Origin of the sequence: Cryobacterium sp. MDB2-A-1 (genome assembly GCF_004402675.1) — a bacterium.
Classification (GTDB): domain Bacteria; phylum Actinomycetota; class Actinomycetes; order Actinomycetales; family Microbacteriaceae; genus Cryobacterium; species Cryobacterium glucosi.
Genome location: NZ_SOFK01000044.1, coordinates 112,421 through 226,296 on the forward strand (window position 1 = coordinate 112,421; position 113,876 = coordinate 226,296).

The 113,876-nt window shown below is 69.9% G+C and carries 96 protein-coding genes and 1 pseudogene (1 of these 97 cut by a window edge); 38 read left to right on the forward strand and 59 right to left on the reverse strand.

The features are described from left to right. Nucleotides 1-80, forward strand: the final stretch of a protein-coding gene (locus tag E3O39_RS16920; RefSeq protein ID WP_134449178.1) for a GntR family transcriptional regulator. It extends 283 nt beyond the left edge of the window; 80 of the gene's 363 nt are visible here — the last part of the coding sequence; the start codon falls outside the window, past its left edge; the stop codon is at nt 78-80. 45 nt (nt 81-125) lie between these two features. Here E3O39_RS16920 and E3O39_RS16925 read toward each other — a convergent pair whose 3' ends face one another. From E3O39_RS16925 to E3O39_RS16940, 4 genes are all read right to left on the reverse strand, one after another. After that, nucleotides 126-1,091, reverse strand: a complete 966-nt coding sequence (locus E3O39_RS16925) for an NAD(P)-dependent oxidoreductase (RefSeq protein WP_134449270.1) — start codon at nt 1,089-1,091, stop codon at nt 126-128. A 5-nt stretch (nt 1,092-1,096) separates the two neighbouring features. Next, entirely contained in the window at nt 1,097-3,940 is a 2,844-nt protein-coding gene (locus E3O39_RS16930) for an alpha/beta fold hydrolase (protein ID WP_134449271.1), read from the reverse strand. Nucleotides 3,941-3,951: 11 nt separating this feature from the next. Beyond that, nucleotides 3,952-4,974, reverse strand: a complete 1,023-nt coding sequence (locus tag E3O39_RS16935) for a 3-oxoacyl-ACP synthase III (protein WP_134449179.1) — start codon at nt 4,972-4,974, stop codon at nt 3,952-3,954. A gap of 234 nt (nt 4,975-5,208) precedes the next feature. Further along, entirely contained in the window at nt 5,209-8,835 is a 3,627-nt protein-coding gene (locus E3O39_RS16940) for a bifunctional proline dehydrogenase/L-glutamate gamma-semialdehyde dehydrogenase (RefSeq protein WP_134449180.1), read from the reverse strand. A gap of 163 nt (nt 8,836-8,998) precedes the next feature. Here E3O39_RS16940 and E3O39_RS16945 point away from each other — a divergent pair, with 163 nt between their 5' ends. The 5 genes from E3O39_RS16945 (at nt 8,999) to E3O39_RS16965 (ending at nt 13,833) form a co-directional block, all read left to right on the forward strand. Next, nucleotides 8,999-9,880, forward strand: coding sequence for a LysR family transcriptional regulator (locus E3O39_RS16945; protein ID WP_134449181.1), 882 nt, complete (start codon nt 8,999-9,001; stop codon nt 9,878-9,880). Nucleotides 9,881-10,015: 135 nt separating this feature from the next. Next, a complete protein-coding gene (locus tag E3O39_RS16950; RefSeq protein WP_241985119.1) occupies nt 10,016-10,408 on the forward strand; it encodes an META domain-containing protein in 393 nt (130 codons plus the stop codon). Between the two features lie 147 nt (nt 10,409-10,555). Beyond that, nucleotides 10,556-11,491 carry an aldo/keto reductase family oxidoreductase gene (locus tag E3O39_RS16955; RefSeq protein WP_134449183.1) on the forward strand — a complete coding sequence of 312 codons (936 nt, stop codon included), beginning with the start codon at nt 10,556-10,558 and terminating at the stop codon, nt 11,489-11,491. A gap of 66 nt (nt 11,492-11,557) precedes the next feature. Further along, nucleotides 11,558-13,174, forward strand: a complete 1,617-nt coding sequence (locus tag E3O39_RS16960) for an NAD(P)/FAD-dependent oxidoreductase (RefSeq protein ID WP_134449184.1) — start codon at nt 11,558-11,560, stop codon at nt 13,172-13,174. A 125-nt stretch (nt 13,175-13,299) separates the two neighbouring features. After that, a complete protein-coding gene (locus E3O39_RS16965; RefSeq protein ID WP_134449185.1) occupies nt 13,300-13,833 on the forward strand; it encodes an SRPBCC domain-containing protein in 534 nt (177 codons plus the stop codon). A 91-nt stretch (nt 13,834-13,924) separates the two neighbouring features. Here E3O39_RS16965 and E3O39_RS16970 read toward each other — a convergent pair whose 3' ends face one another. After that, nucleotides 13,925-14,488 (reverse strand): thioesterase family protein, encoded by a 564-nt coding sequence (locus E3O39_RS16970; RefSeq protein ID WP_134449186.1) that lies wholly within the window; start codon nt 14,486-14,488, stop codon nt 13,925-13,927. 42 nt (nt 14,489-14,530) lie between these two features. Between E3O39_RS16970 and E3O39_RS16975 the strand changes: the two genes are divergently transcribed. Beyond that, nucleotides 14,531-15,169 carry a LysE family translocator gene (locus tag E3O39_RS16975; protein ID WP_134449187.1) on the forward strand — a complete coding sequence of 213 codons (639 nt, stop codon included), beginning with the start codon at nt 14,531-14,533 and terminating at the stop codon, nt 15,167-15,169. Nucleotides 15,170-15,179: 10 nt separating this feature from the next. On the opposite strand, the gene E3O39_RS16980 is transcribed toward E3O39_RS16975, so the two are convergent. Further along, on the reverse strand, nt 15,180-16,160 hold the full coding sequence (locus tag E3O39_RS16980; RefSeq protein ID WP_241975507.1) for an alpha/beta hydrolase: 981 nt from the start codon (nt 16,158-16,160) through the stop codon (nt 15,180-15,182). 96 nt (nt 16,161-16,256) lie between these two features. Further along, nucleotides 16,257-16,802, reverse strand: coding sequence for a YbhB/YbcL family Raf kinase inhibitor-like protein (locus tag E3O39_RS16985; RefSeq protein ID WP_134449188.1), 546 nt, complete (start codon nt 16,800-16,802; stop codon nt 16,257-16,259). 135 nt (nt 16,803-16,937) lie between these two features. Here E3O39_RS16985 and E3O39_RS16990 point away from each other — a divergent pair, with 135 nt between their 5' ends. Together E3O39_RS16990 and E3O39_RS16995 are read left to right on the forward strand one after the other, a co-directional pair. Next, nucleotides 16,938-18,638 (forward strand): sodium:proton antiporter, encoded by a 1,701-nt coding sequence (locus E3O39_RS16990; RefSeq protein WP_134449189.1) that lies wholly within the window; start codon nt 16,938-16,940, stop codon nt 18,636-18,638. 112 nt (nt 18,639-18,750) lie between these two features. Next, entirely contained in the window at nt 18,751-19,644 is an 894-nt protein-coding gene (locus E3O39_RS16995; protein WP_134449190.1) for a rhodanese-related sulfurtransferase, read from the forward strand. On the opposite strand, the gene E3O39_RS17000 is transcribed toward E3O39_RS16995, so the two are convergent. After that, nucleotides 19,613-21,049, reverse strand: a complete 1,437-nt coding sequence (locus E3O39_RS17000; protein ID WP_174774865.1) for an LssY C-terminal domain-containing protein — start codon at nt 21,047-21,049, stop codon at nt 19,613-19,615. The genes E3O39_RS16995 and E3O39_RS17000 overlap by 32 nt on opposite strands. A gap of 59 nt (nt 21,050-21,108) precedes the next feature. Between E3O39_RS17000 and E3O39_RS17005 the strand changes: the two genes are divergently transcribed. Both E3O39_RS17005 and E3O39_RS17010 read left to right on the forward strand, forming a co-directional pair. Then, nucleotides 21,109-22,125, forward strand: a complete 1,017-nt coding sequence (locus E3O39_RS17005) for an MDR family oxidoreductase (RefSeq protein WP_134449191.1) — start codon at nt 21,109-21,111, stop codon at nt 22,123-22,125. A 366-nt stretch (nt 22,126-22,491) separates the two neighbouring features. Further along, the gene (locus E3O39_RS17010) at nt 22,492-25,185 is read left to right on the forward strand and encodes a LuxR C-terminal-related transcriptional regulator (RefSeq protein ID WP_134449192.1); all 2,694 of its coding nucleotides are present in this window, start codon (nt 22,492-22,494) and stop codon (nt 25,183-25,185) included. 41 nt (nt 25,186-25,226) lie between these two features. Here E3O39_RS17010 and E3O39_RS17015 read toward each other — a convergent pair whose 3' ends face one another. After that, entirely contained in the window at nt 25,227-26,564 is a 1,338-nt protein-coding gene (locus E3O39_RS17015; protein ID WP_134449193.1) for a glycosyltransferase, read from the reverse strand. Between the two features lie 310 nt (nt 26,565-26,874). Here E3O39_RS17015 and E3O39_RS17020 point away from each other — a divergent pair, with 310 nt between their 5' ends. The 4 genes from E3O39_RS17020 (at nt 26,875) to E3O39_RS17035 (ending at nt 32,221) form a co-directional block, all read left to right on the forward strand. Then, nucleotides 26,875-28,236, forward strand: coding sequence for a nucleotide sugar dehydrogenase (locus E3O39_RS17020; RefSeq protein WP_134449194.1), 1,362 nt, complete (start codon nt 26,875-26,877; stop codon nt 28,234-28,236). Between the two features lie 84 nt (nt 28,237-28,320). Beyond that, nucleotides 28,321-29,379, forward strand: a complete 1,059-nt coding sequence (locus E3O39_RS17025; RefSeq protein WP_134449195.1) for an NAD-dependent epimerase/dehydratase family protein — start codon at nt 28,321-28,323, stop codon at nt 29,377-29,379. Continuing rightward, a complete protein-coding gene (glmS, locus tag E3O39_RS17030) occupies nt 29,379-31,163 on the forward strand; it encodes a glutamine--fructose-6-phosphate transaminase (isomerizing) (RefSeq protein ID WP_134449196.1) in 1,785 nt (594 codons plus the stop codon). Before E3O39_RS17025 ends, glmS begins: the two co-directional genes overlap by 1 nt. A gap of 155 nt (nt 31,164-31,318) precedes the next feature. Beyond that, nucleotides 31,319-32,221: a hypothetical protein gene (locus tag E3O39_RS17035; RefSeq protein WP_174774659.1), complete on the forward strand. Its 903-nt coding sequence runs from the start codon at nt 31,319-31,321 to the stop codon at nt 32,219-32,221. Nucleotides 32,222-32,274: 53 nt separating this feature from the next. Here E3O39_RS17035 and E3O39_RS17040 read toward each other — a convergent pair whose 3' ends face one another. From E3O39_RS17040 to hemE, 12 genes are all read right to left on the reverse strand, one after another. Then, complete coding sequence (locus E3O39_RS17040) at nt 32,275-32,619, reverse strand: hypothetical protein (RefSeq protein WP_134449197.1); 345 nt, start codon at nt 32,617-32,619, stop codon at nt 32,275-32,277. 78 nt (nt 32,620-32,697) lie between these two features. Continuing rightward, nucleotides 32,698-34,029: a glutamate-1-semialdehyde 2,1-aminomutase gene (hemL, locus tag E3O39_RS17045; RefSeq protein WP_134449274.1), complete on the reverse strand. Its 1,332-nt coding sequence runs from the start codon at nt 34,027-34,029 to the stop codon at nt 32,698-32,700. Beyond that, entirely contained in the window at nt 34,029-35,012 is a 984-nt protein-coding gene (gene hemB, locus E3O39_RS17050; RefSeq protein WP_370294978.1) for a porphobilinogen synthase, read from the reverse strand. Before hemB ends, hemL begins: the two co-directional genes overlap by 1 nt. Nucleotides 35,013-35,141: 129 nt before the next feature. Continuing rightward, nucleotides 35,142-35,933, reverse strand: coding sequence for a uroporphyrinogen-III synthase (locus tag E3O39_RS17055; protein WP_134449199.1), 792 nt, complete (start codon nt 35,931-35,933; stop codon nt 35,142-35,144). Nucleotides 35,934-35,936: 3 nt separating this feature from the next. Then, nucleotides 35,937-36,890, reverse strand: a complete 954-nt coding sequence (gene hemC, locus E3O39_RS17060) for a hydroxymethylbilane synthase (RefSeq protein WP_134449200.1) — start codon at nt 36,888-36,890, stop codon at nt 35,937-35,939. Further along, a complete protein-coding gene (locus tag E3O39_RS17065; protein WP_134449201.1) occupies nt 36,887-38,005 on the reverse strand; it encodes a ferrochelatase in 1,119 nt (372 codons plus the stop codon). The genes hemC and E3O39_RS17065 overlap by 4 nt, the downstream gene beginning before the upstream one ends. Then, a complete protein-coding gene (gene hemQ / locus E3O39_RS17070; RefSeq protein ID WP_134449202.1) occupies nt 38,005-38,769 on the reverse strand; it encodes a hydrogen peroxide-dependent heme synthase in 765 nt (254 codons plus the stop codon). The genes E3O39_RS17065 and hemQ overlap by 1 nt, the downstream gene beginning before the upstream one ends. Before the next feature lie 79 nt (nt 38,770-38,848). Further along, on the reverse strand, nt 38,849-39,142 hold the full coding sequence (locus tag E3O39_RS17075) for a DUF3618 domain-containing protein (protein ID WP_134449203.1): 294 nt from the start codon (nt 39,140-39,142) through the stop codon (nt 38,849-38,851). Next, entirely contained in the window at nt 39,132-39,590 is a 459-nt protein-coding gene (locus E3O39_RS17080; protein WP_166787372.1) for a phage holin family protein, read from the reverse strand. Before E3O39_RS17080 ends, E3O39_RS17075 begins: the two co-directional genes overlap by 11 nt. Further along, nucleotides 39,587-39,982, reverse strand: a complete 396-nt coding sequence (locus E3O39_RS17085; RefSeq protein ID WP_134449205.1) for a YtxH domain-containing protein — start codon at nt 39,980-39,982, stop codon at nt 39,587-39,589. Before E3O39_RS17085 ends, E3O39_RS17080 begins: the two co-directional genes overlap by 4 nt. Nucleotides 39,983-40,077: 95 nt before the next feature. Continuing rightward, the gene (locus E3O39_RS17090; RefSeq protein ID WP_134449206.1) at nt 40,078-41,628 is read right to left on the reverse strand and encodes an NAD(P)/FAD-dependent oxidoreductase; all 1,551 of its coding nucleotides are present in this window, start codon (nt 41,626-41,628) and stop codon (nt 40,078-40,080) included. Between the two features lie 38 nt (nt 41,629-41,666). Beyond that, a complete protein-coding gene (gene hemE / locus E3O39_RS17095; RefSeq protein ID WP_134449207.1) occupies nt 41,667-42,863 on the reverse strand; it encodes a uroporphyrinogen decarboxylase in 1,197 nt (398 codons plus the stop codon). An 83-nt stretch (nt 42,864-42,946) separates the two neighbouring features. On the opposite strand from hemE, the gene E3O39_RS17100 reads away from it, so the two are divergent. Continuing rightward, nucleotides 42,947-44,299, forward strand: coding sequence for a glutamyl-tRNA reductase (locus E3O39_RS17100; protein ID WP_134449208.1), 1,353 nt, complete (start codon nt 42,947-42,949; stop codon nt 44,297-44,299). Between the two features lie 103 nt (nt 44,300-44,402). On the opposite strand, the gene E3O39_RS17105 is transcribed toward E3O39_RS17100, so the two are convergent. Then, nucleotides 44,403-45,788 (reverse strand): glycine--tRNA ligase, encoded by a 1,386-nt coding sequence (locus E3O39_RS17105; RefSeq protein ID WP_134449209.1) that lies wholly within the window; start codon nt 45,786-45,788, stop codon nt 44,403-44,405. Nucleotides 45,789-45,998: 210 nt separating this feature from the next. On the opposite strand from E3O39_RS17105, the gene E3O39_RS17110 reads away from it, so the two are divergent. The 5 genes from E3O39_RS17110 (at nt 45,999) to E3O39_RS17130 (ending at nt 51,820) form a co-directional block, all read left to right on the forward strand. After that, nucleotides 45,999-48,308, forward strand: coding sequence for a carbon starvation CstA family protein (locus tag E3O39_RS17110; protein WP_134449210.1), 2,310 nt, complete (start codon nt 45,999-46,001; stop codon nt 48,306-48,308). A 10-nt stretch (nt 48,309-48,318) separates the two neighbouring features. Beyond that, nucleotides 48,319-48,597, forward strand: a complete 279-nt coding sequence (locus E3O39_RS19715) for a YbdD/YjiX family protein (RefSeq protein ID WP_370294970.1) — start codon at nt 48,319-48,321, stop codon at nt 48,595-48,597. 178 nt (nt 48,598-48,775) lie between these two features. Continuing rightward, entirely contained in the window at nt 48,776-49,783 is a 1,008-nt protein-coding gene (locus tag E3O39_RS17120) for an esterase family protein (protein WP_134449211.1), read from the forward strand. A gap of 2 nt (nt 49,784-49,785) precedes the next feature. Then, nucleotides 49,786-51,141 carry an esterase family protein gene (locus tag E3O39_RS17125; RefSeq protein ID WP_134449212.1) on the forward strand — a complete coding sequence of 452 codons (1,356 nt, stop codon included), beginning with the start codon at nt 49,786-49,788 and terminating at the stop codon, nt 51,139-51,141. 46 nt (nt 51,142-51,187) lie between these two features. Next, nucleotides 51,188-51,820 (forward strand): YdeI family protein, encoded by a 633-nt coding sequence (locus tag E3O39_RS17130; protein ID WP_134449213.1) that lies wholly within the window; start codon nt 51,188-51,190, stop codon nt 51,818-51,820. A gap of 51 nt (nt 51,821-51,871) precedes the next feature. On the opposite strand, the gene E3O39_RS17135 is transcribed toward E3O39_RS17130, so the two are convergent. The 3 genes from E3O39_RS17135 to E3O39_RS17145 form a co-directional block, all read right to left on the reverse strand. Then, nucleotides 51,872-53,371, reverse strand: coding sequence for a cytosine permease (locus E3O39_RS17135; protein WP_134449214.1), 1,500 nt, complete (start codon nt 53,369-53,371; stop codon nt 51,872-51,874). A gap of 83 nt (nt 53,372-53,454) precedes the next feature. Then, the gene (locus E3O39_RS17140; RefSeq protein ID WP_134449215.1) at nt 53,455-54,363 is read right to left on the reverse strand and encodes a serine hydrolase; all 909 of its coding nucleotides are present in this window, start codon (nt 54,361-54,363) and stop codon (nt 53,455-53,457) included. Nucleotides 54,364-54,467: 104 nt separating this feature from the next. Beyond that, the gene (locus tag E3O39_RS17145) at nt 54,468-56,432 is read right to left on the reverse strand and encodes a M13 family metallopeptidase (RefSeq protein WP_134449216.1); all 1,965 of its coding nucleotides are present in this window, start codon (nt 56,430-56,432) and stop codon (nt 54,468-54,470) included. A gap of 80 nt (nt 56,433-56,512) precedes the next feature. Between E3O39_RS17145 and E3O39_RS17150 the strand changes: the two genes are divergently transcribed. Continuing rightward, complete coding sequence (locus tag E3O39_RS17150) at nt 56,513-57,874, forward strand: MATE family efflux transporter (RefSeq protein WP_241985121.1); 1,362 nt, start codon at nt 56,513-56,515, stop codon at nt 57,872-57,874. Nucleotides 57,875-57,997: 123 nt separating this feature from the next. On the opposite strand, the gene E3O39_RS17155 is transcribed toward E3O39_RS17150, so the two are convergent. The 9 genes from E3O39_RS17155 to E3O39_RS17195 all read right to left on the reverse strand — a co-directional run bounded on the left by E3O39_RS17155 (nt 57,998) and on the right by E3O39_RS17195 (nt 68,242). Continuing rightward, the gene (locus E3O39_RS17155; protein ID WP_134449218.1) at nt 57,998-59,557 is read right to left on the reverse strand and encodes an aldehyde dehydrogenase family protein; all 1,560 of its coding nucleotides are present in this window, start codon (nt 59,555-59,557) and stop codon (nt 57,998-58,000) included. Continuing rightward, entirely contained in the window at nt 59,557-60,201 is a 645-nt protein-coding gene (locus E3O39_RS17160; RefSeq protein ID WP_134449219.1) for an HD domain-containing protein, read from the reverse strand. Before E3O39_RS17160 ends, E3O39_RS17155 begins: the two co-directional genes overlap by 1 nt. A 46-nt stretch (nt 60,202-60,247) precedes the next feature. After that, nucleotides 60,248-61,624, reverse strand: coding sequence for an NAD(P)/FAD-dependent oxidoreductase (locus E3O39_RS17165; RefSeq protein WP_134449220.1), 1,377 nt, complete (start codon nt 61,622-61,624; stop codon nt 60,248-60,250). A gap of 5 nt (nt 61,625-61,629) precedes the next feature. Further along, nucleotides 61,630-61,950 (reverse strand): 2Fe-2S iron-sulfur cluster-binding protein, encoded by a 321-nt coding sequence (locus E3O39_RS17170; RefSeq protein ID WP_134449221.1) that lies wholly within the window; start codon nt 61,948-61,950, stop codon nt 61,630-61,632. A gap of 40 nt (nt 61,951-61,990) precedes the next feature. Then, nucleotides 61,991-62,809, reverse strand: a complete 819-nt coding sequence (locus tag E3O39_RS17175) for an SDR family NAD(P)-dependent oxidoreductase (protein WP_134449222.1) — start codon at nt 62,807-62,809, stop codon at nt 61,991-61,993. Further along, entirely contained in the window at nt 62,802-64,724 is a 1,923-nt protein-coding gene (locus E3O39_RS17180; RefSeq protein WP_134449223.1) for a PEP-utilizing enzyme, read from the reverse strand. Before E3O39_RS17180 ends, E3O39_RS17175 begins: the two co-directional genes overlap by 8 nt. 78 nt (nt 64,725-64,802) lie before the next feature. After that, nucleotides 64,803-65,918 carry a PEP/pyruvate-binding domain-containing protein gene (locus E3O39_RS17185; protein ID WP_134449224.1) on the reverse strand — a complete coding sequence of 372 codons (1,116 nt, stop codon included), beginning with the start codon at nt 65,916-65,918 and terminating at the stop codon, nt 64,803-64,805. Beyond that, complete coding sequence (locus E3O39_RS17190) at nt 65,918-67,294, reverse strand: cytochrome P450 (protein ID WP_241985122.1); 1,377 nt, start codon at nt 67,292-67,294, stop codon at nt 65,918-65,920. The genes E3O39_RS17185 and E3O39_RS17190 overlap by 1 nt, the downstream gene beginning before the upstream one ends. A gap of 141 nt (nt 67,295-67,435) precedes the next feature. Further along, complete coding sequence (locus E3O39_RS17195) at nt 67,436-68,242, reverse strand: IclR family transcriptional regulator (protein ID WP_134449226.1); 807 nt, start codon at nt 68,240-68,242, stop codon at nt 67,436-67,438. A 117-nt stretch (nt 68,243-68,359) separates the two neighbouring features. Between E3O39_RS17195 and E3O39_RS17200 the strand changes: the two genes are divergently transcribed. The 3 genes from E3O39_RS17200 to E3O39_RS17210 all read left to right on the forward strand — a co-directional run bounded on the left by E3O39_RS17200 (nt 68,360) and on the right by E3O39_RS17210 (nt 71,164). Beyond that, entirely contained in the window at nt 68,360-69,610 is a 1,251-nt protein-coding gene (locus tag E3O39_RS17200; protein WP_134449227.1) for an MFS transporter, read from the forward strand. A gap of 45 nt (nt 69,611-69,655) precedes the next feature. After that, nucleotides 69,656-70,351: an endonuclease NucS gene (nucS, locus tag E3O39_RS17205; protein WP_134449228.1), complete on the forward strand. Its 696-nt coding sequence runs from the start codon at nt 69,656-69,658 to the stop codon at nt 70,349-70,351. Nucleotides 70,352-70,495: 144 nt separating this feature from the next. After that, nucleotides 70,496-71,164, forward strand: a complete 669-nt coding sequence (locus E3O39_RS17210) for an HAD hydrolase-like protein (protein ID WP_241975487.1) — start codon at nt 70,496-70,498, stop codon at nt 71,162-71,164. A 221-nt stretch (nt 71,165-71,385) separates the two neighbouring features. Here E3O39_RS17210 and E3O39_RS17215 read toward each other — a convergent pair whose 3' ends face one another. Together E3O39_RS17215 and E3O39_RS17220 are read right to left on the reverse strand one after the other, a co-directional pair. Beyond that, nucleotides 71,386-73,533: a glycosyltransferase family 39 protein gene (locus E3O39_RS17215; protein WP_134449229.1), complete on the reverse strand. Its 2,148-nt coding sequence runs from the start codon at nt 73,531-73,533 to the stop codon at nt 71,386-71,388. Continuing rightward, nucleotides 73,530-74,819, reverse strand: coding sequence for a bifunctional glycosyltransferase family 2/GtrA family protein (locus E3O39_RS17220; protein WP_134449230.1), 1,290 nt, complete (start codon nt 74,817-74,819; stop codon nt 73,530-73,532). Before E3O39_RS17220 ends, E3O39_RS17215 begins: the two co-directional genes overlap by 4 nt. A gap of 121 nt (nt 74,820-74,940) precedes the next feature. On the opposite strand from E3O39_RS17220, the gene E3O39_RS17225 reads away from it, so the two are divergent. Next, nucleotides 74,941-75,468 (forward strand): universal stress protein, encoded by a 528-nt coding sequence (locus E3O39_RS17225; RefSeq protein WP_134449231.1) that lies wholly within the window; start codon nt 74,941-74,943, stop codon nt 75,466-75,468. Between the two features lie 27 nt (nt 75,469-75,495). Here E3O39_RS17225 and E3O39_RS17230 read toward each other — a convergent pair whose 3' ends face one another. The 3 genes from E3O39_RS17230 to E3O39_RS17240 are packed head-to-tail and all read right to left on the reverse strand — an operon-like array spanning nt 75,496 to nt 79,663. After that, a complete protein-coding gene (locus E3O39_RS17230) occupies nt 75,496-76,038 on the reverse strand; it encodes a hypothetical protein (RefSeq protein WP_134449232.1) in 543 nt (180 codons plus the stop codon). A gap of 18 nt (nt 76,039-76,056) precedes the next feature. After that, nucleotides 76,057-78,120 (reverse strand): primary-amine oxidase, encoded by a 2,064-nt coding sequence (locus tag E3O39_RS17235; protein WP_134449233.1) that lies wholly within the window; start codon nt 78,118-78,120, stop codon nt 76,057-76,059. A gap of 58 nt (nt 78,121-78,178) precedes the next feature. Beyond that, nucleotides 78,179-79,663: an APC family permease gene (locus E3O39_RS17240; RefSeq protein WP_134449234.1), complete on the reverse strand. Its 1,485-nt coding sequence runs from the start codon at nt 79,661-79,663 to the stop codon at nt 78,179-78,181. A 274-nt stretch (nt 79,664-79,937) separates the two neighbouring features. Here E3O39_RS17240 and E3O39_RS17245 point away from each other — a divergent pair, with 274 nt between their 5' ends. Next, nucleotides 79,938-81,461 carry an APC family permease gene (locus tag E3O39_RS17245; RefSeq protein ID WP_134449235.1) on the forward strand — a complete coding sequence of 508 codons (1,524 nt, stop codon included), beginning with the start codon at nt 79,938-79,940 and terminating at the stop codon, nt 81,459-81,461. Continuing rightward, the gene (locus tag E3O39_RS17250) at nt 81,458-82,171 is read left to right on the forward strand and encodes an IclR family transcriptional regulator (protein ID WP_134449236.1); all 714 of its coding nucleotides are present in this window, start codon (nt 81,458-81,460) and stop codon (nt 82,169-82,171) included. Before E3O39_RS17245 ends, E3O39_RS17250 begins: the two co-directional genes overlap by 4 nt. 7 nt (nt 82,172-82,178) lie before the next feature. Here the strand turns inward: E3O39_RS17250 and E3O39_RS17255 are convergent, their stop codons facing one another. Next, nucleotides 82,179-82,397, reverse strand: a complete 219-nt coding sequence (locus tag E3O39_RS17255) for a three-helix bundle dimerization domain-containing protein (protein ID WP_134449237.1) — start codon at nt 82,395-82,397, stop codon at nt 82,179-82,181. A gap of 146 nt (nt 82,398-82,543) precedes the next feature. Between E3O39_RS17255 and E3O39_RS17260 the strand changes: the two genes are divergently transcribed. Further along, complete coding sequence (locus E3O39_RS17260; RefSeq protein WP_134449238.1) at nt 82,544-83,035, forward strand: heme-degrading domain-containing protein; 492 nt, start codon at nt 82,544-82,546, stop codon at nt 83,033-83,035. Nucleotides 83,036-83,152: 117 nt separating this feature from the next. Beyond that, nucleotides 83,153-84,160: an acyl-CoA thioesterase gene (locus E3O39_RS17265; protein WP_241985123.1), complete on the forward strand. Its 1,008-nt coding sequence runs from the start codon at nt 83,153-83,155 to the stop codon at nt 84,158-84,160. Between the two features lie 42 nt (nt 84,161-84,202). Here E3O39_RS17265 and E3O39_RS17270 read toward each other — a convergent pair whose 3' ends face one another. The 3 genes from E3O39_RS17270 to E3O39_RS19720 all read right to left on the reverse strand — a co-directional run bounded on the left by E3O39_RS17270 (nt 84,203) and on the right by E3O39_RS19720 (nt 87,460). Beyond that, on the reverse strand, nt 84,203-87,055 hold the full coding sequence (locus E3O39_RS17270; protein WP_134449239.1) for a bifunctional diguanylate cyclase/phosphodiesterase: 2,853 nt from the start codon (nt 87,053-87,055) through the stop codon (nt 84,203-84,205). Between the two features lie 86 nt (nt 87,056-87,141). Next, nucleotides 87,142-87,327: a hypothetical protein gene (locus E3O39_RS17275; protein WP_134449240.1), complete on the reverse strand. Its 186-nt coding sequence runs from the start codon at nt 87,325-87,327 to the stop codon at nt 87,142-87,144. A gap of 7 nt (nt 87,328-87,334) precedes the next feature. Further along, on the reverse strand, nt 87,335-87,460 hold the full coding sequence (locus E3O39_RS19720; protein ID WP_255454126.1) for a hypothetical protein: 126 nt from the start codon (nt 87,458-87,460) through the stop codon (nt 87,335-87,337). Between the two features lie 299 nt (nt 87,461-87,759). Here E3O39_RS19720 and E3O39_RS17280 point away from each other — a divergent pair, with 299 nt between their 5' ends. Continuing rightward, the gene (locus E3O39_RS17280; protein WP_134449241.1) at nt 87,760-88,134 is read left to right on the forward strand and encodes a hypothetical protein; all 375 of its coding nucleotides are present in this window, start codon (nt 87,760-87,762) and stop codon (nt 88,132-88,134) included. A gap of 12 nt (nt 88,135-88,146) precedes the next feature. On the opposite strand, the gene E3O39_RS17285 is transcribed toward E3O39_RS17280, so the two are convergent. Beyond that, complete coding sequence (locus E3O39_RS17285; RefSeq protein ID WP_241985124.1) at nt 88,147-88,641, reverse strand: hypothetical protein; 495 nt, start codon at nt 88,639-88,641, stop codon at nt 88,147-88,149. A 90-nt stretch (nt 88,642-88,731) separates the two neighbouring features. On the opposite strand from E3O39_RS17285, the gene E3O39_RS17290 reads away from it, so the two are divergent. Then, complete coding sequence (locus E3O39_RS17290; RefSeq protein WP_134449242.1) at nt 88,732-90,024, forward strand: ATP-binding protein; 1,293 nt, start codon at nt 88,732-88,734, stop codon at nt 90,022-90,024. A 38-nt stretch (nt 90,025-90,062) separates the two neighbouring features. On the opposite strand, the gene E3O39_RS17295 is transcribed toward E3O39_RS17290, so the two are convergent. Next, nucleotides 90,063-91,661 carry an HNH endonuclease signature motif containing protein gene (locus tag E3O39_RS17295; RefSeq protein WP_134449243.1) on the reverse strand — a complete coding sequence of 533 codons (1,599 nt, stop codon included), beginning with the start codon at nt 91,659-91,661 and terminating at the stop codon, nt 90,063-90,065. Nucleotides 91,662-91,756: 95 nt separating this feature from the next. Continuing rightward, nucleotides 91,757-92,491 (reverse strand): FadR/GntR family transcriptional regulator, encoded by a 735-nt coding sequence (locus E3O39_RS17300; RefSeq protein ID WP_134449244.1) that lies wholly within the window; start codon nt 92,489-92,491, stop codon nt 91,757-91,759. A gap of 198 nt (nt 92,492-92,689) precedes the next feature. Here E3O39_RS17300 and E3O39_RS17305 point away from each other — a divergent pair, with 198 nt between their 5' ends. From E3O39_RS17305 to E3O39_RS17325, 5 genes are all read left to right on the forward strand, one after another. Further along, the gene (locus E3O39_RS17305; RefSeq protein WP_134449245.1) at nt 92,690-94,120 is read left to right on the forward strand and encodes a GntP family permease; all 1,431 of its coding nucleotides are present in this window, start codon (nt 92,690-92,692) and stop codon (nt 94,118-94,120) included. A 1-nt stretch (nt 94,121) separates the two neighbouring features. Continuing rightward, nucleotides 94,122-94,739 carry a gluconokinase gene (locus E3O39_RS17310; protein WP_134449246.1) on the forward strand — a complete coding sequence of 206 codons (618 nt, stop codon included), beginning with the start codon at nt 94,122-94,124 and terminating at the stop codon, nt 94,737-94,739. Between the two features lie 185 nt (nt 94,740-94,924). Continuing rightward, the gene (locus E3O39_RS17315) at nt 94,925-95,506 is read left to right on the forward strand and encodes a hypothetical protein (RefSeq protein ID WP_134449247.1); all 582 of its coding nucleotides are present in this window, start codon (nt 94,925-94,927) and stop codon (nt 95,504-95,506) included. A 115-nt stretch (nt 95,507-95,621) separates the two neighbouring features. Further along, entirely contained in the window at nt 95,622-96,923 is a 1,302-nt protein-coding gene (locus E3O39_RS17320) for an aminotransferase class V-fold PLP-dependent enzyme (protein ID WP_134449248.1), read from the forward strand. Continuing rightward, nucleotides 96,924-97,985, forward strand: coding sequence for a hypothetical protein (locus E3O39_RS17325; protein ID WP_134449249.1), 1,062 nt, complete (start codon nt 96,924-96,926; stop codon nt 97,983-97,985). Nucleotides 97,986-98,074: 89 nt separating this feature from the next. On the opposite strand, the gene E3O39_RS17330 is transcribed toward E3O39_RS17325, so the two are convergent. The 9 genes from E3O39_RS17330 to E3O39_RS17370 form a co-directional block, all read right to left on the reverse strand. Continuing rightward, a complete protein-coding gene (locus E3O39_RS17330) occupies nt 98,075-98,515 on the reverse strand; it encodes a DUF2269 family protein (protein WP_134449250.1) in 441 nt (146 codons plus the stop codon). 24 nt (nt 98,516-98,539) lie between these two features. Further along, nucleotides 98,540-99,178, reverse strand: a complete 639-nt coding sequence (locus E3O39_RS17335) for a hypothetical protein (RefSeq protein WP_134449251.1) — start codon at nt 99,176-99,178, stop codon at nt 98,540-98,542. After that, a complete protein-coding gene (locus E3O39_RS17340) occupies nt 99,175-100,023 on the reverse strand; it encodes an ABC transporter permease (protein WP_277612984.1) in 849 nt (282 codons plus the stop codon). The genes E3O39_RS17335 and E3O39_RS17340 overlap by 4 nt, the downstream gene beginning before the upstream one ends. 94 nt (nt 100,024-100,117) lie before the next feature. After that, nucleotides 100,118-101,089 carry an ABC transporter ATP-binding protein gene (locus E3O39_RS17345; RefSeq protein WP_241985125.1) on the reverse strand — a complete coding sequence of 324 codons (972 nt, stop codon included), beginning with the start codon at nt 101,087-101,089 and terminating at the stop codon, nt 100,118-100,120. Beyond that, nucleotides 101,086-102,189 carry a DUF2092 domain-containing protein gene (locus E3O39_RS17350; protein WP_134449253.1) on the reverse strand — a complete coding sequence of 368 codons (1,104 nt, stop codon included), beginning with the start codon at nt 102,187-102,189 and terminating at the stop codon, nt 101,086-101,088. Before E3O39_RS17350 ends, E3O39_RS17345 begins: the two co-directional genes overlap by 4 nt. A 120-nt stretch (nt 102,190-102,309) precedes the next feature. After that, a complete protein-coding gene (locus tag E3O39_RS17355; protein WP_198413466.1) occupies nt 102,310-103,896 on the reverse strand; it encodes an AMP-binding protein in 1,587 nt (528 codons plus the stop codon). 117 nt (nt 103,897-104,013) lie between these two features. Continuing rightward, a complete protein-coding gene (locus tag E3O39_RS17360) occupies nt 104,014-105,765 on the reverse strand; it encodes an aldehyde dehydrogenase family protein (RefSeq protein WP_198413464.1) in 1,752 nt (583 codons plus the stop codon). A gap of 778 nt (nt 105,766-106,543) precedes the next feature. Next, nucleotides 106,544-108,025 (reverse strand): HAMP domain-containing sensor histidine kinase, encoded by a 1,482-nt coding sequence (locus E3O39_RS17365; protein WP_134449255.1) that lies wholly within the window; start codon nt 108,023-108,025, stop codon nt 106,544-106,546. Then, nucleotides 108,022-108,822, reverse strand: a complete 801-nt coding sequence (locus E3O39_RS17370) for a response regulator transcription factor (RefSeq protein WP_134449256.1) — start codon at nt 108,820-108,822, stop codon at nt 108,022-108,024. Before E3O39_RS17370 ends, E3O39_RS17365 begins: the two co-directional genes overlap by 4 nt. A 185-nt stretch (nt 108,823-109,007) precedes the next feature. Here E3O39_RS17370 and E3O39_RS17375 point away from each other — a divergent pair, with 185 nt between their 5' ends. Then, the gene (locus tag E3O39_RS17375; protein WP_134449257.1) at nt 109,008-109,844 is read left to right on the forward strand and encodes an undecaprenyl-diphosphate phosphatase; all 837 of its coding nucleotides are present in this window, start codon (nt 109,008-109,010) and stop codon (nt 109,842-109,844) included. A gap of 141 nt (nt 109,845-109,985) precedes the next feature. Here E3O39_RS17375 and E3O39_RS17380 read toward each other — a convergent pair whose 3' ends face one another. From E3O39_RS17380 to E3O39_RS19600, 4 genes and pseudogenes are all read right to left on the reverse strand, one after another. Further along, the gene (locus E3O39_RS17380; protein WP_174774866.1) at nt 109,986-111,383 is read right to left on the reverse strand and encodes a rhamnulokinase family protein; all 1,398 of its coding nucleotides are present in this window, start codon (nt 111,381-111,383) and stop codon (nt 109,986-109,988) included. Nucleotides 111,384-111,436: 53 nt separating this feature from the next. After that, nucleotides 111,437-111,604 (reverse strand): hypothetical protein, encoded by a 168-nt coding sequence (locus E3O39_RS19100; protein WP_166787375.1) that lies wholly within the window; start codon nt 111,602-111,604, stop codon nt 111,437-111,439. Continuing rightward, complete coding sequence (locus E3O39_RS17385; protein ID WP_134449258.1) at nt 111,601-113,640, reverse strand: bifunctional aldolase/short-chain dehydrogenase; 2,040 nt, start codon at nt 113,638-113,640, stop codon at nt 111,601-111,603. The genes E3O39_RS19100 and E3O39_RS17385 overlap by 4 nt, the downstream gene beginning before the upstream one ends. Before the next feature lie 109 nt (nt 113,641-113,749). Continuing rightward, a pseudogene (locus E3O39_RS19600) lies at nt 113,750-113,876 on the reverse strand (rhamnose isomerase); the annotation flags it as partial.

A 113,876-nucleotide genomic window follows, 5' to 3' on the forward strand; every position in this document is an offset into this window, starting at 1 on the left:
CCGAACGGATGCGCGTGCTCGGCCTCGGCGCGGACGACGCGCTCGCGCTCGTCTCGGCCGCGCTCGGCATCCGCCCCTGATCACTCCGCACGCGCCCCGCCCAGCCCAGCCGCGAAAGCGGGGAGCTAGGTGTATGCGGCGGCGAGGCGGCGGAAGCCCTCGTCGAGGGTCACCTGGGGGGTCCAGTGCAGGTCGGCGCGCGTGCGGCGTTGGTCGAACCAGTGCGCGGTCGAGAGCTGTTCGGCGAGGAAGCGGGTCATCGGGGGCTCGTCGGCTCCCGGGCGCACTCGCCAGGCGGCCTCGATCACGGAGCCGCCGCCGCGTGCGAGCGCGGCGGGAACCGACCAGGCCGGTGGGCGGACCCCGGCCGCCCGGCACATGCCGGCGAGCAGCTCGGCGACGGGCCGGGGCTCGCCATTGGTGATCACGTAGGCGTTGCCGTGCACCTCGCGCGCCCGGTCGAGGGCTGCACTGATCGCCGTGGCCGCATTGTCCACGTAGGTCGTGTCGATGAGAGCTGCGCCGTGCCCGAGCAGGGGAAGGCGCCCCGCCCTGGCCCGCTCGACGATCCGGGCGACGAGCTGGGTGTCCCCGGGGCCCCAGACCAGGTGCGGCCGCACGGCCACGACCCGCATGAGTGGAGAGTCGGCGTCGAGCGCGAGCAATTCCGCGCGGGCCTTGGTCCGGGCGTAGTCGCCGCGGGCACGAGCGGGATCCGCCGGGCCGGCATCGCTGCCGACGATGGATGTCCCGGCGTGGGCCACAGAGGGAGACGACACGAAGACGAAGCGCGAGACCCCGGCATCCGCGGCCGCGGCGAGCAGGGAGCGGGTGCCCCCGACGTTGACGGCCTCGAAATCGCGCGGGTCGCCCGCGAGGGAGACCTTGGCCGCGAGGTGAACGACGGCGTCCATGCCGATGACGGCATGATCCACGTCCCGGGCCGAGGTCACGGAACCGAGCAGGTCCCTGGCCCCTGCGACGCCGGACGGCCGCCGCTGGAAGCAGCTCACCTCGTGTCCGGCCGCGACCAGCTCTGCCGCGACCGCGCGACCGAGGAAACCGCTCGCCCCGGTGACGAGCACCCGCAACGGGGTCACGGTCGCGTCATCCGCCCGCCGGAGAGGATGCCGCCCGCCCACCGGGCGAGCCGGCTGCGGTCGATCTTGGAATTGTGCCGGATGTCCGTCGGCAGCTGGGGAACCACGAGCACCGCAGCGAGAGGTGCCGGCGATGCCGTTCGGATCGCGGCAGCAAGTGCCTCCGTCGCGAGTCCGACCCGCCGGGCCGGCGGGCTCGTTTCGACGACGGCGACCAGCTGTTGGGTGCCCACCGGTCCGACCCCGACGAGGGCCGCACGGGCGACACCGGGGTGTCCGGGGTTCGGCCTGCCGGACATGCCCGCGGTGACCGCATCGCGCGGGGTCAGACGGACGCGTTCGATGGCCTGCTCGGGGCCGACCGGCGTGACGACGCCCTCCGCGGTGACGATGACGTGTGGCAGCCGACCCTCGACCCAGAGCCGGCCGTCGGCGTCGAGGTGGCCGACGTCGCCGGTGCGGTGCCAGCGTTCGCCCGCGATCGCGCCGCGCCTGGCGGCCCGGTCGGTGAGCCAGAGCCGGTCGTAGTGGTCTTCGACGTGGGGCGCGGAGACGACGATCTCACCGGTGACACCGGTCTCCTCGGACAGTGCGCCGGTGGCCGTGCCCCGGTCGTCGAGAGCGCTGATCCGGATCCGGGTGGTCCCGGTCGGGCATCCCACGCAGACGCCGCCAGCGGAGGCCGCGGTCGCGACCCGGATGCCCTCGAGGGTGATATCCGTCATCAGGAGTCCCTCGGTCATGCCGTACGGGGTATGCGCTGTCGCGTCCGGCATCAACCGCGCTGCGGCCGCGAGGAGCGGCTCTGCGACCGGCGCGCCTGCGGACAGGAAGCTGCGCACCGCGGCGAGGGACGCCCGGTCGACGGGGGTGAGGCGTGCCGCGGTCGCGACGACGTTCGTGAGGGCTGCCGGAGACAGGAACACGACGGATGCGTCGATCGCGGCGACAGCGGCGGCCACCGCGGTCGCGGTGAGCGTCTTCGGCGACGTGACGTCCATGTCGGGGGTCACCGAGCGTGCGCCGAGGGCGGGGCCGAGGAGGGCGAACGGCGCGAAGCCGGCGACGAGGCCCGTCCCTGGGCCCACGCCGTACTGCTCGCGAAGCGCCCGGCTGACGGCGGCGAGCTGGCCGTTCGTGTAGACGACGCCCTTGGCCGGCCCTGTCGACCCGGACGTGAAGAGCACGGCTGCCGTGTCTGCCGCGGTGGGCTCTGGTGGCAGGCCCTCATCCGCGCCGAGCGACTCCAGCTCGGCGACGGTGAAGGAGACGTCGAGGAGCCTGGCAAGCGGCCTGGCGAGGGTGACCGCGGCGATCTTCTGGCCGGGCCAGCCGAGCGCCCGGGCGGCGACCAACCCGGGGGTCGCTCCAATGACGTGGTCTGGGCGCGCGCCCCGGACGGCCCGGGTCAGGCCGCGGAGGCCGAGACCGGCATCCGCGACCACGACGACGGCGCCGATGCGCACGCAGGCGTACAACACGGCCGTGAGGTCGGCGCCCGGAGGAACGAGAAGCGAGACCCGGTCGCCCTTGCGGACGCCGATCTGGTAGAGCCCTGCGGCCAGCCGGCGCACGCGCGCGGACAGCTCGCGCCAGCTGACGCTGAGCTGGGCGGCACCGTGACCGGGCGCCATGTCGACGAGTGCGATGTCGTCGCTCTCCCGGAATTCATCGAGGTAGTGCCAGAGCGGCCGGTAGTCGCCGCGGCCGGATTCGGGCGCGGGTTCCCCGTCCGAAACGTCCTGTTCCGGTCGAGAGTGACCGGCTGATCGGGCGCTCTCGTCCGGAACGGGCCCGGCGGCGGTGAGGGCGGCGGGCACGGCGGCGAGCGGGGCGCGGTCGGCGAGCCAGGTCAGTGCGGCCGCGGCGTAGTCGACGTCCTCGGCCACCAGGTGCCCGGCCCCCTCGAAGCGGTGAACGTTGGCGTCGGGCAGTCGGTCGAGGAGATCGTCGAGATACCGGTCGCTGAAGATCGGATCGGTGGGACCCCAGAGCAGCAGGGCCGGCACCTCGAGGCCGCGAAGGCCAGAGGCGATGCGGTCGAGTTCCGGCGTGCTGACGGATCCGGGACCGACCGGGATGTCGGCGACGAACGCGCCGATCCCGCCCCGGCGGGCCGCTCCCCGGTACGGCGCCCGGTAGGCGCGTTTGACGGCGGCGGACAGCGGCGGATGCGCGAGCGCGAGCGTCGTGTCGAGGAACGCGGGCGTCGTGACGGTCGCGGTGCCGAGCACGCCGCCCTGGAGTGCCAGCCGCAGGGGCGCCGGGATCGCGGCGTCCTCCGGCTGGTGCACGGCGGTATTGAGCAGCAGCACGCCCGCGAGCAGGTCCGGGTGGTCGATCGCCCAGCCGAGCGAGACGACTCCGCCCCAGTCGTGGCCGAAGGTGACGACCGGGCCGGTGAGTCCCAGCGGTTCCGCGCCGAGCGCGTCCGTGAGGTCGCCCAGGTCTGCGACCCGGCGGGCGAGCGGGCGCACCGTCCCGGTGCGCTCGGAGAAGCCCATCTCGAGCTGGTCGACGGCGATCACGCGCCAGGCCTCTTCGCCGCGCGTGGCGGCATCCGTCGCCTGCGTCACGAGCGACCGCCACAGGTACGACCAGGTCGGGTTCCCGTGCACGCACAGCACCGTGCCGACCGGGGTGATGCCGCGGGACGCGAGCACGGGCCCGTTGTCGAGCAGGTGCCAGGTGCGGATGCCGGCGCCCGGCTCCCCTGCCTCGACCAGCCTCGAGAACGCGGGGTCGAGTCCCGGCAGCCCCTCGGGCGGCAGGGACGCCGGCGCGGGCGTCGCCGCGGCGCGCGGCAGACGGTACTGGTGCTGTTGCCGGGGGTGGGTCATGGTGCGCCCGGTCACCAGGCCAGTTCCATCATGGCGGTGTTGAGGCCGGAGCCGACCCCCATGAGCAGCACCCGGTCGCCGCGACGCAGGGTCTTGGCCTCTTCGGCCAGGGTGATCGGGATCGACGCCGGCCCGACGTTGCCGAACAGCGGGTAGGTGAGGGGCACCCTCGCCCGGTCGAGCCCGGTGGCCTTCACGATCGCGTTGGTGTGCACGTCAGAGACCTGGTGCAGGATGTAGCGGTCCATGCTCGACCAGTTCCAGTCGCGCTTCGCCTCCGTCCAGGCCGACACGACCAGTTCCATGCCGCCCTTGAGCAACGCCTTGGCGTCGGTGAACATGCCGTCGACGCTGCCGACGCAGAGCCCGTTGAACTGGGTAGCGGCGCGGGTGACGCCGCCGAGCATGCGATGGCCTTCCGGATGCCGGTCTGCACGTCCGAGGACGGCCGCGGCCGCCCCTGACCCGAGGGTCAGGCTCGCGAATTCGCTCATGAAGTCCTTGCGGCCGATGTCGGGCCGCCCGAGCCGGTCGATCGTGTTGGACTGGATTTCGTCGGCGTCTTCGCCGTCGATCACCACGGCGTAGTCGACCTGGCCGGAGTCGATCAGCTGCGCGGCGAGGGTCATCCCGTTCACGAACCCGAGGCACGCGTTCGCGATGTCGAAGTTGGTGGCGGACGACGGCAGGCCGAGGCCGTGGTGGATGCGCACGGCGACGGAGGGCTCGAGGTGCTTGCGGGTGACCGAGGTGTTGATCAGGAGACCGACCTGGCCCGGCTCGACGCCCGCGTCGCTCAGGGCACGCTTGCCCGCTGACACGGCCGCGTCGTCGAAGGCGAGGTCGCTGCCCCAGTTGCGGCGTTCGTAGACGCCGGCGACGCGCTGGAGCAGGCCGCTCGGGAGACGCAGGCGTTTCAGGGCCGGCTGCAGTCGACGGTCGATCTCGATCGAGGTAGTGACGATCGGTGCGAGGGTGCTCGCGACCGCCAAGAGCGCGACGTTTGTGTGCGACGTCGTTGCGTTTCCGTCCAAGTGCTGTTCCCCTGTCGAATTGTGGCGCCGCTGGCACGCCACGGTCCCCGGTATTATCCCCCACTCAACTGATCGTTCCTCGTATGCAGGCTGTGTGCCGCTCCCCCCTGACCGCCCACCCCGTCCGCGAGAGCGGAGTTTTGGCCCTTAACATCGTGGTTTAAGGGCCAAATCTCCGCTCTCGCGGTTCGGGTGAGCGCGCGGGGCGGGGCGGGGCGGGGCGGGGCGGGGCGGTCAGATGATGCCGGCGGAGAGGGTGCTCGGGTTGCCGAAGCGGTGCGCCGTGATCGAGATCGCCTGCTCACGGAGGAACGGCAACAACTCGACCCTGCCTGCCTGGGTGACCGGGTGGGCGTAGACGGCCACGTCGGGGCTGCCGCGGAGGGCGTGCGCGAGCTGGGCCGCCGCATCCGTCGCCCCGGTCAGCGGGTCGCCGCCGATCAGCCGAACCCGGCTCGTCGTGATGCCGCCGGCTGCGGCGCGGGCGAGCCATTCGGCGTCGCTCTCGACCGTGACCGGGATCTCACGCTCGGCGAGGGCGCCCCGCACGATCGGCGGCATCGGCAGCGCGCTCGACACCGTGAAACGCGACTTCGAGAGGGTCGCGGCGATGAGCACCCGCAGCAGGTTCGACAGGGTGCCGTCCTCGGCGAGGCGCACCGTGACGGGCAACGTCCGGTAGCGGAACAGGTTGCGTTCGACGCCGAGCGCGGAGACGTCCCTGACCGCCGCGAACTCCTCGCGCCAGGCGAGCGCGTCGCTGAGGGCCGAGCGGCGCAGTACGTCGAAGTCGGCATAGTCGAGCACGGGCTGCGACCCCTCGATGAGCTGCGTGACGCTCGGTTCGAGGCCGCGCAGGTGCAGGGTCGAACTGTTCCTGCCCGGGTTGGTCACCCAGCTGCCGAGGCCGTAGAGATAGTTCGGGCCGCCGGCCTTCGTGCCTGCTCCCACCGACGAGCGCTTCCAGCCGCCGAACGGCTGGCGCTGCACGATCGCGCCCGTGATCCCCCGGTTGACGTACAGGTTGCCCGCCTCGATCGTCTCGAGCCAGGTCGCGAGTTCCTCGGGATCGAGCGAGTGCAGTCCGGAGGTGAGCCCGTAGTCGACCGCGTTCTGAAAGCGGATGGCTTCCTCGAGTGTGCGCGCATGCATCACTCCCAGCACGGGCCCGAAGAACTCGGTGAGGTGGAAGTAGGAACCGGGAGCGACTCCCGTGCGGATGCCCGGCGACCACAGCGCGCCGTCCTCGCCCTGCTGTTTCGGTTCGACGAGCCAGCTCTCGCCGACGCCGAGTTCGGTGAGGGCGTGCAGGAGCTTGCCGTTGGCAGGTTCGATGAGCGGGCCCATCTGGGTGACCGGGTCGGAGGGTCGTCCGACCCGCAGGCTCGTCGCGGCATCGACGAGCTGGCCGAGGAAACGCTCGGACCTGGCGACGGAACCGACGAGGATGACGAGGCTCGCTGCGGAACACTTCTGTCCGGCGTGCCCGAACGCGCTCTTGACGACGTCGGCGGCGGCGAGGTCGAAGTCGGCGGACGGGGTCACAATGATCGCGTTCTTGCCGCTCGTCTCTGCGAGCAGCGGCAGGTCCTCGCGGAAGCTCCGGAACAGCTGCGCGGTTTCGTATGCTCCGGTGAGGACGACCCGGTCGACCGCGGGGTGCCCGATCAGCCGGGTGCCGAGCTCCCGGTCGGCGAGGTCGACGAGCGCGAGGAGGTCGCGGGGCACTCCGGCCTCCCAGAGCGCCTCGACCATGACCGCTCCGGAGCGCTGGGCGAGCTTCGCGGGCTTCACGATGACGCCGGAGCCTGCCGCGAGTGCGGCGAGCACCCCGCCGGCGGAGATCGCGACGGGGAAGTTCCACGGCGGGGTCACGACGGTGAGGCGTGGGGGCACGAAGATGGCGCCCTGCACGGCGTCGAGCGCCCGGGCGCTCTCGGCGTAGTAGTGCGCGAAGTCGATGGCCTCGCTCACCTCGGGGTCGCCCTCTGCGATGGTCTTGCCGGTCTCTGCGGCCATCACCTCGATCAGGCGGTCGCGGTTCGCGGCGAGCGCGAGGCCGGCGCGGTGCAGGATCGCGGCCCGCTCCCCGCCGGGGCGCTGGCCCCATTCGTTGCCGCTCGCGGCGACGGTGTCGATGATGGCGTCGAGCTGTTCCTCTGTATCGACGCGGGCGGCGAGGATCGTGTCGATGCCGAGGCGTGACCCCTCGACCTGGGCGAGGATCCGGCGCCCCCACGCGCGGTTCGCCGGAAGCGAGGGGTCGGTGTCCGGCTCGTTGTGGAAACGGCGGATGCCGGCGGCCACGTCGCCCGCGCCCGCGTGGGTCAGGACCGCGGCCGTGTCGCTGAGCGAGCCGCGGGTGAAGCCGAGCACGGCATTGGTGAGGCCGAGGTCATCGTCGGTGTGCTGCGCCGCTTCGGCCGCAGACTCTGTCGCCTCGAGCTGGGTGACCGCAGAACGGTCCTGGCTTCGGTTCGGCGCTGGCACGAAGGCCTCGGGGCCGACCGATGATTCGAGTGCCCGGAGTGAGGCGAGGAAGCGCTCCTTCTCGCGTTCGAAGAGCGGGGGCGAGGTCGTGAGTTCGAACACGGCGGACATGAAGTTGTCCTGGCTCGCGTTCTCCTCGAGGCGGCGGATCAGGTAGCTGATCGCCACGTCGAACTCGGCCGGGTTGACGACGGGCGTGTAGAGCAGCAGCCTGCCGACGTCCCGGCTCACGGCCTCGGCCTGGCTCGTCGCCATGCCCAGCAGCATCTCGAACTCGACCCGGTCGTCGATGCCGCGCCGCTTGGCGAGGAGGTGGGCCCACGCCACGTCGAAGAGGTTGTGCCCGGCGACGCCGATGCGGACGGCATCCGTGTTCTGCGGGGTCAGCGCCCAGTTGAGCACCCGCTTGTAGTTCGTGTCCGCGTCCTGCTTGGTGCCGTAGGTCGCGAGCGGCCAGTCGTGCACGATCGCGTCGACGTGTTCCATGGCGAGGTTGGCGCCCTTGACGACGCGCACCTTGATCGGGGCTCCCCCGGCCGCGCGCCGGTTCTGCGCCCAGTGGGTCAGGCCCTGGAGGGCGCCGAGCGCGTCGGGCAGGTACGCCTGCAGCACGATGCCGGCCTCGAGGCCGAGCAGGCGGGGCTGGTCCAGGATGCGTTCGAAGACCGCGATCGTGAGGTCGAGGTCGCGGTACTCCTCCATGTCGAGGTTGATGAACTTCGGCACAGCGGATGCCGCGGCGAGCTCGTAGAGCGGGGTCAGCCTCTCGACGACCCGGGTCACGGCCTCGTCGAACGACCACATCGAGAGCTGGCTCGCGATCGAAGACACCTTGATCGAGACGTAGTCGACGTCGGGGCGGGCGAGCAGTTCCCTCGTGCCCTCGAGCCTGCGGAGGGCTTCCTTCTCTCCGAGCACGGCCTCGCCGAGCAGGTTGATGTTGAGCCGGTTGCCGGATTCGCGCAGGCTCGCGATCGCGGGACCGAGCTTGTCCGGCGTCGCGTCGACGACGAGGTGGCCGACCATCTGTCGCAGCACCTTGCGGGCGGCCGGGATGACGACCCACGGCAGCACGGGGCCGAGCACGCCGCCGAGGCCGATGGCGCCGCGCAGGTACCCTGGCAGGAAGCCGGGGGCCTTCTTCGCGACGGCCTGCAGGTTGTAGCCGGCGACCATGAGGTCCTGGGGGCGCATGACGCCGTCGACGAAGCCGACCGTGAAGTCGAGGCCGTTCGGGTCCTTGAGCACGCCGGCGAGGCGTTCCGCGGAGACGTCCGCCGGAATGGCGGTGCTCTCCGCGAGCCACTTCCTGACGAGCGTGACAACCTCCGCGCTCTGGGCCTGGTGCACGACGGACGGTGAGTTGCTCATGGTCACGAGGGTAGTCTTTCGCTCGCGCAACGGCCGGGAGCCGTTCCGGGGGGACGGAATCTGAGTCCAGTGTCGCGGGAACTTCCGATAAGTAAAAGCGACCGTTTGTGCAGAGTAGTGGTTAGGATTTGTGTGCAATGGAGCCGAGCGGAAGGTGCACGGGATGCTGGACGTCCGGAGGTTGCGCCTGCTGCGTGAACTGAAGATCCGCGGGACCCTCGCCGGGGTCGCCGAGGCGCTCTCGTACAGCCCGTCCGCGGTCTCCCAGCAACTCGCCCTGCTCGAGAAGGAGGCGGGCGTCGAGCTCCTGCACAAGGTGGGTCGCCGCGTGCAGCTCACCGCGCAGGCCGAGATCCTCGTCGACCACACCACCCACCTGCTCGAACGGCTCGAGATCGCCGAGGCCGAGATGATGGCTTCGCTCACGACCGTCTCGGGCACCGTGCGGGTGGCGGTCTTCCAGTCCGCGTCCCACGCCGTGATCCCCCGGGCGTTGACCCTCCTGGCCGCCGAATTCCCCCAGCTGCGTGTCGAGGTGACCGAGCGCGAGCCGGAGCGCGGCCTGTTCGAAGTGAGTGCCAGGGACTTCGACCTCGTCCTCGCCGAGCAGTACCCGGGGCACGGGCGTGCCCACAGGGCGGACCTCGACAGGGTCAACCTGGCGACGGATGCGCTGCGACTCGCGCTGCCGTCCGCGAGCGCGAGCGCTGATCTCGCAGGCCTGGCGCGGATGCCGTGGGTCATGGAACCGGAAGGAACCGTCTCCCGGTCGTGGGCGAGCCAGCTCTGCCGCGAAGCCGGGTTCGAACCCGATGTCCGGTTCGAGACCGCGGACCTGATCGCGCACATCCGCCTGATCGAATCGGGGAACGCCGTCGGCATCCTGCCCGACCTGGTCTGGGCCGGCGCCGAACCCACGGTGCGCCTCGTCGACCTGCCCGGCCACCCGCGCCGCACCCTCTTCTCGGCGGCACGCCGCTCGAGCACGAAGCGGCCGGGCGTCGTCGCCGTGCGCGACGCGCTCGCCCGCGCGGTCACGCCGTGACGACGGTCGCGCCGCGACGACGGTCGCGCCTTGACGGCGGTCGCGCCGTGACGACGGTCGCGCCTTGACGATGGTCACGGGCGGGCCTTCAATGGGGTGAGCACGCCCGCGACAGCGTGCGGAATGGGAGCATCCGTGATCACCATCCTCGCCCGCAGAATTCTCGTGGGCGCGGCGGCGGCAAGCGTCGCCGTCGCGCTGTCCGGGTGCGGGGCATCCGCCGAAAGCGCCGCGACAGGCGTCTGGGGCGACCCCAACGCCACGCGGATGCCGAGCCTCGAGCTCCACGAGGACCGTTCGCTCTCGGGCACCGACGGCTGCAACCGGCTCGTGGGCACCTGGAAGACGAGCGGGGACCGGATCGAGTTCGGGCCCATCGCCTCGACCCTGATGGCCTGCGAGGGTGTCGATACCTGGCTGGGATCCGCGACGTCCGCGACCATCGACGGCTCCACGATGACCCTCACGGACCAGGGCGGGAAAGAGATCGGCACCCTCGAACGCCAGCCGACGAGCAGCCCGACCTGATCGGCGACGCCAGCGAGGAGCGGCGACCGCGGTGAGCGGCGCTGGCGACCGCGCCGCCCCGGCCGACACATTGATCGTTCGCCCTTCTCAATCGCATCACCGTCAGTTGTTTTACTTCTGTACCCGCCTCGCCTAGCGTGAATCCACATGAAGACTTTCACCCTGCCCGGCACCGATATCGTCGCTCCGAACGTCATCCTCGGCCTGATGCGCATCCAGGAGAAGAGCGACGACAAGGTCCGCGAACTCGTGCGCACCGCCCGCGACGCCGGGATCGACTTCCTCGACCACGCCGACATCTACGGCTCCGAACTGCACGGCTGCGAACGCCGCTTCGGGGAGGCGCTGCAGCTCACCCCCTCCCAGCGTGACGAGATCACGATCCAGACCAAGACGGGAATCGTCGGGGACGGGCCGTACTTCGATTTCTCCTACGAGCACATCATCGAATCCGTCGAGGGGTCCCTCGCAGCCCTGCGGACCGACCACATCGACATCCTGCTGCTGCACCGCCCCGACGCCCTCGTCGAACCCGAGGAGGTCGCCCGCGCGTTCGACGAACTCGAAGCCACGGGCAAGGTCCGGGCATTCGGCGTCTCGAACCACACACCGCGCCAGATCGACCTGCTCCGGAAGCACGTGCGCCAGCCGATCGTCGTCAACCAGCTGCAGCTCTCGCTCACGCATGCGCCGATCATCGCGCAGGGGGTCGCCGCGAACATGAGCGGGCAGGAGCAGGCCGTGACCCGCGACGGGGGCGGAATCGTCGATTACTGCCGCCTGAACGACATCACCATCCAGACATGGTCGCCGTTCCAGGCCGGCTTCTTCTCGGGGGTGTTCCTCGGCTCTCCCGAGTACCCCGAACTCAACGCCGTCATCGACAGGCTCTCCGCCCACTACGGCGTCCCGCCGATCGCCATCGCGACCGCCTGGATCCTCCGGCACCCCGCCAGGATGCAGGTCGTTCTCGGCACCACCACCCCCGGACGCGTCACCGGGGCGGCCCAGGGGTCCGACGTGACCCTCACCAGGGCCGAGTGGTACGAGCTGTTCCGCGCTGCCGGGCACATCGTTCCCTGATCGCCGTCCGGGCCGGATGTCCCGCGCCGGCCCGCACGCTGCGGCACCCGTTGCTAGTCTCGAGGCGTGACGGAACCCACTCATGACGTTGTCATCGTCGGCGGCGGCCACAACGGATTGACCGCCGCCGCGTACCTCGCCCTCGCCGGCCGCAGCGTGATCGTTCTCGAGCGCGCGGAACACGTCGGCGGTGCCGCGGTCTCCGCCGAGGCGTTCGCGGGCGTCGACGCCCGCCTCTCGCGCTATTCCTACCTCGTCAGCCTGCTGCCGCAACGGATCATCGAGGAACTCGGCCTCGAGATCGGCCTCGCCCGCAGGCGTTTCTCCTCATACACGCCGAACCCGGCCGACCCGGCCGGCGGCCTCCTCGTCGACAACGGCGACGCCGAAGCCACCAGGGCGAGCTTCGACCGGATCGGCGCCGGAGCCGATTCCGATGCCTGGGCCGCCTTCTACGCCGACACCGGGCGGCTCGCCCTGGCGCTCTTCCCCACGGTCTGCGAACCCCTGCCGACCCGCTCAGAGGCCAGGCTCCTGCTCGGCGACGACTCCCTGTGGGAGCGCTTCGTCGAACATCCGCTCGGCCGGACCATCACCGAGGCATTCACGAACGACCTCGTGCGCGGCGTCGTCGCGACCGACGGCCTGATCGGCACCTTCACGTCGGCGGAGGCGGGCGACCTTGCCGCGAATCGCTGCTTCCTCTACCACGTGATCGGCAACGGGACCGGGGACTGGGACGTTCCGATCGGCGGGATGGGCGCCGTGACGGGCGAACTCGAGAAGGCGGCGCGGCAGGCGGGCGCCCGGATCGTGACCGACGCCGAGGTGACGAGCGTCAGCCCGGACGGAACCGTGCGCTACCGGCGCGGAGGCAGCATCCGCGAGGTCGCCGGGACGGTCGTGCTCTCGGGGGTCGCCCCCTGGGTACTCGAGCAGCTCCTCGAAGCGGATGCCGGCGGCCGGGGCACGACAGGGGCCGCGCGTGCGGACGCGCCAGGGGCCGGGCCGAAGCCGGAGGGCGCCCAGGTCAAGGTCAACCTGCTGCTGCGCCGGCTGCCGCGGCTCCGCGACACGACGGTCTCCCCCGAGGCTGCGTTCGGCGGAACCTTCCACATCAACGAGACGTACACCCAGCTCGAAGGCGCGTACGACGAGGCCGTCCGCGGGATCATCCCGGACCGGCTGCCCTGCGAGATCTACTGCCACTCCCTGAGCGACCCGAGCATCCTCTCGCCGGAACTCGCGGCATCCGGCGCACACACCCTCACCGTCTTCGGCCTGCACGCGCCGAACCGCTGGCTGAGCGACGAGAACAACGACGCCACCCGGGCGAGGCTGCAGGAGGCTGTGCTCGCCTCGCTCAACTCGGTGCTCGCCGAGCCGATCGAGGACCTGCTGCTGACCGATGCCGCCGGCAGGCCCTGCATCGAGACGAAGACGACCCTCGACCTCGAACACGCCCTCGCAATGCCGGGCGGGAACATCTTCCACGGTCCCCTCGAGTGGCCGTTCCTCGACGACGACGCCCCGAGGGACACCGCGGCGGAGCGCTGGGGCGTCGCGACCCGGCACCCGCGCATCCTGGTCTGCGGCGCGGGCGCCCGGCGCGGCGGCGGGGTCAGCGGCATCGGCGGGCACAACGCCGCAATGGCGGTCCTCGAGGCAGAGCTCGACGACTGAAACGACGGCCGAACCCGCGGCCGGGGGCCCGCTGACGGAGCCGTCGGGCGATGCTGTGGCACGGGGACGCCCAACGGGTTTAGCCTGAAGGCACGGCTCGTGTTTCACTCATCGCGGAGGTCCCCATGTCAGCCAAACCCACCGGTCGCCTTGCCCATCGCGAGGACGGGCTGTACCTCATGCTCGATCGGCTCTTCACCGCCCCCATCGACGACGTCTGGGCGAGCGTCAGCCGGCCAGGCGGCCTCGCCGGGTGGATCGGCACATACACCGGCGCGCCGGAGACAGGCGCCGTGCGCTTCAAGCTCTCCGAAACGGATGCCGAGTGGACGTACGTGACGATCCTCAAGTGCATCCCGCCGAAGCGGTTCACCGTCAACCTCGGCGAAGGGGACGCGGCGAGGCACCTGATCCTGCACCTCGTCGAAGGCGCGGGCATGACCACGCTCACCCTCGGGCAGCGCCTGCACTCCGCTGCGGATGCGGCACGCGTCGGGCCGTTCTGGGACTACTACCTGGATCGCCTCGTCGCGATGCGCACGGGTCACCCCGTGCCCGGCCACGAGCACTACGCGGGCGCGCACGAGCTCTACTACTCCGAGCTCATCGTCCCGGACAAGCCCCCGGTCGTTCCCGTCCCCGCACCGCCGCACGCATAGTCCTGCCGACCGTCCCCGAGGGTGCGAGCCCTCCCGGACGTCGGCGCGCCAAAGCGGCTGTGCCCGCTGCCGAAACGGCCGCTGCCGCCGGCTACTCCCAGAGACTCGGCGCGGCCGCGCGGGTCGCGGGCAGGGCGACGTCGGCGCTCCACTCGAGCAGCCACGCCGGGACGGTGAGGCCGGCGGGCGCCGGTCCGACGGCGGCGAGCAGCTCCTCGATTCCGACGACGCCCCCGCCGCGCTTGAGGAAGCGGCCCCGGATGAAGCCGAGCGCGAGGATCTCGGGGTTACCGTCGGCATCCGGTCGCACGAAGCGCTGCTCCACGTAGACGGCCTTCTCGTCGAAACCGAGGATGCGCGACTCGACGGTGAACCGCTGGCCGACGGTGAGCGATTTACGGAAGCTGATGGTCTCGCTCACGACGACGGGGTACCAGCCGCGTGCGGTGAAGATCGGCCAGATGCCGGTACGGTGCAGCAGGTCGAGCCTGGCGATGTCCATGATCGACAGGTACACCCCGTTGTTCATGTGCCGCAGGATGTCCTGGTCGGTCGGGAGGGTCACGAACCGGGTTCTGACGACGTCGTAGGACCCGACGCGGGGGCCGCGCTTCGACAGCCAGCCGTGGAAGAGGGTGCGGATCAGCATATGCATCCTGCGATGTTAACGCCTCGGGCGATTGGGTAGCATTCCGGTATGGTCCCGATCGATCACCTGCTCACCTTCGCGCTCGCTTCCGTCGCCCTCATCGCGCTTCCGGGGCCGACCGTGCTGTTCGTGATCGGACGCTCCCTGGCGCTCGGGCGCCTCGGCGGATTCCTGAGCGTGCTCGGGAACGCCCTCGGGATGCTGCCCCTCATCGCGGCCGTCGCGCTCGGCCTCGGCGCGATCGTGACCCAGTCGATCGTGGTGTTCACGATCGTCAAGGTCGTCGGGGCCGCATACATCGTCTACCTCGGCATCCACGCGATCCGGTACCGCGGCGCGGTCACCCGGACCCGCGGCGTCACGCTCGTCGCCCGGCCGTGGTGGCGGCTGCTCGCCGAAGGGTCGGTCGTCGGCGCCACAAACCCCAAGTCCATCGTGTTCTTCGTCGCCGTGCTTCCCCAGTTCGTCGACTACCGTGCGGGCGCGGTGCCGCTGCAACTCCTCACCCTCGGCACGGTCTTCGTGGTGCTCGCCCTCGCCGGAGACAGCGTCTGGGCCATCGCCGCCGGCTCGGCGCGGGACTGGTTCGCGAAGTCGCCGAAACGGCTGGAGAAGCTTTCAGCGGGCGGCGGGGTCATGATGATCGGCCTCGGCGGCGTCCTCGCCGCGACCGGCGCCCAGAGCTGACCCGCCGTCCCTAGACGGCGACGGGGACCGGGACGGGTAGGGCCGCGACGCGACGGACGAACGCGCCGAGACGGCGGTACACCTCCTGCGATTCCGGATGCCGAGCGTCCTGCTGCCAGGTGTGATGGGTGTTCGCCTGTCGCCGGTCGTAGATCAGGCTGTCCACCTGGATCGACCTGCGCTTGAGCGCCGCGATGAAGTTCAGGTTCGCCCGGTAGAAGTAGTCCCGTTCGCTCGTCGTGACGAAGACCGGAGGGAACCCGCTGTCGAGCCACTCGATCGGGTTCATGAACCGCGCCGCGGCCCGCAGCACGACTCCGCGCCCCCGCTCGGGCAGCAGCATGCGCAGGAAGTTGAGGCTCAGCACGAAGCCGCGCTCGAACATCACCGAGAGGTCGGCGATGCTGCAGTGCTGCACGAGGCCGCGGAGGTTGCCCGGATCCACGTGGGGTTCGATGCCGTAGTGGGCCGCGAGCTCCGGCTCGAAAGCGGATGCCGCCAGGAGCGCCGCGATGTGACCGCCGGCCGAATCCCCACCGAGCACGATCCGGGTGGGGTCCCCGCCGAAGTCGGCAATGTTGCGGGCCACCCAGTCGAGCACCGCATTGCCGTCCTCGAGCATGTGCCTGAGCTGGAACCGGGTGGCCATCCGGTAGTTGGCGTTGACGACGACCATGCCGTCTGCGGCCTGGCTCGCACAGTACTTGGTGAGCGGCGCCTTGTCGCCGGAGGTCCAGCCGCCCCCGTGGAAATACACGTAGACCGGAAGCGGCCCGGCAGGGTCGTGCGGCACCATCACGTCGAGCCGGTGGTCACGGCTCTCATCCCCGACGTAGTCGACGTCGATGTGGTAGTCCACAGTATCGATCGGCTGGAGGTTGAACTTGTGCAGTTCGCCGGGTGAGAGCCGGATCATCAAGGCCCGCCAGACCCAGACGGGCACACGGCGGAGGCTGGTTTCTCGGGGTTTCAGGGTGGTTCCTGCGGTCATGCGAGGGTGCTGCGGATCTGGTTCACAGCACGAACCTAGGTCCCGCGCGTGTGAGCGACCTGAGAAGCCCTCATGTTCGTGTCGGGGACAGGCCTTCTAGGGGTGCAGCGCCGCCCCGCCGAATGCTCCGGTCGCCTCGATGACCGCGCGGCCGAGGGTGTGGAACCGGAGGGTGAAGCCGAGCACGGCGGGAGTCGACCCGGGGTCGAGGTCGAGAGTGGGGACATCCACTGCGTGCACGATGAACTGATAGCGGTGGGTGCCGGTTCCGGGCGGCGGGCCGGCACCGATGAAGGAGGTGAGCCGCAGCTCGTTGGGCAGGGTGACCGCGCCGGCGGGCAACTGGGCACCGCCGGGGGCGCCGGCTCCGGCGGGAAGGGACGTGACGGCGGCCGGGAGGTTGAAGACCGCCCAGTGCCAGAAGCCAGAGCCGGTCGGGGCATCCGGGTCGTAGAGAGTGACCGCAAAACTCTTCGTGTCGGCGGGGAACCCGCTCCAGGACAGCTGCGGGGACCGGTCGAGGCCACCGGCTTCCTCGCCGAACTGCGCGGCCGAAAGCGGTGCCCCGTCGGTCACATCCGTGCTCGAGAGCGTGAAGAGCGGCACCTCGCCGTAGACGGCGAGCGGATCGGCGGTGGTCATGGGTCCTCCTGGCGGCGGGGGTTCTTGTGCGGGCTGCCCCCAGTTTAGGCGCCAGGCGCCCTCGCTTCGAAGATCCTCAGGCGCCGCCAAGGTCGCACAGCGGTCGGGTCCAGCCCGGCTCGCTACGGTCCAGCAATGGACTATCCCCTTCTCGGCGTCTTCGGCATCCTGACCATCGTGTCGGTTGCCGTCATCGCGCCGCGGCTCGGAGTCGCCGCCCCGCTCCTCCTCGTGCTCATCGGGATCGCGGCGAGCCTCGTCCCCGGCGTACCGGCCTTCGATTTCCCGCCCGAGCTCATCCTCGCGGTCGTCCTCCCTCCACTCCTCTATTCGGCGGCGGTCAACGTGCCGTTGCACGACTTCCGCCGCAATGCGACGGCGATCACCGGACTCTCTGTGCTGCTCGTGATCGTGAGCGCCGTCGCGAGCGGAGCACTGTTCCACTGGCTACTGCCCGGACTCAGCGTTCCCGGCGCCCTCGCGCTCGGTGCGGTCGTGAGTCCGACGGATGCGGTCGCCGCGACCTCGATGGGGCGCCGGCTGGGACTTCCACCCCGGGTGGTGACCCTGCTGGAGGGTGAGGGACTGCTCAACGACGCCTCGGCCCTCGTGCTGCTCCGCTGTGCGATCGCGGCGACGGCAGGCGGGGTGTCCCTGATCGGCGTGGCCGGGGACTTCGCGTTCGCGGTCGGAGTCGCGATCGGGATCGGTCTCGTCGTGGGGCACCTGACCGTGTGGCTGAGGTCGCGCCTGGGGAACGTCGTACTCAACACGACGATCTCATTCGCGGTGCCGTTCCTCGCGTTCATCCCGACCGACCACGTCCACGCGTCCGGGGTGCTCGCCGTCGTCGTCGCCGGGCTCGTGACCGGGCATCGGGGGCCGCTGGTCTTCACGGCGGAGGTGCGGATCAGCGAACGGGTGAACTGGCGGACGATCCAGTTCGTGCTCGAGAACGGCGTCTTCCTCCTGATGGGCTTCGAACTGAAATACCTGGTCGGCGAGGTGCACGAGGACCATGTCAGCGTCATCGAGGCCGTCGGCATCGGGCTTCTCGCGACCGTCGTCCTCGTCGTCGTCCGGGGCGCCTTCGTCGTCCCCCTTATCGCCCAGCTCAAACGACAAGAGCGGAGGGCCCGCGCCGGCGGCCGGGAGGTCGACTCCGCACTGCGGCGGTTGCGCACGGCCAGGCACGAGGACGTCGCCCAGGCCAGGGCCCACAGGAGGCTGACCAGGAAGCGGGCGGACCTCGACTTCCAGACGGTCGAGAGCCTCGGCTGGCGGGACGGCGCTGTGCTCGGCTGGTCGGGGATGCGAGGCGTCGTCGCACTCGCCGCCGCGCAGTCGCTGCCGACCGGCATCCCCTACCGGCCGCAGCTGATCTTCATCGCGTTCACCGTTGCCCTCGTGACCCTGCTCGTGCAGGGCGGCACCCTGCCTCTGCTGATCCGCAGGCTCGGGCTCACCGGAAGCGCCGAGGCGGATGACCAGCGTGGCTTCGCAGCCCTCGTCGGCCAGATCAGCGCGGCCGGTCTCGAGAGCCTCGGCAACCCTGCGCTCGCGCAGGACGGTGGTGAACCGTTCACCGCGGAGGCGCTGTCCCGGGTGCGTGCGGACAGCATCCGCCGTGCACAGGCGCTCGACGAGACGGCGGCCCCGGCCACCGGCGCCCCGCACCACCAGCACCGTGCGCTGCGGCTGCACGTGCTCGCACGTGAGCGCGCCGCCCTGCTCGACGCCCGTGAGACCGGGGCATACGGCTCGCACCTCATCGAGAGGGCCCAGCGCATGCTCGACCTCGAGGAAACCCGGCTGTCCTCCAACCCCTGGGCATGACTCCTGCACATTCCCCGGCGGTGGAATTCCTGCCGCGTGATTCCGGGGCGCCGGCCGTCAACCGCGGGAATCTGCAGGAGTTATGCCGAACCAGGACGGGTAACATGGCGCGGTGGCCATTCCGAAGATCCTGCTCTACTACGTCTTCACGCCGCTCGCCGACCCCGAGGCCGTACGGCTCTGGCAGCGCGACCTGTGCGAAGCCCTCGGCCTCCGCGGCCGCATCCTGATCTCGAAGGACGGGCTCAACGGCACGATCGGCGGCGACCTCCCGGCCGTGAAACGCTACGTGCGGAAGACGCGCGAGTACCCGGCGTTCCACGACATCGACTTCCGGTGGAGCGAAGGCACCGGGCTCGACGAGGCCGGCCTGAGCCTCGACTTCCCGCGCCTCGTGGTGAAGGTGCGCGAGGAGATCGTGAGCTTCGGCGCTCCCGGCGACCTCACGGTCACCGCGGCAGGAGTGCAGGGCGGCGGCACCCGGCTCTCCCCCGCCGCGCTGCACGAACTCGCCGCCGAGCACGGCGACGACCTGGTCTTCTTCGACGGCCGCAACTCCTTCGAAGCGGAGATCGGACGCTTCCGGGGCGCCGTCGTTCCCGACGTCGCGACGACCCGCGACTTCGCCGCAGAGCTCGACAGCGGCCGGTACGACCACCTCAAGAACCGGCCGGTCGTGACGTACTGCACCGGCGGCATCCGCTGCGAGGTGCTCAGCTCACTGATGAAGGACCGCGGCTTCGGCGAGGTCTACCAGCTCGATGGCGGCATCGTGGGGTACGGCGAGGCCTACGGGAATGCCGGTCTCTGGGACGGTTCGCTCTATGTCTTCGACCAGCGGATGTCCGTCGACTTCGCAGGGGACACCGCGGTCCTCGGCCGCTGCGCCTGCTGCGCGGCAGCGACCAACCGGATGCAGAACTGCCGCGAGCCGTCCTGCCGCGCACAGCTCGTCGTCTGCCCTGACTGCGCCGCTACGGCGCCCGCCTGCCCCGCGCACTCCTGACCGGCCGCGCGCGGGCGAACTCCCTCGCGTCCCTGGCCGAGAGGGCGAGCAGGATCAGGATGTCGAAGGTGACGCTCACGAGCGAGGTCCGCAGGGTGATCGCGGCCCCGTTGACGGCATAGTCGACGAAGCTCGTGACGATGCTCACCGTCGCGAAGGACATCGCGACGATCCGTGCCCAGTTCCGGCCGAAGTACACGAATGCGGCGAAGCCGATGTTGAGGGCGAGGACGACCCCGTAGCCGGCCAGCAGGATCCCGAGGGCGACCCCGGCCGTCGCGGGGTCGACGGTGCCCGCCGGCGTGCCGTCGAGGGCGACGGCCGAGACGAACTCCGGCCAGTCGAGCGCCGCGAGGACGATGACACCGAGACCGGACAGGACCCGCGCGCCGAGCATCAGCGCTCCGACGCTGATCGATGCCGGCCGCCGCCGGTGGGCGCCGGGCTCGGACGGCACCGCGTTCCCGGTCGGTGCCGCCGTCGATGCCACCGTCGACGCCGATGCCACTGCCGCGGTCGGTGCCGGTTCCGGCGCGGCAGACCCCGCACGTGCAGCCGCAGCGCCGGAGACCGCGATGCCGGATACATCGACGACGGGCAGGTCGCCGTCCGTCTGGATCGTGTCGCCGCCGCCGTTGCGTGCGTGGTATCCGCTCGAGAAGTCCCGGATCAGGTGCACCCGAGCCCCCGAGCCGGCGTGCAGAAGCGAGTCGACGATGTGGTCCCGCTCGATGTCGGTGTTCTCGTCGATCTTGTGCGTGATCTGCAGGGTGAACAGCGAGAAGCCGACGGCACGATCGAAGGTCCCCGCCGCGAGCCAGTCGACCCTCGTCCCACCGGGGAGCAGCCAGCCGTCGGGGCAGCGCCAGAACCGCACGTGGTGCCGCTTGGCCGGATTCTCGGCGACCTCCTGCTGGTAGGCGAAGTCCTGCATCCGGTCGAACAGGAACAGCGGACTGACCGGCGCCTCGTCATAGCTGCGCCTCGCGAGCGTCGCCGAGACCATCCTCCAGGTCGTGCCTGGCGTGATGTCGTCCGCCCGCGTCCACCCTGCCGCGGCGAGCGCCTGCTGCAGCTGCTCCGCCGTGCCGGTGATAGCGAGGTTGACCGGGTCGCCGAGGAGGCCGTCGCTCGTGCGGGTCCTGCCGATGAAGTAGTGGGGAACGTACAACTGGGTCAGGATCCGGTGCAGCCGCGGAAGCACAAGGTAGGCCAGAAGCACCCAGAAGAGCACAGCGAACCAGAGCGCACCCCAGCCGAGCTGAAAACTCTCGTTCACGAGCAGAACGGCGAGCCAGACCGCGGCGAACCCCGCGAAGACGAAGAAGAAGGCGTCGATTCCCGCGCTCACCGAGAGCCGGCGCGGCACGACCCGCACCTTCTCTGGCACGACGGCGGCGGTCATAGCGCTCATGCTACCGACTAGGCCGAACGCGGGCGAGGGGCGGGAAGTAGGCTCGGAGCATGACTCCTGAGACTCAGTTCCGCGCCATCGTCGTCGAACGAACCGTTGCGGAGGACGGCGCCACGTCGCAGCACGCGGCGCTCACGCTCGTCGACGATTCCTTCCTGATGCCGGGTGACGTGACCATCACCGTCGACTACTCGAGCCTCAACTACAAGGACGGGCTCGCGCTCGCCGGTCGCCCCGGGGTCATTCGCTCCTGGCCCCTCATCGCCGGGATCGACCTCGTCGGCACCGTCGAGTCGAGCGAGGACCCGCGCTGGGCGCCAGGAGACCGGGTCATCCTGAACGGCTCAGGCCTGGGCGAGACCCACCACGGCGGCCTCGCCGAACGCGCGAGGGTCTCCGGCGCGTCCCTGGTACGCCTGCCCGCCGGAATCAGCGCCCTCAGGGCCGCCGCGATCGGCACGGCCGGATTCACCGCCATGCTCGCCGTGCTCGCGCTCGAACGCGCCGGGACAACGCCGGACTCCGGCCCTGTGCTCGTCACCGGCGCCGCAGGCGGAGTCGGTTCGATCGCGGTGGCCCTGCTCTCGGCCAGGGGCTACCGGGTGACGGCATCGACCGGTCGCGTCGACGAACTCGGCGACTACCTCCGCGGCCTCGGGGCCGAGGCGATCCTGGACCGGAGCACCCTCTCCGAGCCGGGAAAACCGCTCCAGGCCCAGCGCTGGGCCGCGGCCGTCGACTCCGTCGGAAGCGCCACCCTCGCCAATGTCCTCGCCCAGGCGAACTACGGGGCCGTGATCACCGCGTGCGGCCTCGCCCAGGGCGCCGACCTCCCGACGACGGTGATGCCCTTCATCCTGCGCGGGGTCAGCCTTGTCGGCATCAATTCCGTCGAGGCTCCATTGGCCCTCCGGGAACAGGCATGGTCGCGGCTCGAATCCGACCTCGACCTGGCGCTCCTCGACGGCCTGACGTCGAGCATCACGCTCGAGGAAGCGATCCCGGCGGCCGATGACATCCTCGCGGGTCGGCTGCACGGGCGCACGGTCGTCGCGATCCACGAATAGCGCGGTCAAACACGATTTAGTCGTGGCAGAACCGCCCAGTACCGCTATCACAGCGGATGCCCCTCCGCGCACCCCCAGGCTTTCGGCGCGCCGTAATCCCCCACTAGTGGGGGATACCTTGGAAGAAAATGAGCGTACCTTGCATAACAGGAACCCCCTTCACCGGGGGTGACAGGTCCCGGACCACCCATTCCGGGACCGCACACAGGTAGTAATGCAGAGCACCGCCTCATCCCCGAGGCGGCTGCTGTACTCCCCCAACAGAGTGATCCGCACGCACTCGTTACCCGAAACGAAGCGCCGTCTCATGAATGAACTCCTTCACCGACCCCCGGAATGGCCCGGAATGATTCCTGGGGTCGTCGCATGAAGTCCAGCATCCACCGCGACACGCTGGGCGCGATCCTCGAACTCGCAACCGCCCCTCATGAGTCAGCCATGCTGGTCGTCGGGGAGCCCGGATCCGGCAAATCGCGCCTGCTCGCCTCCGTCGAACCGATCCCCGGGATCGAGATCTTCCGGGTCAGGATCAATCCTGCGGAAGCCGGCTTCCCGCTCTCCGGCCTCTCGGCCTTCGTCGCCTCGTTCCAGACCCCGGCCGCCGCAGCGCTCTCGAGCGAACTCCTCATCCCCGGCGAAGCGGATGCCCAGCTCGCCGCCCGCGCGGCGGAACTCCTCGCCCTGATCCGCGACTTCACCCCCGAGACAACCCTCCTCCTGATCGACGACCTCGACCTGATGGACCTCCCGAGCCAGACCGTCTTCGCGATGGTCGCGGCGCGCCTCGGCGGCACGGGGCTGCGCCTCGTGGGCACCGTGTGCGCGGAGCCCCCCGTCGGCCCGCTCGCCTCGCTCCCGCGCATCACCCTCGACCGCCTCACCTTCGCCGAATCGATGCTCCTCGCCACCGAGCTTCTCGGGCCCCAGTCCGACGAGGCACTCCGGCGGATGCTGGCATCCTCCTCATCGGGAAGTCCGTCCGAAATCGCCAGGAACGCCCGGCTCCTGACCAGCAGGCACCTCGGGAACGCCGCCCCCGTCGCCCTGCCGTTCCGCGCCTCCCGCGCTCCCTCGACCCGGACCTCACAGGAACCGGACGACCAGCACCTCCTCCTGGCGATGCTGTCCTGCTCCTACCTCAGCAGCCAGGATCCGATCCGCCAGAGCGGCGACCCCATCCGCGGCGCCCTGGAAGAACTCCTGTCCGCGGGAACCGTCATCCGCGACGGCCGGTACCTCCGGATTTCGGACTCAGCGCTGCGTTCCCACCTCTATTGGTCCATCGACGCCGGTACCCGCGCCGAATTCCATGCCCGTGCCGCCCGCAGCGAGGACGCACCCGGAGGGGATCCCGGCCTCGCCGCGTGGCACCGCAGCTGGGCGGATGCCGGCAGCCTCTCCTCGGACGAACTGCTCGCCTCCGCTGCCGAATTCGGCCGCAGGGGCCTGATCTGGCAGTCCGTCGAACTCGCCGAACGCGCCCTCGCCCTCGCGCTCGACGCCACCGGAAGCCCCGAGGCCCTGCTCGAGGTCGCGGAGGCGCTGTACCTGCAGGGCGAACTCTCCTATGCGGCCCGCTATGCCAGGCTCGGCCAGCGCAGGCCCGGCTCGATCGCCACGGTCACAAAGCTCGCGACCCTCCGCAGCGGGATCGAATTCATGTCGACCCACCAGCTGCTCACGACCGACCTCGACGACTGGGTCGGACCGCGCGGCGCGAGCGGCAGGGCGGAAGACCTCGCGCGCCTGCTCGGCATGAGCGCCCTCAGTCACGCCGAGCGCTGGGAAGTCGACGCCGCGCGGGAAGCCCTCGCCAGGGGCCGTCACCTCCTCGAAAGCGCGACCCCGGAGTCCGTCGAACTCCACGAGCTGTCCGCACTGCTGCTGTCTGCTCTCGAGGGTGACCCCGGCCCTTCGACCCGGATGTTCGAGCGGCTGTCCCGGCACGGCTGGACCGAGGAGACGAGCGCCAGGGCACTGTCCGTCCTCGGCCGCAGCCTCACGTTCATCGACCGATACGGCGACGCCAGGCGCGTGCTGCGCACCGTCGTCGGCCTCGAGCCCCCGCCGGACCCGATCGTCCTGCAGACGGCCAGGTACTACCTCGCAGAGAACGAGATCCTCGCCGGCAACCAATTCGAGGCCATGGCCATCATCGAATCGCTCACAGGATCCGGGACGGAACAGGTGCATCGCCGCCCGCTCCAGCTGCTGACGGCCTGGTACTGGCAGGCCCGCGGAGACCGAGCGCGCGCGGACGCGGCGATCGAGCTCTGCAACCGCAGCTTCGCGACGAGCGACCATCCGGCTCTCGCCGCCCGGCTCGTGGCAGACCAGGGCCGGTTCGCCCTCATGGAGGGCAGGTTCGACGATGCGATCGCATTCCTGCACCGGGCCGGAGCAATAGGGTCAGCATTCCGCAACCCCTCGCTGCTCCGGAGCCAGGTCGACCTGATCGAGGCATACGTGCTGTCCGGCCGGCTGCGGGAGGCCGTGATCCAGTTCCGTGAGTTCCGGGCCAGGGCCCGGCCCTTCCACACCCGGTGGACGGTGCTCGCCACGGCACGGGCCGAGGCCCTGCTGACACCCGGCGAGGCATCCATCGCCGTCTTCGAACAGGCCGCCGGCCTCTGGCAGCCTGGCGATTCGCAATTCGAGCAGGGCCGCACCCTCCTGAGCTTCGCCGACCGGCTCGTGAGCCTCGGGCACGGCAGGGAAGGCGCAGACCAGTACCTGGCCGCGCGGATGATCTTCACCCAGCTCGGTGCCATCCCGTGGGCCAGAAAAGCGGATGCCGTCCGTCTCGGCACCCACGCCCCGAGCGTCAATCCCCTCCTCGCGACCCTTGCCCCCGACGAACGGCTCGTCGCCGAACTCGTGCAACAGGGCAAGCGCAACAAGGAGATCGCCGCCGAGCTCTTCGTCTCCCTGCGCACCGTGGAGGTACGCCTCACCCGCACATACAACAAGCTCGGTGCCAAGTCCCGGTCGCACCTGATCGCGCTGCTCTCCGGCACCGGCACGGTGCTGTCAGACGGTGCGGCAAGCGGGATGGTCTGATATACGGGATGGTCTGATCGAAAGGGACCGGTCAGGTCGCGCTACCCCGGCAGGGCGTCGCCGACCGCGATCCCGGGTGTCGCCGCCGTGTTGCTCCGTCGTTCCGGACTCTTCCAGGTGCCGCTCGACCGGCCGAAGAACGCCTGCGGGATGGTCCGGAGGCAGATGAACGCGTCGACGATGCGCACGAGCGGGAAGCCGATCCCGAGCACCAGGTAGTGCACCCGCCCGGTCACGATCACGACCAGGATCGTGAGCAGGTAGTCCGGCACCAGCACCCCGATGACGATGGACGCCGGAGGGACGGCCTGCGCGACCGCGATCGACACCGGGTCTGCCGAGACCTCGCCCCAGGCCGCGGCCGCAAGCGACATCAGGAGCAGCGGCAGGAAGATCAGCATCATGATGCTGCTCGTCACGAGTTCGAAGACGTAGAGGGCGAGGGCTCCCCAGAAGGTCCCGAACCGGAAACCGTGCCGGCGGACCGTCTGCCAGAAGCCGAGCGTCCACCGGCGCAGCTGTTTCGTGTAGTCCCGGAAGGTGTCGGGGTCCTGGGTGTACGCGATCGCCGCGAGGGGGTGGAAGGCGATGCGGCCGAGCCTCTTGGCATGCACCTCGAATGTCATGTTGAAGTCCTCGATCGCGAGCCCCGGGGCGGAAATGTCGATGTCGGCGAGGATCCGGCTGCGATACATGCTCGCGAAGCCGGGGACGATCGACACCACGTTCGCGAAGCGGGCGGCCTGGCCGTACTTGAGGAGGAACTGCACGACCACATAGAAGCGTTCGCGGTACGCCACGAGAAAACGGCCGAGCCGGGTCGGCGATGGCGGGTCCGTCACCGTCGCGGCGCGGCCGGCGACGGCGACGACCCCGGGATCATCGAAGTACGGCAGGCCCGTCTCCATGTAGTCGTCCGCGAGCTGCGTGTCCGCGTCGAGCAGCATCACGATCTCAAAGCGTTCGGCAAGCCGGAAGTGCGTGATCGCGGCGACGAGCGCACCGGCCTTGCCGCGGTTGGGCAGGAGCTCGACGACGTTCGCCCCGCTCTCCTCCGCGATCACCGCCGTCGTGTCCTTAGACGCGTCCGAGGCGATGAAGATATTGCCGACGGGCACGAGCCTGGCGGCCGAGCGGATCGTGTTGCGGATCACGAGTTCTTCATTGTGCGCCGCGATCAGCACGGCGACGTCTTTCGGGGTGACGCGGCCGCCTGCTCCGGAGGCCGCCCCGCCAGCGGCCTGCTGTGCGAGCCGGTGGCGCGCACTCCGCGGCCGCTTCCGGAACGCCTGCGCGACAACACGGCCCAGACCGACCGTGCCCCACAGGGCGGTGTTCACCCCGACCACGAGGACGAGCACCACGACCAGGCTCAGCATGTGACTCTCCGTCGACCGGCCGGACGCGGGGTCGCTCCGGTGGTCCGACCGTACACGCGGGACGGGGCGCCCGCCACGGCAGACAGGTGCGGTTAACCACATCCGGGTGCGGGATGCCCACACGATCCCGCAGAGTCCCGGCCATGGCTTGCCCGGATCGCAACATCTGCAGAGACTGGCCGCGGGAACACCACACGCCGCACCTCGCCGAGTCCCGAAACTCCTCGACTGACGGCGGCGCATCCGCGAACCGCACCTAACCACCGAACCGCACCTAACCACACAGACTTACCCGAACAAAGGACCTGGAATGTCAATCGAAATCGTCGACGACTCTTCCCTGCCGCTCACGCACCAGGGCCGCCAGCGCACGAACGCGGACGCCCTGCTCATCCCGGTCATCCCCCGCACCCAGTTCGACTTCGACGTCGCCATCGTGGGCCTGGGATACGTCGGGCTGCCGACGGCGCTGTCCCTGCACGCCGCAGGTCTCCGCGTACTCGGCGTCGACGTGAGCGAACGCCGGCTCGCCGTGATCCGCAGCGGTGAAGCCGACCTCCTCGAGTCAGACCGGGAGCGCCTCGAGACGGCGATGTCGGGCGACGACTTCCAGATCACGGGTGACACCTACCTCCTCGGCGACGCGGCAGCGGTCATCATCTGCGTCCCCACGCCGATCGACGAACACCTCACGCCCGACCTCGAGATCCTCGCGAGCGCGTGCACGATGGTCGTCGACGCCGCCGTTCCCGGCCAGCTCCTGATGCTCACTTCCACGACGTACCCCGGCTGCACCAGGGACCTCCTCGTCACCCCGCTGCTCGTTCGCGGCCTGACCGCAGGCAAGGACATCTTCGTGTCCTTCAGCCCGGAACGCATCGACCCCGGCAACGACCGCTACGCCCACGAGGACGTGCCGCGGGTGGTCGGCGGCGCGACCCCGGCCTGCCAGGCCGCGGGAGCCGCCCTCCTCGGCCGCTATGCCCGCAACATCCACGGTGTCAGCTCCCTCGAGGTCGCCGAGATGAGCAAGCTCCTCGAGAACACCTTCCGGGCGGTGAACATCGCCCTCGCGAACGAATTCGCCGAGGCGTGCCTCGCCCTCGGGCTGTCGGTCATCGAGGTCATCAACGCCGCAGCGACCAAGCCCTACGGGTTCATGCCTTTCTTCCCCGGCGCCGGCGTCGGCGGGCACTGCATCCCGTGCGACCCGCACTACCTGCTCTGGCAGCTCCGCAAGGCTCACGTCGACGCGCCGGTCATCGAACACGCGATGAGCGAGATCGCCGGCCGCCCGCGCCGGGTCCTCGAGCGGGTGCGCGAAACCCTCGCCGACCAGGGCAAGCCTCTCCGCGGCGCACGCGTGCTCGTTGTCGGAGTCTCCTACAAGCCCAACGTCGCCGACCTCCGTGAGTCGCCTGCGCTGGATATCCTCAGCATGCTGGCCGACCAGGGCGCGGACGTCGGGTTCCACGACCCGTTCTTCGGGTCCGTCCGGCTCAGGAACGGCAGGGAGCTCACCGCGACGGTCGACCCGGACGCATTCGGCGCCGACCTCGTGGTCCTGCACACCGACCACGACAACGTCGACTGGGAATGGCTGTCCCCGGAGGTCCTCGTGCTCGACACCACCTACCGTCGCACCGACCTGCCCCGCCGCGTGCAGCTCTGACCCCTTCTTTCCCGGGCGGATGCCGGGGGCCGCTCGGCCCCCGGCATCCGTTGCCCTGCCCACCCCTTCGATCGGAGAACCACCGTGAAATCATTGATCACCGGCGGCGCCGGCTTCATCGGCAGCCACCTCACCGAATACCTGCTGGAGCAGGGTGACGACGTCATCGTGCTCGACAACCTCTCGACGGGTTCGCTCCGCAACCTCGCCAGGGTCAGTGACAACCCCCGGTTGCGGTTCGTCCAGGGCAGCATCCTCGACAGGGCACTCGTCACCGACCTCATCTCCGGGCGTGACCGGGTCTTCCACCTCGCCGCGGCCGTCGGCGTCAAGCTCATCGTCGAGGAGCCCCTGACGAGCCTGCGCACCAACATCCACGGCACCGAGAACGTCCTCGACGCGTGCGTCGCCGCGGGGGCGACCCTGTTGCTCGCGTCGACGAGCGAGGTCTACGGGAAGAACACCGCTGACAGCCTCGACGAGGAGTCCGACCGCATCCTCGGCTCCGCCCTCAAGTCCCGGTGGACGTACGCCGCCGCGAAGGGGATCGATGAGGCGTTCGCGCACGCCTACTGGAGTGAGTTCGGACTCTCGGTTGCCATCGTGCGCCTGTTCAATACGGTCGGGCCGCGGCAGACCGGGCGTTACGGCATGGTCTTTCCCAACCTCGTCGGCCAGGCGCAGCGAGGGGAACCACTCACGGTCTTCGGCGACGGACGACAGACCCGCTGCTTCTCCTACGTCGGCGACATCGTGCCCGCCCTCGTCCGGCTCGCAGAGACTCCGGCCGCGTACGGCCTGGCCGTCAACATGGGCGGCGCCCAGGAGATCTCGATCCTCGGCCTCGCCGAGCGCGTGATCGACGTCCTCGGCTCGACGAGCGACATCAGTCTGATTCCCTACGAGCAGGCGTACGCCCCCGGCTACGAGGACATGCGTCGCCGGGTCCCCAACAACGGCCTCGCTCGGAAGCTCGTCGATTTCGAACCGAGTACCCCGCTCGACGACGTGATCCGGAACGTGGCCGGCGCCGCGGCGGCCGGCGGAAACGCCAACGAGGCCATGGCCCTCGCGGGCTCGCCGCTGCATCCGCACGCCCCCGGCCTCGTCGCCGCCGGCAGCCAGATCCCCGGGCTGCTCTGATGTGCGGGATCATCGCCTGTCGCGCCATCGAACCTGCGCCCGGCTATCTCGTCGCGGGACTCAAACGCCTCGAGTACCGCGGCTACGACTCTGCGGGCATCGCCGTGTCCGCTGAAGACGGCACGACGGCCGTGTTCCGCACGATCTCGCGCGTCGACTCCCTCACCGGGCTTGTCGAGGAGTGGGGCGGCCCCCTGCTCGCAGGCACCGGCATCGGCCACACCCGCTGGGCCACCCACGGCGGCGTGAGCGTTCAGAACGCGCACCCTCACCAGGACTGCGAGGGCCGCCTGAGCGTCGTTCACAACGGCATCCTCGACAACGCGGACCGGCTGCGCGCCGAGCTCGTGCATGCCGGGCACCGGTTCTCCTCCGAGGTCGACAGTGAGGTCATCTGCCACCTCGTCGAGGACCGCCTGCTCGACTCCGACGACCTGCTCGGTGCGGTGAGCGCCGCGGTCGCCCAGCTGACCGGCTCGTGGGCCCTCGTCGTCCTCGACGCACGGACAGGGCGCATGGTCGCCGCCGCACACCGCTCGCCGTTGCTCGCTGCCCGTTCCGCGGCGGGGATCTTCCTCGCGAGCGACATCTCTGCGATCGGCGACTGGGTCGACGAATTCCACATCCTCGCGGACGGCGACGTCGTCGAGGTCACGAACGACCTGGTCTGGACCAACTCCGGGATCCCGGCCGCCGTTCCCCCGGCCATCCCGCGGCCGCCGCGGCCGCAGTTCTCGCTGACCGTCGAGGCCGACGACCATATGGCCGCCGAGATCCGGGAGCAGCCGGAGGCCGCGGCCCGCCTGCTCGACGAGGTCGGCGGCCGGATCGCGACCGGCGAGCTCTGGAACGACCTCGGCCTGCCCCGGTTCGACCGGATGCGTGTGGTCGCGTGCGGGACCTCCCTCAACGCAGGAGAGGTCATCGGTTCCGCTCTCAGCCGGCTCGGCGGGCTCGGGCACTCCTCCGTCGTCGCGAGCGAAGCGGCGGGCTCCGTCGTAGAACCGGGAACGCTCACGGTGATGATCAGCCAGTCTGGCGAGACCGCGGACGTGCTCCGCGCCCTGGAGGAGGGACCGGAGGGTTCCCCGGTGCTTGCCCTCGTCAACAACGTGCACTCGACGCTCGGTCGCAAGGTCGACGCCGTCGTGAGCTGCGCGGCCGGGCCGGAAATCGGTGTCGCCGCGACGAAGACGTTCGTCTGCCAGGTCATCGTCGGCACCGGGCTCGTGATCTCGTCGCTCGTCGCGAGCGGCAGGATGGATGTGGCCAGGGCCCACCGGCTCGTCAACGACCTGTACCTGATTCCGGAACAACTCGCGGAGGCCGCAGCCGCCGCGCGGGCGCTGCTTCCTCCCCTCGTCGAGGAGGTGCGGGGCGCCAAGGGGTTCCTGTTCCTCGGGCGGGGTGCCGGCGTCGCATACGCCGCGGAGGGCGCACTCAAGCTCAAGGAGATCACGTACCGCTGGGCGGAGGCCTACCCGGCCGGCGAACTCAAGCACGGTCCGCTCGCGCTCGTCGAGGAGGGCACCCCTGTCGTCGTGATCGACGACGACGATCCCCGGCTGGCCGGGAATATCGCCGAGGTGCGCGCGCGCGGCGGGCGCATCATCACGATCGGCCGGCCGGGCAGCAGCGTCGAAGTCCCGTTGTCGCTCGGAGCACCGTGCGGGCCGCTCGCGGCCGTCGTTCCACTGCAGATGCTCGCTCTCGGCCTCGCCGTCGAGCTCGGCTTCGACGCGGACAAGCCCCGCAACCTCGCCAAGTCGGTCACCGTCGACTGAGCGGGGCGGTGGCGGCCGGCGGCCGGTGCGAGCCGGCCGACGGTCCGCTGGGAAGGTGGTGAAGATGACCCGTGAGCGCGCGAGAGGCCGGGTAGCATCTCAACGCCATCGGCTGCCGAACCGATGTGGACGTTCTGTGTGCTGGAGGAGGGCGAATGCCGGAAGACGATGAGCCAGCGGGCGGGACCCCTCGCCGGCGCGCACTCCTGATCAGTCTCCTCGCGATCGGCCTGACGGTTCTGGCCGTGCTGACGATCGTGGTGTCGACCGCTCCGCGACCCGGCCAGAGCACAGCTCCCCCCTCGGCCAGCCGGTCCCCCGGCACTCCGACACCCAGCGGGAGCCCCGCACCATCCGTGACCCCCGCGCCGTCCGCGAGCGCGGCCCCGACGGCTCCCACGGTCGGGGCGTACCCCTGGCACACCGGGATCGTCTCGACGACGTTCTGGGTCGGCGAGATCTTCGACCCGAACGCCGCGGACGGCAGCCAGGTCTATTCGACGTATGACTCGGGGTGGATGGCGAGCTATGGCGGTTGCGACGGCGTCCGCACGGCGGACGACTGCCAGACCGAGGTGCGGACGGCGGCCAACGACTACTTCCCGACCCAGCTGGCTCCGAAGGAGAACCCGTTCTACCTCGATCTCCCGTTCGACGACCTCAACGACGCCCAGGCGTTCGCGACCCGCGGGAAGGTCGTGCCGTGGGCCGGCCAGTCTGCGTACGCGGGCTCGGCGGGCGATGACACCGTGAGCCTGATGAAGAACAGGTGGGTCCGCATCCGCTCGAACGGCCAGACCTGTTACGGCCAGATCGAGGACGCCGGGCCCGGCCAGTACCACGATGCCGCATACGTGTTCGGTGCGGACGATGCCCGGCCGGCCAACAAGAAGTTCAACGGAGCGGGCATGGACGTCTCCCCGGCCCTGAACGGCTGCCTGCGATTCAGCGACATCAACGGGGAGAACGACACGGTCGACTGGCAGTTCGTCGAGGCGGCCGACGTCCCGCCGGGGCCCTGGACGAAGATCGTCACCACGAGCGGAGTGCGCCCGTAGCACGCGACCCGCGACCCGCGACCCGCGACCCGCGACCGGCGACCGGCGACCGGCTACAGCTTGAGCGAGGCGATCAGGTCTGGAGCGTGGTTGGTGGTGAGGATCACGCGCGAGAAGTCCTCGTCGATGAGGTCGATCACGACGGCCTGGCGGCGGCGCTTGATCGCGAGGAAGTCCTTGCCCCCGTGGAACTTCCAGGTGCCGACCGCGAGCACGAGTGGAACCTCGAGGCCGGGGGCGCGGATCCCGCGGATCCAGATCCACGGGTCGTCCGTGATCGTCACCGAGCGGATGTTGTCCCGTGCGACGACGATGTCCTCGCGGCGGAAGGCGAGCGTCTTCTCGGCCTTCGTCAGGTGTACCTCGAGCCGATCGGGATGAACGCGCAAGGAAGCCATAGGCCTAGTCTGCCCCGTTCGGCCGGTATTCCCGCTGTCGAAACCTCACAATGCAGTAACGCGGAACTGTGCGCTCCGTCAGTCGGGCACGACGGCCGCCGCTGCCGCCTTCGCCGCCGCGGGCAACGCGTCGAGAATCCACTCGATCGCCTGCTCGTCGTGGGCCGCAGAGACGAACCAGGCCTCGAACACCGACGGCGGCAGTGACACCCCGGCGTCGAGCATCGCGTGGAAGAACGGGCCGTACCGGAAGGCCTCCTGGCGCTGCACGGCGGCGTAGTCCCGTGGGGGGTGCGCTGCGGCATCCGCCCCGAACGCGAAGCTGAACAGGTTGCCCGCCCGCTGCACGCTGTGCGCGACACCCTCTGCTGAGAAGGCGGCGGAGACCGCGTTCGAGAGCAGGAGCGCGGTCGCATCGAGCCGCGGATAGACGGTGTCGTCGAGGGCGCGCAGGGTCGCGATGCCCGCTGCGACGGCGACCGGGTTCCCGGACAGGGTTCCGGCCTGGTAGACCGGGCCTGCGGGGGCGAGGTAGTCCATGACGTCGGCACGTCCGCCGAGCGCCGCGACGGGCAGGCCGCCACCGATGACCTTGCCGAACGTGAAGAGGTCGGGGCTGTACGGCTTCGCGGGGCTCTCTCCCGCGTTGTCGAGGCCCCAGTACCCGGCCGGCCCGACCCGGAAGCCGGTGAGCACCTCGTCGATGATGAGCAGCGCACCGTAGGAGTGCGCGAGCTCGGTCAGGGCTGCGTTGAAGCCGGGGTCTGGCGCGACCACGCCCATGTTCGCGGCGGCGGCCTCGGTGATGACGGCGGCGATCCTCCCCGGGTGGGCTTCGAACGCGGCGCGCACGGCCTCGAGGTCGTTGTACGGGAGCACGAGGGTCTGCGCCGCAGTCGCAGCGGTCACACCGGCGGAACCGGGCAGGGCGAGGGTCGCGAGCCCGGAGCCGGCCTGGGCCAGGAGTCCGTCGGAGTGGCCGTGGTAGTGGCCGGCGAACTTGATCAGGAGCTCGCGACCGGTGAAGCCGCGGGCGAGGCGAATGGCGGTCATCGTCGCCTCCGTGCCCGTCGAGACGAGGCGAAGCTTGTCGACGGCCGAGACGCGGCCCTCGATCAGCTCGGCGAGTTCGGTCTCGCCCGGAGTGGACGCACCGAACGACAAGCCGAGTGCTGCAGCTGCCTGGACCGCGTGGACGACCTCGGGGTGCGCGTGGCCGAGGATCGCGGGCCCCCAGGAGCTGACGAGGTCGACGTAGTCGCGGCCGTCTGAGTCGGTGACGTAGGCTCCTGAGGCCTTCACGAGGAACAGCGGGGTGCCGCCGACCGAGCGGAAGGCCCGGACCGGCGAGTTCACGCCGCCGGGGATGGCGCGCTGGGCGCGGGCGAACAGCTCGTCGTTGCGGGTCATCACGGGCGGTTTCCTTCGGTGAGCCAGGCGGCGAGTTCGACGGCCCAGTATGTGAGCACGGCGTCTGCGCCTGCCCGGCGGATGCTGAGCACCGATTCCTCGATCGAACGGCGGCGGTCGATCCAGCCCTGGGCGGCGGCCGCCTCGATCATCGCGTACTCACCGGACACCTGGTATGCCCAGACCGGGACATCACTCACGGCCGCGACGTCTGCGAGCACATCGAGGTAGCTGCCTGCCGGCTTGACCATCACGACGTCCGCGCCCTGTTCGATGTCGAGCAGGGCCTCGCGCACGCCCTCCCTGCGGTTGGCCGGGTCGAGCTGGTAGCTGCGCCGGTCGCCCGTGAGCGTCGACTGCACGGCCTCGCGGAAGGGGCCGTAGAACGCGGAGGCGTACTTCGCCGAATATGCGAGGACGGCGGTGTCCTGGAATCCCGAACCGTCGAGGGCCTCGCGAACGGAGGCGACCTGGCCGTCCATCATGCCGCTGAGCCCGAGCAGCCGGGAACCGGAGGCCGCCTGGATCAGTGCCATCTCGTTGTACCGCTCGAGGGTCGCGTCGTTGTCGACACTGCCGTCGGGCGCGAGCACCCCGCAGTGGCCGTGGTCGGTGAATTCGTCGAGGCACAGGTCGGTCTGCACGACGAGCGCGTCGCCGACCTCGTCTGCGATGGCCCGGGTCGCGACATTGAGGATCCCGAGCGGGTCGGTCGCGCCGGAGCCGATGGCGTCGCGCACATCCGGCACTCCGAAGAGCATCACGCCGCCGATACCTGCTGCGGCGGCCTCGGCTGCGGCCCGGCGCGCACTGTCGATCGAGTGCTGCACCACGCCGGGCATGGAGGTGATGTCCACCGACTCCCGCCCTTCGCGGACGAACATCGGCAACACGAGTTCGGCGGGGTGGATGCGGGTCTCACTGGCGAGCCGGCGGAGCGAGGAACTCGAACGCATCCGTCGAGGCCGAATAACTGGAGTAATCACCCATCCACCCTACCCACGCCAGACGAGACACCACTCGAGCCGCCGCGAAAGCGGGTGAATCGTCGTTCACGCGCGCCCAAACCGACGATTCACCCGCTTTCGCGGGAGGGCGGGAAGGTTGAGGCGCTAGCGGAGTTCGGCGAAGTGCGAGAGGGCCTCGATGAGCGCCTCGGCGCTGGGGGCTTCCGCAACGAGGTCGACGCGGAGTCCGAGGGCCGCGGCGTCCTTGGCGGTGCGCGGACCGATGCAGGCGACGAGGGTCGTCTCGGGGACAGGTCCGAACTGCTCCTGCACCTGTTCTGCGACGCTCCCCGAGGTGACCAGGAGCGCCTGCACCTTGCCGGCCGCGACATCCGCAACGACCCGCGGGTCCACGGGAACGCCGATCGTGCGATAGGCGACGACGGACTCGACCTCGTGGCCGATCCGGCGCAGACCCTCGGTGAGCAGGGGCTTGGCGATCTCGGAGCGCAGGGTGAGGATGCGCAGGGGCACGACACCCTGGGTGGCGGCTTCCCACTCGGCGAGCAGGCCACGGGCGGAGTTGTCCTCGGCGGGGACGAGATCGACGCGATAGCCGGCGGCGATGAGAGCCGCCGCGGTGGTCTCGCCGACGGCGGCGATCCGGGTGCCGGGAGCCACGACGGCGCGGTGCGAGGAGAGCACATCGACGGTCGTCGCGCTCGTGATCGTCATCCAGTCGAAGTCACCGTCCGCGAGGCGTGCGAGCGCCGCGTCGAGCGCGGGGGCGTTGTCGGTCGCGGCGAAGTTGATCATCGGGGCCACGATCGGCTGCGCACCGCGGGAGCGGAGGTCCGCGGCGACGTGGTCACCCCACGGGCCGCCGCGCGGGACGAGGACCCGCCAGCCGGCAAGCGGCTTGGTGGGATTGGAGAGGGTCTTGTAGCGCCAGGTCATTTCTTAAGAAGTCACCTTCATGGGGGCAAAATCGGCAGCCCCGCCTTGGATCAGATCACGGGCCACACGCTCGGAGACGTCCTGGGCGGCCTCGACCAGGTGGGTGACGGAATGTGAATCGGGCGTCGCGGCGTGCGAACTCACGATACTTCGGGCACCATCAGGACTGTACACCGTGGCAGTCAGGAACAACAGGCCGTCGTCGATCGCCGCCATCGCGCCGATCGGGGCCGCGCAGCCGGCCTCGAGTCGCGCGAGCACGAGACGCTCCGCGGTCGTGGTGGCCTGGCTCGTCGCATGGTTGATCGCGGCGAGCGCGGTTCCGAGCGGGCGATCAAGCCTGCCCTCCCGCACCTCGATCGCGAGGGAACCCTGGCCGGGCGCGGTCGGCCAGTCGGAGAGCTCGAGGTACTCGCCCTCGACCGCGCTCAGGAGGCCGAGCCTGCTGAGGCCGGCCGCGGCGAGCACAACGGCGTCGAGGTCGCCTGCGGCGACCCTGCCGAGCCGGGTGTCCACGTTGCCGCGGATGTCGACGACGTGCAGGTCCGGCCGGGCCTTCAGAAGCTGGGCGACCCGGCGCGGGGAGCCGGTGCCGACCCTGGCGCCCTCCGGAAGGGTCTCGAGGGTCAGTCCGTCACGGGCGCAGAGCACGTCGCGGGCGTCGGCGCGGCGCGGCGTTGCGCCGACGACGAGGCCGGGGTACAGCGCGGTCGGCAGGTCCTTGAAGGAGTGCACGATCGCGTCGCAGTCGCCGTTCAGCAGGGACTCGCGGAGGGCGCTCGCGAACACGCCCGTCCCGCCGAGGCCGGACAGGGGTTCCTTCGAGGTGTCGCCGTGGGTCGTGATCACGACGAGCTCGACCTCGGTGCCCGCTGCTGCTGCGATCCGGTTGGCGACCGCCTGGGTCTGGGCGAGGGCGAGGGCGCTCCCCCGGGTGCCGATCCTGATCGTGCTCACGGCGCGATCCCGGCGAGAGCTGGCTTGAAGCCGAGGCGCACGTTCTCGCAGCAGCCCGGCCGGCAGACGTCGTACCAGGGTCCGAGCGGGGTCATCGCGGGGCGTTCGGCTGCCGGCGTGTCCTCGAGGCGCTCGACCACGAGGTCGATCAGCCCGCTCACGTATGCAGGGTCGACCCCGGGCGTGGGTACGCGCACCGAGAACAGTCCCTGCTCGTGCGCAGTCTCCGTCGCCTCGTTGTCGAGGTCCCACATGACCTCCATGTGGTCGCTCACGAAACCGAGCGGCACGATCACGACGGCACGGATGCCCCTGGCCGGGAGCAGCCGGATGGCGTCGTTGATGTCTGGCTCGAGCCATGGCATGCTCGGCGGCCCGCTCCGGGACTGGAAGACGAGCTGCCACGGGGTCTCGCTCGCCGCGGCATCCGCTGCGGCGACAGCAGTCATCACCGTGTGCGCGACGGCGAGGTGCTGGGCCTCGTATGCGCCGCCCTCACCGAAGCCGCGCTCGGCAGGTCCGCTCTTCGCGGCGTCCGTCGACGGGATCGAGTGCGTCGAGAACAGGACCTCCACCTCGGTGGCGAGGTCGATGCCCGGGATCTGGGCGGCGACATCCGCGAGGCCCTTGCTCACGCCGGCGATGAAGGGGGTGACGAAGCCGGGGTGGTCGAAGAACTGGCGAACCTTGTCGATGTGCACCACGCCGGTCAGGCCCGTGACCTCGAGCGCGGCCGCGAGGTCTTCACGGTACTGGCGGCAGCCGGAGTACGAACTGTATGCGCTTGTGACGATCGCGAGCAGGCGGTCCTGGCCGTTGGCGTGCGCCTCGGCGACGACGTCGCGGAGGTAGGGGTCCCAGTTGCGGTTGCCCCAGAGCACGGGGATGTCGATGCCGCGGCGGTCGAGTTCTGCTTCGAGTGCGGCGCGGAGCACGCGGTTCTGGGCGTTGATCGGGCTGATGCCGCCGAAGTGGCGGTAGTGCGTCGCGACCTCTTCGAGGCGTTCCTCCGGGATGCCGCGGCCGCCCGTGACGTTGCGGAGGAAGGGGATCACGTCGGCCTGCCCCTCGGGTCCTCCGAAGCCGGCCAGGAGGATGGCGTCGTACGCGCTCACTACTGGAGCACCTCGACGAGTTCCGCGGTGGAGATGCGGCGCCCGGTGTAGAACGGGACCTCTTCGCGCACGTGGCGGCGGGCCTCGGTGTTGCGGAGCTCGCGCATGAGGTCGACGAGCTCGGTGAGCTCGTCGCTCTCGATCGGGAGGAGCCATTCGTAGTCGCCGAGGGCGAAGGCGGAGACGGTGTTCGCGATCGCACCGCGGAAGGCGGCACCCTTGCGGCCGTGGTCAGCGAGCATGGCGCTGCGCTCGGCCTCGGGGAGCAGGTACCACTCGTAGCTGCGGACGAACGGGTAGACGGTCAGCCAGGCCTTCGGTTCGACGCCGCGGAGGAAGCCGGGCACGTGGCTCTTGTTGAATTCGGCGTCGCGGTGCACGCCCATCGCGTTCCAGGTCGGCAGCAGGCTCTTGAGGAGCCGGCTGCGGCGCAGCTCCCGGTTCGCCCACTGCAGGGTCTCAGCCTCGGGGGCGTGGGTCCAGATCATCAGGTCGGCATCGGCGCGGAGGCCGGACACGTCGTAGAAGCCGCGGACGGTGACGCCCTCCGCCTCGACGAGTTCGACGATGTCGTCGAGCTCGAGGACCGCGTGCGGTACGTCGCGGCCGTCGAGGTCGTCCGGGTTCGTCGGGTCCTTGCGAAGCACCGCGAAAAGGGTGAAGCCCTGGGGCGATGCCGCACCCGTTGCGTCACCGGTGAGGGTGTCGGCGTCGGGGGCGGGGTGGGAAGAGGTTACTGCCTCTCCGGCAGCCGGCTGAGTCATGAGTACAGTCTCTACTTTTTTGTGACCAGAGCCAAAAGACTCAGCTGGCGCCCGGCTGGGCACGCCCGTCCGGTCGGCCTCAGTCGTCGAGGACGGCCCTGAGCGCGAACCAGACCGCGGCTCCGACCGCGAGGGCGCTGCCGAGGGCGACCCCGAGCAGTGCCGTGGGGTTCTCCTCGCCGAGCTTGTGCAGGCGGCGCCGGGCGAGGCGTTCCTGGTCACGCATCCGCTTCGGGACGTTGAGCTTGTACTCGATAGCGTCGAGGGTCAGCGCGAGCTGGGCGCGCGCGGCTGTCGCCTCGGCGCGCAACGCGTGCGTGGACTTCGACGGAGTCGCTGCAGCACCGGTCGTTTTGTCCTGTTCAGTGCTCATAGTCTCCGACTCCCTTGATCGCGTCTGCGTCCCGGCGGATGCTTGCCGCGAGGCCGTCCGGGTCGGCGCGCGTACCGGCCTTCACCCGGTTGACGCCGATCAGCACGAGGATCGCGGCAATGAGGAGCAGGGCGACCGCGACGATGAGCGTCGCGAGCCAGAGCGGCAGCACGAGCGCGAGGGCGATCACGGCGAGCGCGACGAAGACGATGACCGCGAGGAATGCGAACACACCGGCCACGACGAAGAGGCCGATGCCGACGCCGATGTTCTTCGCCTTGCCCGCCATCTCGGACTTGAAGGCCTCGATCTCGGCGTGGATGAGCGCGGCGATCTGCCCGGGCAGCTCGGAGACGAGGGTGATCAGGGTCTTGCGCGGGCGCGGGCCGAACCCGCCTGCGCGGGCGCTGTCGGTCTGGGTTCCGGTCGCGGCCGGCGATCCGGTCACAGTGAGGGTGCTTCCGATGTGGGCGCGCCCGGGTCGGGGGTGCCGTGGTCAGGGGTCGCCGTCGGGGTGGCCGACGGTGCTGACGCTGCCGGGCGTTTCGTGGGCCAGGACGTGCCGTACCGGGGGCCTGGGCCCGCGGCATCCGTGGCCTTCGCGGTCTTGTCCGTGAGGGTTCCGACGAGCTTCTTGCCGGCGTTGATGAGCGCGGCCGGCACGTCGCCGACCCGCTCGAGGGCGAAGTCGCGGACCTCGGTCACGCGGCGCTGCACGGGGTCGGCGTTCCAGAGGCTCTCGGCAGAGGCCACGATCTGGTCGTAGCGCTTACGTCCGGCACGGGAGCCCAGGACGTAACCGACGAGTCCACCGGTGATAAAAAGAAGCTTTCCCCGCATCTGTCACTCCATTCTTCGTCGTTCACGTACGTCTCAGAGTATCCCGCCTGCGGAAACGGTGGAGGGCAAACTGCCGGACTACTGGGGAGAACGGCTCAGAGAACCAGCGCATCGCGACGGGTCCGGCCGGCGGTCGCGAGGGCATCGGGGATGACGGAGGCAAGCCCGGTTCCGGAGAGCCAGGCCCCGGTGACCTCGAGCCCTTCGAGGGCCGCGACGGCCCGACGCACCTGGTCGACGCGGTCGCGGGCGCCGACGGTCGCCGGCGAGAGGGCGTCGCCCCACCGGGTGCGGTCGAAGCCGAGCACCTGGTCCGCGGAGAGCGGGGTACCGAGGATGGCGGAGGCATCCGCGAGGGCGAGGGAGAGGAGTTCGTCGTCGGTGAGGCGGGCGCTCGGGCTCTTCTGCCCCGCGCGGCCGTAGGACAACCGGAGCACGTGCACGCCGGGACCCGCGGTCTCGGCGACCCAGTCCCATTTCGCGGTGACGTGGGTCAGTGCCTTTGCGGTGATGCCGGGTGCGCCGGCGGCGACGAGGGCCCCGGTGCCGCGCGGATGCGCGTCGAGCTCAGGGGCGGCGAGCACGAGGGTGGCGAGTTCGATCGGGGTCGGTTTCGGCCAGTGCAGGGCGCCGAGCGCCTTCTGCTGAGGTCCGAGGGGCGCGATGAGGGCGAGGGCCTGGGCGCCGGGCGTCGCGAGGATGACGAACCGCGCCGACAGGGTCTCCGGCAGGGTCGCTGGCAGGTCGCCGGATTCGCGCCCCCCTGGCGCGGCGGTCGCTTCGGGGGTATCGGGGCTCTCGGGGCTTTCGGGGGCACCGGACTCTTCGGAGGCTTCCGGCCGGGGCGCGATCGTGACCTGCCAGGGTCCGGCCGTGACGGGGCGGATGCTGGTGACGGCGGCCTCCGTGAACACCTCGACGTCGAAGCGGTCGAGTTCGGCGCGGAGCGCGGTCACGAGGCCGGCCATGCCGCCGCGAAGCCCGGAGACCGCGGAGCCGGCGGGAGCGGCGCTGCGGAGGGAGAGCACGGCGCCGGACAGCGACCCGGTCACGGTGAGGGCGGCGTTGAGGCCGGGAGCGACGACGTCGACTTCGAGATCGTCTGCTGAGGAGGTGTAGACGCCCGCGGTGACCGGCTCGACGAGGCGTTCGAGGACGCGGCGGCCCATCCGCTTGCGAACGAGTTCGCCGAGGCTGTGCTCCCTGCCGATCGTGAGCACGGGCATGAGGCGGTCGAGCCAGGCCCGCAGGGCTCCCGGCCAGCCGATCACGCGGCGCACGTCCTCTGCGAGCGGGGAGCCGGGGATGCCGAGGACGCCAGCCCGGGGCATCGGAACGCTCACCGCGGGTCCGCCAGGACGATCGGATGGCAGGCAGAGCCACGCGCCGGCGGCGTTCGGCTGCACGACCCGCTCGGCGAGACCGAGTCCTTCGATGAATTCGGCCACGGCGTTGCGGCGCACCGCGAAGCTCTCCGCCCCGCTGTCGAGGGTGAGCCCGGCGACCTCGTGGCTCGCGAGCGCGCCGCCGAGGTCGCGTCCAGCCTCGAGCACGGTGACGCTCAGCCCGACCCTGGCGCACTCGCGGGCAGCCGAGAGGCCGGCCACCCCTCCGCCGACGACGACGACGTCACGCACGCCGCTCATCCGCCCGCCCCGCGGCGCTTCGCTCATCGCTCGCCGGCTCAGGACGCGGCCGGCGTGGACGCCGGCTCGCTCGGTGCGGTGGCGGATGCCCCGGGTGCTCCGGTCTCCCCGTGAGCGCCGGCAGTGGCCTCGTGCACGAATGCGACGAGGCGGGTGAGCACGGTCGGGTCGGTCAGCGGCGGGACGCCGTGGCCGAGGTTGAGCACGTGGGCAGGAGCTGTGCGCCCGCGCTCGAGCACGTCGAGGACGTGCGCCTCGAGGACGGGCCACGGCGCGGCGAGGAGCGCGGGGTCGAGGTTGCCCTGCAGGGGGACGTTCCCGCCGAGTCGGCGATTGGCCTCGTCGAGCGGCACGCGGTAGTCGACGCCGACGACGTCCGCGCCGACGGCGTGCATCTCGTGGAGAAGTTCGCCGGTGCCGACGCCGAAGTGCACGACGGGGACGTTGCGCCGGATCGGTGCGTCCGCACCGGGCACGGTCTCGGCATAGCTGAGATCGCGCACGTGGGCGATCGCAGCAGCCGACGCCGGGGCGACGAACCGGCTGTAGTCGGCGAGGGAGAGCGCACCGGCCCAGGAATCGAAGAGCTGTGCAGCGCTCGCTCCTGCGAGCACCTGGGCGCGCAGGAAGCGGCCGGTCACCTCTGCGGTCCAGTCCATCAGGGAGGCCCAGGCCGCAGGGTCGGCGTGCATCAGGGTGCGCGCGTGGATGTGGTCCTTGGACGGGCCGCCCTCGACGAGGTAGGCCGCAAGGGTGAACGGCGCCCCGGCGAACCCGATCAGCGGGGTCCCGCCGAGCTGGGCGACCGTTCGGGCGACGGCCTTCCGGATCGGGTCGAGGGTGGTCTCGAGCACGGCGGGGTCGAGGGAGACGAGCTCGGCGACGTCGCGGGCGGTGCGGACGGCCTTGCCGAGCACCGGCCCCATCCCGGCGACGATCTCGACGTCGACACCGACGAGCTTGAGCGGGATCACGATGTCGCTGAACAGGATTCCCGCGTCCACCTGGTGCCGGAGCACGGGCTGGAGGGTGATCTCACTGGCCATTTCCGGGTCGAGGCACGCATCGAGCATCCGGGTGCCGACCCGCAGCGACCGGTACTCGGGAAGGGAACGCCCGGCCTGGCGCATGAACCACACGGGGGTGGCCTCCGGGCGGGTGCCCTGGTATGCGCGGATGAGGCGGGAATCGGCGGTGAGTCCGGAGGCGAGGGGGTGTTGAGCGTCGAGGTTCATTTGTGTCAATTCTGTCAAACTTTCAGGAGCCAAGCGCTTTCCGCAGATGATCCACGCCCAGATGGACAAAGTAGACTCACCGAGTGCTGATCTGCCTGTCCGCGAACCACAAGAACTCGAGTTTCGATGTACTCGAGAAGCTGTCCGTCGGCGCGCCCGGCACGGCAGGCGGCATCATCGAGCGTTACCCGAGCCTGTCCGGAGCGGTCATCGTCGCAACCTGCAACCGCTTCGAGGCCTACCTCGACCTCGACGAACCCGACGGCGCCTCCCCCCTCGAGGCCGTACAGGCCGCGATCGCGGGCGTCAGCGCGGGCACCGGCGTCACCGCTGAGGTCCTCCGCGAGACCCTCGACTTCGTGCACGGCAACGGCGTCGCCGAGCACCTGTTCGCGGTGACGAGCGGCCTGGAATCCGTCGTCGTCGGCGAGGGCGAGATCGCAGGCCAGGTGCGCCGCTCCCTCGAGCAGGCCCGCGAGCGCGGCACGACCACCCCCGAACTCGAGCGGCTGTTCCAGCGCGCGTCGCAGACCTCCCGCGGCATCAAGAACCGCACCGGAATCGGCGCGGCCGGGCGGTCACTCGTGCGCCTCGCCCTGCAGCTCGCCGAGACCCGCATCGTGAACTGGGCGAGCACCCGCGTGCTGCTCGTCGGAACCGGCCGTTACGCCGGCGCCGCCCTCGCAGCGCTCCGCGACCTCGGAGTCTCCGACGTGCGGGTCTACTCGCCCACCGGGCGCGCCGTCAAGTTCGCGGGCTCGCATGGCATCACCGCGGTCACCGAGTCGGGATTCGCCGTCGAAGCCGATCGTGCCGACCTGATCCTGACCTGCACGACCGTCGAACACCACGTCGTCACGGCCGCACTGCTCCGGGAGGGCGCGGCAGCAACCACGGATGTCGACGCCGGAGCGGAGTCGGCCGCTCCGGCCGGCCGACGGCTCATCATCGACCTCGGCCTGCCGCGCAACGTCGCTCCTGACGTCACCGAGGTCCCGGGAGTCGAGCTGCTCGACCTCGAGACCATCCGCATCCACGCCCCGCTCGAAGAGCTCAATGCGACGAGCGAGGCCCGCCTGCTCGTCGACCGCGCCGCACGCAAGTTCTCTGCGGTCGCGGAAGAGCAGAGCCTCACCCCAGCGGTCGTCGCGTTGCGCAGCCACGTCTTCGACCTGCTCGATTCAGAGATCGAACGGGCGCGCGCGCACGGCGACGATACCGAACAGACCGAGCGGGCGTTGCGGCATCTCGCGAGCGTCCTGCTGCACACGCCGATGGTGCGCTCACGCGAACTCGCGAGGGCCGGTGAGCAAGCCGCGTTCACCGGCGGCCTCGACGCCCTCTTCGGCATCCGGGTCGAGTCCGGCGCCGGCTCCGTGGCCGAGTCCGCTCCGCCCCTGGATCCGTTCCCCGGATCGGCGCACCGGGCCTCCTGAGCGCTCGCGCGCGGCGTCTCGGCGTCTCTTCGGCGAGCGCGGGAGCTGCGCCGCTGCGCGGGTGGCGGACCACACGCGCAGCGGCGAAAAGCCCGCGCTCGGGTCAGGCTCCGCGGAGGCGCTCGGCGAGGTAGGCGTCGAGCTTGTCGAGCGGCACCCGCTCCTGCTGCATGGTGTCGCGGTCGCGCACGGTGACGGCCTGGTCTTCGAGAGAGTCGAAGTCGACCGTGATGCAATACGGGGTGCCGATCTCGTCCTGGCGGCGGTAGCGGCGCCCGATCGCGCCGGCGTCGTCGAAGTCGACGTTCCACGACTCGCGCAAGCGGGAAGCGAGGGAGCGCGCCATCGGCGAGAGCGCCTCGTTGCGGGACAGCGGAAGCACGGCGGCCTTGATCGGCGCGAGGCGCGGGTCGAGCTTGAGCACGGTGCGCTTGTCGACGCCGCCCTTCGCGTTCGGCACTTCCTCCTCGTGGTACGCGTCGACGAGGAACGCCATCAGCGAGCGGGTGAGCCCGGCCGCCGGCTCGATCACGTAGGGCACCCAGCGCTCGTTCTTGGTCTGGTCGAAGTACGAGAGATCCTTGCCCGATGCCGCAGCGTGCGTCTTGAGGTCGAAGTCCGTGCGGTTCGCCACGCCTTCGAGCTCGCCGAACTCACTCCCGCTGAACCCGAAGCGGTACTCGATGTCGACGGTGCGCTTGGAGTAGTGCGAGAGCTTCTCGGCCGGGTGTTCGAAGAAGCGCAGGTTCTCCGGCTCGATGCCGAGGCCGGTGTACCAGCTCATGCGCTGCTCGAGCCAGTACTCGTGCCAGGTCTCATCTGTGCCGGGCTCGACGAAGAATTCCATCTCCATCTGCTCGAACTCGCGGGTGCGGAAGATGAAGTTGCCCGGTGTGATCTCGTTGCGGAAGCTCTTGCCGATCTGGCCGATGCCGAACGGGGGCTTCATCCTGGCAGCCTGGAGCACGTTGGCGAAGTTCACGAAGATGCCCTGCGCGGTCTCTGGACGCAGGTAGTGCATGCCCGCCTCGTCGTCGACGGGACCGAGATAGGTCTTGAGCAGGCCGGAGAAGGCGCGCGGCTCCGTCCAGATGTGCCGGTTGCCGCAGTTCGGGCAGGGGATGCCGTCGAGGCCGCCCTCTGCGGGGCGTCCCTTCTTCTCCTCGAACTCCTCCTCGAGGTGGTCGGCGCGGAAACGCTTGTGACAGCTCGTGCACTCGACGAGGGGGTCGCTGAAGACCTCGACGTGACCGGATGCCTCCCACACCTTCCTGGGCAGGATCACCGAGGAGTCGAGCCCGACGACGTCGTCGCGGCTCGTGACCATGAAGCGCCACCACTGCTTCTTGATGTTCTCCTTGAGCTCGACGCCGAGGGGCCCGTAGTCCCACGCGGACCGGGATCCGCCGTAGATTTCACCCGCCTGGAAGACGAACCCGCGGTGGCGGGCGAGGGCGATGACGGAATCGAGGCGGGAGGGTGCGGCCACGGTGGCTCCAATGGTCGAGGGTGGATGTGGGGCGTGCCGTGCGGAAAATCCCGGTCAGGCGTACCCATTTTAGGCTCTCGTCCCGGTGCGCCCCTCTGGCTGTTAGCCTTGCTAAGGAATCATCACGAATTCAGCTTTTTCTCAGCTTGGATTCGGCACGGTCGTGAACCGCACCTCAGCACCATCTGCACCACCCTCAAAGGAGAGATCATGGGCACCAGGCCCCGCACGCCGCACGACGCTTTCACGGGGGCCGGTCCGCTCGATCGCGATCCGTCCCTGCTCCCTGTCGCACTCGACCAGACCGAGCACGACGCCCAGGAGCGACGCTGGACCCCGGCCAAGATCGCACTCTGGGCCGGCATCTCCCTCCTCGGCGGACTGAGCTGGGTCATGCTCGCGGTTGTCCGCGGCGAGACCGTGAACGCCATCTGGTTCGTCTTCGCCGCGGTGTGCACCTACCTGATCGGCTACCGCTTCTACTCGAACTACATCCAGAAGCACCTGCTGAAGCCCGATGACCGCAGGGCGACCCCCGCAGAGTACAAGGCGGACGGCAAGGACTTCGCGGCGACGGACCGCCGGGTGCTGTTCGGCCACCACTTCGCCGCGATCGCCGGGGCAGGCCCGCTCGTCGGCCCGGTGCTCGCCGCGCAGATGGGCTACCTGCCCGGCACGATCTGGATCATCGTCGGCGTCGTTCTCGCCGGTGCGGTGCAGGACTACATCGTGCTGTTCTACTCGATGCGCCGGGGCGGACGTTCGCTCGGCCAGATGGCCCGCGACGAGCTCGGCAAGATCGGCGGCACCGCCGCCCTGATCGCCACGATGGCGATCATGGTCATCATCGTCGCGATCCTCGCCCTCGTCGTGGTCAACGCCCTCGCGGCGAGCCCCTGGGGCGTCTTCTCGGTCGGCATGACCATCCCGATCGCGCTCTTCATGGGCTGCTACCTGCGCTTCTTCCGCCCGGGCAAGGTCAGCGAGGTGTCGATCATCGGGTTCGTGCTGCTCCTGGCCGCCATCATCGGCGGCGGCGCCATCTCGAACACGGCGTGGGGAGCATCGTTCTTCCACGTCGACCCGGTGCCGCTCGCGATCGGCATCATCATCTACGGCTTCGTCGCAGCGATCCTCCCGGTCTGGCTGCTGCTCGCCCCGCGCGACTACCTCTCGACCTTCATGAAGATCGGAACGATCGGGATGCTCGCGATCGCGATCATCATTGTGCGCCCGGAGATCACGGTCCCGGCATTCAGCGAGTTCGTCGCCAACGGCGGACCGGTCGTGAGCGGGTCGCTCTTCCCGTTCCTCTTCGTCACGATCGCCTGCGGTGCCCTTTCCGGCTTCCACGCCCTGATCGCCTCCGGCACGACCCCGAAGCTCATCGAGAAGGAACGCCAGACCCGCTTCATCGGTTATGGCGGCATGCTCATGGAGAGCTTCGTCGCGATCATGGCCCTCGTCGCCGCCGTCTCGATCGACCGCGGCATCTACTTCGCGATGAACTCCTCGGCGGCCCTCACCGGGGGCACCGTCGAAGGCGCTGTCGCGTTCGTGAACAGCCTCGGGCTCACCGGGGTCAACCTCACCCCCGACATGCTCACCCAGACGGCGAAGGACGTCGGAGAGGCCACGATCGTCTCCCGCTCCGGCGGCGCCCCGACGCTCTCGGTCGGGCTCGCGCACATCATGCAGCAGGTCGCAGGAGGCTCAGGCATGATGGCGTTCTGGTACCACTTCGCGATCATGTTCGAGGCGCTGTTCATCCTCACCGCCGTCGACGCGGGCACCCGCGTCGCGCGCTTCATGCTCCAGGACAGCCTCGGCAACTTCTTCCCGAAGTTCAAGAACACCTCCTGGCGCACGGGGGCCTGGCTCACCACGGGCATCATGGTTCTCCTCTGGGGCGCCGTGCTGATCATGGGCGTCACGGACCCGCTCGGCGGCATCAACACCCTGTTCCCGCTCTTCGGGATCGCGAACCAGCTGCTGGCCGCAATCGCACTCGCGGTGTGCATGGCGATCGTCGCGAAGCAGGGCAAATTCAAGTACATCTGGATCGTCGCCGTGCCCCTCGCGTTCGCCGCGATCATCACGATCTACGCCTCGATGCTGAAGATCTTCTCAACCGTCCCCGCGGTCGGTTACTTCGCCCAGAACAAGGCATTCTCCGACGCCCTCGCGGCGGGGAAGACCTCGTTCGGAACGGCGCCGAGCGTCGCGGCCATGGAGGCCGTGGTGCGGAACACGATGGTGCAGGGTCTCCTGTCGATCCTCTTCGTCACCCTCGCGATCATCGTGATCGTCTCCTCGGTCGTTGCGACCTGGAAGTCCTGGAAGAGCCGCGATTTCGGCACCAACGAGGACCCTGCGCTCCCGTCGCAGATGTTCGCGCCCTCCGGCTTCCTGCCGACCCCGGCCGAAAAGGAGCTGCAGGGCCGCTGGGAAGCCCAGGCTGCCGCCGAGAAGAACGCCCGGACGGCGCGGAACGCCGGCGCGGGCACCCCTGGCCGGTGACGGTCCGGTGATGACAGCAGGGGCACGCCGGGGGCAGCGGATGCTCTCGGCAGGCGGGACCTCGCTCGCTGCGCTCCTCGGCGGCATCCGCCGGGCAGCGCGGAGCGTGGCCTGGTACGTCAAAGGGGTGATGGGAGAGGACGCCTGGGACAAGTACCGGGCGCACCACGAGGCCGCGCACGGGACCGCGGACCCTGCTCACCCCACCGAGCGGATGATGACCGAGCGCGAGTTCTGGCGGGACCAGACCGACCGCCAGGACGCCAACCCGCAGGGCCGCTGCTGCTGACCCACTCTTGAGGCTCGCGAAAGCGGGTGAGCCGTCGTCATGACTGGGGCAGACCGACGGCTCACCCGCTTTCGCGAGCCTGGAATCAGCCGCTCGCACCGAATGTCCAGCTTGTCTTCCTAACGTCGGCAATGACAGAGTGGCAGGGCTCGCGTCGGCTTCAGGAGAGGGTGGTCGGATGGGCAACCGGTCCACCCCGCGGCGCCGCTGGATCGCCGCAGGCGCCGCCGGCCTGGTGCTGCTCGTCGCCACCGTCGTCGTCACGGTCAGCGTCGCGTCCGGACTCGCGCAGCCGGACCAGGCCGTCCCCGCGCTGTCTCTCCCCGACAGGCCGGCACCGCCCGCGCAGGGGGTGGATGACTCGTCCCCCCTCTCCGCGACCTGGCGGCCACCGGCCGGCCTGCCCGCCCAGGGCACCATCGGTAGCGTCCGGATCCCGGCGACCGCTTCGGGTTTCAGCGCGCGCGACGCCGAGGTCTACCTCCCGCCGGCCGCGCTCGTCCCCGACGCCCCAGCCCTGCCGTTCGTGCTGATGATGATGGGACAGCCGGGCGATCCGGACGCCGGCCCGATCGCATCCGTGCTCGACGCCTTCGCCGCAGCCCACAACGGCCTCGCCCCGATCGTGCTCGTCGCCGACCAGCTGGGCGACCCGGATGTCGACTCACTGTGCCTCGACACGGCGGAATACGGCCGGGTCGAGACGTACCTCGAGGAGGACGTTCTCACCTGGGCGCGCGGCAACCTCAACATCGAGGCCGGCCGCGAATCATGGACCGTCGCCGGGTTCTCGAACGGCGGCCAGTGCGCCTTGTCGCTCGCGCTCCGGTACCCGGAGGTCTGGGGCAGCCTCATCGACGCCTCCGGCACGGTGTATGCGGGACTCGAGACGGAGCCGGAGGTCCTGGCTGACGTGTTCGGGGGTGACCAGGCTGCCTACGACGCGACAAAACCGGCCACGCTGCTGGGCAGGAGCCGCTACCCTGACACCACGGCCGTGTTCACGGTCGGCTCGGAGGACTCGGTGATGGAACCGGGGCTGAAGGATCTGAGCGGAACGGCCAGGGTTGCGGGGGTGGCGGTGACGTACTACGAGGTGCCCGGCGAGGGCCACTCCTTCGAGGCGCTGGGCGGTGGACTCACCGAGGCGTTCGGCGTGCTCGCCAGCCGACTCGGGCTCGGCTAGGCGTGGACGCCCTCCAGGCGCTCCTGCGCACGGATATCCTGCACGGCCCCGTCATCGTCGGCGCGTACACCCTGTCCGGCGCGGCCGTGGTCTTCCTGCTCGCCCGACGACCGACCCCGCGCTGGCTCATGACCGTCGCGGTCGCGGTCGCCTCCGGAGGCGTTGTCGCGGTGCTCCTCTGGTTCTTCCTGGTGCGGGTCTTCAACGTGTTCGGGATGGGCCTCGTGCCCGTGGCGTACGCGTGGCTCGGCGCGGCCTGCGCCGCCGTCGGGATCGCACTCGTGAACCTGTGGAAGACGCGGCCGGCACGCCGGAGCCTCGCCGCCGCATCGGTGCTGCTCTTCGTCGCGACGGGGGCGCTCGGGATCAATGCGGGCTATGGCCTTGACCGCACCCTCGGCGCGCTTCTCGGGGTGAACGTGCTGCCGCCGATCGCACTGAATCCGGCAGCGCCACGCTCGACCCCGGTCGCAGGCACCGGCTCCCACCCTGGCTCGAGAGCCGACCCCAACCCTGACCGGACGGGCCGCGCCCTCTGGCAGACGTGGAATCCACCCGCCGACATCCCCGCCGCGGGAAACACCGGGAGCCAGGTGATCCCGAACACCGTCTCCGGATTCCGCTCCCGGCCGGCCGGAATCTACCTGCCCCCTGCGGCGCTCGTCCCGGACGCGCCGGCATTGCCGCTCGTGATCATGCTGCTGGGCCAGCCCGGCAACCCCGACCCGGAATACGTCGCGGCGAGCCTCGACCGTGCGGCCTCCCAGCACGGGGGTCTCGCGCCGATCGTCGTCGTCGCCGACCAGCTGGGCGATCCCTCCGTCGACCCGCTGTGCCTCGACACCGCGAGGTACGGAAACGCGGAGACCTTCCTCACCAGGGACGTCGTCGGCTGGGCTGCCGCGAACCTCAACGTGACGCACGACCACCGGTACTGGACGATCGCCGGGTTCTCCAATGGCGGCCAGTGCGCGATCTCCCTCGCGGCCAAGCATCCCGACATCTGGTCGAACGTGATCGACATCTCCGGCGAGTCATTCCCCGGCTCCGAGATCCAGGACCAGACCCTGAACGACGTGTTCGGCGGCAGCCAGGCGGCCTATGACGCGCAGAAGCCGGTGAACCTTCTCGCCGGGCACCGCTACCCGGGGACATTCGCGATCTTCACTGCCGGCGCAGCGGACCCGGGCGTCGCCGCCGGGCAACGGACGCTCGTCGACGCAGCCCAGGCCGCGGGAATGACCGCGTCATACGCCGAGATCCCCGGCGTCGGGCACGAAGTGGGGGCGCTGAACGGAGGCCTCGACGCCGGCTTCGCCGCGCTCTACCCGCGCCTCGGCCTCGCTCCGCCCTCCTGACCCCTCCCCCGACCCGGGCGGCGCGGGACGCGGGTATGGTCGTCGCATGACTGAACGGGACGCGGGCGGTGACCAGGTACCGCGCATCCACCCTGAGTCGGTCGAGGAGTGGCGGACCTGGCTCGTGGAGAACCACGCGGTGTCGACCGCGGTCTGGCTCGTCTTCTGGCGGAAGGCCGCCGGCCGGCCGATCCTCGCCTACGAGGACGCCGTTCTCGAGGCGCTCTCCGTCGGCTGGATCGACAGCAAACCGGCCCGGCTGGACGAGCACCGGACGATGCTCTACTTCTCACCGCGGAAGCGCGGCAGCGCCTGGGCGAGGCCGAACAAGCTGCGCATCGAACTGCTCAGGCGCGAGGGGCGGATGCTGCCGGCCGGGGAGGCCGTCGTCGCGGCCGCAGAGGCGGACGGTTCCTGGACCCGGCTCGACGAGGTCGAGAACCTCACGGTTCCCGCGGACCTCGGCGCAGCTCTCGACGGGATCGGGGGTGCCCGCGCGCAGTGGGACGCGTTCCCGCCCTCGGCTCGCCGCGGCATCCTCGAATGGATCGTGCAGGCGAAGACTCCGGCGACCCGCCAAAAACGTATCGATGAGACGGCTGTGCTCGCCGGCCGGGGCGAACGGGCCAACCAGTGGAAGCCGAAACCCCCGGCCGACCCCGCACCGGCGCCCGACTGAGCGCGGCCCCGTCCGCGCCCCGGCGCCGCGCTGCCTGCCGACGCGGGCGGATCAGACGGGCTGCCGCTCCTGGGCGCGGACGGCGCCGCGGCCGACGAGGAGCATGCCGCAGAAGCCGATCACGAGGGCGACGAGCACGCCGAGGTTCGCGAACGCCCAGTCGCCCGTTCGGCCGCCGAGGCCGAGGGGATCGAGCAGGTACCCCTGCCAGGCGAGCCAGTCCGCGAAGCCGTTGGTGACGAGGCCCCAGCCCACGACGGACCCGAGCACGAGGAGTGCGAGCGCGCCGACCCGCACGCTCCCGTAGCGCCCGCGCGGGTCGAGGAGGCCCGCGGCGTCGTAGTCGGAGCGGCGGAGCGCGAAATCGGCGAGGAAGATGCCGCACCAGGCCGCGACGGGCACGCCGAGGGTGATCAGGAAGCCCTGGAACGGACCGAGGAAGCTCCCGGCGAAGAACACGACGTAGATCGCGCCGAGCACCATGATCACCCCGTCGATCCCGGCGGCCGCGAAGCGCGGCACCCGAAGCCCCGCCGCGAGGAGCGCCAGCCCGGAGGAGTAGATGTCGAGGACGGCGCCGCCGATCAGGCCGAGAACCGCGACGAGGGCGAACGGAACCAGGAACCAGACCGGCAGGATCGTCGTGAGCGCCCCGATCGGGTCGACGGCGATGGCGGCGCTGAGGTCGCTCGATGACCCGGCGAGCAGGAGCCCGAAGAGGAGCAGCACGACGGGGGCGAGCGAGGCGCCCGCCGTCGTCCAGCCGACGACGCCGCGGCTCGAGGCCGAGCGGGGAAGGTACCGGGAATAGTCGGCGGCGGCCTGCACCCAGCCGAGGCCGAAGCCCGTCATCATGAAGACGAGCGCGCCGATCACGTGGGGGGTGTCCCCGGCGGGGATCGCCGCGATGGCCGGGAAGTCGATGTGATCGACGACGAGGAACACGTAGACGACAGTGAGCAGGCCCGTGACGATCGTGATCCATTTCTGCAGCCGCATGATCAGGTCGAAGCCGAAGACGCCACCGAGCACGATCAGGCCGGCCACGACGACGAGGGCCACCACCTGGGTGAGCGCCCCGCCGTCCCAGCCGAGCTCGGTGAAGACCGTCGCCGTCGCGAGCACGGCGAGCGAGGCGAGCACGGTCTCCCAGCCGACGGTGAGCAGCCACGACAACGCGGACGGCACCCGGTTGCCGTCGACTCCGAAGACCGCCCTGCTCAGGGTCATCGTCGGCGCGTGGCCGCGCTTGCCCGCGAGCGCCACGAACCCGCAGAGCGCGAAGGAGAGCACGATCCCGACGAGGCCGACGATCGTCGCCTGCCAGAAGGAGATGCCGAAACCGAGCAGGAACGAGCCGTAGCTGATGCCGAGCACCGAGACGTTCGCCGCGAACCACGGCCAGAACAACTCGCTCGGGCGGCCGCGGTGCTCCGTGCGGTCGACGGCGTTGATGCCGTTGAGCTCCACCTCGAAGACCGGGCGGATGCCGGGACTCGCCCCCGACAGGCCGGTGTCCGTTTCGGTGTGCTTCCGGTCGTTGGCGGACATCCGCTGCCCCTCTCGTCGGCGGGTCTCTTGGGGTGTTCAGGCGGTTCGGGTGGTCAGGAACTCAGGAACTCAGGAACTCAGGTTCAGTGCACGTACTCGAGCAGGTCGAGGCCGACGGCCCGCATCCCGTCGAGGACAGCGAGGCGCAGGGGCAGGCGGGTGTCGGCGAAGGACATCGAGACGGCATAGGCGACGCCGGCCCGCGGGCCGCGGAGCACGCCGGCCTCGCTCCGGACGCCGGGTCCCGTTCCGGTCTTGTTGACGAGGAGCAGCCCGTGGTCGCCGCCGCGGTGCGCGAAGGGATCGAGCCCGAAGGCGCTCGCGACGAGGGAGAGGTCTGCGCCGAGGGACAGCCAGCCGATCACGCGTTCGCTCGTCGCGGCATCCACGACCTCCCCGCGGGCGAGGGACATGAAGAGTCCCGTGAGTTCCTGGGCGCTGCCGACGGAGAGCTGGGGTGCGTGATCGGGGCCGCGTTCGTCGCGGACGAGGTCGAGCAGAGCGGTGTGGGAGATGCCGAGCTGTTCGGTGCGCGCCTGGACGGCCGCGAGGCCGACCGCGCGCAGCAGCACGTTCGCTGCGAGGTTGTCGCCGAGACCCCCGACCAGGGCCGCGAGGTCAGCGACGGGAAGCGACGGGGCCTGCAGGTGCTGCCAGACGCCTGACCCTCCGACGGAGTCCGCCGGGGTGCGGTCGAGGATGGTGAGGGCGCCGAATTCGGCGTTCGGGAGCCGGGCGGCGACCTCGATGAGGAGGAGGACGGTTCCGATCCCCGCTGTCGGCATCACGACGTGGTCGTCAACGGAGAAGAGGACCTTGCCGGTCGCGAGGTCAGTGGCGCGGGCCGAGACCTGCACGCCGTCGACGGCGAGGGTGCCGAGGGCCTGGAACCCGCGGCCGAAGTTCGCCATCGACTCCGAAACGCCGTGCCGTGCCCTGCTCGGGGCACCGCGACGCGACCGTCGCTCCGATTCCCGCGCTGGCGTGGACACTTTTTCGGGTCCCTCCGTGTTCCGGCTCCGATTTCCGGCTCCGTGTTCCCCTCAGCACCATAGCCCAGACACCCGACATACGCCGGGGCCGGACGCCGGCGGGGCTACCAGATGGTGACGCGTTTGTCCGGGTCGAGCCAGAGTTCGTCGCCTGCCGCGACGCCGAAGGCCGCGTAGAACTCGTCGATGTTCCGCACGATCTGGTTGCAGCGGAACTCATTCGGCGAGTGCGGGTCGATCGAGATCAGGCGGATGGCCTCCTCGTCGCGCATCTTCAGCTGCCAGGCCTGGGCCCAGGACAGGAAGAAGCGCTGGGCGCCGGTGAGACCGTCGATCACGGGCGGCTCTGCGCCGTCGAGCGAGATCAGGTAGGCCTTCCAGGCGATCGAGAGGCCGCCGAGGTCGCCGATGTTCTCGCCGATCGTGAGCGCGCCGTTCACGTGATGCTCGGGGATCTGCTTCGGCGCCAGGGCGTTGAACTGCTCGATGAGCGAGCCCGTGCGCTCTTCGAAGGCCGCACGGTCGTCAGCGGTCCACCAGTCGGTCAGGAGCCCGTCGCCGTCGTACTTCGAACCCTGGTCGTCGAAGCCGTGCCCGATTTCGTGCCCGATGACGGCACCGATGGCGCCGTAATTCGCCGCGGCATCCCGCTCGTCTGAGAAGAACGGGAACTGCAGGATGGCCGCTGGGAAGACGATCTCGTTGAAGCCGGGGTTGTAATAGGCGTTGATTGTCTGCGGGGTCATGAACCACTCGTCGCGGTCGAGGGGCTTGCCGATCTTGCCCAGTTCGCGCTGGAACTCGAACTCGTTCGCGGCACGCACGTTCTTGATCAGGTCGCCCGCCTCCATCCACAGGGTCGAGTAGTCGCGCCATTTGTCGGGGTAGCCGATCTTGGGCGTGAACTTCTCGAGCTTGTCCTGGGCACGCGCCCGCGTCTCCGGGGTCATCCAGTCGAGCTCGGCGACGCTCTGGCGGTATGCCTCGACGAGGTGGCCGACGAGCACGTCCATGCTCGCCTTCGCGCTCGGCTTGAAGTGCCGTTCGACGTAGATCCGGCCGACGGCCTCGCCGAGGGATCCCTCGACGAGGGAGACGCCGCGCTTCCAGCGGTCCCGCAGCTGAGGTGTCCCGGTGAGGGTGCGGCCATAGAAGTCGAAGCTCGCCTCGACGAAGTCGTCGGAGAGGTACGAGGCGCTCGAGCGGATGATCTGCCAGCGCAGCCAGTCCTTCCATCCGACGATCCCGTCCTCGGTCAGCATCTCGGCCAGGCCGGTCACGAAGCTCGGCTGGCGGACGACGATCTCCTCGAGGGCTCCCGCCGGGGCATCGAGGCCCGCGAGCCAGAGGTGCAGGTCCGCTCCGGCGGCGAGGGCCGTGACCTGGCCCCAGGTCTTGAGGTTGTAGGTCTTCTCGCTGTCGCGGGAGCGCACGTTGTCCCAGTGGTGCCCGGCGAGTTCGGTTTCGAGGTCGAAGACGCGCTGCGCCCTGGCAGCGGCGTCGTCGACGCCGGCGAGGCCGAACATCCGCTCGAGGAAGGAGCGGTACGCCTCGCGGACGGCCGCGAACTTCTCCTCGCGATAGTAGGACTCGTCCGGCAGGCCGAGCCCGCCCTGCTCCAGGAAGACGAGGTAGCGCTCCGGGTTGCCCGGGTCATTGTCGACATAGAGCTGGAAAGCGCCTGCGACGCCGGCGCGCTCGAGGCGGCCGAGGGTGCCGAGCAGGGAGGCGACGGAGTCGATCCGGTCGACGGTCGCGAGGTCGGCCGCGAGCGGCGTTGCGCCGAGCGCATTCACCCGCGCCTCGTCCATGAAACTCGAGTAGAGGTCGCCGAACTTGCGGGCTTCTGTTCCGGGTTCAGCGGTCTGCGCCTCGAGGATGATCTCCCGCACGGCCTTCTCTGATTCCTCGGCGAGGAGGTAGAAGGATCCCCAGCGGGCCTTGTCCGCCGGAATCTCGGTGCGGTCGATCCATTTCCCGTTCACGTGGCGGAAGAGATCGTCCTGTGGGCGGATGCCCGGGTCGAGTTCGTCGCGGTCGATTCCGGATGCGGTCCCCAGCTCAGTCATGCGTCCATGCTATTCGCTGTGCCCGGGAATTCGAGCCGGGGTGCGACGCCGGGCGAGGCCGGACGGCGCCGGACCGTGCGGTGTCGGCGAGCGACGCTAGAGTCGGGAGCATCGCCATCTTCCGCCAGCGGCCCATCGACCGTGAGATCCTGCGCCTCGCCCTCCCTGCGTTCGGCGCCCTCGTCGCCGAACCCTTGTTCCTGCTCGCCGACTCGGCGATGGTCGGGCATCTCGGCGCGGTCGACCTGGCCGGACTCGGCCTCGCGAGCGCGGTGTTGCAGACCATCGTCGGGCTGATGGTGTTCCTCGCGTACAGCACGACCCCTGCCGTCGCCCGCTGGCTCGGTGCGGGCGACCGCGGCAGGGCCGTGTCCGTCGGGATCGACGGCCTCTGGCTCGCGCTCGGCCTCGGTCTGGTGCTCGCGCTGCTCGGCGCGGCGCTGAGCCCGCAGCTCGTGGGAGCGTTCGGCGCGGAGCCTGCCGTGGCCGCGGCATCCGCCCGGTACCTCACCGTGTCGATGCTGGGACTTCCGGCGATGCTGCTCGTGTTCGCGGCGACAGGACTCCTCCGCGGACTGCAGGACACCCGCACGCCGCTCTGGGTGGCGGGGCTCGGCTTCACGGCCAACATCGTGCTCAACCTGTGGTTCATCTATGGTCTCGGGCTCGGCCTGGTCGGCTCGGCGCTCGGCACGGTCGTCGCGCAGTGGGCGATGGTCGCGGTGTATCTCGTCGTGGTCGTTCGGCACGCCCGGCGTGAAGGTGCCCGGCTGCGGCCGCACCGCGGCGGGATGCTGCGGGGGGCGTCGAGCGGCGGCTGGCTGTTCCTGCGCACGGTGAGCCTGCGTGCGGCGATGCTGCTCGCGGTTTTCGTCGCCACGAGCCTCGGCTCGCCCCAGCTCGCGGCGTTCCAGATCGCGATGACCCTGTTCGCGGCGATGGCGTTCGCCCTCGACGCGCTCGCGATCGCCGCCCAGGCCCTCGTCGGGCGCGGCCTCGGGGCCGGCGATCTCCCCGGGGTGCGCGCGGTGCTGCGGCGCTGCCTCGAGTGGGGTGTGCTCGGGGGTGCCGCCATCGGCGCCCTCCTCGTCGTGACGAGCCCCCTGCTCGGCGGGCTGTTCACGACGGCGGAAGAGGTGAGCGCGCTCCTCCCCCTGACACTCGTGGTCCTCGGCCTGTCCGGCCCACTCTGCGGCCTCGTCTTCGTACTCGACGGCGTGCTGATCGGCGCCGGCGATGCCCGCTACCTCGCCGTGACAGGGCTGGTGAACCTGCTCGTCTTCGTGCCGCTGGCCTGGGCGGTGCTCGCCTGGGCACCGCAGGGCGCCGTCGGACTCGCCTGGCTCATGGTGGCGTTCGCCTTCGGCTACCTCGGCGCACGCGGCCTCACCCTCGGCCTGCGCGCCCGCGCCGCGCGCTGGATGGTCGTCGGCGCCCGCTGACGCGCCCGCACCGACACCACAGCTCCCGATTCACCCGTCGCGCCCCTGTGCGCCCCTGCGCGCCAGGCACACCGGGCGCGCACCGGCGCACGTGGCGTGCCAGGCGGCGCCGGAGAGTCCCGGCTAGCGGATGCGGCGGTGCACGGACTGCGGGCGCAGGTAGGCGTGCAGGCCCTCGCGTCCGAACTCGGCGCCGAGGCCGGAATCGTGCCGCCCGGCGAAGGGCGCGTTGTGGTTGGAGGCGAAGAAGCCGAGGCCGACGGAACCGGTGTCCATCCGGGCGGCCGCATCGAACGCGGCGTCGGCATCCGCTGAGAACACCGTGCCGCCGAGGCCGAACGCGGTGTTGTTCGCGATGCCGATCGCCTCGTCGAGCGTGTCGTAGCGCAGGATCGACAGGACCGGCCCGAAGATCTCTTCGCGCGCGATCCGCATCCCCGGCGTCACGTCGGCGAACACGGTCGGTTTCACGAAGAAGCCGCGGTCGAAGCCGCTCGGCACGTCACCGCCCGTGGTCGCCCTGGCGCCCTCTGCGATGCCGGAGCGGATGTACCCGCGCACCGTGTCGCGCTGCGCCCGTGTCGCGGCGGGTCCGAAGACGGTGTCCGGGTCCATCGGGTCGCCCTGCCGCGCGGCCTGGATCGTCGCCGTGACCATGTCGACGAGTTCGTCGTAGCGCCCGGCCGGCGCGAGGATACGCGTGGAAATGTAACAGGTTTGCCCGGTGTTGCGCATGCAGCTGCGGATCAGCACCTGCTGCATGGCCGTGAGGTCGACGTCCGGCAGAACGAGCGCGGACGACTTGCCGCCGAGCTCGAGGGTGACCGGCCTCAGCAGCTCGCCGCACGCCGCGGCGATTCTTCGGCCGACCGGGGTCGAGCCGGTGAAGGCGACTTTGTCGACTCCGGGGTGCCGCACGAGGGCGTCGCCGACGGCGCTGTCCCCCGTGACGATGTTCACGACGCCCGCCGGGATGCCTGCCGCTGCCGCGGCATCCGCAAGGAAGCGGATCGAGAGCGGCGTCGGCGATGCCGGCTTGATCACGACGGTGCACCCGGCCATGAGCGCGGGCGCGAGCTTCGCCACGACGAGGTTGATCGGGAAGTTCCACGGCGCGATGAGCGCGCAGACGCCGACCGGGTCCTGCCGCACGACGGTTTCGGCGGATCCGTCGGGGAACGGGCGCACGTCTGCGGTCTCCAGGTACCCGGCCAGTCCGGCGAAGTAACGGAAGATCGCTGCGGCATTCGAGGCCGCGCGCCCGGTCTCGGCGACCGGGGAGCCGTTCTCCCACGTGTTGGTGTGCGAGATCGCCGCCGCCCGCTTCTCGATCTCGCCGGCCAGGCGTTCCAGGTACCCGGCGCGCACGGACGGGGCCAGCCCGCGCCACCCGTCAGCGCCGGCGCCGGCACGCGCGAACGCGCGGCGGGCGGCCGCGACGGCGAGGTCGACGTCGGCGGCGGATGCCACCGGCACACTGCCCCACTCCGCTTCCGTCGCGGGGTTGGTCACCATGGTCCGACCGGTTCCGCTCGCCGCACGCCAGGCACCGTCGATGAAGAGGTCGTCGGTGTGCCGATAGGGCAGCGTGGCCGGGAACCTCGTGGGCTGGACGGGCTGGCCGGCCGCAGCCGTGGCCGTGGCCGCCGCTGTCGGTGCCGCGTCGATCGACTGCCCCGTCATCAGAGCACCGCGATCTTCAGCAGCGCCTCTGCCCTGTCGAGTTCGATCGTCGCCATCTCGAGGCCGGCAGCGGTGATGAGCTCCGGCAGGATCTCGGCCCGCAGGCGCCGGCAGTAGAACGACGGCGTCTGGCCGAACCAGCTCGAGGCGAGGGCGATGCCGGCCGGGGTGAAGCGCCAGAGCCGGTCAGCGTCGCGCACGAGCGAGTCCTCGATCGAGTACGACTCGACGCGGGTGTCATGGCCGTCGATGATGTCGGTGACCCGGGTGATGAAGGCCTCGTCGTAGCCGAGACCCGGCAGCACCTCCCTGGCGATCATGCAGCCCTTGAGCTCGTGCTCGAAGCGGATCTGGGCCTGGCGCCAGTTCGCGCCGAAGCCCTCCGAGATGATCTTGGTCTCGTCCACCCTGGCCCAGCCGCTGTCGTGCAGCAGGATGGCCACCCGCACGACGAGGGCGTCAGCCTCCGGGTAGGCCTCGCAGAGCCGCTCGGCGAAAGCGAAGGAGATCGGCACGTGGATGTCGTTGCTGCGCGTGCGCATCTCGGTCTCGACGGCGCGCCAGAGCGGGTCGAGGTCGCTCGGGCCGTCCGCGGCGACGGCGATGGGCGAGGTGTCGATGGACTGGTCGGTCTGCAGTGTCATGGCGTTCTCACTTCGAGGTTGGGGCGCCGGAGCGCGGAGGCTGGGGCTAAGCGGCCGGACTGCCGGCGGGAACGGGGACTGCAGGAGGAGCGAGATCAACGGCGGCCGGCGCAGGCACCGCACGCCCGGCATCCGCCGTCTCGACGGCCGCGAGGAGTTTCTTGAGCGGAACGGTGGTGTCGGTCGCAACATCCGCCGGCACAGAGAGGCCCTTGTGGAGGGCGTTCTTCACGGCCATGAAGTCGAGCGGGCTGTTGATGCAGTCAGCGGCGATGAGCCGGCCACCCCGGTAGTAGAGCACCGAGAACTTCTCGGAGTCCGGCTCGCCGCGCAGAACGACCCGGTCGTGCCCGCCGCTCAGCCCGGCGATCTGCAGTTTGAGGTCGGCCTGGTCCGACCAGAACCACGGCACCGTCCGGTGCTCTGCCGGGAGTCCGAGCAGGGTGGCCGCGGCCACCTTGGCCTGCTCGACCGCGTTCTGCACGCTTTCGAGGCGGATGCGGCCGACACCGAAGTCCCCGATCGACGGGTTCGGCATGTTCGCGCAGTCCCCGGCGGCCACGGTGAGTCCGTCGGAGGCGAGGGCCCTTGCGTCCACCACGATCCCGTTGTCGACCTCGAGGCCCAGCTGCACGGCGAGCTCGGTGCGCGGGACGACCCCGACGCCGATCAGCACGACATCCGCCGCCACGATCTCGCCTGAGCCGTCGCCGTCACGCGGACCGAGCTCGACGCCGGTGACCCGGTCGTGCTCGCCGACGAACCGCACGACCTGCGCGTTCAGCACCACGCGGATGCCGCGGCGCCGGTGCGCCTGCAGGTAGAACTCGCTGGTCTGCTCGGAGACCGCCCTCCCGACGAGGCGGGGAGCCGCCTCGAGCACAGTGACGTTCTTACCGGCGGCCCTGGCCCCCGCTGCGACCTCGAGGCCGATGAAGCCGCCGCCGACGACCACGACGTTCCGCGCCTCACGCAGTTGCTGCTCGAGCACGGTCGCCTCCGTCGCGGTCCGCAGGTAGCTGACGCCCTCGAGCTCGGAGCCCTCGAACGGGATCGTGCGCGGTGCGGCTCCGGTGGTGAGAGCGAGCCGGGCGAATGCGAAGGTGCGCCCGGACTCCGCCGTCGCGACGCCGCCGTCCGCGTTCCGGACGATGCGGAAGATCCGCTCCCGCGGCACGAGGTCGATGGAATGCTCGCGGTAGAAATCGTGGGTGCGGAAGGCCAGGGAGTCAGCGGTCGCCTCGCCCTTGAGGAACGCCTTGGAGAGCGGCGGCCGCTGGTACGGGGCGTGCGGCTCCTCGCCGACGAGGGTGATCGGGTCGGTGTCGCCGAGTTCGCGCAGTGTCGAGGCTAGTTGCACCCCGGCCTGGCAGTTGCCGATGATGAGGGTGCCCAGCCGGGGTGCTGCGGTCGTGTCGCCCATGCCGGTCACACCTGCGTTTCGGGGGTCTGCACGTGCACGGACACGTCGTCGGTCAGTTTCAGCTGGCAGGAGAGCCGGGAATTGTCCTCCCGGTCGACGGCCGTTCCGTCGAGCATGTCGTCCTCGAGGTCGAGCTTCGGCGGGAACAGCCCCGCGCTCTCTGCGCACAGGAAGACGTGGCAGGTGGCGCAGGACAGGCTGCCGCCGCACTCGGCGACGATCCCGGGAACGCCGTTGCGCACCGCGGTCTCCATCACGGAATCGCCCGCGAATCCGGTGACGATGGTCTCTGTGCCGTCGAAGGCGACGTAGCTCACGGTTGGCATTTCTCGGTCTCCTGGTTCGGTTCTCTGGGTTACGGGTGGGTCAGAGGAACTGCCGGCCGCCGTCGACCACGAGGGTCTGGCCGGTGACGTAGTCGCTGCCGGGTGCGGCGAGGAACAGGGCCGCCCCGACGATGTCCTCCGGTTCGCAGGCCCGCTTGAGCGAGCCGCGGTCGACGCCGTAGCTCTCGGCGCCCGCGATGAGCCCGTAGCTGGCCTCGGTCAGGGTGAAGCCGGGAGCGATCGCGTTGACGGTCACGTTGCGGTCACCGAGTTCCTTGGCGAGCACCCGGGTCAGCGCGATGACGCCGCCCTTCGAGGCCACGTAGTGGGCCCACTGGGCCGATCCGCTCATCACCGTGGCGGAGGAGAGGTTGATCACCTTTCCGCCGTCCGGCAGGTAGGGCGTGCAGGCCCGGGTGACGAGCCACGGCCCCTTGAGGTTGACGGCCATCACCCGGTCCCACTCGTCGGGGTCGAGGTCGGTGAAGGGGGCACGGGTCACGGTCGCGTAGATCGCGGCGTTGTTGATGACGACGTCGATCACGCCGGCCTGGGCCGGGGGCACCGTACCGGGGGCGGATGCGCCGGGCCGGGCCTCGGGGACCCAGCCGGCGGCATCCGCGGCCAGCCGGGTGACCGAGGCGAGGTCGGTGACGTCGACCGGGAGGGCGAGGGCGGTTCCGCCGGCCTCTTCCACGAGAACGACGGTCTCCCGCGCGCCCTCGAGGTTGACGTCGGCGACGACCACCCGGTCGCCCTGGGCCGCGAAGCCCAGGGCGAAGGCACGGCCCAGGCCGCCGGCGGCGCCGGTGATCAGCACCGTCCTCTGCGAGACCCCGGCCGCGCCGCGCTCAGGCATGGCTGCTCTCGGCGAGGACGGCGTCGAGCTGGGCGGCCGCGGCAGGGGCCAGGGCGAGGTCGTGCTCGTGGGCCAGGCCGGCAACGTCCTGCTCGGCGCCGTGATCTTCGACGATCGTCACGGTCCCGTTGTTGCCGTCGACCCGCAGCCACTGTCCCGTCCTGATCTGGGCGGAAGCGGTTCCGGTTCCGGTGACCGCCGGCATCCCGTACTCACGGCAGACGATGGCCGCGTGGCTCATCATGCCGCCGATGTCGGTGACGGTCGCGCGGATCTTCCCGAAGATCGGGCCCCACGACGGCGCCGTGACGGGAGCGACCAGGATGTCGCCCTCCTGCACCTCGGAGAGCTGGTCGGAACTGCTGATGACCCGGGCCGGACCCTCCGCGACGCCGCTCGAGGCGGCCATTCCGCGGAACTCGCCCTCCGGCGCGTCGGAGTCGCCGAGCCAGTTCTTGATCTGGTCGCTCGTGATGCCCCAGAGCATCAGGGTGAAGGGCTCGGTGATCACAACGGGCGGCGTGTTGAGCGCCGGCTGCGGGCGCTCCTCGGAGAGCGCGTCGACGATGACCTTGCGCCGGGCGACCTCGGCCGGCCAGTAGTCCGGGCCGATCGCGGGGGCGCCGACGGCCCAGCCGGTGACGTAGTCGAAGAGCGTCTCGCGCACCTCGTCGCGGCGGAGGTAGAACATTCCGTTCGCCTCCGGCCAGAACCCGGCCTCGGAGAGCATCTTCGAGAGCTGGCGGGCCTTCCGCCAGAAAACGCCCATGGTCCAGTGCTCGATGTAGAAGTTGTGGTTCTCCACGTAGGGGTAGACCTGCCGCGCGAGACCGAGCTTGCCCTGGAACGCGGCGAGCTGTTCTGGGCTGAGCAGTTCGGAGTATTCCTCGGTGATGCGGTCGCGCTCGGCGACGAGCTCTGCGACGGGACGGTCGATGCCGACACCGTTCTGCACGCGAACGATGTAGTCGGCGATGTAGCCGAGCGGCAGCTCGAGGTGGTCCATCCAGTACTTGTCGTGGGCGTAGAAGCCGTTGCCGACGGTGAAGTTGAACCAGGGATCCTGTGCCTCGGTCCAGGCCGCGAGCCACTCCGCTCCGCCCGCGGCCGCGCCGATCGCGGCGAGGGTTTCCTCCGGGTTCTCGGTGTTGCCGAAGTGACCGTCGACGCCGAGTTCGACGGCGAGCTTGGCGAGCTTCTTGAGCTCGTCATCCGGTCGGAAGAGCTCCATGTCGACGCCCTGCACCATCTTCGCGACGGCCTGGTCCGGGATGCCGGGGAAGACCTCCTTGCAGAAGCTGAAGAAGTCGAGGTAGGCCACGTAGCCGAGGTTGAGGAACTCGAAGTGGTACTGCCAGGCCCGGTAGGTGAGGGACACGAGCTTGTCGAAGTTGCCGAGGAGCTCGTCGTTCGGGCCGAGACCCTTGCCGCTCGTGACGTCCTCGAGCGGGACCGCGTTCGGCAGCGCCTCGAAGGACAGGGCGTTGAGCTCGTCGATCGTGCCGCGGATCTTGCCCTGCCATTTTTCGAGCAGGCCGTCCCAGTTCTGGAAGTAGTGGCCGGCGCGGGCCATGAACTCGGGAACGCGGGCGGCGATCTCGGTCTCGGGAACACCGACGGGCGACATGAACACGTAGCCGTTGTGGATGCGGAACTCGATGCCGTTGGCCGGCGGGATCAGCAGGTGGCGGGAGTTGTACTGGCCGAGGCAGGAGACGGCGAACTCGAAGCCGATGGTCTCGAAGGGCTTTGTCACCGTCGGCCAGTGCTGGCTGTCGCAGAACCAGAACTTGGCCTCTTCGACCTCACGCCGGTTCTCCTGGAAGACCAGGTTGTAGGCGTAGAGGTCCTTCCAGCCCTCTGCGGAGGCCGCGGGCTTCTGGTCGTACGGGCTGGGGAATGACTTCTCTGTCATGGTTCAACCGTTCTGTGTGGGTAAACGCGGGTGGAGGGGACGAGCGGGGAAGATGAGGCGCAGCGGATGCGCGGGAGATCAGGCCTTGCCGGCCTGCGTCATCAGCGAGCGGGTGATGCTCTCGATGCCGAACCCGGCGGACTGCGTCGGAATCGAACCCGACGCCGTCGAGGAGAACACCGTCTCGGGTCGGGACTGCAGCAACAAGAGGTTCTCCCCGTCCGGCAGGTCGCGGTCGAGGGCCCATTCGATGTCCTGGGGGCACTTGAAGTGCTTCTCGGCGCGCTTGGCGATCGCGGCGATCGCGGTGATCTCCGTGTCGCTGATGCAGAGGCGCCCGCGGCGGTCGGCAGGGACCTCGCGTTCGACGAGGGACTTGCTCGCGGGGTCGGGCACGAGTTCGGCGTGCTTGTCGCCGATCGAGTGCTTCACGACCATGAGCATGACCTTGTCGACGGTGATGTTGTCCGGCGTCACCTGCCCGGAGACGACGAGCTCGCCGAGCCCGTACGAGGCCTCCATCACGATCTTGGAGCGGTCGCCATTGGTCGGGTCCATGGTGATCGCGACGCCGGCGACCCGGGCGTTCACCATCTTCTGCACCGCGACGGCCATCGAGAGGCCTTCGTTGGGGATCTTGTTCTTCAGCCGGTAGATGATGGCGCGGGAGGTGTAGAGCGAGGCCCAGCACGCGCGGATGTGCTCGGTGACGTCTTTGACGCCGAGGAGCCAGAGGTAGGTGTCCTGCTGGCCGGCGAAGCTCGCATCCGGCAGGTCCTCTGCCGTCGCCGAGGACCGCACGGCGACAGGGACAGGGGACTCGAAGCGCGACTGCAGTGCCTCGTATGCCTCGATGGTCGTGGCGTGCAACTCGGCGGGCACCGGCCGCGAGGTGATCTCGAGGCGCAGCTGGGCCGAGACCCGGTCGACGGCGGTCACGTCGTCGGGATCGAGGTTCGCGAGCATCTCGTGGATGTCCTTCTCGATGCCGGCCTCGCGGATGAAGGCGTCGTATGCTGCCGTCGTGATGGCGAAGCCGGGGGGAACCGGCATCCCGGCCGCGGTGAGTGCGACGAGGGACGCGCACTTGCCGCCGAGCTGCTCGTGCAGCGGCGGAAGCCCGCCGTCGAAGAACTGGATGTAGGCGGCGTGGGATGCCGGTGTTGCGGTGACAGCGGGGGTTGCGGTTTCCATCAGGCGTTGCCCTCCCAGGTGACGGGAACCGACGTCGGCGCCCTGAACGACAGGTTTTCTCCGAAGACGATCGCTTCGGAATCGACGATCCTCAGGCCGGGGACGGCCCGGATGGTCTCTTCGACAACGATCTTGTCCTGCAGCTTGGCGAGCATGTTGCCGAGGCAGTAGTGGATGCCGAAGCCGAAGGAGAGGTGGGTGCGGGCGTTGGCCCGTTCGATGTCGAAGACCTCGGGCTCCTCGAAGACGCTCGGGTCCCGGTTGGCAGATCCCATCAGCAGCAGGATGTTCGCGCCCTTCGGGATCGGGGTGCCGGCGATCTCGGTGTCGACGAGGGCCTTGCGCCGCCAGCCGACGATCGAGGGGCTGTAGCGCAACGTCTCGTCGATCGCCCCGGGAATCCGCTTGGGGTCCTCGACGAGCTTCTGCCACTCGCCGGGGTTGCTGAGCAGCATCCGGATCGTGTTGGAGATGAGCGTCGTCGTGGTCTCGTGGCCGGCGAAGAGCAGGCTGTAGCAGACCGACGCGATCTCGTGGTCGGAGATCTCTCCGCCGGCCAGCTGGGCGCGCACGAGGTCGGTGACGAGGTCGGTTCCGGCAGTTCCGGCGTCGATGGCCCCGTGGGCGGCGGAGACCAGGCGCCGGCATTCGGTCCAGTAGTCGACGAGGTTGTGCGCGTGCGGGATCTGCTCCTCGTCGCTCAGGTCACCCCAGGTCATCGCGGCCCGCGAGTCCGACCATTTCTTGTAGGTCGGGACCATTTCCGGCCCGACGCCGAGCAGGCCGAGGATCGTGATCGTGGGGATGTCGACGGCGACGTCCTTCAGGAAATCGCCCCGGGCATCCGGATGCGCGAGCATCTGGGTGAGGAGCCGCGCGGTGTTCTCGCGGATGGTGGGCTCGAGGGCCTTGTACCGGCGTGGGCTGAACTCCTGCTGCACGATCGTGCGCATCCGGGTGTGCTCTGGGGGAACGCGGGCCGAGAGGCCGGAGTATGCGGTGAAGCCGCCATCGTTCATGATCTTCGTCGCGGCGGCTCCGCGCGGCCGCACGGGGGCCTGGGCGTTCTCGCTGCTGAAGGTGACCCAGTTGTCGAAGACGGCCTTGACGTCCGCGTAGCGGGAGACGACGTAGTAGCCGATGCGCTCGTCGAACATGACGGGCTGCTCGTTGCGCAGCTCGGCGTATGCAGGGAACGGGTCGTTCATGTCGAACGGGGAATAGCCGTGGTGGCCGCCGGCGGCCGCGGCGAGCGCGCGGTGATCGACCGGGCACTGGGCTGCTGCGGGCTGGGCTGCTGCGGGCTGGCCGGGGGCCGGCTGGGCTGCGGCCGGGTGCGTGGTGGCGGGCTGTGCCGTCACGGGCTGAGCGTTCACGAGTGCTCCTTCTGTCCACTTCTGCGGGGACTGTCCACTTCTGCGGGGATCTGGCTCCATCTAATGCTCCCGGAGCTGGGAAGCGCCGGGCTTGTCCCACTGGGCGGAAGTGGAGTTGGGGAGGCGCCCGTTCAGGCCGGTTCAGGACTGCTGCGGTTTGCGGGCACGCGCCGACGGTTGCAGGGCAGCCTTCGGCAGGTGCGCGATCCCCGCCTGGATGCGCTCGGCCGTGCCGAGCAGGATGGGCAGGTTGCGTTCGAGCTGGTGCGCCCGCGAGGTGGGCAGCACGATCCCGAGTCCGCCGAAGATACTTCCGTCGGCCTGGAACACCGGGACGGCGAGCGAGCACGATCCGAGCCGCACCTCCTCTGAGGCGACGGCGAAGCCCTGGCCGCGTACCTTGTCGAGTTCCCGGCGGAGCTGCTCCGGGTCGGCCTTGGTGAACGGGGTGCGCTGCACGAGCGCCGCGCCGAGCACGGCGTCACGCACCCAGCCCGCCTCGAAGGCGAGGATCGCCCGGCCGACAGCGGTCGCGTGCATCGGCAGCCGCCCGCCCACCCGGGAGGCCTGCGGGACTCTCCTGCTCCCGTAGACCCGGTCGATGTAGAGCACGTCCGCGCCGTCGCGGATGGCGAAGTGGGCGGTCTCCTGCGTGAGGCCGAACAGGTCCTGCAGGTACGGGCGCACGACGTCGCGCAGCTGCCGTCCGGCATGCTGGCCGAGTTCCCAGAGCCGGAGGCCGATCTGGTACCGGCCGCGGGCATCCCGCTGCACGGCGCCCCATTCCTCCAGCTCGCCGAGCAGGCGGTGCACGGTGCTCTGGGGAAGGCCGCTCTCGGTGCAGATCTCGGAGAGGGTCCGCGCGGAGGGGCTGGACTCGAAGACGGCCAGGATGCTGAGCACGCGCGAGGTCACCGTCTGCCCCGGTGAGGTGGTGCGTCCTGCCACGATTCCCCCCCCCCCCNTCGCGCCCCGCTGCGCTCGACTCCAGCCCCATCGTACGTCGCCGGAGATCGGATAGCGTTGACGGGATACCCCCCGACCGAGCCTGTTAAGGAAACGACCATGACCGCGCCCTCCGAACCGACGGATGCGTCCGCTCCGAGCCCCGGATCACCGAACGGCCCCGGCACCCTCGCCTGGCGCAACGCCGTCTTCGCGGTCTTCTTCATCAGCGGACTCGGCCTCGCCAGCTGGGTCGCACGCATCCCCGCGGTTCGCGACAGCCTGCGGCTCGACACCGCACTCGTCGGCGTGCTCATCTTCGGCCTCTCGGCAGGCTCTGTGCTCGGCCTGGTCGTCGCGGTGCGGCTCCTCGCCCGTTTCGGCGCCCCCCGGGCCATGACGATCAGCGTCGCGACGTCCTCGATCGGACTGGTCGTGGTCGGTGCCGGCGCGACCCTGCTCGAATCCGCCCCGGTCGTCTTCGCGGGCCTTGCCGCCGTCGGCCTCGGGATGGGTTCGCTCGACGTGATGATGAACGTCGAGGGCGCTGCGGCCGAACGGGCGATTCGCAAGACGTTGATGCCGCTGATGCACGCCTGCTTCAGCCTCGGAACCGTCGTCGGGGCGCTGCTCGGTGCCGCGGCATCCGCACTCTCCGTCTCGGTGTTCTGGCACCTGACGGCGATTGCGGTGCTCGTGTTCCTGATCGCGGTCCTGGCCGTTCGGTCCATTCCTGAGCTCGAGAACGCTGCCGAGACGAGTGCGCCTGGCGAGCCGGCCAGCACCTGGCGCAGCCGGCTGCGAGCGAGCCTGTCGGTGTGGGCAGACCCGGGTGTCCTGTTGATCGGTGCGATCGTGCTCGGGATGACGTTCGCGGAGGGCTCGGCGAACGACTGGATCGCGCTCGCTTCCGTCGACGGCCACGGTTTCAGCAATACCGCCGGCGCGATCGTCTTCGGCGTGTTCGTCGCAGCGATGACCGTCGGCCGGGTGATCGGCGGGCCGGTGATCGACCGGTTCGGCCGTGTTCCCGTGCTGCGGGCCTGCGCCGTCATCGGGGTGCTCGGGCTGCTCCTGTTCATCCTCGCGCCGAACGACTTTGCACTCTACGCGGGCACCGTGCTGTGGGGCGTCGGAGCCTCACTCGGTTTCCCTGTTGGCATGTCGGCCGCCGCGGACGACACGAGGAATTCCGCGGCCCGGGTCAGCGCCGTCGCCATGATCGGCTACTTCGCCTTCCTCGTCGGGCCGCCCGTTCTCGGCCTTCTCGGCCAGAACTGGGGCATCCTGAACGCCCTGTACCTCATCGTCGCCCTGATGGCCCTCGCCGGCCTCGCCGCTCCGGCCGCCCGCGAGCGCCACCGGCGCTGACCCCTCCCTGTCGAGCGGTTGCTTCAGACCGGTTAAGCTCGATGCGTGCGCCTCGTAATTGCCAACTGCTCCGTCGACTACGCCGGAAGGCTGAACGCACACCTGCCGCTCGCCACCCGCCTCCTCCTGCTCAAGTCGGACGGCAGCGTGCTCGTGCACTCCGACGGCGGCTCCTACAAGCCGCTCAACTGGATGAGCCCGCCGTGCTCCCTCGTCGAGCAGGTCCCCGATGACGAACAGACGGATGCCGGCATCACCCAGGTCTGGACCGTCACCCACGCGAAGACCGCAGACCAGCTCATCGTCAGCATCCACGAGGTCCTGCACGACTCCGCCCACGAACTCGGCATCGACCCCGGCCTGATCAAGGACGGCGTCGAGGCGCACCTGCAGAAGCTGCTGGCCGAGCACATCCATCTTCTCGGGGACGGCCACACCCTCGTCCGCCGCGAGTACATGACGGCGATCGGCCCTGTCGACATCCTCGCCAGGGACGCCGCCGGCCACTCGGTCGCGGTCGAGCTCAAGCGCCGCGGCGACATCGACGGGGTCGAGCAGCTCACCAGGTACCTCGAGCTGATGAACCGCGACCCGCACCTGGCCCCGGTGGCCGGGGTTTTCGCCGCACAGGTCATCAAGCCGCAGGCCCGGATGCTCGCAGAGGATCGCGGCATCCGCTGCCTCGTGCTCGACTACGACGCGATGCGCGGCCTCGACGACACGCAATCCCGCCTGTTCTGACCTGCCCGGGAGGGCCCTGACGGGCGTTTTCTTTCGAGGGAGCGCTCTCATGAAGGCAGGAGTAGCAGCCCATCGGATTCCGGCATAAAGTAGAAAATTACCCATTTCGTGGGAAATCGGGCCTCTGGCCTCTAGGATTAGCGAGTGAATTCGACTTTGACTCGCACCTGGAGTGCAATACTTTTTGACCTCGACGGAACCATCACCGATTCCGCCCCGGCCATCACCAACTCCCTCGCCCGGACCTTCGCCCTTCTCGGCCGACCGGTTCCGACCGACGCCGAGTTGCTCGCCTATGTCGGCCCGCCCCTCTTCGCCGCCTTCCGTGAGTACGCCGGCATGACGGCAGAGGAGGCCACTGAGGCCGTCGCGGTCTACCGCGCCGACTATCACGGCGAAGCCATGCTCGACACCGCCGTCTACCCGGGCGTCGCCGGCCTGCTCCAGCGCGTGCACGAGGCCGGAATCCCCCTCGCCCTCGCCACGAGCAAGCCGGAGCACGCCGCGATCACGATCCTCGAGCACTTCGACCTGGCCCGGTTCTTCACGGTCATCGTCGGGGCGAGTGACGCGGAGACCCGCAGCGCCAAGGCCGACATCGTCGAAGAGGCCCTGAACCGCCTCGCCGCCGTCGGCACGAGCCTCAGCACCCCCGTCATGGTCGGCGACCGCAGCTACGACGCGGAGGGCGCCGCAGCCCACGGCGTGCCGACGATCCTCGTCGAGTGGGGCTACGGCTCTCCCGCAGAGGCCGCCGCAGCGACCGCGACCGTCTACTCCGTCGACCAGCTCGCCAAGCTCCTCCTCGGCTGACCCGCAGCGGATGCCGCGGCGCGCGCCCGACGCTCCGCTCCGGCATCCGCAGCGATCGTGTTCTCCGACCGAATGTCGGTGGTCCCTGCGACCCTGTCGCCATGACTACGACTCAGCCACGGATGCAGCAAATCATCCCTGGAGTGGAGCCGTGGCGCTGACGGGACCCACTGCGGCGGCCCGGTCCCTTCCGTAGCTGCGGGCGTTCGCCCGTCCGCCCGCTACGAGCTCGCCGCCGTTGCACCCGCAGACAGGTCGTAGAGCGTGACGCTGTCGACGGTCTGGGCGGTGAAGTTCTCCGCGACCCAGGCGGCGATCTCGCTCGAGGCACTCGATCCGCCGTTGGCCTGGCCGGTCGTTCCACCGATGAAGTAGTGGATCTTCCCCGCTGCCACATCGGCCTGGAACTCGGCGAGGGTGGGGGCGGGGTCGCTCCCGTTGAAGCCGCCGATCGCCATCACCGGCAGTTGGGTCGCGAGCTGGTAGCCGGCGGCCGAGTCCGACCCGATCGCCGCGGCGATCCAGGTGTAGCTGCCGGAATTCACAGAGAGCAGCGCGGCGAGGCTTGCACTGACGCTCGCTGATCCCATGAATCCTCCGGCACCGCCGGGGCGCCCTCCGGTCGGCAGCGTCCCTGTCGTGCCGTTCGGGACGGTGCCGTTCGGGACGGTGCCGTTCGGGACGGTGCCGTTCCCGCCAGTCGGGCCGGCCGGCGGAGTGCCGCCCCCGGCGAATCCGCCGGCGTTGCCGCCGGGGAACCCGGCCCGTCCGCCGGGCATTCCACCGCCGCCCATCCCGCCCATGCCGCCGGAAACGGTCGGGCCGGCCGTGACGATCGACCCGGTGTGGGCCGTCGACACGGTCTCGAGCGTGTAGGCAACGGGTGCCAGCAGTGCGCCGGTGAGGGCGATCGCGACCGTAGCCCTGCCCCACCACTTCCCCGGCAGCCTCCTGAGCCAGGCCGCCCGCGGCGGCGCCATCAGCAGTCCGGCGGCGACCAGGCCGAGCGCGGCGACGACGAACTTCAGCCACGGCAGCCAGTCGGTGGCGCGGTCGAGCAGCACCCACGCCCAGGCGCTCGTCGCGAGCATCGCGACGGCCGCCGTGATCCGGGCCCAGAGCGCCGTGCGTTTCATCCAGACGAGGCTCGCGCCGATCGCGAAAGTTCCGGCGAGCGCGGGCGCGAGGGCGACCGTGTAATAGGCGTGGAAGATCCCGGCCATGAAGCTGAAGGCCAGCGCGGTCAGGATCAGGTACCCGGCGAAGAGGAGGAGCGTGGCCCGGCGGAGCGAGATCCGCGGGGCGCGGCGGAGCACGACGAGCGCCGCGATGCACAACACCAGCGCGGCGGGCAACAGCCAGGTGATCTGGCCGCCGAATTCGCCGAGGAAGAGCCGGAAGATCCCGGTCTCACCCCACATGCCGCCCGTCACCGCACCCGTGCCGCCGGCGCCTCCCGTGACGCTCCCGGTCTCGCTCCCGGTGAGCCGGCCGAATCCGTTGTACCCGAACGTCAGCTCGAGGAAGCTGTTCGTCTGCGAGCCACCGATGTACGGACGCCAGTTCGCCGGGACGAGTTCGACGATGGCGACCCACCAGCCTGCCGAGACGATCACGGCGCCGAGGGCCGCGAACGAGTGCCAGAGGCGGGTGCGGAACCGGTGCGGCGCCGCGTACAGGTAGACGCCCGCGAGCGGAGGCAGGATCAGGAATGCCTGCAGCTGCTTGGTCAGGAATCCGAAGCCCACCATCGCTCCCGCCCAGAGCACCCATTTCAGGGCGCCGGTCTCGATACCGCGCAGGGTGAAGTAGGTGGCGAGGCTGAGGAGGAGAACGAGCAGGGCATCCGGATTGTTGAACCGGAACATCAGCGCGGCGACGGGGGTCACGGCGAGCACGGCGCCGGCGAGCAGGGCGGTGCCTGCCGAGAAGCGGCGGCGCACGGTGGCGAAGAGCACGCCGACCGATGCGACGCCCATCAGGGCCTCCGGCACGAGGATGCTCCACGAACTGAGTCCGAACAGGCGCACGGAGAGCGCCATCAGCCACAGGCTCGCCGGCGGCTTGTCGACGGTGATCGCGTTGGCGGCGTCGGAGGACCCGTAGAAGAACGCGGTCCAGTCGACCGAGCCGGCCTGCACAGCGGCGGAGTAGAACGAGTTGGCCCAGCCGCTCGCGCCGAGGTCCCAGATGTAGAGCACCGCTGTCGCGAGCAGGAGACCCAGCAGGGCCGGCCGTTCCCAGCGCGCGGAGCCGGCCCTGCCCCGCACGAGGGTGCGCGGCAGGGCCGCGAGGCTGGCCACGAAGCGGGCACCGAAGCGGGCGCCGAGCGGAGAGACGGCGGGGCGCGGGGAAACCTGGGTCGTCATGAACTGGTCACTTCCTGTCTGGCGGGGGCGTCCCTCCGGGAGGGCTCGTCGCGGGAGGTCACTTCGTCGCGGGAGGTGCGTGGTTCCGTCCTGGTCGGGGCCGGCGTCCGCTGGCTCCGGAAGACCCAGAGCCGCAGCAGCACGAACCGCATCACGGTCGCGAGGAGATTGGCCGCCGTGAGCACGATGATCTCGGCCTGGGGCCCGGCATCCGCGCGGACAAGGTGCAGCACGAGGAGGGATCCGCTCGTCACGAGCCAGGCCAGGCCGAAGATCACGAGGCCCTGCGCCTGGTGCTTGACCGCGCCTCGCCGCCCGCGCACGCCGAAGGTGAGGCGTCGGTTGGCCCAGGTGTTCGCGATCGCGGTGATGAGCAGGGACAGGAAATTGGCCAGCTGGGCCGGCATCACGTACTGGAGCACGAGGTAGAGCAGCGCGAACGCGATGGTCGACAGCACGCCGATCACGCCGAACCGAAGCACCTGGCCGAGGAAGGTCGGCGGGGTCGGCGGCTCGAACGGCGGTCGGCCGAGCTCGGCGTAGATCTCGTCGACGGGGATCCTGCCGGTGACGAGCGAGTGCGCCACCCGGACCAGGCCCTTGAGGTCGTCGGCGGCGGTACCGACGACGTCGACCCGGCTGTCGGGGTCGTCGATCCAGTCGACGGGCACCTCGTGGATCCGGAGCCCGGCGCGCTCGGCGATGATGAGCATCTCGGTGTCGAAGAACCAGCCGTTGTCCTCCACGAGGGGGAGCACCCGCTGGGCGACGTCACGGCGCATCGCCTTGAAGCCGCACTGGGCGTCGCTGAATTCGACGCCCATCGTCGTGCGGACGAGGGCATTGTAGCTTCGGGAGATGAACTCGCGCTTGCCGCCGCGGGTGACGCGGGACCCGCGCGACAGCCGGCTGCCGATGGCGACATCGGAGTGGCCGGAGAGCAGCGGGGCGACGAGCGGCGGGAGCGCGCGGAGGTCGGTGGAGAGGTCCACGTCGACGTATGCGACGACTGCGGCGGGCGAGGCGAGCCAGACCCGCTTGAGCGCCCGGCCCCTGCCCTTCTCGACGAGGTGCACGGCGTGGACGCCCGGCAGTTCGGCCGTGAGCGAGTCGGCGATCGCGGCGGTGTTGTCGGTGCTGGCGTTGTTCGCAATGGTGACGCGCCAGGGTTCCTCGAACTGGTCGGTCAGGTACGCGTGCAGCACACGGATGCTGCGCGCGAGGGTCTGCTGTTCGTTGTACACGGGCACGACGACGTCGAGGGCGAGAGCTGCTGATCGGGTCATGGTGGCCACTCTCCGCCCAGAGCCTATGCCGGAGCACTGGCCGCGTTATGAGTGCGGAAAGGAAGACCTGTGAGGTGCCTGTGCTGCCCGACAGGGCTAGGGTGGGGTCGAAGGAGGCCCCGTGACCACCGCACAGCCGAATGATCGCCGGCAGACCGCGAGGATCGTCGTCGGGGTCGACACCGGCCAGCCGGATGCCGTCGTGCAGCAGGCCGCCGTCTTCGCGGAGCACTTCGGTGCGGAGCTCGTCTGCGCGTGGGTCGACACCGGACGCTACGTGATCGAGCAACACCCGGACGGCAGCGTGACCTCGCTCTCCTTCGATCCCGATGTCGTTGACCTCGCCGACGAGGCTCTTCCTCCCCGGCTCGCCGCACGGCTCACGGCTGCGCTCGAAGGCCGCCCGGTCGCGTGGAGCACCCGGGCACTCGCCGGGGACCCCGCCCTCGCGATCGGCACACTCGCCGACACCCTCGGCGCCGCCATGATCGTCGTGGGTACCCGGGAGTCAAGCGTCCGAGCGGGACTTCAGGCCTTCTTCAGCGGTTCGATCGCGGTGCGCCTCGCGCATCGCCAGCACCGGCCGGTCGTGATGATCCCGCTCGCGCCGGTCCCCTTCGAACAGCGCCTGCCGTGGGAGCCCGCCTGATTCCCACCGGGAGTCCTGCGTAGCGGCTCAGGCGAAGGGCATCACGGCCATCGCCGCCGTCATGGCCGACATCCCGAGGAGGTTGCCGCGTTCGAGCCGGGTGCGGCTCTCGGTCACGAGCAGCACGAGGGACCACACCACGAACGCCCCGCCTGCCACGCAGACCAGGGGCAGCAGGAGCGAATCCGAGTGGGTGTGCCCCGCTGCGGCGGCGCCGCCCGGGGACATCACCGTGTGCGCCATCAGCTGGCCGGCGGTGACCACGAGGCCGAGCGGGTGGTGCAGCAGCATCGTCTGCCCCGCACCTCCGTGAGGTGTCGCATTCCGAGGCGCGCCCGTGGCGGTACGGCGGCGGAGCAGCGCCGAACAGGTCAGTCCCCAGGCGATCAGGATCGCCGCCCACGGCAAGGGCCCGAGGCCGAAGACACCGAAGGCGGAATCCGTCATCGCGGCGAGCATCACGAGGGTGGAGACGACCGCGAGGCCCGACCGGGAGCGCCGGCTGCCGAGCACGCAGCAGAGGTTGAGCGACGCGCCGCCGATCATGATTCCGTGCAGTGCCCAGGTCACCAGCGCTCTCCTCTCGTCCTAGTGGTGCGTGTGCTCGTGCGCCGCGCCGTCGTGGCCGTGCGAGCAGTGCGACACCGGTTCGTTTGCCGGCACGTTCATCGCGGGGTTCGCACCGAAGAAGCCGTATGGCTTGAGCGTGAACTTCGCGTAGTCGACCGGCATCACCGGCCAGTCCTCGATCCGGGGGAAGTGCGTCGGCCCGAAGGTGTGCCAGAGCACGATGTCCTCGCCGTCGATCGACCTGTCGCCCGCGATGTACTTCGTGATGCCGTCCCCGCCCGGGTTCTGGTGCACGAAGTCACCGGCCGCGAACTGCTCCGCCGGGTCGTACTGGGTCACGAAGAGGTGCTTCGTTGCGAACTCGGCGCGCTTCGCGATCGAAGACCCCGGGTCGGCCATCAGCGTCGGAGACTGCTCCGGCTGCAGAACATAGCCGGTCGGGCGCCCGAGCCGGTTGGTCTTCTCGGTGTTGACGATGTGCCAGGCCCTGGCGACGGATGCGTCGGCGACCCGCCCGGAGCCCGCCTCACTCGTGAGCCGGGTCGTCTTCTTGGTGAAGGCGTTGCCGTGCGGGTTGCCCGGCCCCATCGGCAAGCGCACGCCGTCGATCTCGTCGACGGCGTTGGACAGCCCGTCGACCATCATGTCGAGCCGCGCGCTGAAGAGGTGCTGGTGGTACGGGGCGCCGAGCCCGGGAGCGACCTCGCTGGCATACGCGTAGTCTCCCTCGATCGCGGTCTCTCCGATAGGCTCCCCGATCCCCGGGTATGCCGATGTGAAGAGGATGCCGGTGAGCTTGGCCTCGCACTCGATGGTGCCGTCGAGCGACAGGTACCAGTAGAACCCGTAGTCGTAGTTGCCGACGGTGGTGAAGAAACTGATCACGAGTCGCCGCTGCCGGCGCACCTCGTTGGAGCCGGTGAACATGTCGCCGTGCTTCCAGAGCGTTCCGACGTCCTCCTCGTGCATGCAGATGCCGTTCTTGATCGTGAACGGGTTGCCGAGTTCGTCGGCGAGGACGGCGTCGAAGTACTTGATCTCGCCGACGCAGTCGCAGCCGAGCGCGAGGGAGTTGGTGAACCGGCCGAAGAGGTACTCTCCGGTATCGAAATAGTTCTGCCAGAACCGCACCGGGGACGGGTCCCCGTATGGCACGAGCATCTCGTTGATCGAGGCCCGGTAGATGACCGGGCGCTCCTCCCCCGCGTCCGTGAAGGAGAGCTGGCGCAGCACGAGGCCCTCGCGGGTATCGAAGCCGACCTGGAACTTCCAGTTCGCCCAGCTCACCCACTCGCCGTCGACCGTGAAGCTCGGTCCTTCCGGCTGGGAGATCACGATCGGCTTGAGGGTCGTGAGCGGGGCGCCCTGCACGGCCGGGTCGTCGAAGTTGCCGCTCTCCGCCGGGATGTCGAGGGTGCCGACGTCGATGAGGCGCGTGATGGTGCGGGAGGCGGTGTCGACGTAGGCGGAGAGCCCATCGACCGGGTGCGCCCAGGGGTGGTCCTCCGGGTAGTCCTGGCGGAACGCGAGCACCCGGACGATCCGGCGGCCGACCTCTTCCGGGTAGTCGTAGTGCCCGGCAGAGAGCGGCACGACAACGACCTCTTCGATCGTGGTGCCCCGCGCGGCGAGTGCGGCGACCCAGCGCGGGTCCTCGGCGACGATCCCGGCGATCGCGTCGAACTCGGCGAGCAGCACGGGCAGCTGGCCGGCCGACCCGTCGAGCACGCTCGTCGTGAGCACCGCGCGACCGGGGATGGAGACGATGTTATCCGTCGACCGGCCGGTCTCCATGTCGAGAAGCATCACCCGGGCCTGCCGGTCGGGAAGCGGCCCGGTGCCGTCCTGCCAGGCGAGGACCTCACGCTTGTGCGGTTCCCACAGCCCGACATAGGCGAAGCGGGTGGTCGCGTTCCAGTCGGCGCCCGCCGTGACGACGTCGCGCACGGTCTCGAACTCTGCGGCGGTGAGGCTGCCGACCGGGTGGCTCGGCACGGTCCCGGCGTCGTGCTGGCCGTGGTCGTGATCGTGGCCGCCGTGTTCGTGGTGGCCGTGCGGGGTGTCGAGATCGGTGATGGTCATGGTTCTCCAGTCGAAGGGTGGTGAGAGGTGAGCGGATGCTGCGGGCGGGGTCAGCGGGTCACCCGCCGATGGCATCCGTGATCTGGTCGTATGCGACCCGGTTGGTGCGCTTGAGGATGAGCGCCTGCACGAGTCCGCCGAGCGGGAAGAGCACGACGAGGCCGAGCAGGACCGCGCTCACGACGCCGAACACGGGGGCTCCGTCCGCGTCGACGTCACCGACGAGGAAGGGGAAGTTCGTGGCGATGAGCACCGCGGCGCCGAGCAGTCCGAGGAGGCCGAGCACCGGGGCGATCACCGTGTTCCAGAGCCGCCTGTCCTTCCTGGTGCGGGCGAAGTAGACGACGACCGCGACGCTCGTGACGGCCATCAGGACGGCGATCGCGAGGGTCGCGACGCCGGAGAACCAGGTGAAGACCTGGAGCACCGGGTCGAGGCCGAGCGCGGCGAACAGGATCGTCAGGATCGCGGCTGTCGCGGTCTGCACGATCGAGGACAGGTGGGGTGCGGAGTGCTTCGTGTGCACCCGGCCGAGGAAGTCGGGAAGGACCCGGGCGTTGGACATCGAGTGCTGGTAGCGGGTGATCACGTTGTGGAAGGACAGCACGCACGCGAACATGCTCGTGATGAGCAGCACGTTCATCACGACCTGCCCGATCGGTCCGAGGTAGGCGAGGGTCGTGATCAGGATCATCGCGCCCGGGTTCTCCGCGGCCTGGGCGACGACGCCGCTCGGTCCCCATGCCATCACGAGCGCCCAGGACGCGAGCGTGTAGAAGACGCCGATGCCGATCACGGCGACGTAGGTGGCCCGCGGGATGGTGCGGCCGGGGTCCTTCGCCTCGTCACGGAAGATCGCGGTGGACTCGAAGCCGATGAAGGCGGCGATCGCGAACATCAGGCCGATCGCCGGGGAGCCGGTGAGCACGTTGTTCGGTTCGAAGGGCGCCATCGAGAGGCCCTCCGGGCCGCCGTTGACGACCACCGCGACGACGAGCGCGAGCACGACGCCGACCTCGCCGAGCAGGAGCACACCGAGCACCTTCGAGCTCAGGTCGATGTGCCGGTAGCCGAGGAACCCGACGAGGGCGACGGCCGCGAGCGAGTAGAGGTACCAGGGCAGGTCAGGTGCGCCGAGGCCCGTGAGCGTGACGCTCAGGATGTAGCCGACGTACCCGTATACCGAGACCTGGATGGTCGTGTATGTGAGAAGCGCGAGGAAGGCCGTCGCGAGGCCGGCCGGCTTGCCGAGCCCGTAGTTCACGAAGGTGAAGAACGCGCCGGGCTTCGGCACGTGCTTGGTCATCGCGGCGAGGCCGACGGAGAAGAAGAGCAGGACGATCGCCGCGATGGCGAACATCGAGGGGAATCCGACCCCGTTGCCGAGCAGGATGCCGAGCGGAGCCGAGCCGCCGATGACGGTGAGCGGCGCTGCGGCGGCCACGACCATCAGCACGATCGACGTGACGCCGAGGGAACCGGTCAGGGAACGTTCGGCGGGCAGTGTGCCAACGGATGCCGTTGGATCTTTCGTGAGGGTCATGTCATCTCCAGCTCGAGCGGGTTCGTCAGGGAAAGTCGGGGAGGCGGTGCGGAAGGTCTGCGGCCAGCCTGTCGGACCCCTGTTGCCGACCGGTCTCGCCGGGGTAAACGTCCGGGCGGCCCGAATGAGACACGGGCCGCCCGTTGTCCCACTCGGCGGTCACGCGACCGAAACACTCCCGAAGCGCGGCCGCAACGCCGGATGGTTAGCCTGAGGCTCCGCACCGCCGCCCCCGACCGTGAGCTTGTGAACGAGAAAGAACGAGGCCGGACCGATGACCGCACTGGCCAGGGCCATCAACGATCCGCAGCCGGTCGACGGCATCGGAACCCGCTCGCCCGTCGATGGCCTCGACCGGCGCAGCGTGGGATTCCTCGACGTGCTCGCGCAGTCCGTGTCCGCCGTCGCCCCATCCGCCGCCGCGACCACGATCCCACTCCTCGTCGCCGTCGTCGCCGGCGGCGCGACGGTGTGGTCGCTCGCGACCGCGATGCTGCTCGCGTTCCTCGTCGCGACGACGATCAACCAGTTCACCCGGCGCATCGCCGCTGCCGGGTCGATCTACACCTTCGTCTCCCGCGGGCTCGGCACGATGGCGGCGTTCGTCGCCGGCGTCGGCCTGCTCGTCGGCTACGGATTCATTTCGATGTTCGCGCTCGGCGGCGCCGGGTACTACCTCACGATCGTGGTCGGCAGGTTCTGGCCGGCGCTCACCGGATCCGTCCTCGTCGCGGGCCTGCTGATCGTCGTCATGGCGGCACTGTGCCTGCTCGTGCTGGCCCGCGGCATCCGTCTCTCGACCAGGATCACCCTGCTCGTCGAGGCGGTCTCGGTGCTCATCATCGTCGTGCTCGTTGTCGCGCTGCTCGTGCGGCTCTGGCCGGTGCTCGACTGGTCGCAGCTCGCGCCGGGCGGAATCGACCCCGCCAACTTCGCGGTCGGGTCCGCCCTCGCCCTCACGGCCTTCGTCGGCTTTGAGAGCGCCTCAACACTCGGTGTCGAGGCGAAACGCCCGTACGCGAGCATCCCGTGGGCGATCGTGTTCACCGTGCTCGGGTCGGGGATGCTCTACCTGCTCGCCTCGTTCAGCCAGCTCGTCGGGTTCTCCGCCCTCGGTGGCACGATCGCGGCGAGCGCGTCCCCGGTCAACGATCTCGCCGCCGCATACGGGATCGACGCGGTCGGCCTGCTCCTCGACGTCAGCATCGCGACCTCGTTCCTGGCCTGTGGGATCGCGTCGACGACCGCGCTCGTGCGGGTGCTCTTCTCGATGGGCCGGGAGGGCCTGCTGCCGAGCAGGTTCGGGCGCACCCACCCGCGCTATCGCACGCCGTTCGGCGCTGCACTCGTCGCGATGACGGTGATCACGGCGGTGCTGCTCACGACGATCGCGCTGTCCGGCAGCATCTGGCAGACCATGGAGGTGCTCATCGTCGGGGCCGCTGGCGGCTACATGACCGCGTACCTGCTCGTCTGCGTCGCCGCGCCCGTGTTCCTCCGGCGGATCGGCGAGGCCACCTTCTGGCCGGTGTTGTTCGCGGTGCTCGCCGCCGTGCTGCTGGGCGCCGTGCTCGTCACCTACCTCGCCGTCGAGAGCGGCTCGGCCAGGGCGCTCGGGGTCTGGGTCTTCCTCGGCGTGATGGCGCTCGGCCTCGCCTGGTGCGGCCTGCGATTGCGGAGGCGCCCCTGGCTTCGGGACACCATCGGGGTCTATGACGTGCCCGTGACCGGCGACGTCCTCGGCGGGCCGGGCCCGGCGGATGCCGCGGCGCGGGAATCGGGCCGGGCCGGCCCGTGACGGGCGCCGCGCACCTCGGTGCCCGCCAGCCGAAGGCCATCCAGAGCGCCCTGACGGTGCTCGAGGAGGTGGCCCGCTGCGGGTCGGGGGTCACGGCGCGGGAGATCTCGGACAGCCTCGGGCTGCCGAAGGCGACAGCGTACCGGCTGCTCAACCTGCTGGTCCAGGACGAGTACCTCGTGCGGATGCCGGACCTGCGCGGGTTCGCCCTCGGCCGCAAGGTCGTCGAACTCGCCCGCCTGGTCGCGCCCGCCCAGCCACCGGAGGCTGTGCGCGAGGTCGTCGACCGGCTGCGCTCCCGCATCCGTGGCGGCATCCACCTCGTGCGTTACGACAGCGACGGGGTCCGGGTGATCGATCCGGACCCCGACTACCCGCCGAGCGTGTCCGTCAGGAGCGCGCGGGCGCTCGAGACGAGCGCGATGGGCCGGCTGCTGCTCGCAGAACGTCGAGGGGCCGAGTCGTGGGTACTCGGCGAGGACCCGGACCTGGCCGGGCAGCTCGCGACGGTCCGGACCGACGGCTACGCGTACTTCCCGAGCCCGTGGGCGCCGGGGAACGGCTGTCTCGCGATCCCGATCCGGAACCGGGAGGGAACGCTCGTCGCTGGGCTCTGCCTGTCGGCCCCTGCTGCACGGATCGGCGACCCTGCGGAATTCCTCGCCCTACTCAGGATGGGCGCACGGGAACTCGCGCCCCTGCTCGCCTGAGGGTGGTTCAGGCCGCGGCGGGCAGGTGCAGTGCGGCCCGGCGCAACCGGTCCTTGACCGCGTGCTCGATCAGCACGGGGATGTAGTCCCGCAGCGGGTTCCGGGCGAGAGCGAGCTGCTGCTCGTGCACGGTCTTCTCAATACTCGTCGGCGGTTCGTTGGGAAACTTCTTTTCCAGTCGCACAATGATCTGCTCGACCGCGCGGTCTTCCTCTTTTCGATTCACCCCTTCAGTCTCTGCCTGCTGACCGGCAGGGTCAAACGCGGAGGACGACTCCGTGCCGCGCCACGCTCAGGAACCATCCCGTACGGAGACCCGAAGTGAAAGACTGTCCGGGGCGGCGCCTGCCGCACTTCCTGGGAAGGTTCGAGATGACCGATGCACCAACACAGTCCGCGGAGGAACGCCTGCTGGACTTCCTCCTCGAGCAGGAGCGCAGCATCCAGTTCGATTCCTTCGGTTTCGCGGACGCCTGGGCGGTGGGTTCCCTGCTCGTGGAACTCGGACTCGAACGGGACCATCCGATCGCGATCGCGATCATGTTCGGGGACCAGCGGGTCTTCCACGCGTCCCTGCCGGGAGCATGCGCGGACAACGACGGCTGGCTCGAGAACAAGTTCCGGGTCGTGCGACGGTTTGCGAGCTCCTCGCTCGCCGTCGGCACCCGTTTCCGCGCGGCGGGCCGCGACTTCGACACCTCCTCCCGGCTTGACCCGCGAACGCACGCCGCGCACGGCGGCGCCTTTCCGCTGCGGGTGCGCGGGGCGCTCATGGGCGTCGTCGGGGTCTCCGGTCTCGCCCAGCAGCTCGATCACGACCTCGTCGTCGAGGCGCTCAGGGCACACCTGGTCACACGCGGCTGATACCCGGTCACGGCTCGCCGCACCGGCAGACGGTCAGTATCCGAACACTCGGGTTCCGCTTCCTCGGCGGTTGTGGGATTCTGGCTGAAAGCCCGACGCCGAGCCCCTGGAGTGCCCGTGATTCGCAGCCCTGAACACACCGAGGATGCCTCGGCCTCCGCCACTGATTCCAGGGACCGGATCACCCTGCGGTTCATGGCCGTGCCGCAGGACACCGCCGCCGACGGCATCACTGTCGCGGCAGGCAGTGTGCTCGAGTGGATCGACAAGGCCGCATACGCCTGCGCGGTCGGTTGGAGCGCGTCGGACACGGTGACGGCCTATGTCGGCAACGTGCACTTCACCCGCCCGATCCCACCTGGCAGCCTCGTGGAGGTCCGCGCACGTGTGATCCACACCGGGCGCACGAGCATGCACGTGCTCGTCGCCGTCGACACCGCGAACGTGCGCGAACGTACGTTCACCCCGGCCACACACTGCATCCTCGTCTTCGTGGCGATCGACGAAGACGGGAAGCCCATTCCGGTGCCGGAATGGGTCGCGACCTCAGCAGCCGATCGTGAACTCGAGGAGAACGCCAAGGCCCGGCTCGCCTTGCGCCGCACCATCCAGAACACTATGCGATCCCAGGAATACACCGGGGTCGGCACCACTCCGCGTACGGTCTTCCGCTTCCTGGCCGCTCCGTCCGCCGCGAACTGGGGCGGGAACGCCCACGGTGGCACGGTGATGCGCTGGATCGACGAGGCCGCATTCGCCTGTGCGGCGAGCTGGAGCTCGGAGTCGGCTGTCGCCGTCTACTCCGGCGGCATCCACTTCTACCGGCCGATCCACATCGGCCACATCGTCGAAGTGGATGCACGGCTGATCCACACCGGGCCGAGCAGCATGCACATCAGCATCCGGGTGCGATCCGGCAGCCCGCGCACGCCGGAGGACCTCAAGCTCACCACGCAGTGCATGAGCATCTTCGTCACACTCGATTCGGATGGCCACTCGCGTGCGGTCGCCCCGTTGCCCCTCGACACCGACGAGGATCTGCGGCTTGATGCCCACGCTCGTGACCTGATCACACTGCGTGCCCAACTAGCGCCGGTACCCGTCGAGTTGATGCGACAGCCCTGACCCCGCCGGCTTCTTGCTGCGGGATACCCGATGGCGGTGGGCTCAGGCGCGGCTCACCGTCGCCTGCGTTACGGACACGAACGCGGGCTTCGGCCGGCCGAGCAGGTAACCTTGGGCGAAAGCGCAGCCGGCTTCCCGAAGCGCAGCGAGCTGGTCCTCGGTCTCCACTCCTTCGGCGACTACGTCGATGTCGAGCTTCTGCGCGAGCGCAATGATCCCCTCGACCAGGGCGACGGATGCTGCATCCGGCAGGTTCGCGGTGAAGGTCCTGTCGATCTTGATCTGGTCGACGGGCAGGGTGTTGAGCCAGGCCAGGGTCGAGAACCCGGTCCCGAAATCGTCGAGCGAAATGCACACGCCGAGCCGCCGGAGTTCGGTGAGGCGTTCCACGACGCCAGGAAGATCGATGAGGGCCCTGCTCTCGACGATCTCGAGGACCAGCCGCTCAGGACGGAGCCGGTTGCGGTTGAGGGCAGCGCGCACGGTCGGGATCAGCCGCGGATCGACGAGGGTGGCACTGGCGAGGTTCACGGCGACGTGCAGCGGTGCCTCCCCGATGGCGGCGAGGTCAGCGGCGTCGCCGAGGGCCGCGAGGTCGGCGAGCGCCTCGCCGAGCACCCACAGGTCCAGGTCGGCGACGAGGCCGGTCTCCTCCGCGAGCGGCAGGAAAGCGGCGGGGGCCAGCAGGCCCAGGCGGGGATGGTCCCAGCGGATCAGGGCTTCTGCCCCCACGACCCGGTCAGGGGAGGAAAGCGCGACGACGGGTTGGTAGTGCAGCCGCATCTCGGCCCGTCCGAGTGCCTCGACGAGCTCGCTGTGAAGTGAGGAGACCGGGTCGGTCCGGTTGCTGTCGTCCGCGAGGGCGACCTGGTTCCGGCCGGTCCGTTTCGCGTCGTACATGGCGGTGTCCGCGGCGGCGAGCAGCCGTTCTCCGCCATCCCCCGGGCCGTTGTGCACCGCGACCCCGATGCTCGCGGTGATGCGCAGGTCGTGGCCGGAGACATGGAAGGGCCGGTTGAGGCTGTCGACGACGCGATGAGCGAGGTGGACCGCCTGTTCGTGACCGGCAAGTTCGTGGGCGAGGACCGCGAATTCATCGCCACCGAGACGTCCGATGGTCGCCTCGGTACCCAGGCACCCGCGGAGCCGAACCGCGATCTGGCGGAGGAGTTCGTCGCCGGCGCCGTGACCGAGCACGTCATTGACCTGTTTGAAGTTGTCCAGGTCACAGAACATCACGGCGGTGCACGAGCCCTCCGCGCACGTCGACACTGCAGCATCGAGCTCACTCGCGAACAGCATCCGGTTGGCGAGGCCGGTCAGCGGGTCGTGCAGGGACTGGTGACGAACCGTGGCGAGGAGCCGGGCGTTCTGCAACGCGATGGCGCCCTGATGGCTGACGCCCTCGATCCGCGCGAGCGTGCTCGGCGAGATGCCCGAGGCAGGAGCGGAACGCCACCCGCCGGCGACGACGCCCATCAGCACATCGCCGGCGAGCAGCGGCACGATGATCGCCGTGGTCATTCCGCATTCCGCGAGGAGGCCGGCCAGTTGCGGGCTCGCGGTCGTCGCCGAGAGCGGGACCGGCCGCTGGTGGGCGAGGAGTTCGACCAGTTCGGGCGTCTGCGCGGCGGGGATCGGCGACGCGAGCACCCGCTCCCTCTGGGGCATATCGAGCCCGGCGGTTGCGACCGCGTGCATCACGCCGGGGCCGGCGTCCCAGAGCAGCACCGCGGCGGCATCGCAGCCGGCGATCGCCGGTACCGCGAGTGCGACGGCATCGGCGACGGCCTCGCTGCCATTGCTCGTCGCGAGCTCATGGGCGAGCACCAGCATGGCCGCCGCCCTGCTCTCTTCGCGCCTGCTGTCGTCGAGGGCCGTGAACAGGTCCAGCGCCGAGGCGGCGTGGCCGGCGTATGCCTCGAGCAGGGTCCTGTCCCCCTCCATCGCGGTGTGACCGAGGGAATAGAGTGCGGCAAGGCGTCCGTAGGTGCGCCGGCTGGAGGCCACGTCCACGATCACCGCCCGGTCGCCGAGGGCGTCGCCGTGGAGGATCCGCGCGGCGACCCTGGCCGCCTTGGGGGCATCGAGTCCCTGGAAGCGAAGCACGGGCTCACCGTGGTCGGACGTCATGATGAGCAGGTACGCCGGCGCAAGCACTGCAGAAGACGCACGGGCGACGATGCGGGCGAGAACGTCGTCGACATCGTCGCTTCCGACGAGGTCTGCTGCGGCGAGCTGAACCTCCTTGACCTTCTCGCGCAAGAGCACAAGGGACCTGTTGGTCGGATGGGTCCATGACCGCAACGACCACCAGCGGCGCCGGGTCGACCACGTCACTTCGTAGACGCAACACTCATATCCGTCGCACTGGCATTCCGGGTGGACCACGATGGCGGTATTGAGCCCGAACATGGACGGCAGAGCGGCGAACAGGCCCTGGGCGTACTGGCAGTCGAGACGTGACGGACGATAGCCCTCGTGCAGCCGGTAGCGAAGGCTTGCCGACGTCCCCCGCACGGAAACGGAGTCCATTGTCGAGGTGGTCGTGAACTTGGGAATGAACCGCGGCAATTGGCGGTACACCGCTGCGGGTGATGCGAAGGCGCTCAGGAGCTGCACGAGCACCGGATGCAGCCCGTCGGTGACGACCGTCGAGCCCACCGTGTACATCGTGCGCGGGTCGTCAAGCACGGTCGTCGCGGCCTCGAAGAGCCGGATCCTGGTGTCGTAGCTCACCCAGTTTGCTGTGTCCTCAAGCCAGTCGATCGACTCCGTGACCCCGGCCCTGGCGAGGACATCGGCAACGGCAGCCACTCCGCCGTGTGCGCGCACATGGCCGAGGAGAAGGGAAACTGTCGTGCTCGACGTCTCCCGTGGCTCCAGTGTCATCATCGCCCCCTGGTTGCATACTATCGACTGGACCCGCACACGAGGCGGTCTGGAGCCGGCTGCTCAGCGGGCGAGGGCACAGCGGTCGGTCAGCCGGCGGTGCCGTCCGGGCTCGTCGCCGGGGTCGTCGCGGTGTCCGCAGCGGGAGCGGAGTACCGCATCAGCGACTTGTGCCGCAGGTTGTACTCGCGTTTGAGTTCATTCCAGCGCGGCAGTGAGACCTGGTTGGCCGGCGAAGCCGCGTTGGGTTCGCCTGACGATGGCGCTTCGGACACGGTGTTCTCAGTCCTCGTCGTCGTCACGCGTCGTCGCGACCGGACCGCGGCGGGCAGCGAACTCGCGCTTGAGCGCCGACCAGCGCACGGCGGACACGTAGTGGATGGTGGAGTTCTTCGTCACGTCGGCCATGGGTTCTCTCAGTCTCAAACGGTTGATGAACGGCGCGCCGCTGAGCCTGGTTCATTGTGTGAGCGATCGAGATTGACACGGTTTCGCATCCGTGGATGGAAACCCGACCCATCACGAGGGGTGGACGGGATCGCACATTCATGGTACATCCGCCGACCGGAATCCGGTCATCGAGGGAGGCCTGAACGGCGGGGCTGCATTGTTTCCTTGGATGACGGATGCCGGGACATCCGCCGGTCGCCGACCTAGGCTGCTGACAACCGAGATAGACACCGCGACACGAAGGGACAGAGACCACAATGACCCAGCAGCACCCCACCCTCCGGAAGATCCCGCGTCCCGACTGCTCACAGGGTCACACCTGCACCGGCAGTGCACCAGGTCATGCCCTTCCGCTGATCCAGCAGCGCGTGTCCGCGGCGACGCCGAGCAAGTGGCGCGACGCGATCGTGACCGCCGTCACCCACTCGGGCTGGCTCGCGTTAACGACCCTCGACGATCACGCCACGGTGTGGGTGTGGAACCACGCAGACCTCGGCGCCTCGGCCTCCGTCGGTGAACCAGTCGCACTGCACGACGTCTATCACGTGCTCGCGATCGGAGCCGAGCGCGTGAACGTGCTCCTGGCGCCGGTCGAGCTGTCGGGCTTCTCCGACCTCGTCGGCCTGTCCTAAGGGACCTCTGCTTTACGCCATCGGCATCATGGACTTCATCGCCGACATCATCCGCTCGCACGCGGCCGCGCACTGACGGCAGGCCTCAGCGCACATCTTGCACTCTTCGCTCATTTCGGCGTGCATCATGCACTCGGCGGCGCAGGCCATGCACATCTTCATGCAGGCATCCATCTGGGCCATCATGACCTGCATGTCGTAGCCGGAGGGGCGCAGCATCATTCGCATCATCGTGTGGGTCATGTCGGCGCAGTCGAGGCACATGCTCATGCACTTCGACATACCGGTCATGCCCATGGCCATCATGTCGTCCGCGCAGACCGTACAGGCCTGCTCGCACGCGCTGCAACACTCGATCATGTCCTGCATCGCCGCCATGTCGAGGCCGCTCATGCTCTTCATCGCCATCGAAGAGTCCATCATCTGCGCTGTCATGCTCATCATTTCCGTCATCCCGCTCCGGAAGCCCGGCGTCGGTCCGTGCCGGCTGATGACCGCGGCGTCCACGTTACGAAATGTTACGCCGCACGCTCACGCGCCCTCAAGGGGCGAGTGCCCTAGATTGTGGGAACAGACATTCCCGTGCGAAGGAGCACCATGACCGGCTGGCGGATCCGCGATTTCCACGCTGACGACCTTGATGGGATCCTCCGGCTCTGGCAGGAGGTCACCGAGACCAAGACAGAACCGGTCTACGGCCTGTCCGAAGTGCTCGCCTCCTGCCAGAAGGACCACGCCGTCGTCGCCATGCACGGCGACGAGGTCATCGGGGCCGCGGTCGGCCGTGCTGCGCATGCCCAGGGCTGGATCGTGTTCCTCGCGACCGCGCAGTCCTGGCAAAGCCAGGGCATCGGCACGGCCATGCTCGCAGCACTCGAATCGAAGATGGCCCCGCACGGCCTGACCAAGCTCTCGGCGCTGATGCCGGAGACCGAGAGCCGGGTCGACGCCTTCCTCAACCGCGGCTTCGTCGTCAAGAAGCAGCTGAGCTACTTCGAGCGCGAGATCCCGGTGCAGCGCGAGGGGCTGAAGGCGCTCGGTGAGCTCGGCGGGCGCATCCTGCCGCGCGATCTCTGGGCGGCCGTCGGCGGCATGCGCGCCGAGAAGGAACTCCTCGAGCGCCGGCTCGTGATGCCGCTCGCCGAACCGGACCTCGCCGAACAGTACGGGGTCGTTCCGCCCAAGGCCGTCGTGCTCTTCGGCCCTCCCGGAACAGGCAAGACCACCTTCGCCAAGGCGATCGCCTCCCGGCTCGAGTGGCCGTTCGTCGAGGTCTTCCCCTCCCGGCTGGCCGGCGACCCGAAGGGACTTGCCGGCGCCCTGCGGGAGACCTTCCTCAAGATCTCCGAACTCGAGCACGCCGTGGTCTTCATCGACGAGGTCGAGGAGATCGCGGCCCAGCGCGGCGGCGAACCGCCGTCGCCGCTGCAGGGCGTCACCAACGAGCTGCTCAAGATCATCCCGGCCTTCCGTGAGCGGCCGGGGCGCCTCCTGGTCTGCGCGACCAACTTCATCCGCGCCCTCGACTCCGCACTGCTCCGGCACGGACGCTTCGACTACGTCATCCCGATCGGGCTTCCGGATGCCGCGGCGCGCGCGGCCATCTGGGCCGGCTACGTGCCGGCGCTCGTCGCCGGCACGGTCGACTTCCGCGCCCTCGTCGCCGCGAGCGAGGGCTTCTCGCCCGCCGATATCGAGTACGCAGCCCGCCGCGCTTCGCAGGAGGCACTCGAACGGGCACTCTTCACCGCGGACGAGGTTCCAGCGGATGCGCCGAGCGGTCCCCGGACCGAGGACTACCTCGCGGCGATCCGTGCCACCCGTACCACGGTCTCGCCGCAGGTCGCGGCCGAGTTCCTCGAGGACATCGAGCGGCTCGCCCGGCTCTGACCGGTACCGGCAACCGGTCCGAATACCGCCCGACCTCGTCAGTCATCGTCGCGGAGGATCGTGTTTTTGCTGGTGAGCAGTACGGGTTTCTGGTCGGGGTCGAGTCCGGGTGGTGGGGTGAGCCAGTACTGGCCGGTGTCGTCGCGGGTGATGCGCCAGTGTTCGTTGTGGAGCCTGAGGTGGTCGGCCCGGCAGAGCAGGATGCCGTGGTCGAGGTTGGTCTGTCCGGTGTCGTCTTTCCAGTGGTGGATGTGGTGGGTTTCGGTCCAGGACGGTGGCCGGTCGCAGCCGGGCCACCGGCAGCCGCCGTCGCGGAGGGAGAGGGCCACCCTTTGGGAGGGGCTGAAGGTGCGTTGTTCGCGGCCGAGGTCGACGCCGTGGCCGTGGTCGTCGAAGGTGACGTCGAGGAGTCCGCTGTCGCACCGGTTCCGTTCCAAGGTCTCGGCCGCGACCGTCACCGCAGTCCCCTCGATGACGCCGGGTTGGAGCGCGGGTGCCGCGGTTTCGGGGTTCGCCGCAGCGTCGGCTGTGGGTGACGGGGCCTCGGTTGGCACGGCATCGGTGGGTGCGGCGCCGGTGGGGCGGATGGTGACCATGCGGACGGCGGGGCTTCGTCCTCCGGCGATGCGTTTCGGGTCGGCCTTCACGCCGAGTTTCATCAGGGCCAGGAACGCGTCCGCGGTGAGCTGCTCGGTGCTGCGCGGGTCGTCCTGCACCCGCTTCGCCCACGCGGCCTGCTCCTTGTCCACGAAGCGCACCCCGCCCCGGCGGGGACTGGTGATGGCGTCGTAGGTACTCATCAGGTACTCGCCGTCTTCCGGGGCGAACAGGCCGACCATACGCACCTGCCCCGTGTGGAGTCGCCAGAACCGCAGGGACCGGTCGTCGTAGACGGCCTTCTCCCGGGCGGCGATGCCAGCCTCATCGAGCACGTCCCGCACCCGCCGGGCGCGCTTGAACAGCTGGTCAGCGTTCACCGTGCGCGCTTCGGCGAGGAGCCGGGCCAGGGCCGTCGCGAGTTTCTCCGGGGTGATCGCCCGGTCCAGGTCGCCGAGCCCTTTCCGGAGCGAGTCCGCCTTCTCGACGCTCAGCCAGCCCTCGCGCAGGGCCCGGCCGATCGGCGCGTGCCACGGCGGAACCGCGGCAGCAGGAACCGGCGGGTCGACCGGCGGCAGGTCTGGAGCGGCCTCGTTGAGGGGCGGAGTCCCGTCGAGTAACTTCTGCGCCTCGGCGGCTTCGCGGGCGGCCTTCTCGGCGGCGTCGGCCTCGGCCAGCAGCCGGCCCACCCCGAGGAGCTTGACAGCATCGCCCTTGCTTGACCCAGACACGCTCTGCAGCAGGTCTTCCGGGGTCCGGAACCCGTGCCGGGCCGCGAGCCCGTTCCCGCCGAGTTCAGCCCGGGAACGGCGGGCGAGGGTCGCCGCCATCCACGCGGCACACGTCTCCAGCGCCCGCCGGGAATCCGCGATCAACGCTTGCCCGGCAAGAACCTGCTCGTCGCTGAGCGCGTCGTAGTCAGCTGATGACCTTCCCAAGGCCGCGACAGCATCCGGCACCAGCACGGTGACGGGCGTACTGGGAGACGCACCGCCATGCGGCCGATCGGGCGAAGCGGGCGACTCCGGGAGGTTGGTCATGCCCTCACGTTACGACCCACCACCGACATTCTCTGAGCATGGCTCAGGTCTGTGGAAACTCTCGGTGATCAGGAATCTGATGGGGAGCCGCTGCGTCAGGCCTGACGGGGAGACTCCGCCATGAACTCGGCGAGTGTCGCCTCGATCGTGGCGAACGACCAGCGGTAGGCGGCCTCCCCGTCGCGCACGGCGAGCGCGTGCGCGAGCTCGTGGTGGCGGTGCGCCGACGGCGGCGTGTACGAGGTGATCGTGAACCGTTTCTCCTCTTCGCGGGTACGGAGCAGTGCGGCAACGGTGCTCGCGAAGTGCCCCATCACGGCATTTCCGGAGCCGCGCAGGATCAGGGTGTGGAAGTCGATGTCGGCCTCGAGGAAGCCGCGACCGTCACCGTCGCGGTCGGCGATGACCATTGCGTTCGCGGCCGCCTTGACCCCCGCGAGTTGCTCGTCCGTCATGGCATGCGCACTCAGCCGTGCGGCGACGGGCTCGATTCCGAGGCGCATTTCAAGCATCTCGCGCATCTGGGTGAAGTATTCGGGACCGCGGCCACGCCAGACGATGATCTGCGGGTTCATCAGTTCCCAGGAGGTTCGGGCCAGTACCTGGGTTCCGACACGCTGCCGCGGCTCGATCATTCCCAGTGACTGCAGTACCCGCATCGCCTCACGCAGGACCGACCGGGAGACCGCGAAGGTCTCACTGAGTTCGTCGAGGTTCAGGATGTCGCCGGGTGCGTAGCGCGCATCCACGATCGACTGGCCGACGGCATTCACCACCCGTGCGTGCAGGCCGCCCACACGCAGGGAATCCGTGACGGTGCCGCTCTGCATCTGCACTTCTTTCCATTGGCGTAGCCGGGAGGCCTCGGGGGCCCCACCGAGATCGTACCCACCACGCGGGCGTCGACGCGATTCGGGGGGTGGCGCGCGCGCACATCCTGTGCAACACTCAATTATCTGATTTATCAGACTATTGCTAATTTTTTGACGATGGGGTCGCAGGGACGCGGCCTCGGAATGGAATCTGAGATGAATCTCGCCCTTGCGGTTCAGACGGCCACACAGTCGGCGGTCCAGTTGGTCGTACACGCGGCCGACCCGATCAAACCGGCCAGCGGTGACGCCCAGCTGATCATCGCGGCCGTCGTCGGCATCGCCGTCATCATCACCCTCATCACCTGGTTGCGCGTGCACCCGTTCCTCGCCCTCGCGATCGGCGCCGTCGGCGTCGGCGTCGGCGCGGGACTCGCCCCGAGCGCCGCCGTGACGAGCTTCAGCACCGGCTTCGGCGGGACGATGGCGAGCGTCGGCATCCTCGTCGGCTTCGGCGCCATGTTCGGAAAGCTGCTCGCCGACTCCGGCGGAGCCGACCGGATCGTCGACTCCCTCGTGAGCCGGTCGACGACCCGAACCCTGCCCTGGGTGATGGCGCTCATCGGCGGCCTGATCGGCCTGCCGATGTTCTTCGAGGTCGGCCTCGTGCTGCTGATCCCCGTGATCATCCTCGTCGCCCGCCGCAGCGGCCTCTCCCTGATCCGTATCGCGATCCCGGCCCTCGCCGGCCTCTCGGTCATGCACGGCCTCGTGCCGCCGCACCCCGGGCCCCTCGTCGCCGTGACGACCCTGGGCGCCAACCTCGGCCTGACCCTCGCGATCGGCGTGCTCATCGCCATCCCGACCGTCATCATCGCCGGCCCGGTCTTCAGCAAGTTCGCGGCCCGCTGGGTCGACGTGCCCGTACCCGCGCTGTTCCTCACCACAGCCGACACCGGTGAAGTGACCCACACCAAGCGCCCGAGCTTCTTCGTGACCCTGTGCGGCATCCTGTTGCCCGTCGTGCTGATGCTCGCCCGCTCGATCGCCGATGCCCTCGCGCCCGGGTCGACCGCGCCGCTGAACGCCGCGCTCGACTTCCTCGGCACCCCGATGATCGCCCTTGGCCTCGCCGTGATCTACGCGATGATCTTCTTCGCCCGTGGCGGCGGCATGACCCGCGCAGCAGTCTCCACATCGCTCTCGAACTCCCTGCCCCCGATCGCCGGCATCCTGCTCATCGTCGGCGCGGGCGGCGGCTTCAAGCAGGTCCTGATCGACACCGGGATCGGAACCGTCATCGCGAACGCCGTCGCAGGCAGCAGCGTCTCGATTCTTCTCCTGGCCTGGTTCGTCGCCGCGCTCATCCGCGTCGCTACGGGTTCTGCCACGGTTGCAACCGTGACCGCAGCCGGCATCCTCGCCCCGGTCGCGGCGACCCTCGGCGCAACGGATGTCTCGCTGATGGTTCTCGCCATCGGCGCCGGTTCACTGTTCCTCTCGCACGTCAACGACGCCGGATTCTGGCTCGTGAAGGAATACCTCGGCACCACCGTCGGGCAGACCCTGAAGACCTGGACGATCATGGAGTGCCTCATCTCCGTGACGGGCCTCGCCGGCGTGCTCCTCCTGAACATCGTGATCTAGCATGAGCGACACCGAACAGCTCTTCGAGAACCAGCAGCCCGTTCTTGTCATCATGGGCGTCTCCGGCTCCGGAAAGTCCACGGTCGCCGGGCTCCTCGCCGGCCAGCTCGGCTGGGACCTGGAGGAGGGCGACGACCTGCACCCGCAGGAGAACATCGACAAGATGTCGGCGGGGCATCCGCTCGACGACGACGACCGGGCGCCCTGGCTCGAGACGATCTCCTCCTGGATCATCGAGCACACCATGGCCGGCGTGCCCGGGATCATCACGTGCTCCGCGCTCAAGCGCAAGTACCGCGACGTGCTTCGCGAGCACAACGTGATCTTCGTGCACCTGACCCTGCCGACGGAGCTGATCCTGCGACGCCTCGCCACCCGGCAGGACCACTACATGCCGGTGTCGCTTCTCGACTCCCAGGTCGCGACCCTCGAGGCGCCCGGCGACGACGAACGCGCCATCACGATCGATGCGGGGCGTGCACCCGCCGCGGAAGCCGCGGAGATCGTGCGACGCCTCGGCCTGACCCCGCGTCCCGGATCGTCGAGCCTCGGAGCTCCCGCCCCCGGACAGTCGTCCGTGCACCCGGTCGCCGCGGTGGCCCAGAAGGCCAGGCCCTAACGGGCTTGCGCCGACCGCGCTACGTCTCCACGCAAACGACCCCCGCTCAGCCGGGGGTCGTTTGTGCGTGCGGGCCACGTTTGTCAGGTTATTCACCCCGGATTCCGGTACGGTATGCGTGTGTCGCTTCGGACGGAGCGATTCATCGCATCCGCTTCGACCGGATGCCGGCAGTGGGAGACGAGATGAGGCTGGCAGGCTTCTCCGCCTCGTTGCACCCTCACGGTGCTCCCCGCACCGCTGGTCTCCGTACCGCGATCCTCGCGGCCCTCGCCCTCATCGCGGTCCTCGCCTGCGTGCTCTTCGCCCACGCCGGCGCCGACGGCCAGGACGTGAACGTGCCCGCAGCGGTCAGCCCGATGGCGATGTCCACCTCCGCGACCACCTCCGGGTCGGCATCCAGCGCCTTCTCCGGCACCGTCGTCTCCGGGACCGTCCTCTCCGGCACACTCGCGCAGGCCGTCGCGCTCTCCGCTTCCGTCGCCGTGACCGCAACGGCGGCGGCGACCGGGATGGCCCGCACGATCGCGGCATCCGTCGGCCAGCGCGTGCTGTGCTTCGAGGGCAACTCCCTCGGCGGCGGCGCCATGGCCGCGATGTCCTGTTCTGTACTCCTCATCCTCGGCAGCCTCCTGCTGATCGCGGGCGGCCCGTCGGCCCTCGGACTCCTGTTCGCGGCCGGCGGTTTCGTGGTCGGCACCTTCCGCACCATCGCGCTGCACCTGCACCGCCCGAGCCTCACGCTGCTTTCCGTCAGCCGCATTTAGGTCGAATCCCGCTCCCGCGCTTCTCCGGCCCTCCCGCCGAACGGATGCGTTCCCCTGCCGTTTTCACCGGCACCCGCGGATTTCGACCCTGTGACCTGAATGGACTACTGAACATGTGCACATCTTCCTGCCCGACGATCCTGGACCGGACGGGGACGGCGTCGTGAAACGCGCCGGACTCTTCGGCAGGGGCGCGGCCCCTGCCGCTCCGACCGCTCCGACCGGTTCCGCTGCGGCGGGCCGCCTCGCCGACTTCGGCTACCTCGGGTCCCGAGAGGTCTACCTCGACGCCGCCTGCCAGAGCCTGCGCCCGCAGCCGGTGATCGACGCCGTGAACGAGTACTACACGAGCTACAACGCCTGCGGCGGCCGGGTCAAGTACGCGTGGGGCAAGCGGGTCGACGAGGAGGTCGCGGCAACGCGGACCGCCGTACTCGCCAGGCTCGGCCTCTCGGCGCGCAGCCATGCGGTCTCGTTCACCCTCAACACGACCTACGGCATCAACCTGCTGCTGCAGCAGCTCCCCCAGGGCCGTTTCGGCCGGGTCGTGACGAGCCACGCTGAACACAACTCGGTCTTCCTGCCGACGATGACCGTCGCGAAACGCCTCGGCCTGCCGAGGCTCGTGCTCGACAGGGCCCCAGACGGCGCCCTCGTCTACGACCCCGCGCAGCTCGAACGCGCCGTCGTCGTCGTGAACGCCGCCTCGAACATCGACGGCAGCACCCTGACGAACCTCGCGGACCTCGTCCGCGACACCCACGCCCGCGGCGGCATCGTCATCCTCGACGCCGCCCAGGCCATGGCCCACGAGCACACGCTGCTCCGAGGGACCGATGCCGACGCCATCTGCTTCTCGGCGCACAAGATGTACGGGGCGAGCCTCGGCGTCGTCGTGACCCGGATCGAGCTGCTGCGCTCCCTCGAGATCAGTTTCGTCGGCGGCGGCATGGTGACGGATGTCCGCGCAGACTCCTTCGACCTCGTCACGGACGACCCCGGCGCACTCCTCGAACCCGGCCTGCAGGCCTGGGGCGAGATCATCGCGCTCGGCCGCGCGCTCGACTGGCTTGGACACGTCCGCCCAGGCGGCCTGGCACCGCACGAACACATCGCGAGCCTCTCCGGCCGCCTGTTCGACGGCCTCAGCGCGATCCCCGGCCTCGTCGTGCTCAATCACGCCGCGAGCCCGGTCATCAGCGGCTACGCCCCGAAGCAGGATTCGCACCGACTCGCGGTGTTCCTCTCCCAGCAGCAGATCATGGTGCGCAGCGGCTACTTCTGCGCCCACCACGAGCTCAAGGAACGGCTCGGGCTTCCCCCGCTCCTGCGCTTCTCCCTCGGACTCCACTCCACTTCGGCGGACATCGACCGCGCACACGACGCCCTCGCCCGCCTCCTGAAAGGCCTTTCCTAAGTGTTCTGCATCGCAGCATTCATCGTTCTCCTGTTCATGGCGGCCATCTCGGCCCGTTATCGCAAGTACCTCGCGAAGGCGTGGAACTGTACGTTCCGCCGAATCACCTTCCGCCCGTGTGACACCACCTTCAAGCAGGACATGAAGGACCACATGCTCGCCCCGATCGCCGCGCGCAGGCCCGGCCTGGTCAAGCCCGCGAGCATCGGCCTCGAGGTCGTCGCCGTCCTGATCATCCTGACGACCATCTGGAGCGGGTACGAGGTCGTCAAGAGCGGCGTCAACCTCTACGTCTACGGAACCTGCAACAAGCAGGACTCAGCGTCGTGCAGCCTCGGCGCCGAGGCATGCTCCATTCCGGACCAGACCCCGGGCTTCGGCGATTCCCTCGCCGCGTGGGACGTGGTCGGCGCCTTTGGCAACGAATTCGCGAGCCTCGGCGAGACCTTCTCCGCCATCCCGAGCCGGATGCAGAACTGGGACGCCACGGCCTACCTGCCCGCGGACGCGACCTACCTGAACCCCTACGACGCGAGCAAGAAGACCGCGCTCGAGGTCATCGACCCCGGCTGCACATACTGCCTGCAGCTCTTCAACAACATCGAGAAGGCCGGATTCGGCGAGAAGCAGAACCTCAGCTACATCGCATACCCGATCCAGTCGGCGACCGGCTACAAGTTCAAGAACTCCCTCCTCGTCACCGAGCAGCTCGAGGCCCTGCGCCTGAACCCGCTCGAGGGCGCCACGACCCCGGTCGACTGGGAGATCCTGAAGCGCATCTACACCGAGAAGAACGACGCCGGGGTCTCCTGGCAGGTCTCGATCAACAGCATGGAGTCCGCGGACGCGAGTGCGCTTCTCCAGGGCTGGGAGCTCGAGTTCGGGCTCAGCCAGGCACAGGCCGACCACGTCGACCAGGTCGCGGCATCCGACCAGGTCACGCAGGTCATCGCGGCCAACAAGAAGACGGTCGAGGAGAGCATCCACACCGTGAAGATCCCGACGATCATCTTCGACGGCCGTCGCCACGACGGCCTCGTCTCCGTCGGCGACCTGGGCTGACCTGGCCCGATCGTTCCGCTCAGTTACGGAAAAAGCACCCTCCGCGCGGGAGGGTGCTTTTTCCGTTTTTCAGCCAGCGGATGCCGGTGCTAGGGCTTCCAGACCATCAGCACGACGACCGCCACGAGCAGCAGGCTTGCGACACCGGAGCCTGCGGCGATCCGCGGGTAGCCGGCGGCCTTGGCGCCTGCGGCATCCGTCGCGAGCGACTCTGCTGCGGCCTTGAGCGCCGGCACGACGAGGAACAGGTTGATCGCGAGCGCGATCACGTAGAGCACGAGGGACAGCCACACCCAGGTCGATCCGAAGGTCCAGGCGTCGTCGGCCTCCTTGAGGCCGAGCGCCCCGAAACCGAAGAACGCGACCACGATCGAAAGCAACGTGAAGATATTGACCGACTTCGCGAGGGTCGCGACGGGACCCGCCTGCCCTGCCCGGATGGAGCGCATGGCGGTCATCGGGAGGATGGCCATCGGTCCGACGATGAAGACGGCGGCGACGATGTGCAGGACGTTGATCAGAATATGCATGCCTACAGGCTAGAGCCGTTCGGGTCAGGACGAGTGCACAACGCCGGGGTGGTCGGCGGGGAGGCCGTGGCGCTTGCCGGCGTGCAGCATCCGCAGGTTCTTCGTCTGCCAATCGCGCACGGCCTGGTGCTGCGGCTCGAGCGCGCGCAGCTCGGCGCAGGCCGTGACCTGGCGGCCGCAGGAGCAGAGCCGCGGCGTCGCCTCGTCGGCGTGGTGCAGCGTTCCGAGGCGCCAGAGCACGGCCATCGCCCAGTCGATCTGGTGCTGGGCGAGCTCGGCCCTCCGATCGGCGCGCTTGACGAGGTCGGTCTCGAGGATGCCGCGGAGTTCCGTGCCCGGCGCATGCTCGAAATCACGCGCCGCGATCCGGCGGAGGTCGTCGACCTGGCCGGTCAGCCGGGCGATGGCGGCGTCCTTCTCGGTGTCACTCGCCTGCGCCTTCTCGGCGAACCGCCGGTGCTTGTCCTGCTGCTCGGCGAACTGGCCGAGCCAGAGCTCGATGTGCTCGGCGTCGCGCCGCTCTGCCTTCTCGGCGCCGAGGTGGTGCAGGCACAGCGCGCAGACCACCTGGTCGCTCGCCGAACCGAAGGTGAAGGGCTGCAGCGACCGGCAGCAGAAGCACTGGGCGAGCACGGGAACGTACAGGGGATACGAGTGGGTCACGAGAGGATGTCCTTGGTCACGAATCGGCCGTAGGCGAGTGCCCCGAACACGAGGATATAGCCGCCCTGAAGCAGCGCATTGGCCCCGAACGACGTCCAGTCGATCGGCTGCCGCAACAGGTCGGCGAAGTCGAGCCAGTAGTGGCTGAACAGCCACGGATGCAGCCAGTCCAGTTGCGGGAGCGCGTCGAGCACCTGGGCGGTCACCGAGAGCACGATCGTCGCGGCCATGGCCCCGACGGGCACCTCGGTCAGGGTAGAGATGAACAGCCCGATCGCCGAAAGGCCGAGCAGGGACACCGTGACGTATGCCGCGATGAGGAGCGAACGAAGCACGGACTCGCCGACCCCGATGGTGTCACCGGAGAGCAGGGTGACCGGGCCGACCGGGAACAGGGCCGCGCCGATCAGGGCGCCGGAGACCGCGACGGTCAGTGTCGCGGCGACGCAGAAGGCCGCGGCGCCCGCGTACTTGACCAGCAGCAGGCGCACCCGCCCGGCCGGGGCCACGAGCAGGTAGCGCAGGGTGCCGAGGTTCGCCTCGCCCGCCACGGTGTCGCCGGCGACGACCCCGACGGTCAGCGGCAGGAAAAGCGGGATCGACACGATCAGGGCGGTGATCGCGACGAAGAGACCGTTCTGGGTGATCCGGTCGAGGAAGGCCGGGCCGCGTCCCGGCGTGACAGGGCTGCTGGTCAGCCGCACGGCGATGGCGATGAGCACCGGGATCGCGGCGAGCGCAGCGAGCATCGCCCAGGTGCGGCGGCGGCGGAAGAGCACGGTGAGTTCGGAGCCGAGGAGCGCGGCACCGGATGCCCCGCGCGGCCTGGCGACGGCGGTCGCGATCGCCGCGTGCCCTGTCGGCTCCGGTACCGATGCGGCCGGCCCTCTCGAGTCTGGCCCGGTCACGGCCGGCCCGGTCACTGCCGGTTCCCTGGGATCACTGGGCGACATCGAAGCCCTCCCCGGTGAGTGCGACAAAACGTTCTTCGAGGCTTGCGGCCGCGACGGTGAAGCCGCGCACGCGCACTCCGGCGGCGACGAGGGCAGCGACGATGTCTTCCGGCGCCGGTGCGGCAGCGGTCAGGGTGGCGCTCAGGTGACCGGGAGCTCCCGCAGCCGATACGAGCGTCACGGGAGTGAGCCCCAGCCGTTCGAGCACCTGCCTGGCCGCCACGGGGTCCGGCGTGTCGAGGCGCGCGTGGGCCTCGCCGGCGCCGCGGAGCTCGTCGAGGGTGCCCTGGGCCACGAGGGTGCCCGCGCGCATCACGGCGACGTGGCTGCACATCTGCTCGACCTCGGCGAGCAGATGGCTCGACACGAAAACGGTCGTGCCCTCCGCGGCGAGCGAGCGCACGAGGCTGCGCACCTCGCGGGTGCCCTGGGGGTCGAGCCCGTTGGTGGGTTCGTCGAGCACGAGCAGCTCGCGCGGCATCAGGAGCGCGTTGGCGATGCCGAGCCGCTGCTTCATGCCGAGCGAGTACGCGTGCACCTTCTTGCCCGCCGCATGGGTCAGACCGACGCGCTCGAGGGCGCGCTGCACCCGTGCGGCGCGGGTGGCCGCTGACGCGCCCGGATCCGCGGTATCGAGCCGACGCAGGTTGGCGGTGCCGGAGAGGAAAGGATAGAACGCGGGCCCCTCGACGAGGGCGCCGACGCGCGGGAGCACCGAGCGCAGCGACCCGGGCATCGACCGGCCGAGCAGGCTGATCTCCCCGCTCGTCGCGCTCGCGAGGCCGAGGAGCATGCGGATGGTCGTCGTCTTGCCAGAGCCGTTGGGTCCGAGGAAGCCGAAGACGGAGCCCGTGGGCACGGCGAGGTCGATGCCGGCGACGGCGGCCTGGCGGCCGAACTGTTTGGTGAGACCGTGGGTTTCGATGGCCAGTTCGACGGATGCGATGGCGGGGCTCACCCTCCCACGGCGGCGGCCTGGAGACGCTCACTCGGAACGGCGCCGGCGAAGACCCGCCCGTCATCGGTGAGCAGCACGCTCACGAGGGCGGTCGAGATCACGCGCCCGCCGGTCACGGCGGTCGTCAGCTGGGCGAGGAGCGGCGAGGAGGACAGTTCGGCGGGAACGGATCCGGCCGGGAGTTCGACGACGGCGTCCCAGCCGGTCCCGGAGATCGTTACGCCGGCGAGGAACTTCTCCGCCTCGGCCTTCATGGTCGCGTGGTCCGCGGCATCCTTCTTGTCGAGGCTCGTGGTGTCCGGGAGGGCCTGCTCGGTCACGCTCGCGCCGGCGGGCGGCGAGAACGTGAAGAGGGAGGCATCCGGTGCCCCCAGTGAGAGCTCGGTGAAAGCGAGCCGGAACGCCGGCTTCTCCTGCCCGCGGGCGGTGACCTCGACGGCGAGCGGCAGCCCGGTCTCGGAGTCGACCGAGATCGACACCGTTCCGACGAGGGTTCCGGTGGTCTTCGGGGTGAGCACGAGGTCGTAGACGCTCCGACCCGCGACGCTGCCGTCCGTGCCGACCGATACCGTCGTGCTCGGGTCGACCGCGGCGAGGAACTTCGCGGCGACCTCCTCCGGCGTGGCCATGCCGCCGTGGGTGGTCGCGTCCGTGTCCGCGGCGTCCTTCGCCGGCAGGGTCACGTGCGCTGCGGAGTTGTCCTTCGAGTTGTAGAGCCAGACGTCACTGCCGTTGCGCACGAGGTCGCGTTCGGCGAGGTTGTCGAGCACCTGCAGGCGGATGTTATCCGGCCCGTTGAGGTAGACCCGCCCGGTGTGCGAGCCGGTCAGGAGTTCGAGCGCGGAGGCGGCGCCGGCGTTCCCGCTCGCGGTCGGCCCGGTCGTCGGCAACTCGGGCAGGCCGAGCTCCGAGGTCTGTTCGATGGTTCCGGAGAGCGCGTCGACGGTGCTGGTGCCGACGAGCGCGAGCACCTGCGCAGGCGTCTTGTCTGGCAGGTCTACGGCCGCCCCCGCGGTGAGGGGGACGGCGAGCGCGCCGACGGCGATGACGGCGGGGATGACGATGGCCGGAAGCCACTTCGTGAAGTTTCGGGGAGTCATGAGAACGACCCCTGAGTGTCGCGATTCATAGTCAGATCCTACGTCCGTCCGGCACGGCTCGCACGGCCGCGGGCAGGCAATCCGGGCGCGCTGGGCGAACTCCCAGCACGCCGCATCCGCTCACGGCGTGGGGGCGAGCGCGCGCAGGTCCTTCCGCAGGATCTTGCCGGACGTGGACTTGGGAATGACGTCGATGAACGCCACCTGCCGCACCTTCTTGTGCGGCGCCACCCGCTCGGCGACGAAGGTCATCACCTCCTCCGGCGTGAGCACGTGGCCGGGAAGCACGACGACGAAGGCCTTCGGCACCTCCTGGCCGTCGGCATCCACTGCTCCGACGACCGCGGCGTCCGCGATCGCGGGGTGGCTGAGCAGCAGGGCCTCGAGTTCGGCGGGCGCGACCTGGTAGCCCTTGTACTTGATCAGCTCCTTGAGGCGGTCGATGATCGTCACGTATCCCTCAGCGCTCACGGTCGCGATGTCGCCGGTGTGCAGGAAGCCGTCATCTTCGAGGATCTCCCGGGTCGCCTGCTCGTTGCCGAGGTAGCCGAGCATCACGTTCGGGCCGCGCACGAGCAGTTCGCCCGGTTCGCTCACCCCGACATCGGGAAGCGCGATGGCGAGCCCGGTCTCCGGGTCGACGAGCTTGCACTCGATGTTCGGGAGGGCGAGGCCGACGACGCCGTGCGGGATGTCATCGCGGCCCCGGGGCATCGCGTGCGAGATCGGGCTCAGCTCACTCATGCCGTAGCCCTGGCGCACCTGGCAGCCGAGGCGGTCGGCGACGGCGTGGGCGAGCGAGGCGTCGAGCGGCGCGGCGCCGGAGAACAGGGTCCGCAGGCTCGACAGGTCGTAGTCGTCCACGAGCGGATGCTTCGCAAGGGCCACGGCGATCGGCGGCGCGATGAACACGTAGGTGGCCCGGTAGTCCTGGATCAGCCGGAGGAATGCCGGGAGCTCGAAGCGGGCCATCGTGATGACCGTCGCGCGGGCCGCGAGGGCGATGTTGAGCAGCACCGTCATCCCGTAGATGTGGAAGAACGGCAGCACGGCGAGAACGCGGTCGTCCGGGGTGCCCTCGAGCACCGGAATCGCCTGGGCGACGTTGGCCACGAGGTTGCGGTGGGTGAGGATGACACCCTTCGGCCTGCCGGTGGTTCCGGAGGAATAGGGCAGCACGGCGACGTGGGTTGCCGGGTCGAACACCACGACCGGCGCGGGGTGACCCTCCAGGATGAGGTCGGCGAGGGACAGTCGCGAGCCGTCGTGATCGAGCAGGGCCACGGCATCCGCCGCCAGGCCGGCGAGCGTGGCCGCCTCGCTCGCCTGGGGCAGGAACGGCGTGACGGTGAAGAGCAGCCGTGCCTGCGAGTCGCGCAGCTGGGAGGCGATCTCGGCGGCGCCGTAGAGGGAGTTGATGGTCGTCGCGGTCGCGCCGGCACGGAGGATGCCGTGGAACATGATCGCGAAGGCTGTCGAGTTCGGGGCGTGCAGGGCGACGACGTCTCCGAGGCCGATTCCCCGGGCAAAGAGGGCGCCGGCAACGGCGTCGATGCCGGCAACGAGCTCGCGGTAGCTCGTCGACAGGCCGGTGGCCGCGTCGATCATGGCGGTGCGGTCCCTGTCCTCCTCGGTGATCGAGCCGAACAGGTAGTCGTAGACGCTGAGGTCGGGGATCTCGACGTCGGGGTGCGTGCTGGCGATGATCATCGGTATCTCCTTCGATACGGTGTGCGAGCGGGGCAGGGTGCCGGGGAGGTATATATCGGGACTGGCATGGAGCGACTCAGGCATATCGAAGCCAGGCATATACCCGGTCGAGAGTCACGCGCGGAAGGCCGAAAGGAAGATCGCGGGCGTCTTCCACCAGGACGGCCGGCTGACGAATTCGGTCAGGAGCCGGGTGGTCTTCGGCGCGCTCCGCGCACTGACGAACCACGGCGGCTTCGGGAAGAGCGCGAATTCGCCGTGCCAGACCGACCGGGGGAAGGGCCGGAACGGACCGCGGACGATGGTGCGTTCGGTGTCGGCGAGCAGGAGCGCGTTGTGCACGACGCCGATGCCGCTCTGCACGTCGGTGAGCGAGTGGCCGGGGAAGGCCCCCCACGGCGCTGCCGCGGTGAGGAACCCCACGCCTGTCCAGGCGTTGACGGCGATCGTGCCGTAGCGCAGGCGCTCGAGCGCAGCGGTGAACCCCGTGCCGAGCCGGCGGATCGTGGCCGGGGTGCCGAGGATGTTCGCGCCGAGGGTGCCGAGGAAGTCCTCGTTTGCCGCGGCGACCGCGGCGTCGAGGAAGGCCTGTCCGGTCCCGTCGAGTTCGATGATGCCGAGCACGGGAGCGAAGGCCTCGACGCCGGTGAGCGCGGCGGGGTCTGCTGTGCCCGCCTCGATCAGCAGACGACCGCCGTCCGGGCCGAGCCGGGTGGCCTCGGGGTAGGCGGCGAGCGCGGCGTGTACCCGGGCGTCGCTGCCCGGGTACCAGGGCGGCCGTGCGGGCGCTGCGGCCAGGGCCGCCCGCAGCGCCGCGAGGAAGTCCGCCTTCTGCGGCCATTCGCGGCTGAGCACGACCACCTGACCGGCGATGCAGTTGTAGCCGCCGTTGTGCAGGCGCTGGGTGGCCACGTGCTCGGCCTGGAAGATCACGTCCCGTCGACTCCATTTCCCGGGGAGGACGATGATCGGCGCGACCCCGCCGAGCTCGCTCGTGATGGGCTTCTGCAGCAGCGGGGTGCCGGCGGCGCGCCGGGCGCGGCCCTCTGCGCCCGGGCCGAAGACGACGACATCGTGGGTCGCCGCACTTCCGGTGATGTGCACGTGGCTTACGCCCTCGTGGTGGGCGAGGTACCCTCCGACCGCCGCGCCGCCCGAGACGATCGAGAGCAGTCCCGCCTCGATGAGGGGGGCGAAGGCATCCGTGTAGACCGGAGAGAGGGCGTCGAGCACGGGATTGAGTTTGAGCACCGAGACCCGGTTGTGCGCGATCAGCTCGTAGAGCACGTCGAGCGGCGGGATCGACGTGATGTTGCCGGCTCCCAGCACGAGACCGACTCCCCCGGTGCGGGACGGATGCCGCTGGCCGAGCCCGGCACGCGAGCGCGCCTCCTCCTCGGTCACGCCCGGCCTGAGCCAGGCCTCAGCGGAGAACCCGTGCAGCAGGAGCGCCTCGAAGGGAGTGCCCGGGAGCACGGGGACGGTGATCCGGCCACCGGGGGCGCGCCCGAAGCGGGTGGCCCGGAGTGGGCTCTCACCGCGATCGAGGGCGCTGATCGAGTCCTGCAGGGTCGCGAGGTTTGTCAGCACGACGTAGGGACCGGACAGCCACTCCTCGCCGACGAGCGGGGAGTCCTGGTCGAGCCCCTTGGCGAGGGCCGCGACCCGAACCCAGCGCTCGGCCTGGGCCGCGACCGTGGCGGCGACGGCAGCGAGCAATGCGGAGCGCGCGGCCAGGGGCATGTCCGCCCAGCGGGCAACGCCCGCGGCGAGGCCGGAGACGAGCGTGTCGAGGGCCGCGCGGTCTGCAGCAGAGAGCTCGTCGGCGGGACGTTCGTTGACGGCGGTCGGTTCGGTCGAGGTCATCAATCTCCCTTGATTGCTGCCGGTGGCTCCTGCGGCCCGCGCGCCCGGCCGGACGGCCAGACGGCCCGCGCCTGCGGCCTGCGCGTGCTGAACCAGCAGAGTACCTCACGACCCTCGGCGGGTCCCCACCCCAGTGCGCGGGTGTCGCTCGGCTGACGGCACGGCGAGCGTCGCTCCGTGTGCCGGGAGTCGCTGTCCCACCGGGCGACGGCGGCGCCGACGGCGACAGCCGACGGCGTGCTGGCCGGCGGGCACGGGAGGAAACCGCGGGTTCGGACCACCGAGCTTTCGGGACGATCAGTGATCCGGACCACGGAGGGCATCGAACTCTGGTGAGGCCTCGGGCGGCCGTTGACCGGTTCGTTTCTGGTGCTGACCAGCGTCTGCGTCGAAGGCGGCAGTTCGTTGATCTGGTGAAAACGTATGACGTACGCCCGGGGATCGCAACCGGTGCCCGATGCGGCGGATCGTCGGCATCCGTCTCGGGAGGCGAGTACGCCCGCCGCGGAACCAAGCCAGCGAAATAGCGCTCAATCAGGTATTTGTCATGGCTGAACATCCGTGCAACCCTGCGGTCTCCTGCACCGGAAGTGACCGGATCGGGTGAGGCTGCGCTGATCCGGGGCAAATCCGAGGGAAAAACGAGGGAAATCCGTGGGAAGTCCGTGGGGTGCGTGGCCCGTTCCAGGCGGAAGGAGCCGAGGCGGGACGCTGCGGTGGCGACGATGCCGGCGCAAAAGAAGGCCGGGACAGCACTCCCGGATGCCCGGAACGCGCGTCAGTCTGCCGGCGCAAGGCCCGCCTCTTCCGCGGGGACAGCGGGGAGGACCAGCACGAACCGGCCGTGACGACCGCCGGGGACGGCTTCCACCGTGCCGCCCGCGGCGACCGCAACCCTGCGCGCGAGCGCCAGGCCGAGGCCGGCACCGGGGCTCTCTGCCGCCCGGTATCCGGGCGTGAACAGCAGCTCCGGGTCGAGGTCTCCGATTCCCGGCCCGTCGTCGGTCACGCTGATCCGGATCGAACCGCCCTGCGCGACCGCCGCGACGGTGACCCGCGTCCGGCCGTACCGCACGGCGTTCTCGAGCAGCGGCGCGAGGGCACGCAACGCGACGGCCTGCGGAACCCCGAGCGCGAGACCGGGCGCGGGGGCGACGACGATCTCCGGCACCGCGTCGGCCGGCGCCCCGGCCGAAGCCCCGGCCGCTGCCGCGACAGCAGCGTGCAGCACGGCGTCGACCGGCGCCCGCTCATCCCGGTTCACCTGGCCGCGGGACACCGAGAGCAGGGTGCCGATCACCTCGGTGAGCTGATCGACGGATGCGCCGATTCGGCCGAACCGCTCCGCTTGCGCCGGCGAGAGCGTCGGATCGAGTCCCGCGAGCTCCGCCTCAGCCCGGATCACCGTCAGTGGGCTGCGGAGTTCATGGGCGAGTTCCGCGGTCAGGCGCTGCTCCGCGATGATCGTGCGCGACACCCGCGCGAGCAGGCCGTCGAGCACCTGGCCGAGGCGGGTGAGTTCGTCGTGGGGCTCGCCGAGGTCGAACCGCCCGGTGAGGTCATCCGCGCTCCATGCGGACGCCCGCCTGGCCATCACCTCGACGGGGCGCAACGCGCGCCGCACGGTCCAGGCCGCCATCCCGCTGACTCCGAGCACGACGAGAACGGCGAGGCCGATGCCCACGAGCAGGGTACGTGTCTCGGTACGCTGGTACGGCGCGAGGGACAGGCCGACCACGGCGACGCCGATCCGTTCCGTCTCGCCCGGCAGGACGATGGGCACCGCGCGCAGTCTCCAGCCGCCGCTCTCGCGCTCCGTCGGCTCGGTGACCGAGCTCAGCGCCGCGAGCCCGGCCGTGAGTTCGGACGGTCCCGCGACCGGCGCCGGGTCCGGTTCCCCGCCGGTCGGCGTCGAGTCCGTCCCGGTCGCGGTCCCGCTGACCAGCCGGCCGGACGCGTCGTAGATCCAGGTGACGTCGCCGAGGCCGCCGGCCGCGTTCCGGGTGACCGCGATGCCGTCACCCTGGCGCACGACGGTCGCGAGCGCGGATGCGGCGCGCTCAGCGAGGAGGCCGTCGATGTCCTCGCTCACGACGTGCGTCAGTACGGCGACGGTCAGGGAGAGCAGTGCCGCCATGCCGACGGTCGTGAGCAGCGCCGTGGCGAAGACGAGGCGGCGGCGCAGCGAGCTCACGCGTGGCAGGACCGGCAGCCGTAATCGTCCCTGGCGGCGCCCGGACGAGTCCCTGGTCCCGGTCATCGGAGGGCGTACCCGACGCCGCGCACGGTCTCGATCCGTCGCGACGCCGGAGACTCGCGGGCGGCATCCGCCCCTGGCCCGGCGAGCGCAGCGGCATCGCCGCCGTGGTCACCGCGGTCGCCGCCTTCACGGTCGTGGTCGCCGCCCTCACGGTCGCGGTCGCCCTCACGGTCGCCGTCGCCGTCGAGCAATTCGAGCTTGCGGCGCAGCCTGCGTACATAGGAATCGACGGTGTTCTCGGCGACGATGGCGCCGTGCGGCCACGCGGCCGCGACCAGGTCGCGCCGGCGGACGACCTCGCCAGGGCGGGCGAGCAGGGCCGCGAGCATCCGGAACTCTGTCGGTGTGACGGCGATCTCGAGGTCGGCCCTGGCCACGGTGAACCGCTGGGGGTCGAGGCGGAGGCCCGCTGGCTGCCGGTACGGCTCCGGCCTGCCCCGGCGAGCCAGGGCGCCGACCCGCACGAGCACCTCGGCGAGCGCGAACGGCTTTCCGAGGTAGTCGTCCCCTCCGGCATGGAAGCCGGTGACGATGTCCTGCACGCCGGTTCGCGCAGTGAGGAAGAGCACGGGTGCGAGCTGCCCGGCGGCCCGGAGGGCCTGGCAGACGTCGCGACCGTCGGAGTCGGGCAGGCCGATGTCGAGCACGATCACGTCGACGGGCTGTCCAGGGCCGAACAGAACGACCGCCTCCGCGCCGGTGTGCGCGAGCAGCAGGCTGTAGCCGGCGCCGCCGAGGGCCTCGGCGAGCACCCGGCGGATGAGGGGGTCGTCTTCGCAGACTCCGACGGTGGGCATGGGGCAATCGTACGCAGTGCCCGCGTGCCGCCCGTGTAAACGGTGCAGGTCAACCCGGGTGGCGGGCGTGCCGGTCAGGCGGCGGGCAGGTTCGGCGGCCTAACCTTCTGCTGCACGAGGTCTTCGGCCCGTCCACCGCCGCCCGGCGCCGATTTCCTGTTCGCACTCCACGCAAAGGCACCAGCATGAACCTGATCCAAGCGCTGATCCTCGGCATCGTCGAGGGAATCACCGAATTCCTCCCGGTCTCGAGCACGGGACACCTCACCCTCACCGAGAAGCTCCTGGGGCTGAAGCTCGACGACCCGGGGGTGACCGCGTTCACCGCGATCATCCAGTTCGGGGCGATCGTCGCGGTGATCCTGTATTTCCGGGCCGACATCATCCGCCTGGCCGTTGCATGGTGGCAGGGCCTCTTCCACCGGGAGGCGCGACTCGCGCACGACTACCGCTTCGCCTGGTACGTCATCGCCGGTTCGGTGCCGATCGGCATCGTCGGCTTTCTCGGAAAGGGCCTGATCGGGGGGCCATTGCGCAACCTGTGGGTCGTCGTTGCCGGGCTGATCGGCTGGAGTGTCGTGATGTTCATCGCCGAGCGTGTCGGCAAGCGCAACCGCCCGGAGGAATCGACGACCCTCAAGGACGCGCTCGTGATCGGCGTCATGCAGTGTGTCGCACTGATCCCCGGGGTGTCCCGCTCCGGGGCGACCATCAGCGCCGGCCTGTTCCGCAACCTCGACCGGGTCGCCGCGACCCGGCTGTCCTTCTTCCTCGCCATCCCGGCACTGACCGCTGCGGGCGCCTATGAGGGCCTCTCCTCGGCGAGCGACATCTCGGCCTCCGTCGGCTGGGTGCCCACGATCGTCGCGACCGTCGTCAGTTTCCTCGTCGCCTATGCCACGATCGCGTGGCTGCTGCGGCTCGTCGCGAAGCACAGCATCGCGGTGTTCATCGGGTACCGGGTCGCGCTCGGCCTCGTGATCGCCGGCCTCCTCGTCACCGGCGTCGTAGCCGCGACCTGACTTCACCCCCCCCGGTCCCTCTCTCCGCGAGAGTACGAATTGGGCCCTTAAACCACTCGTTTATGGGCCCAATACGTACTCTCGCGGCAGGGGTGAGCGGGGCCTGCGGGGCGGGGCGGGGCGGCGAATGGCGGGGTGAGGTCAGGCGTGGGGTTCGTAGTGGCGGGGCGAGTATGCCTGGGCGACGAGCGTCCGGAGGGCCTCGAGGCTGCCGTGGGCGAGGCCCTGCGCCCGCGCCTGGATCAGCACGTTCCCGATCGCGGTCGCCTCGACGGGTCCCGCGAGCACGGGCAGGCCGGTGAGGTTCGCGGTCAGCTGGCAGAGCAGCTCGTTCTGCGAGCCGCCGCCGACGATGTGCACCGTGCGGATGCTCGTGCCCGAGAGTTCGCTCGCCGCGCGCAGGGTGCTGGCGTACTTCGTTGCGAGGCTCTCGATGATGCTGCGCACGAGGTCGACGGGGGTCGCCGGCGTCGCGAGTCCGTGTGCGGCACAGTGCTCGCGGATCCGCGCGGGCATGTCCCCCGGCGAGAGGAAGGCCGGGTCGTCGACGTCGAAGACCGTGACCGGCCCGGTCACCTGCGCAGCCTGGGCGAGCAGGAACGGCAGCTCGAACGCGACGCCCTCGAGGTCCCAGCTGCGCATCGACTCGCTCAGCAGCCAGAGTCCCATCACGTTGCGCAGGTAGCGCACCCGCCCGTCGACGCCGCCCTCGTTGGTGAAGTTCGCGGCCCGGCTTTCCTCGGTGAGCACCGGGGAATTCAGCTCGACGCCGACGAGCGACCAGGTCCCCGACGAGATGTATGCGGCGTTCTCGTCCCGCATCGGCACGGCGACGACAGCGGATGCCGTGTCGTGCGACCCGACGGCGACGAGATCCAGTCGCGAGACGGCTCCGATTTCGTGAGCCACCTCCGGCAGCAGAGACCCGATCCGGGACCCCGGATCGACCAGCCCCGGGAAGATCGAGCGCGGCAAGCCGAGGCGTGCGATGAGCGCATCGTCCCACTCCCCGTGACCGGAACCGTGGCCGTGCCCGTGCCCTGTCAACACCGTGAGCAGCCCGGTCGTCGACGCGTTGGTGCGCTCGGCGACGCGCTCCCCGGTCAGCCAGAAGCCGAGCAGGTCGGGAATCAGCAGCATCGTGTCCGCGCCGTCGAGGCCGCCGGCCTGCCGTTCGGCGGCCAGCTGGTACAGCGTGTTGAACGGCAGGAACTGGAGCCCGTTCCCGGCGTAGAGCTCGGCGTGCGGCACCAGGGCGTGGGTCGACTCGACTCCCGCAGCGGTGCGCTCGTCCCGGTAGTGGAACGGGTTGCCGAGCATCCGCTGCCCGGAAAGGAGCGCATAGTCAACCGCCCAGGAGTCCACGGCGGCGCTCCGCAGCCCGGGTTCCTCCCGCACGGCGGAGTGCAGGCCGGCGAGGACGTTGCGGTAGAGGTCGAGGATGTCCCAGTGCAGTCCGTCGATCGTGCGCACCGGCAGGTTCGGGAACCGGGCGACCGGCCGGAGTCGCAGCTCGTTGTGGCCGACGTGCCCGAGCATGACCCGCCCGCTCGACGCGCCGAGGTCGATCGCGGCGACGGTCCCCGCGCTGCTCACCACGACGGCACCCCCGCGAGAGTCGCCGTTCCGGTCGAGAGCGCCCGGTAGAACGGCAACTCTCGACCGGAACGGCGACCGCCGGGATCGGGACGCGTGGCGGCATCCGCTCGCCCGGGGGAAGCCGGGAGCCCTGTCGTGCGCGAGCGGATGCCCCCGCTCATCGCAGGAAGGCGGCGGCGACGCCGGCGTCGACCGGGATGTGCAGCCCGGTGGTGTGGCTGAGGTCGCTCGTGCACAGCACGAAGACCGCGTTGGCGACGTTCTCGGGAAGCACCTCGCGCTTGAGCAGGGTGCGCTGAGCGTAGTACTTGCCGAGGTCCTGCTCATCGACGCCGTAGACCGCGGCTCGTTTGGCTCCCCAGCCGCCGGCGAAGATGCCGGAGCCGCGCACGACACCGTCGGGGTTGATGCCGTTGACCTTGACGCCGTACTCGCCGAGTTCGGCGGCCAGCAGGCGCACCTGGTGGGCCTGGTCGGCCTTCGTCGCCGAGTACGCGATGTTGTTCGGGCCCGCGAAGACCGAGTTCTTGCTCGAGATGTAGATGATGTCGCCGCCGAGCTTCTGGTCGATCAGCACCCGGGCCGCGGCGCGGGAGACGAGGAAGGAACCCTTCGCCATCACGTTGTGCTGCAGGTCCCAGTCGGCGACCGTGGTCTCGAGCAGGGACTTGGAGAGCGAGAGCCCGGCGTTGTTCACGACGAGGTCGAGGCCGCCGAAGGCGAGTACGGCGGCGTCGATGCCGGCCTGAACCTGGTTCTCGTCCGTGACGTTCGCCTGAACGCCGATCGCGATATCCGTGCCGCCGATCGCCGCCGCGGCCTCCTGCGCCTTGGCCAGTTCGAGGTCGGCGATCACGACGCAGGCGCCCTCGGCCGCGAGCCGAGTGGCGATCGCCTTGCCGATGCCGCTTGCCGCGCCGGTCACGAGCGCGATGCGTCCGGCGAGCGGCTTGGGCTTCGGCATCCGCTGGAGCTTGGCCTCTTCGAGCGCCCAGTATTCGATGGCGAACTTCTCGGACTCGTCGATCGGGGAGTAGCGGGAGAGCCCCTCGGCTCCCCGCATCACGTGGATGGCGTTGATGTAGAACTCGCCGGCGACGCGCGCGGTCTGCTTGTTCGCGCCGTAACTGAACATGCCGACGCCCGGGATCAGCACGATGAGCGGGTCGGCACCGCGGATGGCGGGCGACTCCGGGGTCGCGTGCCGGTCGTAGTAGGCCTGGTAGTCGAGGCGGTACTGCTCGTGGAGTTCGTGGAGCCGGGCGAGGGACGCCTCGACAGAGGCGTCCGCCGGGAGGTCGAGCAGGAGCGGCGTGACCTTGGTGCGCAGGAAGTGGTCGGGGCAGCTCGTGCCGAGGCCGGCGAGCCTCGGGTGTTCGACGCTGGCGAGGAAGTCGAGGACCTCGGGCGCGTCGGTAAAGTGGCCGACCTTGGCGCTGTCGGTGGAGACGAGGCCGCGGAGGGTCGGCGCAAGCGCGGCAGCCTTGGCGCGGCGCTCGGCCGCCGACAGCGCACCGAAGCCCTCGAGCGGGGCGCCGAAGGGCTCCGGCTTGGAGTGCTCCTCGATGTAGGAGGTGGCGGTCTCGATGATCCAGAGCGAGTTCGCCTCGGCCTCCTCGCTCGTGTCACCCCAGGCGGTGATGCCGTGGCCGCCGAGGATCGCGCCGATCGCGCCGGGGTGGGCGTCCTTGATCGCGGCGATGTCGAGGCCGAGCTGGAAGCCGGGGCGGCGCCAGGGCACCCAGATCACCCGGTGGCCGAAGATCGAGTCGGTGAGTTCTTCCCCGTCGACGGCCGTCGCGATCGCGATGCCGGCGTCCGGGTGCAGGTGGTCGACGTGGGCCGCGTCGACCAGTCCGTGCATCGCCGTGTCGATCGAGGGGACGGCGCCGCCGCGCCCGTGCAGGGCGTAGTCGAGGGCGCCGACCATCTCGTCTTCACGATCGAGGCCGGGGTAGACATCCACCATCGCGCGCAGCCGGTCGAGGCGGAGCACGGCGAGGCCGGACTCGGTGAGGGTGCCGAGGTCTCCGCCGGAGCCCTTGACCCAGAGCAGCTCGACGGTGGTGCCGGTGACGGGGTCGATCTCGGTGCCCTTGGCGGAGGTGTTGCCCCCGGCGTAGTTCGTGTTCTTGGGGTTCGCGCCGAGGCGGTTGGAGCGGGCGACGAGCGCCGCGGCCGTGGGATTGGTGGTCATGATCTGCTTTCCAGGGGCTGGGAGAGGAGCTAGAGGGCAAAGGACGAGCGGGGGCAAGCACGGGCGGTGCGGGGTGTCGGGCCCTGACTGTTGCGGCGGGGAGGGTGGTCTAGGCGCCCCAGCCGGCCTGGGTGCCACCGACGCGGTCTGCGCAGATCTTCTCCTGGTAACCGGATGCCGCGAACGCCTTCATAGGGTCGGCCGGAAGCCCGCGGGACTCGCGCCACGCGGCGAGG

Coding starts and splice junctions, on each gene's coding strand:
- E3O39_RS16930 (WP_134449271.1), bottom strand. CDS start 3,940: ATGACCCACCCCCGGCAACAGCACCAGTACCGTCTGCCGCGCGCCGCG.
- E3O39_RS16940 (WP_134449180.1), bottom strand. CDS start 8,835: ATGAGCAACTCACCGTCCGTCGTGCACCAGGCCCAGAGCGCGGAGGTT.
- E3O39_RS16945 (WP_134449181.1), top strand. CDS start 8,999: ATGCTGGACGTCCGGAGGTTGCGCCTGCTGCGTGAACTGAAGATCCGC.
- E3O39_RS16955 (WP_134449183.1), top strand. CDS start 10,556: ATGAAGACTTTCACCCTGCCCGGCACCGATATCGTCGCTCCGAACGTC.
- E3O39_RS16965 (WP_134449185.1), top strand. CDS start 13,300: ATGTCAGCCAAACCCACCGGTCGCCTTGCCCATCGCGAGGACGGGCTG.
- E3O39_RS16970 (WP_134449186.1), bottom strand. CDS start 14,488: ATGCATATGCTGATCCGCACCCTCTTCCACGGCTGGCTGTCGAAGCGC.
- E3O39_RS16975 (WP_134449187.1), top strand. CDS start 14,531: ATGGTCCCGATCGATCACCTGCTCACCTTCGCGCTCGCTTCCGTCGCC.
- E3O39_RS16980 (WP_241975507.1), bottom strand. CDS start 16,160: ATGACCGCAGGAACCACCCTGAAACCCCGAGAAACCAGCCTCCGCCGT.
- E3O39_RS16985 (WP_134449188.1), bottom strand. CDS start 16,802: ATGACCACCGCCGATCCGCTCGCCGTCTACGGCGAGGTGCCGCTCTTC.
- E3O39_RS16990 (WP_134449189.1), top strand. CDS start 16,938: ATGGACTATCCCCTTCTCGGCGTCTTCGGCATCCTGACCATCGTGTCG.
- E3O39_RS17000 (WP_174774865.1), bottom strand. CDS start 21,049: ATGACCGCCGCCGTCGTGCCAGAGAAGGTGCGGGTCGTGCCGCGCCGG.
- E3O39_RS17005 (WP_134449191.1), top strand. CDS start 21,109: ATGACTCCTGAGACTCAGTTCCGCGCCATCGTCGTCGAACGAACCGTT.
- E3O39_RS17010 (WP_134449192.1), top strand. CDS start 22,492: ATGAAGTCCAGCATCCACCGCGACACGCTGGGCGCGATCCTCGAACTC.
- E3O39_RS17015 (WP_134449193.1), bottom strand. CDS start 26,564: ATGCTGAGCCTGGTCGTGGTGCTCGTCCTCGTGGTCGGGGTGAACACC.
- E3O39_RS17020 (WP_134449194.1), top strand. CDS start 26,875: ATGTCAATCGAAATCGTCGACGACTCTTCCCTGCCGCTCACGCACCAG.
- glmS (WP_134449196.1), top strand. CDS start 29,379: ATGTGCGGGATCATCGCCTGTCGCGCCATCGAACCTGCGCCCGGCTAT.
- E3O39_RS17035 (WP_174774659.1), top strand. CDS start 31,319: ATGCCGGAAGACGATGAGCCAGCGGGCGGGACCCCTCGCCGGCGCGCA.
- E3O39_RS17040 (WP_134449197.1), bottom strand. CDS start 32,619: ATGGCTTCCTTGCGCGTTCATCCCGATCGGCTCGAGGTACACCTGACG.
- hemL (WP_134449274.1), bottom strand. CDS start 34,029: ATGACCCGCAACGACGAGCTGTTCGCCCGCGCCCAGCGCGCCATCCCC.
- E3O39_RS17055 (WP_134449199.1), bottom strand. CDS start 35,933: ATGACCTGGCGCTACAAGACCCTCTCCAATCCCACCAAGCCGCTTGCC.
- hemQ (WP_134449202.1), bottom strand. CDS start 38,769: ATGACTCAGCCGGCTGCCGGAGAGGCAGTAACCTCTTCCCACCCCGCC.
- E3O39_RS17075 (WP_134449203.1), bottom strand. CDS start 39,142: ATGAGCACTGAACAGGACAAAACGACCGGTGCTGCAGCGACTCCGTCG.
- E3O39_RS17085 (WP_134449205.1), bottom strand. CDS start 39,982: ATGCGGGGAAAGCTTCTTTTTATCACCGGTGGACTCGTCGGTTACGTC.
- E3O39_RS17090 (WP_134449206.1), bottom strand. CDS start 41,628: ATGAGCGGCGTGCGTGACGTCGTCGTCGTCGGCGGAGGGGTGGCCGGC.
- hemE (WP_134449207.1), bottom strand. CDS start 42,863: ATGAACCTCGACGCTCAACACCCCCTCGCCTCCGGACTCACCGCCGAT.
- E3O39_RS17110 (WP_134449210.1), top strand. CDS start 45,999: ATGGGCACCAGGCCCCGCACGCCGCACGACGCTTTCACGGGGGCCGGT.
- E3O39_RS19715 (WP_370294970.1), top strand. CDS start 48,319: ATGACAGCAGGGGCACGCCGGGGGCAGCGGATGCTCTCGGCAGGCGGG.
- E3O39_RS17120 (WP_134449211.1), top strand. CDS start 48,776: ATGGGCAACCGGTCCACCCCGCGGCGCCGCTGGATCGCCGCAGGCGCC.
- E3O39_RS17130 (WP_134449213.1), top strand. CDS start 51,188: ATGACTGAACGGGACGCGGGCGGTGACCAGGTACCGCGCATCCACCCT.
- E3O39_RS17135 (WP_134449214.1), bottom strand. CDS start 53,371: ATGTCCGCCAACGACCGGAAGCACACCGAAACGGACACCGGCCTGTCG.
- E3O39_RS17145 (WP_134449216.1), bottom strand. CDS start 56,432: ATGACTGAGCTGGGGACCGCATCCGGAATCGACCGCGACGAACTCGAC.
- E3O39_RS17155 (WP_134449218.1), bottom strand. CDS start 59,557: ATGACGGGGCAGTCGATCGACGCGGCACCGACAGCGGCGGCCACGGCC.
- E3O39_RS17160 (WP_134449219.1), bottom strand. CDS start 60,201: ATGACACTGCAGACCGACCAGTCCATCGACACCTCGCCCATCGCCGTC.
- E3O39_RS17165 (WP_134449220.1), bottom strand. CDS start 61,624: ATGGGCGACACGACCGCAGCACCCCGGCTGGGCACCCTCATCATCGGC.
- E3O39_RS17170 (WP_134449221.1), bottom strand. CDS start 61,950: ATGCCAACCGTGAGCTACGTCGCCTTCGACGGCACAGAGACCATCGTC.
- E3O39_RS17175 (WP_134449222.1), bottom strand. CDS start 62,809: ATGCCTGAGCGCGGCGCGGCCGGGGTCTCGCAGAGGACGGTGCTGATC.
- E3O39_RS17180 (WP_134449223.1), bottom strand. CDS start 64,724: ATGACAGAGAAGTCATTCCCCAGCCCGTACGACCAGAAGCCCGCGGCC.
- E3O39_RS17185 (WP_134449224.1), bottom strand. CDS start 65,918: ATGGAAACCGCAACCCCCGCTGTCACCGCAACACCGGCATCCCACGCC.
- E3O39_RS17200 (WP_134449227.1), top strand. CDS start 68,360: ATGACCGCGCCCTCCGAACCGACGGATGCGTCCGCTCCGAGCCCCGGA.
- E3O39_RS17215 (WP_134449229.1), bottom strand. CDS start 73,533: ATGACGACCCAGGTTTCCCCGCGCCCCGCCGTCTCTCCGCTCGGCGCC.
- E3O39_RS17220 (WP_134449230.1), bottom strand. CDS start 74,819: ATGACCCGATCAGCAGCTCTCGCCCTCGACGTCGTCGTGCCCGTGTAC.
- E3O39_RS17235 (WP_134449233.1), bottom strand. CDS start 78,120: ATGACCATCACCGATCTCGACACCCCGCACGGCCACCACGAACACGGC.
- E3O39_RS17240 (WP_134449234.1), bottom strand. CDS start 79,663: ATGACCCTCACGAAAGATCCAACGGCATCCGTTGGCACACTGCCCGCC.
- E3O39_RS17245 (WP_134449235.1), top strand. CDS start 79,938: ATGACCGCACTGGCCAGGGCCATCAACGATCCGCAGCCGGTCGACGGC.
- E3O39_RS17260 (WP_134449238.1), top strand. CDS start 82,544: ATGACCGATGCACCAACACAGTCCGCGGAGGAACGCCTGCTGGACTTC.
- E3O39_RS17270 (WP_134449239.1), bottom strand. CDS start 87,055: ATGATGACACTGGAGCCACGGGAGACGTCGAGCACGACAGTTTCCCTT.
- E3O39_RS19720 (WP_255454126.1), bottom strand. CDS start 87,460: ATGGCCGACGTGACGAAGAACTCCACCATCCACTACGTGTCCGCCGTG.
- E3O39_RS17280 (WP_134449241.1), top strand. CDS start 87,760: ATGACCCAGCAGCACCCCACCCTCCGGAAGATCCCGCGTCCCGACTGC.
- E3O39_RS17290 (WP_134449242.1), top strand. CDS start 88,732: ATGACCGGCTGGCGGATCCGCGATTTCCACGCTGACGACCTTGATGGG.
- E3O39_RS17295 (WP_134449243.1), bottom strand. CDS start 91,661: ATGACCAACCTCCCGGAGTCGCCCGCTTCGCCCGATCGGCCGCATGGC.
- E3O39_RS17300 (WP_134449244.1), bottom strand. CDS start 92,491: ATGCAGAGCGGCACCGTCACGGATTCCCTGCGTGTGGGCGGCCTGCAC.
- E3O39_RS17305 (WP_134449245.1), top strand. CDS start 92,690: ATGAATCTCGCCCTTGCGGTTCAGACGGCCACACAGTCGGCGGTCCAG.
- E3O39_RS17310 (WP_134449246.1), top strand. CDS start 94,122: ATGAGCGACACCGAACAGCTCTTCGAGAACCAGCAGCCCGTTCTTGTC.
- E3O39_RS17315 (WP_134449247.1), top strand. CDS start 94,925: ATGAGGCTGGCAGGCTTCTCCGCCTCGTTGCACCCTCACGGTGCTCCC.
- E3O39_RS17330 (WP_134449250.1), bottom strand. CDS start 98,515: ATGCATATTCTGATCAACGTCCTGCACATCGTCGCCGCCGTCTTCATC.
- E3O39_RS17350 (WP_134449253.1), bottom strand. CDS start 102,189: ATGACTCCCCGAAACTTCACGAAGTGGCTTCCGGCCATCGTCATCCCC.
- E3O39_RS17360 (WP_198413464.1), bottom strand. CDS start 105,765: ATGACCTCGACCGAACCGACCGCCGTCAACGAACGTCCCGCCGACGAG.
- E3O39_RS17365 (WP_134449255.1), bottom strand. CDS start 108,025: ATGACCGGGACCAGGGACTCGTCCGGGCGCCGCCAGGGACGATTACGG.
- E3O39_RS17370 (WP_134449256.1), bottom strand. CDS start 108,822: ATGCCCACCGTCGGAGTCTGCGAAGACGACCCCCTCATCCGCCGGGTG.
- E3O39_RS17375 (WP_134449257.1), top strand. CDS start 109,008: ATGAACCTGATCCAAGCGCTGATCCTCGGCATCGTCGAGGGAATCACC.
- E3O39_RS17380 (WP_174774866.1), bottom strand. CDS start 111,383: ATGCTCGGGCACGTCGGCCACAACGAGCTGCGACTCCGGCCGGTCGCC.
- E3O39_RS19100 (WP_166787375.1), bottom strand. CDS start 111,604: ATGAGCGGGGGCATCCGCTCGCGCACGACAGGGCTCCCGGCTTCCCCC.
- E3O39_RS17385 (WP_134449258.1), bottom strand. CDS start 113,640: ATGACCACCAATCCCACGGCCGCGGCGCTCGTCGCCCGCTCCAACCGC.